General features: G+C 28.2%; 108 protein-coding genes and 1 riboswitch (1 of these 109 cut by a window edge). Of the genes, 102 read left to right on the forward strand and 6 right to left on the reverse strand.

Features of this window, described 5'->3' with window-relative positions:
• From ACYUDJ_RS09830 to ACYUDJ_RS10125, 60 genes are all read left to right on the forward strand, one after another.
• Positions 1 to 172, forward strand: partial view of a hypothetical protein gene (locus ACYUDJ_RS09830; RefSeq protein ID WP_460289569.1) — the 3' portion only. It extends 47 nt beyond the left edge of the window; only the last 172 of its 219 coding nucleotides appear in the window; its start codon lies off the left edge, out of view; it ends in the stop codon at positions 170 to 172.
• Between the two features lie 25 nt (positions 173 to 197).
• Positions 198 to 407: a hypothetical protein gene (locus ACYUDJ_RS09835; protein ID WP_460289570.1), complete on the forward strand. Its 210-nt coding sequence runs from the start codon at positions 198 to 200 to the stop codon at positions 405 to 407.
• Positions 408 to 554, forward strand: a complete 147-nt coding sequence (locus ACYUDJ_RS09840) for a hypothetical protein (RefSeq protein ID WP_460289571.1) — start codon at positions 408 to 410, stop codon at positions 552 to 554. It abuts the gene before it with no gap.
• Positions 555 to 670: 116 nt separating this feature from the next.
• Positions 671 to 1,054, forward strand: a complete 384-nt coding sequence (locus ACYUDJ_RS09845) for a hypothetical protein (protein ID WP_460289572.1) — start codon at positions 671 to 673, stop codon at positions 1,052 to 1,054.
• Between the two features lie 12 nt (positions 1,055 to 1,066).
• Positions 1,067 to 1,225, forward strand: a complete 159-nt coding sequence (locus ACYUDJ_RS09850) for a hypothetical protein (protein ID WP_460289573.1) — start codon at positions 1,067 to 1,069, stop codon at positions 1,223 to 1,225.
• Entirely contained in the window at positions 1,222 to 1,623 is a 402-nt protein-coding gene (locus ACYUDJ_RS09855) for a RusA family crossover junction endodeoxyribonuclease (protein WP_460289574.1), read from the forward strand. Before ACYUDJ_RS09850 ends, ACYUDJ_RS09855 begins: the two co-directional genes overlap by 4 nt.
• A gap of 2 nt (positions 1,624 to 1,625) precedes the next feature.
• A complete protein-coding gene (locus ACYUDJ_RS09860) occupies positions 1,626 to 2,006 on the forward strand; it encodes a YopX family protein (protein ID WP_460289575.1) in 381 nt (126 codons plus the stop codon).
• Positions 2,007 to 2,333, forward strand: a complete 327-nt coding sequence (locus tag ACYUDJ_RS09865) for a hypothetical protein (protein ID WP_460289576.1) — start codon at positions 2,007 to 2,009, stop codon at positions 2,331 to 2,333.
• Positions 2,334 to 2,345: 12 nt separating this feature from the next.
• Entirely contained in the window at positions 2,346 to 2,483 is a 138-nt protein-coding gene (locus ACYUDJ_RS09870; RefSeq protein ID WP_163192032.1) for a hypothetical protein, read from the forward strand.
• A gap of 1 nt (position 2,484) precedes the next feature.
• Positions 2,485 to 2,625, forward strand: coding sequence for a hypothetical protein (locus ACYUDJ_RS09875; RefSeq protein WP_460289577.1), 141 nt, complete (start codon positions 2,485 to 2,487; stop codon positions 2,623 to 2,625).
• A gap of 15 nt (positions 2,626 to 2,640) precedes the next feature.
• On the forward strand, positions 2,641 to 2,802 hold the full coding sequence (locus ACYUDJ_RS09880; RefSeq protein ID WP_460289578.1) for a hypothetical protein: 162 nt from the start codon (positions 2,641 to 2,643) through the stop codon (positions 2,800 to 2,802).
• On the forward strand, positions 2,795 to 3,076 hold the full coding sequence (locus tag ACYUDJ_RS09885; protein WP_127451924.1) for a hypothetical protein: 282 nt from the start codon (positions 2,795 to 2,797) through the stop codon (positions 3,074 to 3,076). Before ACYUDJ_RS09880 ends, ACYUDJ_RS09885 begins: the two co-directional genes overlap by 8 nt.
• An 11-nt stretch (positions 3,077 to 3,087) precedes the next feature.
• Positions 3,088 to 3,306 carry a hypothetical protein gene (locus tag ACYUDJ_RS09890; protein WP_460289579.1) on the forward strand — a complete coding sequence of 73 codons (219 nt, stop codon included), beginning with the start codon at positions 3,088 to 3,090 and terminating at the stop codon, positions 3,304 to 3,306.
• On the forward strand, positions 3,307 to 3,543 hold the full coding sequence (locus ACYUDJ_RS09895) for a hypothetical protein (RefSeq protein ID WP_460289580.1): 237 nt from the start codon (positions 3,307 to 3,309) through the stop codon (positions 3,541 to 3,543). It abuts the gene before it with no gap.
• Positions 3,544 to 3,572: 29 nt separating this feature from the next.
• A complete protein-coding gene (locus tag ACYUDJ_RS09900) occupies positions 3,573 to 4,106 on the forward strand; it encodes a hypothetical protein (protein ID WP_460289581.1) in 534 nt (177 codons plus the stop codon).
• Positions 4,107 to 4,121: 15 nt separating this feature from the next.
• Positions 4,122 to 4,406, forward strand: coding sequence for a hypothetical protein (locus ACYUDJ_RS09905; protein WP_460289582.1), 285 nt, complete (start codon positions 4,122 to 4,124; stop codon positions 4,404 to 4,406).
• A gap of 92 nt (positions 4,407 to 4,498) precedes the next feature.
• Positions 4,499 to 4,654: a hypothetical protein gene (locus ACYUDJ_RS09910; RefSeq protein WP_459612310.1), complete on the forward strand. Its 156-nt coding sequence runs from the start codon at positions 4,499 to 4,501 to the stop codon at positions 4,652 to 4,654.
• Positions 4,654 to 5,091 carry a hypothetical protein gene (locus ACYUDJ_RS09915; protein ID WP_460289583.1) on the forward strand — a complete coding sequence of 146 codons (438 nt, stop codon included), beginning with the start codon at positions 4,654 to 4,656 and terminating at the stop codon, positions 5,089 to 5,091. Before ACYUDJ_RS09910 ends, ACYUDJ_RS09915 begins: the two co-directional genes overlap by 1 nt.
• 2 nt (positions 5,092 to 5,093) lie before the next feature.
• Positions 5,094 to 5,315 carry a hypothetical protein gene (locus ACYUDJ_RS09920; RefSeq protein ID WP_163201445.1) on the forward strand — a complete coding sequence of 74 codons (222 nt, stop codon included), beginning with the start codon at positions 5,094 to 5,096 and terminating at the stop codon, positions 5,313 to 5,315.
• Positions 5,316 to 5,384: 69 nt separating this feature from the next.
• Positions 5,385 to 5,870 carry a sigma-70 RNA polymerase sigma factor region 4 domain-containing protein gene (locus ACYUDJ_RS09925; protein WP_205608239.1) on the forward strand — a complete coding sequence of 162 codons (486 nt, stop codon included), beginning with the start codon at positions 5,385 to 5,387 and terminating at the stop codon, positions 5,868 to 5,870.
• Between the two features lie 140 nt (positions 5,871 to 6,010).
• Positions 6,011 to 6,163, forward strand: coding sequence for a hypothetical protein (locus ACYUDJ_RS09930; protein WP_163201446.1), 153 nt, complete (start codon positions 6,011 to 6,013; stop codon positions 6,161 to 6,163).
• Positions 6,164 to 6,649: 486 nt separating this feature from the next.
• The gene (locus ACYUDJ_RS09935) at positions 6,650 to 6,814 is read left to right on the forward strand and encodes a hypothetical protein (RefSeq protein ID WP_163201447.1); all 165 of its coding nucleotides are present in this window, start codon (positions 6,650 to 6,652) and stop codon (positions 6,812 to 6,814) included.
• A gap of 13 nt (positions 6,815 to 6,827) precedes the next feature.
• Complete coding sequence (locus tag ACYUDJ_RS09940; protein ID WP_460289584.1) at positions 6,828 to 7,265, forward strand: hypothetical protein; 438 nt, start codon at positions 6,828 to 6,830, stop codon at positions 7,263 to 7,265.
• Between the two features lie 10 nt (positions 7,266 to 7,275).
• Positions 7,276 to 7,560, forward strand: a complete 285-nt coding sequence (locus ACYUDJ_RS09945) for a hypothetical protein (protein ID WP_460289585.1) — start codon at positions 7,276 to 7,278, stop codon at positions 7,558 to 7,560.
• A 13-nt stretch (positions 7,561 to 7,573) separates the two neighbouring features.
• Positions 7,574 to 7,813 (forward strand): hypothetical protein, encoded by a 240-nt coding sequence (locus ACYUDJ_RS09950; protein ID WP_460289586.1) that lies wholly within the window; start codon positions 7,574 to 7,576, stop codon positions 7,811 to 7,813.
• A 1-nt stretch (position 7,814) separates the two neighbouring features.
• Positions 7,815 to 7,958: a hypothetical protein gene (locus ACYUDJ_RS09955; protein WP_460289587.1), complete on the forward strand. Its 144-nt coding sequence runs from the start codon at positions 7,815 to 7,817 to the stop codon at positions 7,956 to 7,958.
• Positions 7,959 to 8,196: 238 nt separating this feature from the next.
• Positions 8,197 to 8,649, forward strand: coding sequence for a phage terminase small subunit P27 family (locus ACYUDJ_RS09960; RefSeq protein ID WP_460289588.1), 453 nt, complete (start codon positions 8,197 to 8,199; stop codon positions 8,647 to 8,649).
• An 11-nt stretch (positions 8,650 to 8,660) separates the two neighbouring features.
• Positions 8,661 to 10,385 (forward strand): terminase large subunit, encoded by a 1,725-nt coding sequence (locus tag ACYUDJ_RS09965; protein WP_460289589.1) that lies wholly within the window; start codon positions 8,661 to 8,663, stop codon positions 10,383 to 10,385.
• Positions 10,386 to 10,573: 188 nt separating this feature from the next.
• The gene (locus ACYUDJ_RS09970; protein ID WP_460289590.1) at positions 10,574 to 11,809 is read left to right on the forward strand and encodes a phage portal protein; all 1,236 of its coding nucleotides are present in this window, start codon (positions 10,574 to 10,576) and stop codon (positions 11,807 to 11,809) included.
• The gene (locus ACYUDJ_RS09975) at positions 11,809 to 12,552 is read left to right on the forward strand and encodes a head maturation protease, ClpP-related (protein WP_460289591.1); all 744 of its coding nucleotides are present in this window, start codon (positions 11,809 to 11,811) and stop codon (positions 12,550 to 12,552) included. The genes ACYUDJ_RS09970 and ACYUDJ_RS09975 overlap by 1 nt, the downstream gene beginning before the upstream one ends.
• Positions 12,552 to 13,766, forward strand: a complete 1,215-nt coding sequence (locus ACYUDJ_RS09980) for a phage major capsid protein (RefSeq protein ID WP_460289592.1) — start codon at positions 12,552 to 12,554, stop codon at positions 13,764 to 13,766. The genes ACYUDJ_RS09975 and ACYUDJ_RS09980 overlap by 1 nt, the downstream gene beginning before the upstream one ends.
• A 25-nt stretch (positions 13,767 to 13,791) precedes the next feature.
• Positions 13,792 to 14,088 (forward strand): head-tail connector protein, encoded by a 297-nt coding sequence (locus tag ACYUDJ_RS09985; RefSeq protein ID WP_460289593.1) that lies wholly within the window; start codon positions 13,792 to 13,794, stop codon positions 14,086 to 14,088.
• Between the two features lie 74 nt (positions 14,089 to 14,162).
• On the forward strand, positions 14,163 to 14,498 hold the full coding sequence (locus tag ACYUDJ_RS09990; RefSeq protein ID WP_460289594.1) for a phage head completion protein: 336 nt from the start codon (positions 14,163 to 14,165) through the stop codon (positions 14,496 to 14,498).
• 9 nt (positions 14,499 to 14,507) lie between these two features.
• Positions 14,508 to 14,714, forward strand: a complete 207-nt coding sequence (locus tag ACYUDJ_RS09995) for a hypothetical protein (protein WP_460289595.1) — start codon at positions 14,508 to 14,510, stop codon at positions 14,712 to 14,714.
• 2 nt (positions 14,715 to 14,716) lie between these two features.
• The gene (locus ACYUDJ_RS10000; protein ID WP_460289596.1) at positions 14,717 to 15,130 is read left to right on the forward strand and encodes an HK97 gp10 family phage protein; all 414 of its coding nucleotides are present in this window, start codon (positions 14,717 to 14,719) and stop codon (positions 15,128 to 15,130) included.
• Between the two features lie 58 nt (positions 15,131 to 15,188).
• Entirely contained in the window at positions 15,189 to 15,614 is a 426-nt protein-coding gene (locus ACYUDJ_RS10005; protein WP_460289597.1) for a hypothetical protein, read from the forward strand.
• A 62-nt stretch (positions 15,615 to 15,676) separates the two neighbouring features.
• Positions 15,677 to 16,108, forward strand: coding sequence for a phage tail terminator family protein (locus ACYUDJ_RS10010; RefSeq protein WP_460289615.1), 432 nt, complete (start codon positions 15,677 to 15,679; stop codon positions 16,106 to 16,108).
• Positions 16,109 to 16,110: 2 nt separating this feature from the next.
• The gene (locus ACYUDJ_RS10015; protein ID WP_460289598.1) at positions 16,111 to 17,199 is read left to right on the forward strand and encodes a phage tail sheath C-terminal domain-containing protein; all 1,089 of its coding nucleotides are present in this window, start codon (positions 16,111 to 16,113) and stop codon (positions 17,197 to 17,199) included.
• Between the two features lie 10 nt (positions 17,200 to 17,209).
• Entirely contained in the window at positions 17,210 to 17,632 is a 423-nt protein-coding gene (locus ACYUDJ_RS10020; protein ID WP_460289599.1) for a phage tail tube protein, read from the forward strand.
• An 11-nt stretch (positions 17,633 to 17,643) separates the two neighbouring features.
• Complete coding sequence (locus tag ACYUDJ_RS10025; RefSeq protein ID WP_460289600.1) at positions 17,644 to 18,060, forward strand: hypothetical protein; 417 nt, start codon at positions 17,644 to 17,646, stop codon at positions 18,058 to 18,060.
• 223 nt (positions 18,061 to 18,283) lie between these two features.
• The gene (locus ACYUDJ_RS10030; protein WP_460289601.1) at positions 18,284 to 20,605 is read left to right on the forward strand and encodes a phage tail protein; all 2,322 of its coding nucleotides are present in this window, start codon (positions 18,284 to 18,286) and stop codon (positions 20,603 to 20,605) included.
• A gap of 46 nt (positions 20,606 to 20,651) precedes the next feature.
• Complete coding sequence (locus tag ACYUDJ_RS10035) at positions 20,652 to 21,083, forward strand: hypothetical protein (RefSeq protein WP_460289602.1); 432 nt, start codon at positions 20,652 to 20,654, stop codon at positions 21,081 to 21,083.
• Complete coding sequence (locus ACYUDJ_RS10040; protein ID WP_460289603.1) at positions 21,083 to 22,012, forward strand: XkdQ/YqbQ family protein; 930 nt, start codon at positions 21,083 to 21,085, stop codon at positions 22,010 to 22,012. Before ACYUDJ_RS10035 ends, ACYUDJ_RS10040 begins: the two co-directional genes overlap by 1 nt.
• A 12-nt stretch (positions 22,013 to 22,024) precedes the next feature.
• Positions 22,025 to 22,342, forward strand: a complete 318-nt coding sequence (locus ACYUDJ_RS10045; protein ID WP_003489622.1) for a DUF2577 family protein — start codon at positions 22,025 to 22,027, stop codon at positions 22,340 to 22,342.
• 11 nt (positions 22,343 to 22,353) lie between these two features.
• Entirely contained in the window at positions 22,354 to 22,791 is a 438-nt protein-coding gene (locus ACYUDJ_RS10050; protein WP_460289604.1) for a DUF2634 domain-containing protein, read from the forward strand.
• An 8-nt stretch (positions 22,792 to 22,799) separates the two neighbouring features.
• Complete coding sequence (locus ACYUDJ_RS10055) at positions 22,800 to 23,912, forward strand: baseplate J/gp47 family protein (RefSeq protein WP_243150953.1); 1,113 nt, start codon at positions 22,800 to 22,802, stop codon at positions 23,910 to 23,912.
• Between the two features lie 8 nt (positions 23,913 to 23,920).
• Positions 23,921 to 24,397: a hypothetical protein gene (locus tag ACYUDJ_RS10060; protein WP_163201470.1), complete on the forward strand. Its 477-nt coding sequence runs from the start codon at positions 23,921 to 23,923 to the stop codon at positions 24,395 to 24,397.
• A gap of 55 nt (positions 24,398 to 24,452) precedes the next feature.
• A complete protein-coding gene (locus tag ACYUDJ_RS10065) occupies positions 24,453 to 24,890 on the forward strand; it encodes a DUF2313 domain-containing protein (RefSeq protein WP_460289605.1) in 438 nt (145 codons plus the stop codon).
• Positions 24,891 to 24,900: 10 nt separating this feature from the next.
• Positions 24,901 to 26,604: a hypothetical protein gene (locus ACYUDJ_RS10070; protein ID WP_460289606.1), complete on the forward strand. Its 1,704-nt coding sequence runs from the start codon at positions 24,901 to 24,903 to the stop codon at positions 26,602 to 26,604.
• A gap of 11 nt (positions 26,605 to 26,615) precedes the next feature.
• Positions 26,616 to 26,951: a hypothetical protein gene (locus ACYUDJ_RS10075; protein WP_460289607.1), complete on the forward strand. Its 336-nt coding sequence runs from the start codon at positions 26,616 to 26,618 to the stop codon at positions 26,949 to 26,951.
• 1 nt (position 26,952) lies between these two features.
• Positions 26,953 to 27,144 (forward strand): hypothetical protein, encoded by a 192-nt coding sequence (locus ACYUDJ_RS10080; protein ID WP_460289608.1) that lies wholly within the window; start codon positions 26,953 to 26,955, stop codon positions 27,142 to 27,144.
• A 91-nt stretch (positions 27,145 to 27,235) separates the two neighbouring features.
• Positions 27,236 to 27,502, forward strand: coding sequence for a phage holin family protein (locus tag ACYUDJ_RS10085; protein WP_460289609.1), 267 nt, complete (start codon positions 27,236 to 27,238; stop codon positions 27,500 to 27,502).
• 42 nt (positions 27,503 to 27,544) lie between these two features.
• Entirely contained in the window at positions 27,545 to 28,306 is a 762-nt protein-coding gene (locus tag ACYUDJ_RS10090) for an N-acetylmuramoyl-L-alanine amidase (RefSeq protein ID WP_460289610.1), read from the forward strand.
• A 147-nt stretch (positions 28,307 to 28,453) separates the two neighbouring features.
• Positions 28,454 to 28,594 carry a hypothetical protein gene (locus tag ACYUDJ_RS10095; RefSeq protein WP_080544089.1) on the forward strand — a complete coding sequence of 47 codons (141 nt, stop codon included), beginning with the start codon at positions 28,454 to 28,456 and terminating at the stop codon, positions 28,592 to 28,594.
• Positions 28,595 to 28,629: 35 nt separating this feature from the next.
• Positions 28,630 to 28,776, forward strand: coding sequence for a hypothetical protein (locus ACYUDJ_RS10100; protein WP_460289611.1), 147 nt, complete (start codon positions 28,630 to 28,632; stop codon positions 28,774 to 28,776).
• Positions 28,763 to 28,945, forward strand: a complete 183-nt coding sequence (locus tag ACYUDJ_RS10105) for a hypothetical protein (RefSeq protein ID WP_460289616.1) — start codon at positions 28,763 to 28,765, stop codon at positions 28,943 to 28,945. Before ACYUDJ_RS10100 ends, ACYUDJ_RS10105 begins: the two co-directional genes overlap by 14 nt.
• Positions 28,946 to 28,955: 10 nt before the next feature.
• Positions 28,956 to 29,201: a hypothetical protein gene (locus ACYUDJ_RS10110; protein ID WP_460289612.1), complete on the forward strand. Its 246-nt coding sequence runs from the start codon at positions 28,956 to 28,958 to the stop codon at positions 29,199 to 29,201.
• A gap of 145 nt (positions 29,202 to 29,346) precedes the next feature.
• Positions 29,347 to 29,901, forward strand: a complete 555-nt coding sequence (locus ACYUDJ_RS10115; RefSeq protein WP_460289613.1) for a DUF4352 domain-containing protein — start codon at positions 29,347 to 29,349, stop codon at positions 29,899 to 29,901.
• Between the two features lie 204 nt (positions 29,902 to 30,105).
• Positions 30,106 to 30,849 (forward strand): toast rack family protein, encoded by a 744-nt coding sequence (locus ACYUDJ_RS10120; protein ID WP_043031763.1) that lies wholly within the window; start codon positions 30,106 to 30,108, stop codon positions 30,847 to 30,849.
• A gap of 277 nt (positions 30,850 to 31,126) precedes the next feature.
• Entirely contained in the window at positions 31,127 to 31,354 is a 228-nt protein-coding gene (locus ACYUDJ_RS10125; protein WP_003487003.1) for a glutaredoxin domain-containing protein, read from the forward strand.
• A gap of 31 nt (positions 31,355 to 31,385) precedes the next feature.
• On the opposite strand, the gene ACYUDJ_RS10130 is transcribed toward ACYUDJ_RS10125, so the two are convergent.
• Both ACYUDJ_RS10130 and trxB (ACYUDJ_RS10135) read right to left on the reverse strand, forming a co-directional pair.
• Complete coding sequence (locus tag ACYUDJ_RS10130) at positions 31,386 to 32,846, reverse strand: NADP-dependent glyceraldehyde-3-phosphate dehydrogenase (RefSeq protein ID WP_003487001.1); 1,461 nt, start codon at positions 32,844 to 32,846, stop codon at positions 31,386 to 31,388.
• A 39-nt stretch (positions 32,847 to 32,885) separates the two neighbouring features.
• Positions 32,886 to 33,827 carry a thioredoxin-disulfide reductase gene (trxB, locus tag ACYUDJ_RS10135; protein ID WP_043031764.1) on the reverse strand — a complete coding sequence of 314 codons (942 nt, stop codon included), beginning with the start codon at positions 33,825 to 33,827 and terminating at the stop codon, positions 32,886 to 32,888.
• Between the two features lie 614 nt (positions 33,828 to 34,441).
• Positions 34,442 to 34,511: riboswitch (glycine riboswitch) on the forward strand.
• Positions 34,512 to 34,603: 92 nt separating this feature from the next.
• On the opposite strand from trxB (ACYUDJ_RS10135), the gene ACYUDJ_RS10140 reads away from it, so the two are divergent.
• The 16 genes from ACYUDJ_RS10140 to ACYUDJ_RS10215 all read left to right on the forward strand — a co-directional run bounded on the left by ACYUDJ_RS10140 (position 34,604) and on the right by ACYUDJ_RS10215 (position 51,423).
• On the forward strand, positions 34,604 to 34,981 hold the full coding sequence (locus ACYUDJ_RS10140) for a GrdX family protein (RefSeq protein WP_003486998.1): 378 nt from the start codon (positions 34,604 to 34,606) through the stop codon (positions 34,979 to 34,981).
• 90 nt (positions 34,982 to 35,071) lie between these two features.
• Positions 35,072 to 36,358 carry a glycine/sarcosine/betaine reductase component B subunit gene (locus ACYUDJ_RS10145; RefSeq protein WP_003486996.1) on the forward strand — a complete coding sequence of 429 codons (1,287 nt, stop codon included), beginning with the start codon at positions 35,072 to 35,074 and terminating at the stop codon, positions 36,356 to 36,358.
• Positions 36,359 to 36,390: 32 nt separating this feature from the next.
• Positions 36,391 to 37,692 (forward strand): glycine reductase complex selenoprotein B, encoded by a 1,302-nt coding sequence (gene grdB / locus ACYUDJ_RS10150; RefSeq protein ID WP_080333507.1) that lies wholly within the window; start codon positions 36,391 to 36,393, stop codon positions 37,690 to 37,692.
• 154 nt (positions 37,693 to 37,846) lie between these two features.
• Positions 37,847 to 38,788 (forward strand): thioredoxin-disulfide reductase, encoded by a 942-nt coding sequence (gene trxB, locus ACYUDJ_RS10155; protein ID WP_003486991.1) that lies wholly within the window; start codon positions 37,847 to 37,849, stop codon positions 38,786 to 38,788.
• A gap of 34 nt (positions 38,789 to 38,822) precedes the next feature.
• Positions 38,823 to 39,143: a thioredoxin TrxA gene (gene trxA / locus ACYUDJ_RS10160; protein WP_003486989.1), complete on the forward strand. Its 321-nt coding sequence runs from the start codon at positions 38,823 to 38,825 to the stop codon at positions 39,141 to 39,143.
• Positions 39,144 to 39,227: 84 nt separating this feature from the next.
• Positions 39,228 to 39,704 (forward strand): glycine/sarcosine/betaine reductase complex selenoprotein A, encoded by a 477-nt coding sequence (gene grdA, locus ACYUDJ_RS10165; protein ID WP_080333508.1) that lies wholly within the window; start codon positions 39,228 to 39,230, stop codon positions 39,702 to 39,704.
• A 91-nt stretch (positions 39,705 to 39,795) separates the two neighbouring features.
• Positions 39,796 to 41,334, forward strand: coding sequence for a glycine/sarcosine/betaine reductase complex component C subunit beta (gene grdC / locus ACYUDJ_RS10170; RefSeq protein WP_043031766.1), 1,539 nt, complete (start codon positions 39,796 to 39,798; stop codon positions 41,332 to 41,334).
• A gap of 15 nt (positions 41,335 to 41,349) precedes the next feature.
• Positions 41,350 to 42,516, forward strand: a complete 1,167-nt coding sequence (grdD, locus tag ACYUDJ_RS10175) for a glycine/sarcosine/betaine reductase complex component C subunit alpha (RefSeq protein WP_042385288.1) — start codon at positions 41,350 to 41,352, stop codon at positions 42,514 to 42,516.
• A 419-nt stretch (positions 42,517 to 42,935) separates the two neighbouring features.
• On the forward strand, positions 42,936 to 43,547 hold the full coding sequence (locus ACYUDJ_RS10180) for a DNA-3-methyladenine glycosylase (protein WP_003486981.1): 612 nt from the start codon (positions 42,936 to 42,938) through the stop codon (positions 43,545 to 43,547).
• A 66-nt stretch (positions 43,548 to 43,613) separates the two neighbouring features.
• Positions 43,614 to 45,845, forward strand: a complete 2,232-nt coding sequence (locus tag ACYUDJ_RS10185) for a TaqI-like C-terminal specificity domain-containing protein (protein WP_460289614.1) — start codon at positions 43,614 to 43,616, stop codon at positions 45,843 to 45,845.
• A gap of 448 nt (positions 45,846 to 46,293) precedes the next feature.
• On the forward strand, positions 46,294 to 47,505 hold the full coding sequence (gene mtnK / locus ACYUDJ_RS10190) for an S-methyl-5-thioribose kinase (RefSeq protein WP_003486977.1): 1,212 nt from the start codon (positions 46,294 to 46,296) through the stop codon (positions 47,503 to 47,505).
• 159 nt (positions 47,506 to 47,664) lie between these two features.
• Entirely contained in the window at positions 47,665 to 48,714 is a 1,050-nt protein-coding gene (mtnA, locus tag ACYUDJ_RS10195; protein WP_003486976.1) for an S-methyl-5-thioribose-1-phosphate isomerase, read from the forward strand.
• Positions 48,715 to 48,929: 215 nt separating this feature from the next.
• Positions 48,930 to 49,067 (forward strand): hypothetical protein, encoded by a 138-nt coding sequence (locus ACYUDJ_RS10200; protein WP_003486974.1) that lies wholly within the window; start codon positions 48,930 to 48,932, stop codon positions 49,065 to 49,067.
• A 57-nt stretch (positions 49,068 to 49,124) separates the two neighbouring features.
• The gene (locus tag ACYUDJ_RS10205) at positions 49,125 to 49,778 is read left to right on the forward strand and encodes a class II aldolase/adducin family protein (protein WP_003486972.1); all 654 of its coding nucleotides are present in this window, start codon (positions 49,125 to 49,127) and stop codon (positions 49,776 to 49,778) included.
• Between the two features lie 173 nt (positions 49,779 to 49,951).
• On the forward strand, positions 49,952 to 50,746 hold the full coding sequence (locus tag ACYUDJ_RS10210) for a DeoR/GlpR family DNA-binding transcription regulator (protein ID WP_003486971.1): 795 nt from the start codon (positions 49,952 to 49,954) through the stop codon (positions 50,744 to 50,746).
• Positions 50,747 to 51,063: 317 nt separating this feature from the next.
• Positions 51,064 to 51,423, forward strand: a complete 360-nt coding sequence (locus ACYUDJ_RS10215) for a LapA family protein (RefSeq protein WP_003486969.1) — start codon at positions 51,064 to 51,066, stop codon at positions 51,421 to 51,423.
• A 218-nt stretch (positions 51,424 to 51,641) separates the two neighbouring features.
• Here ACYUDJ_RS10215 and ACYUDJ_RS10220 read toward each other — a convergent pair whose 3' ends face one another.
• Positions 51,642 to 52,517 (reverse strand): cation diffusion facilitator family transporter, encoded by an 876-nt coding sequence (locus ACYUDJ_RS10220; protein ID WP_003486966.1) that lies wholly within the window; start codon positions 52,515 to 52,517, stop codon positions 51,642 to 51,644.
• A 247-nt stretch (positions 52,518 to 52,764) separates the two neighbouring features.
• Between ACYUDJ_RS10220 and ACYUDJ_RS10225 the strand changes: the two genes are divergently transcribed.
• From ACYUDJ_RS10225 to ACYUDJ_RS10255, 7 genes are all read left to right on the forward strand, one after another.
• A complete protein-coding gene (locus ACYUDJ_RS10225) occupies positions 52,765 to 53,493 on the forward strand; it encodes a DUF421 domain-containing protein (protein ID WP_003486964.1) in 729 nt (242 codons plus the stop codon).
• A 162-nt stretch (positions 53,494 to 53,655) separates the two neighbouring features.
• Positions 53,656 to 54,021, forward strand: a complete 366-nt coding sequence (locus ACYUDJ_RS10230) for a DUF4363 family protein (RefSeq protein WP_003486962.1) — start codon at positions 53,656 to 53,658, stop codon at positions 54,019 to 54,021.
• Between the two features lie 142 nt (positions 54,022 to 54,163).
• The gene (locus ACYUDJ_RS10235) at positions 54,164 to 54,502 is read left to right on the forward strand and encodes a YtrH family sporulation protein (protein WP_003486960.1); all 339 of its coding nucleotides are present in this window, start codon (positions 54,164 to 54,166) and stop codon (positions 54,500 to 54,502) included.
• Positions 54,499 to 54,972, forward strand: coding sequence for a hypothetical protein (locus ACYUDJ_RS10240; protein ID WP_043031768.1), 474 nt, complete (start codon positions 54,499 to 54,501; stop codon positions 54,970 to 54,972). Before ACYUDJ_RS10235 ends, ACYUDJ_RS10240 begins: the two co-directional genes overlap by 4 nt.
• 255 nt (positions 54,973 to 55,227) lie before the next feature.
• The gene (locus tag ACYUDJ_RS10245; protein ID WP_003486959.1) at positions 55,228 to 55,800 is read left to right on the forward strand and encodes a TetR/AcrR family transcriptional regulator; all 573 of its coding nucleotides are present in this window, start codon (positions 55,228 to 55,230) and stop codon (positions 55,798 to 55,800) included.
• A gap of 741 nt (positions 55,801 to 56,541) precedes the next feature.
• Entirely contained in the window at positions 56,542 to 56,967 is a 426-nt protein-coding gene (locus ACYUDJ_RS10250) for a DUF3267 domain-containing protein (RefSeq protein WP_042385574.1), read from the forward strand.
• Between the two features lie 47 nt (positions 56,968 to 57,014).
• Positions 57,015 to 57,722, forward strand: a complete 708-nt coding sequence (locus ACYUDJ_RS10255) for a hypothetical protein (protein ID WP_043031769.1) — start codon at positions 57,015 to 57,017, stop codon at positions 57,720 to 57,722.
• 55 nt (positions 57,723 to 57,777) lie between these two features.
• Here the strand turns inward: ACYUDJ_RS10255 and ACYUDJ_RS10260 are convergent, their stop codons facing one another.
• The 3 genes from ACYUDJ_RS10260 to ACYUDJ_RS10270 form a co-directional block, all read right to left on the reverse strand.
• A complete protein-coding gene (locus tag ACYUDJ_RS10260; protein WP_003490466.1) occupies positions 57,778 to 57,951 on the reverse strand; it encodes a hypothetical protein in 174 nt (57 codons plus the stop codon).
• A gap of 427 nt (positions 57,952 to 58,378) precedes the next feature.
• Complete coding sequence (locus tag ACYUDJ_RS10265; protein ID WP_043031770.1) at positions 58,379 to 58,882, reverse strand: GerW family sporulation protein; 504 nt, start codon at positions 58,880 to 58,882, stop codon at positions 58,379 to 58,381.
• Between the two features lie 20 nt (positions 58,883 to 58,902).
• Positions 58,903 to 59,181, reverse strand: a complete 279-nt coding sequence (locus ACYUDJ_RS10270; protein ID WP_236905681.1) for a DUF2953 domain-containing protein — start codon at positions 59,179 to 59,181, stop codon at positions 58,903 to 58,905.
• 1,176 nt (positions 59,182 to 60,357) lie between these two features.
• Here ACYUDJ_RS10270 and ACYUDJ_RS10275 point away from each other — a divergent pair.
• The 19 genes from ACYUDJ_RS10275 to ACYUDJ_RS10365 form a co-directional block, all read left to right on the forward strand.
• Entirely contained in the window at positions 60,358 to 60,648 is a 291-nt protein-coding gene (locus ACYUDJ_RS10275; protein WP_003486952.1) for a PQ-loop domain-containing transporter, read from the forward strand.
• Positions 60,649 to 60,681: 33 nt separating this feature from the next.
• The gene (locus ACYUDJ_RS10280; protein WP_043031772.1) at positions 60,682 to 60,978 is read left to right on the forward strand and encodes a PQ-loop domain-containing transporter; all 297 of its coding nucleotides are present in this window, start codon (positions 60,682 to 60,684) and stop codon (positions 60,976 to 60,978) included.
• A gap of 57 nt (positions 60,979 to 61,035) precedes the next feature.
• Positions 61,036 to 63,333, forward strand: a complete 2,298-nt coding sequence (gene xdhA / locus ACYUDJ_RS10285) for a xanthine dehydrogenase molybdenum-binding subunit XdhA (RefSeq protein ID WP_043031773.1) — start codon at positions 61,036 to 61,038, stop codon at positions 63,331 to 63,333.
• A gap of 13 nt (positions 63,334 to 63,346) precedes the next feature.
• Positions 63,347 to 64,225 carry a xanthine dehydrogenase FAD-binding subunit XdhB gene (xdhB, locus tag ACYUDJ_RS10290; protein ID WP_042385274.1) on the forward strand — a complete coding sequence of 293 codons (879 nt, stop codon included), beginning with the start codon at positions 63,347 to 63,349 and terminating at the stop codon, positions 64,223 to 64,225.
• 47 nt (positions 64,226 to 64,272) lie between these two features.
• Positions 64,273 to 64,746 carry a xanthine dehydrogenase subunit XdhC gene (gene xdhC, locus ACYUDJ_RS10295; RefSeq protein WP_003486944.1) on the forward strand — a complete coding sequence of 158 codons (474 nt, stop codon included), beginning with the start codon at positions 64,273 to 64,275 and terminating at the stop codon, positions 64,744 to 64,746.
• A 115-nt stretch (positions 64,747 to 64,861) separates the two neighbouring features.
• Positions 64,862 to 65,335 (forward strand): nucleoside deaminase, encoded by a 474-nt coding sequence (locus ACYUDJ_RS10300; protein WP_003486942.1) that lies wholly within the window; start codon positions 64,862 to 64,864, stop codon positions 65,333 to 65,335.
• Between the two features lie 398 nt (positions 65,336 to 65,733).
• The gene (locus ACYUDJ_RS10305; protein ID WP_043031774.1) at positions 65,734 to 67,929 is read left to right on the forward strand and encodes a DNA topoisomerase III; all 2,196 of its coding nucleotides are present in this window, start codon (positions 65,734 to 65,736) and stop codon (positions 67,927 to 67,929) included.
• 41 nt (positions 67,930 to 67,970) lie between these two features.
• Complete coding sequence (locus tag ACYUDJ_RS10310) at positions 67,971 to 69,032, forward strand: VanZ family protein (protein ID WP_043031775.1); 1,062 nt, start codon at positions 67,971 to 67,973, stop codon at positions 69,030 to 69,032.
• Between the two features lie 267 nt (positions 69,033 to 69,299).
• Positions 69,300 to 69,905, forward strand: a complete 606-nt coding sequence (locus ACYUDJ_RS10315) for a manganese efflux pump MntP (RefSeq protein WP_042385272.1) — start codon at positions 69,300 to 69,302, stop codon at positions 69,903 to 69,905.
• A 57-nt stretch (positions 69,906 to 69,962) separates the two neighbouring features.
• Positions 69,963 to 70,199, forward strand: coding sequence for a DUF2164 domain-containing protein (locus tag ACYUDJ_RS10320; RefSeq protein ID WP_003362989.1), 237 nt, complete (start codon positions 69,963 to 69,965; stop codon positions 70,197 to 70,199).
• 516 nt (positions 70,200 to 70,715) lie between these two features.
• Entirely contained in the window at positions 70,716 to 71,402 is a 687-nt protein-coding gene (locus ACYUDJ_RS10325) for an NEAT domain-containing protein (protein WP_003486931.1), read from the forward strand.
• A 77-nt stretch (positions 71,403 to 71,479) separates the two neighbouring features.
• Entirely contained in the window at positions 71,480 to 72,373 is an 894-nt protein-coding gene (gene isdE / locus ACYUDJ_RS10330) for a heme ABC transporter substrate-binding protein IsdE (RefSeq protein ID WP_003486929.1), read from the forward strand.
• An 8-nt stretch (positions 72,374 to 72,381) separates the two neighbouring features.
• Positions 72,382 to 73,389, forward strand: coding sequence for a FecCD family ABC transporter permease (locus ACYUDJ_RS10335; protein ID WP_043031776.1), 1,008 nt, complete (start codon positions 72,382 to 72,384; stop codon positions 73,387 to 73,389).
• Positions 73,382 to 74,158: an ABC transporter ATP-binding protein gene (locus tag ACYUDJ_RS10340; protein WP_043031777.1), complete on the forward strand. Its 777-nt coding sequence runs from the start codon at positions 73,382 to 73,384 to the stop codon at positions 74,156 to 74,158. Before ACYUDJ_RS10335 ends, ACYUDJ_RS10340 begins: the two co-directional genes overlap by 8 nt.
• Positions 74,159 to 74,189: 31 nt before the next feature.
• Positions 74,190 to 74,798, forward strand: a complete 609-nt coding sequence (locus ACYUDJ_RS10345; RefSeq protein WP_043031778.1) for a class D sortase — start codon at positions 74,190 to 74,192, stop codon at positions 74,796 to 74,798.
• A 226-nt stretch (positions 74,799 to 75,024) separates the two neighbouring features.
• A complete protein-coding gene (locus ACYUDJ_RS10350; protein WP_043031779.1) occupies positions 75,025 to 78,648 on the forward strand; it encodes an NEAT domain-containing protein in 3,624 nt (1,207 codons plus the stop codon).
• 420 nt (positions 78,649 to 79,068) lie between these two features.
• The gene (fsa, locus tag ACYUDJ_RS10355) at positions 79,069 to 79,722 is read left to right on the forward strand and encodes a fructose-6-phosphate aldolase (protein ID WP_003486915.1); all 654 of its coding nucleotides are present in this window, start codon (positions 79,069 to 79,071) and stop codon (positions 79,720 to 79,722) included.
• 469 nt (positions 79,723 to 80,191) lie between these two features.
• Positions 80,192 to 81,856 carry a ribonuclease J gene (locus ACYUDJ_RS10360; protein ID WP_043031780.1) on the forward strand — a complete coding sequence of 555 codons (1,665 nt, stop codon included), beginning with the start codon at positions 80,192 to 80,194 and terminating at the stop codon, positions 81,854 to 81,856.
• A gap of 301 nt (positions 81,857 to 82,157) precedes the next feature.
• Positions 82,158 to 82,707: alanine:cation symporter family protein (locus tag ACYUDJ_RS10365; RefSeq protein WP_460277105.1), on the forward strand; the 550-nt coding region annotated here is incomplete at its 3' end.

Consider the following 82,707-nt stretch of genomic DNA (forward strand, 5'->3'; position numbering starts at 1 on the left):
AATTGATATTGAAACAGAAGATGGAGAAGTAATTCCAGTAGGGCATACAATAGAAGAGTTTATCGGGTTATTTAAAATATGTAAATGGGATAATAAAGAACAGGCTGAGGAATGGCTTAAAGCAAGACCAGATATATTAACTTTAGTAGAAAAAAATATTAAGAAAGAATAAACATAATTTATAAAAGGAGATAAATATGTGCAAACATTGTGAAGGTATATTTGGAAAAGATATTTTTATAAAAGAAAGTCCGAGTTATAAAGAAACACAACCTAATAAAGCACAAATAGTTCAATTGGAAAATGATAAACCAGGAATAGTATTATTCAAAAATTCCCTTGCACAAGGGTATTTTGATATAGAATATTGTCCTAAGTGTGGTAGAAAGTTGTTGGGAGAGATATAAATGTTATACAAAGAGGATTTTATAAATTTAAAATTGTTATCGGAAAATATTGAGATTTATGCTGAATTGAATGAAAAAGATACTGTAAAAGAATTAATAAAAGAAATGAGAGAGCAGTTAAATATAATTGAAGAATTTTGTAACTAATTAACAATTATTTAATTTTTAATATAAAGATTAAGTACCTATAGGTATAATCTACACACTTTTATACCTATAGTGTACTAGAGTAATAAAACGGTAATACAGAAAGAAGGAAGTATATGAAACAAATAAAGCATTGTGAAGTATGTGGTACAAGCTACGGGGTGGAGTTGCACCATATAATCTATAGATCGGAATGCAAGCCACTAGAAAAGTGCAAATATAATTTTGCTTACTTATGCGGACAACACCATAAAGGGGACTATGGACCACATGGGAAATACGGAGAAAAGTTTAATAGGCAATTAAAGTTAGGTTTCCAAAACTGGCTAGAAAATATATTTACAAAAGAATATTACACATTAGAAGAAATACAAAAAGAACTAAATATAAGTTCAAATGCCATAAGAAGTTTAAGTAAATTAATGTATCCAGTACAAGGGATTAAATATAAAAAAGAGGATATTATAAGAGTTTGCATGGGAGGTAAAAAAGTTATATAAGGGGGTATAAAGTTGAGTAATAAAGAAAGAGCAGAGAAAACTTATATATTGCTGCAGCAGAGGAAAAGAGATAGAGAAACAAAAATAGAAAATGATTACATGGGGTGCGTAATACACAACATGGATAGGGTGTTAAAAAAGAATTATGGAAGGAAAGTAAAACAGATATGAAGATAGTTATAGATGGAAAGCCAATGGGAAAGCAAAGACCAAGATTTAATAGTAAGACAGGACACACATACACACCCGATAAGACAGTTAACTATGAGAATTGGGTAAAACTATGTTGGCAAGAGCAAACAAAAAGAGAGAAGCTTACAGGGGCAATTAAAGCAGATATAAAAGTTTTTTATCCAATCCCCAAAGCTACAAATAAAAAGAAAAAAATTGAAATGTTATGCGGTGTAATAAGACCAACAAAAAAGCCAGATGTAGACAATATAGCTAAGATTATTTTAGACAGTTTAAATGGCTTGGCATACGATGATGACAAACAAGTAATAACTTGCTATATAAGTAAATGGTATGGTGAAAATCCTAGAGTAGAAGTTATTTTAGAGGAGGATTAAAAGTGAGAGAGATTAAATTTAGAGCTTTTAGAAAATATCCTGATCCAGAAATGCTGTATTTTACATTAGAGGATATTATCTTCCTTAGAAAACCAATTGATATTATACAGGAGTATGAAGGTATAAGAGAAACTTTTATGCAATACACAGATTTAAAAGACAGAAATGGGAAAGAAATTTACGAGGGCGATATATTACACATAGAAATAAGTAATAATGGCAAAGTGATAGCAAGTGATAATGAAGTCGTAGAGTATAAAGATTATAAGTTTGGTGTTGTTTGGGGATGGCATAGGGATTTTATAGGATTAAATGGATTTTATAATGCGACTTTTGAAGTTATAGGAAATATATATAAGAACCGCGAGTTAGCAGGTGATTAAATGGAACTACAGAAACTAACCAAAGCTATATGGGATACAAGTAGAAGAATAGAAGACGGTGTTAATACTTTAGCTAAGAAAGCGAAAGAGTATGCAGAAGCTGAAAAGGAATATAGGTTAGCTTTAGGTAAAGAAATTTTAATACTAAGAGACCAGAAAGTACAAGCTACTTTGATACCAGATATAGCACGAGGGAATACGGCAGAATTAAAGTTTAGAAGGGATTTAGCAGAAGCAACTTATAAGACTTGTAAGGAAATGTTGCAAGGATTACAAGCAGAATTGAGTGGTTACCAGAGCATTTTAAGAATCCAGCAAGATATTTAAGGGGTGTTAAGTATGGAAATGGGGGTTCTAAAAGCACAGACTAAAAAGTATAGAGATTTTAAAGAAAAGGTAAGGTTAACAAAGAAATATGAGAAAAATTATTATATAGAAGATATAAACGGTTGGTTAATGTTAATAAGGAGGGGATAAGGTGGAACGCGTTAAAAATGAGATTGTAGAAGATTTTAGAGAGATTAGTTATTTAGTAGAAGTATTATTCGACTTAACAGATAATAAACGTGTAAATAAAAGGTTAAAAGAAATTAAAAAAATAACAAATAAATATAGATAAAAGGAAGTGAAATCAATGATTTGCGGTATATTGTGTAGTATAATTATAGTAGTGATTACAATAGTTTTAGCAGTTATAAATGTAAAGAAAGAACCTAGGATAATTTGCAATTATGATTGTAAATATTGTAAGGAAAAAGATGTGTGCGGTATAAGGAGGAAGGATGAAAATGTATAAATTAAATTTAAGTGAAATGACTATAGATGATATAGATAAAAGGGAAATAGTTTGCCTAGTGGATACTAGACGACCAGATTTATTTGAAAGTAAAGTTAATACAATGCTAGATAAAGCGAATACATTAGAAGAAATTAAAGAAAATAATTTAAATTGGAATTTTATAAAAAGAATATTAGAGGTTAGGAGATTTGATTCAAACAAAGAATTGGAATATATAGAGAAAGAGTATAAAAAAATATTAGTGTTACAACAGATTTTAAATAAACTATAAAAGGAGGAAACATGAAAATTTGGAATAAAATATCCGATTATGTTTGGACAGGATTTAATATTAATTTTATAGTTTTAGTTGTTAAAATTAGATTCGCTATAACAAAAATATATAGTTGGAAAGTAAGTATATTTACAGATTTAATATGTTTTATCTTGATAGGGATAGCATTTAGATTTTTAGTGAAACAGTTAATAAAGATAACTTATGAAGTAAATGAGGGTGATTAAATGAAATTTTATATTATGTCAGTGATGTATGATGATTTATGCGAAATGGGAATATATAGAGATATATTAAAAAAATATAATCTAAAAAAGGAAAATGGCATAGCTGTAATATGTTTAAAAGAAATAAGTGAATTGATAGAATTACAACAAGAATTACAAGAAGAAATAATAGTAAGTAAACGTTGGGAAGAAGATAAATATTTTACATTACAAATATATGATGATTATAGAGAATAATATTTATAAACTGGTTAGGGAGGCGTTAAATGAATAAAGAAACCTTTAAAAAGACAGAAAGAATGTTAAAAAGATATTATTATAATTTAAGGAATATAGAATCATTAAGAAATACTTGTAATAGATTAGAAAGACAAAAAGAAGAAATAACAAGAGACATAAAAGAAACCAATATAAGCTTACCATTAGAATCCATATCTATTAGCTACAGCGATAAAGTACAAACTTCAAACCAATCCAGTTATTGTGATCGTGCAATAGAACATGAAATTACCAAACTTATAAATGAACGAAAAATGATAATTAAAAGGATACTAAAAAATAAAGCAAAAATTAGGCAAATTGAAAATGAAATAGAACCAATAAGAGATAAGATAAATAGATTATTAAAATTATCTCAGTCTCCAGAAGAAATTGAAATGTTTATAGAATTAAAATATAAAAAACATAAGACTATTCCTTGCATAGCCGCGATTATGTATGGTGGGGCGAAAGCAACAGCTTATAGAAGAAATAAAGAAATATTGGAGAGTATAAATCAATTTGATAAAGTTATTAGTTAGATTAAGGGGGATTATATGGGAGCTTTTATATCTACACAACCAAATGGGTTATATTGTAGATTTTCTACAGTAGTAGACTGCCCTACACATTACAACATGACGCGAGAAGAATATATAAGCAATGTAACTGGAACAGTTAAAGATAAAAAAGATGGGGAAGATACATTAAGGAATTTTTTAATGCCCTTTAGTGAAGTTAAGAATAGATTTAAACCTATAAATATGACTGAAGAAGAGTTTGATAAATTAGTAAAAATAATGAGCGAAAAGCCTAAATTTAAAGGGTTTAAAACTACGTAATTCAATCAAGTACAACAAAATAGGTGTAGAAACAAAACTTCTACACCTAAACTGTACTAGAGTGTTAGAAAAGTAATACATGGAGGTTTAGTATGTTTAAAAAGATGTTAGACAATTTATACTGGTGGTTTTGTGAATCCTCTACCATAGATAGATTAGAAAGTTGGTTAGTAAACAATAGGTTTGAAACATTAAGTAAATTAGGAATTAAATTATGGAATTATAGAATGGGAGGAGATTTTTTATAATGGATATAAATAAAATAGATTATGATAGAGAATATAATATTTTAGAAATTATGGAGTTTCCGGAAGATAGGGAATTTATAGATGATATAGGGCTAAAAGTAAAATTTGAAAATGGATGTTTAGAATCATGGTCAAACACAGGTCGTAAGTGGGTTGGGTGCAAGATAACTAAGAATTGGTTAAATACTAAATTTAAATTAGTTAAAAAAGATAAGAAAGTAAATTTTGAAGAAGCTGTTAAAGCTTATGAAAAGGGTAAAACAGTAAAATGTATTTTAAATAATGAAATTTATTTTTATTATGGTAGTTATGCACCAAAAGATATCAGAAATTATGGAGAATATTTTATTAAATATAATGAAAATGCAGAGGATAATTCAGATTTTCCAACAACAGGTGAAATATTAAGAGGTGAATGGTATATAAAGGAGGATTAAGTATGAAGATATGGGACGTTTTAAAAGAAGAAAATCTCAATAAATCTTATAAGATTATTGATAATCATACGTTTAGAAGATATTTAAATGGTTGTATAGTAAAAGTTGATAAAAGCTTTAAGGGTTTTATCGGTTTGTTCAATGATTCAGGAATGGCTGTACAAATATTATCAACAAATTTGCTTTATTTAGATTTTGAAGAAGTTATAAAGGAGGAATATTAAATGGTACAAAGATTTAGTGTTTAAGGGGGAATAAAAATAGATAAAGATTTATTTAGGCAAACAGAGAGAATGTTATACAACTATTTTAAAAAAGAAGAAATAATAAAATATAAAAAAGATGTAATAGAAGTGTTGAAAGATAGAATAGAACAGTTAGAAGAAAGAATAAAAGATACAAATGTAAATATAGATCATGATTTACAAGCTGTACCATGTGGAGAGCGAGTACAAACATCCAATACAGGTGTAAGTTATGCAGAAAGAGCCATAGTGCAAGCTATAGATAGATTAATAAGAGAACAGGCAGATAAGAAAAAAGAAATACTTAATTTAGAAGAAGATATAAGTAATATAGAAAAAGATAGTAAAGCAATAGAATTTAATATAAGAATGTTAAATGAAGAAGATAAAGAATTTATATGGCTAAAATATAAAAAGAAATTAGGAATAGAACAAATATCGGATGAACTAAATATGAGTAGAGCAACAGGATATAAAAAAAGAGAAAAGATAATAAAAGAAATAATACATTGGAATGAAGTTATAAAAAAGTAGACAAAAAGTAGACAAAGTGTAGACAAATAAAGATTTTGAATGTGTTATAATAGTAGTATAGAAAAAGGATTTTATCGTACAAGGGCAACTGCAAAGCATCCATTAATTTGGGTGCTTCCTATTTTGTAGAGGAGAATAATATGTTAAAATTATTATTAGTAGTTAGTACTATAAATGTTGTGTTAAACATAATAGGGTATTGGATGGCAAAAAATAAGATAGAGAAAATAAGCAATATAACTACAAGTATATGTTGGATAATTACGGGAACATTAGCTTTTATATTTATATAAATAATCTGATTTACCATGTGTAAAAACAGAAGAATATACCTTATTAAATTGAAGCATTAGGTTTATATCTAGTACATGGGTGAATAAGGTATATGTGGGGCTTGTTTAGGTGGGCGATAGAGCAGTGGCGGAATAGGTAGACGCTGATAAACCCATTACGCAAACAAAGGGTGAAAAACAAAGTTTGTATGTAAGGTGCAAATCCTTACCAGCTCTAATAAAGTGTGAGCTATCCACAGTGCAAAAATCTAAGCTGATAACTTAGTAACTGGAAAAGAACTGCCGTTAAAAGGGAACGATAGCAATAATTCTTAGCTTATCACTAAGGGTTAAAATAAAAAAATACAATATACTGTGTAATGTACTAAAAGGCACTTAGATTAATTTCTAGGTGTCTTTTTACTTACCTAAAATAGTTTAGGAGATTATATTCATATGGACACTGTAATGGTGTCCTTTTTATTTTGCTTAAAGGGAGGAATTAAATTGAAAATAATAGCGTGGATAGGATTAGTAATAAGCATACTTAATGTATTATTAAGTATAGTAAATACAGTGGCAGGAAAGAAAACAGCTTATAGAATAATAAATTTTATAGGGATAATGCTGTATGTACCAATTGTATATTTCTATTGTGTATATATCTTTTAAAAGGAGTATATAAATGTTATTTAAGTTATGCCCTTACTGTGGTATTAAAGTGCCATATAATCAAGAGGATTGTATAAACAAATGTAAAGAGAAAAGAAATAAGAAAAGAAACAAAGAGTATGATCTATATAATAGGGATAAAGAAAGCACAAAGATATATAGGGATAAGCAATGGGGAAAGTTAACACAGCAATGTAAGAGTAGATTTAATGGGTTAGATATATATCAACTATATAAGTATAACAAGATAGTTAAAGGCGAGTTATCTCATCATATAAAAGAAGTTAAGGAAGATAAGAACAGAGTATATGACATAAGTAATTTAATATATGTTAGCAATAAAAGTCATGCGGAAATACATACAGCTTATAAGAAAAGTAAAGAGGATAAGTTAGCTATGCAAGCTTATTTATTTAAGATAGTACAAAGATATAAGGAAGAATATAAATAGAGGTGATTAGATGTTTAAAAGTTCAAATGTTAAAACAGTTACACCAGCTACAAGACCGCGACCAGACCCACCAGGAACAGAATATTTGTTAACAAAAGATAAAGTGAAAGAAATATACATAAAAGAGTGCATAGCTTATATAAACAAAGAGATAAGAGAAGCGTGTAATAATGGAGAAACAAATGTCAACTTAGATGCTAAAAGATTAAACACATTTGGTTTAATAGAACAATTAATGAAAGAGTATGACATTATCTACAATGATAATAGAGTGCTTACTATTAAGATAATATAAAGGGGTGAGAACAGTGGAATATGACCAAAGATATAACCAAGCATTAGGTTATATGATAGACCTGTACACAGATAACCATATAGTAGATTGTATAACAGTAGAACAGTTTAAAGAACTATTCGATATGTTTATAGATAGTAGAAAGGATATAGACAATATACTGTATAACAATAATACTATATCAGATAAGGTGGCAGAAGATATATGTAATAGTATAAGAGTAACACTAAGTAATATAAAGGAGTATTGTTAATATGAAAGTAGAGATAGTAAGTAATGGTATGGCTACAAGTGTTAAGATAGATGGCGAAGAACAGAAGCTTGTTAGGTCTATTAAGTTTGAACACAATGCAAAAGAAGTAGCGACGCTTGATGTTAGCTACTTTGTAAGCGAATAGTTATAGGTTATGCATAGTAATGTTCGTTACATGTGAGTACATTGTATAAGAATTAAAATATAAATACTCGAGAAAATTTGAAGAAATATTAATTATTTTAAATTATTTTTTATTTTTATTCGCCATTTAAAAGGGTAGGGGTATGAAAAAAAGTTTTAACCTTTACCGTTGTGACCGCATCCCCTCTATTCTGTAGAAAAAACTCCCTAAATGAAATCTTTGAAAGGAGGTAAGAAGAATGGCAAGACCAAGACAGCCAACAGATTTGGTAATGCTAAAAGGTAAAAAACATTTAAGTAAAAAAGAAATAGAAGAAAGAAAAAATAGTGAAGTGCAAGCTCCAGCAGATAAAATTGACCCGCCTTCTTATCTGCCTAGTAATCTAAAAAAAGAATTCAATAGAATAGCTAAAGAACTTATAAGTATAGAAATTATAAGTAATTTAGATTGTGAAGCGTTAGCAAGGTTTATAGTTTCGGAATATAACTATCAAAAGGTTACTAAAAAATTATTAAAAACTGGTATCGATAATGAAAAATATATAGATTTATTATTAATGCAAGAAAAATTATTTAAAATGTGCAGGCAAAGTGCGAGTGACTTAGGGTTAACTATTTCTAGTAGATGTAAATTGGTCGTTCCAAAATCCAAGGAAGAAAAACCTAAAAATAAGTTCTCTAAGTTTATGTGAGGTGATTCTATGTGATAGATAGGGTTACCAAGTATGCTAAAGATGTAGTTGAAGGTAGAACAATTGCTGGAAAGTATGTTAAATTAGCATGTCAAAGGCACTTAGATGATTTAGAAAAATCTAAATTAGCAGTATATAAATATGAATTCGATATAGAAAAATCACTTAAAATATTATATTTTTCTGAAACCCTTACAATTGCAGAGGGCGAAGAGGAAACTCCAGTTAAACTTGAAGGATTCCAAGATTTTATTTTAGGTAGTATTAATGGATGGGTTACTAAAGGAACTAGATATAGAAGGTTTAGAAATTCATATGTTCAATTAGGCAGACAGAATGGTAAATCATTTCTAAACGGAATACTTGCAACATTTTATGGCAATTTTGATGGGTACAAATATGGACAAATATATTGTACTGCCACAAAGATGGAGCAAGCTAAAATAGTATTCAAGGAAATAATGAAGTTTATAGAAGCTGATGGTGATTTATCAGAATTATTTAAAATAAAAGAATATGAAAGCACAATAGACTGCTTAGTTACTAATTCAACTATAAAGGCATTAGGGAAAGATACAAAGTCTATTGATGGATTTAGACCGCTCTTAGGAATTGTAGATGAATATCACGCTCATAAAGATAATCAGATGTATAAGCTTCTTGAAGGTGGCACAAGAAAAATGAAACAATGTTTAATTTCTGTTATTACTACTGCTGGGTTTAATCTTAATGGACCATGCTTTAAGCTTTGGGAATACTGCAAAAACATTTTAGAAGGTATATTCACAAATGATAAGCAGTTCATTTATATTGCCCAAATGGATGAAGAAGATGATATTTGGGACTCAGAGAACTGGATTAAAGCTAATCCTTTAGTTTGCAAAGATAAAGAGGATTTAGAAAACCTTATTGCTGTAGGCATATCTGCTAAAGATATGGGCGGGAGCGATTTAAGAGACTTTCTAACTAAAGCTTTAAATATTTGGTACAAGTTTAGTGATAATCAGTATTTAAACATAGAAAAATGGAAAAAATGTGCTTCTGATTTAACTTTAGAGGATTTTAGAGGTATGGAATGTGGCTTAGGATTGGACCTTTCAAGTGGGGGAGATTTAACAAGTGGAGTATTAGAATTCCCTTTCTTGGAGAATGGGGAAACATCTTATTTCTTTCATCAACACAGTTTTATGCCTAAAATGAGGTTGAAGGAACACATAGAAACTGACAATGCTCCTTATGATGTTTGGGCAAATGAAAACAAATTAATAACACTTACCGAAACACTTGGAGGGATAAAAACAGACTATAAATACATCATAAACTATTATAAAAAACTTATAGAAAAATATGATTTGAAATTAAAATTCATAGCTTATGATCCACACAATGCAGATACATTTTTAAGTGATTTAGAAGAGTTTGGAGTAGATTGTATTGAAATAACACAAAGTGCAAAAAGTTTGAATAGCCCAACAGAAGATTTTAAATTAAGTGTTGATAGTGGGCAAATAAAATACAATAAGAAAGATAGCTTATTTAGATTTTGTGGTGCTAATGCAGTAACAACAAAGAATAGTTTTGAAGAAATAAAAATAGATAAAGAACATAGAACAGAAAGAATAGACCCGATAGATGCTGCTATAGATGTTCATAAAATTATAATAAGTAATAAAGATAAACCAATAGATATAAATAAATATGCTAAAAAAGATTTTTTAAATAAGCTTTGGGGTTGATAAAATGAATAGATTAAGGCAAATTCTTTATGAATACATAGAGGATTTTTTTATTTTTATAGGATTAATTTTAATAATTATAACTACATTCTTGATTAATTTTTATATAGGAATGTATGTTCTATCTATTATTTTTATAATATTAGGAATTTATTTCGCTAAGAATCCTCTAAAAAGGAGGTGATTAAGTGTTATTTAGAAGAAATACGGCCAATACAATGTCGGATGAGATAAGTTTAGATGATAAAAAGATTTTAGAATGGCTTGGAATTAATATAGAAGATATAAATGTGCAAGGTAAAAATAGCTTAAAACAAGCTACTGTATTTGGATGCTTAAGAGTTCTTTCAGATACAGTTAGTAAATTACCTATTAAAATATATAAAAAGACAGATGGAATTAAAAAAGTAACAGATCATTATTTAGGACCATTGCTAAAATTAAGACCTAATCCTCATATGAGTGCATCAGATTTTTGGAAATGTGTTGAAGTTCAAAGGAATATATATGGCAATGCTTATGTTGCCTTGAATTGCAATGGGAGAGGACAAGTTACAGGTTTATATCCATTGGATAGTAGCAAAATGAAAATTTATGTTGATGATGTAGGGCTTTTAAATTCAAGCAATAAAATATGGTACATTTATACTGACAATTTAGGGCATCAGCATAAATTTATGCCAGATGAATTACTACACTTTAAAGGGTTAACTACTGATGGAATAGTTGGACTAAGTGTTATAGATCAATTAAAACATTTAATTCAAAATGGTAAAAATTCAGAAGAATATATAAATAAATTTTTTAAAAATGGGCTTCAAGTTAAAGGATTGGTCCAATATGTGGGCGACTTAAATTCTAAAGCAGAGCAAACTTTTATAGAAAATTTCGAGAGAATGTCTAGTGGTTTAAAAAATGCTCATAGGATTGCTATGTTACCGTTGGGCTATCAATTTCAACCAATTTCACAAAGTTTAGTTGATGCCCAATTCTTAGAAAATAGTCAGCTTACTATAAGGCAGATAGCTGCTATGTTTGGTGTTAAAATGCACCAGATCAATGATTTAGATAGTGCAACTCATACAAATATAACAGAACAACAAAAAGGGTTTTATATAGATACTTTACAAAGCATCTTGACTATGTATGAACAGGAATTAATATATAAACTATTTTTGAATACAGAGATAAGACGAGGTTATTATATTAAATTTAATGTAGATGCAATATTAAGGGCAAACCTTGAAACAAGATATAATGCATATAGAGTTGCTATACAAAGTGGTTTTAAAACTCCTAATGAAGTAAGAGAATTGGAGGAGGATGAAGCAAAGGAGGGAGGGGATGAATTAATTTGCAATGGCAATATGCAATGTTTAAAGGATATAGGAGCTTATTATAAAAATAAAGGTGGTGATAAATAGTGGCAAAGGCAAACATAAAGGGACCTATTATAAGCAGTGATGAAAAATGGGTTTATGATTGGTTTGGAATTGAAGCTACTTGTGCAGCAGATATTGAAAAAGCAATTAATGATGCTAATGGTGAAGAATTAGAAATAATGGTAAATAGCCCAGGTGGTTACGTTGATGTTGGCTCCGAAATATATACTTTACTAAAAGATTACAAAGGAACTGTTACTGTAAAGATAGTTGGAATGGCAGCAAGTGCAGCAAGTGTTGCAGCTATGGGGGGAGATATAATTAAAATTTCTCCAACAGGAAGACTTATGGTACATAATGCTTCTGGAATAATACAAGGTGATTATAGAGATATGGACCATGGTTCGGAGATGTTAAAGGAGTGCAATAAATCCATTGCCAATGCATACTTACTTAAAACTGGCATGGAGAGAGAAGAATTATTGGAATTAATGAATAAAGAAACATTTATGGATGCTCAAAAAGCAAAAGAACTTAGGTTTGTGGATGAAGTAATGTTTGACACAAATAACAAACTAACTAATAGCTATGGAAATACAGGAATGTTGCCTAAAGATGTTATTGAAAAAATTAGAAATAGTATTGATATTCCAAACAGTACAGGTAATGAAAATAATACTAATAACCTAGATGATAAAGAGTTAAATAATTTAAAAAATAAACTAGCTTTCAAAAATAAAAATGTGGCTAGTTTTTTATTTTGCAATGAAAGGAATGATTATTAATGAGTAAAGAATTAAGAGAATTATTAAATTTATTAGAACAAAAGAACAAAGCTATGGGTGAATTATTAAATAAAGAAGGAGTTACAAAAGGAGAACTAGAGAATATTTCTAATGAAATTGATGTTTTGCAAGTTAAGATTGAAGCACAAAAGAAAAAAGATAATATAGATAATAGTTTAAATGATGAAGGAAAAGGAACACCATTAATTACAGATACAAATGATAAAATTGTCTATAATGGTTCTCTATTTACTAAAGCAGTTGCGAATAGTTTATTAAAACAAAGAGGGCTACAAGGATTAGATTTAACCGAAGAACAGCAAAATAAAATTTCTGAAAATGTAAATGAAGATGGTGGTTTTGCAGTCCCAGAGGATATACAGACTAAAATTAACACTAGATTAAAAGATATAACAGATTTATTTAATTTAGTGGGTAGTGAGAAGGTATTTACTAGAAAAGGCCAGAGAACTTATGAAAAGAGAGCAGACCAAACACCGCTTACTAATTTAGATGAATATGGAACTATACAAGAAGTGGACAATCCGAAATTAGAGAGAATGTCTTTTGATCTGCATGATTTTGCTGGATTGATGACAATACCTAACGACTTATTAAAATTTGCTGGAAAAGAATTGGAAAATTTCTTGATAAATTGGTTGGTTGATAAGGTTAGAATTACTAGAAATATAAAGATTTTATATGGAACTGGTACAAACAAAGATGCACAAGGGATAATGACATCTACAAAATATAAAGAAGTAACATTACCAGCTACCGCAGGCTTAAAGGACTTTAAGAAATGTAAAAATGTAGAATTGTTAAATGTATTTAAACCAACTGCTAAATGGACAGTTAATCAAGATGGATTTAATTATTTAGATAGCTTAGAAGATAAACAAGGGAGACCTTATTTACAACCAGATCCAAAACAACCAACACAATATTTATTTCTAGGTCTTCCAGTTGTGGAACTTTTAAATACAACACTTAAAACAGAAGAGGACAATATGCCTATATTGCTAGGAGATTTAAATGAAGCATATAAATATTTTTATGATGATAATTACGAATTGCTAACTACTAATATAGGGGCAGGGGCGTTTGAAACTAACACTACTAAAGCTAGAGTTATAACTCGTTTAGATGGTGGAGAAAAAGACACAGACGCTATTATAAAAATTAAATTAGCATTACCTACTGCAGGAGCTTAATTGCTCCTGTTTAAGGAGGGGTTAAATGATACTAACATTAAATGAAACGAAAAATTATCTTAGGATTGATTATAATGATGAAGATATTGTTTTGCAGCTATGCATAGACAATGCTGAAGAATATATACGAGACGCTATAGACGATTTTGATAATAAAATACAAATAGAAAGATTCCAGAGAAAAGCTAAACTGTTAGCAATGATGCTTGTACAAGATATGTTTGATAATAGAGAGTTAATGGCAAAAGATAATGAAAAATATAAATACATAGCTAAATCTTTAATAATGCAAATGAACCTCAATTCATACGAAAATGTTTGAAAATAGAATTAACAAAACATATAAAAGTAAGGATGAGCAAAAAGTATTTTTAAAATTTTTAACAGAGGTGGGATATGGGGACAAAGGAATATAACACCCTATTAGAACTATGGGGGATGATTGACAAAACGAATGAATTAGATGAAACAACAAAGGAACCAGGCAAAATAAAAGATGTTTGGTGCAAAGTTATACCTATAAGTGGAAGTACTAGCACTATACCAAATACAGATATAGAACTTGCTACTGTAACACATAAAATAAGGTGTAGAAAATTAAGCATAAAAGAGCCACAAAAGGATATGTACTTTAAAGATAAGGAAGGAAATAAGCACGAGGTACAATATTTTCAAAGAGATTTTAAAGAAAATAAATTTATAGAGTTTATGACAAAAATATTATATGAATAGAGGTGCTAAATGGATTTTGAATTAAGAGAATGGGAGAAAAGTCAACTCGTAGAAAAGTACGAGGAGTTAAAAGCAGAGCATGAAGGAATTAAGCGACAACTAGAAGAAGCTAACGAATTAATAGATCAATTACATAAAGTGAAGTCACAATGTTTTGAAAAGATGCAATGTATAAGAAAAATACTACTAGAAAAATATAATTATCCAGTGGTGTAACTATGGCCAATGGATTTGATACTACACAATTAGATAAGTTTAGTAAACAGCTATTAAATACAGCCAAAAATGAATATCCTAAGAAAACCAAAGCATTTTTAAGGAAAGAAGCTAAGAAGTTAAATAAAAGCAATAAAAGTACATTCACTTCTAAAGGCATAGGAGAAGAAAGCGGGAACTTAAAAAAAGGCTTTAAGACTGGTAAACTATATAAGTATAAAGGCAAAGAATTAGCTATAAGAGCCTATAATAGTTCTCCGCACGCACATCTGCTTAATAATGGGTGGATGCATAAAGCTAAAAATGGGAACGAGAAATTCATTCCTGGATTTCATTTTATAGAAGAATCTGCACAATCATTTAATAATGAATATTATACAGATGTAGACGAATTTTTAGATACACTATTTGAATAATGAAGAAAATATTCCTTAAAAATATAAAATATGTTATTCTATTTTTGGGGGTGTTTTTATGCAAATGTTTGAAGTAAGAAAAGATATAAACCAAATAAGTGGTAATTATGCTGGGAATTATCCCAATGTCACCTGTAGCGGTATGTTGAAGCTAAAGATAGATAAGGATAAACTAATATTTAAACAACTTTGGAAAACATACCATAAATTAGATTTAAAAAACATATCAGATGTACAGCTAAAGACAGAAGAAGAAATAAGCAAAGATGTAACATTAACAAGGCTTTTAGTTTTTGGGATATTTGCCTTAGGATTAAAGAAAAAAAGAATCCAAGAAAGATATTTTATTATAATATCTACAGAGGAAGAAGGATTTAAAAACGACTTTGTAATGGAAATAGATAGTGCTAAAGGGTTAGGGTTAACAATGGCTCAAGGCTTTGTTAAAACCCTAAGGAAAGAAGTAATAAAATATAGAGATTAAGAACATGTATAACATGTTCTTTTTTATTTTGGAGGGGATTATAGATTGTAACATTAAAAGAAATAAATAAAGCTATAGTACAACAAGTAAAAGAAGGTTTAAAAGATACAAGTTATAAAGATATACAATTTTCATCTACAGATATAAGAGAAAAGATAACAAGACCTTCTTTTTATGTAGATTTTGCAGAAAATAGAACAGGATTATTAAATGGAGAAGCCGAACAACGAAATTTTGACGTTAGGCTTTTTTATTTTGCAAAAATTCAATTAACCAATAAGATTGAATTACTGGAAATGCAAGATCTATTAAGTCTTATATTCCAAAATGGGATTAAAGTTTATAACGATTATTACATAGCTGTAAATGAGTGTGAATTTGATTCTAGGGGTGAAGAAGGTTTGTTAATAACAACATTGGCTGATTTGTATAGTCTAAGCGAAAAAGAACAAACCGGAGAACCTTTGGAAGAATTAGAAATGGAAGGGTGGTAAATATGGCTAATACATTGCCAAATATAAATATTTTATTTAAACAAAGAGCAGCAACTTTTACCCAAAGAGGTGGAGTTGCTATTTTAATTTTAAAAGATGATACAGATAAAAATTTTAATACAGCAGAGTATAAAACATTAACGGATTTGGAGCTAGATGAAGCTAAATATACGCCAACCAACTTACAGTATATAAAAGATGCTTTACTAGGAAAACCAAGTAAAGTTGTAGTCGTAAGGGTAGATGCAGAAAAAGAAGTTACAGATGCTTTAGACATAGTTAAAAATTTATATTCAGCTGGGTGGATAAGCTTAGTAAGTGATGCTAAGGCTGATTATGATGCTTTAGCTAGTTGGACAAAAACCAGAAGAGATACAGGCAAAAAGACTTTTAAATCTGTGGTGTATGATCCAACTACACCGCCAGACCATGAAGGGATTCTAGTGTTAGGGAATACAAAAGTAATATTCAAAGACAATGCTAGGGGACAAAAAGACGGGTATGAGTTTTTACCTACTTTATTAGGTTACATTGCTTCAGCTGGAACAGATGTTGGAACTACATATATGGCTATGGAAAATTTAAAATACGTTACAGAGCCAGACAACGTTAATGCAACTATACAAGAAGGTAAACTTGTATTAATAAATGATGAGAATGTAGTGAAAATAGGTCTAGGGGTTAATAGCTTAACTACATTTACCGCGGATAAAACAGAAGATTTTAGTTTGATTGAAGTAATAGAAGCTAAGGACTTAATTGTAGATGATATAAGAAACATATTCAAAAATAGTTATCTAGGCAAATACAAAAACAAACTAGACAATCAAATGCTTTTTGTAGGGGCTGTAAATACTTATTTCAAATCATTAGCCGATAGAGATATTTTGGATAGTGAATTTGAAAACACAAGTTATATAAATGTAGAAGCACAAAGAGCGGCATGGGTAGCTGATGGCAAAACAGAAGCCAAAAATTGGGATGACGCAACAGTAAAAAGAAATACATTTAAAAGAAAATTATTTTTAGCTGGGAATATAAAAGTTTTAACTTCCATGACAGACATTGAGTTCCCAATAACAATGGAATAGGGGGTATCTTATGAATAAAGGTAATGAAGTTATAAGTGGAAACGAGGGGCGTATTTGGGTTAACACAGAGTTATGGGCTAATCTAACAAGTATAGAAGCTAAGTGTAGTTTAGAAACAGAGGACATACGTTTTGTTGGGGATCCAAATAAGTATGTAAAAATAACAGGAAATAATATAGAGGGTACTCTAACAATTAAGAAAATAGATTCAAGGGCGCAAAAGCTTTTGGCAGAGGGATTTAGAACATTAAATATGCCAGACATAAACATAGTTATATCCACTGCAACGGTAAATAATAGAGCAGTGGAAAGGCTAAAATTAGAGGATGTAGTTTTTACCGAACTACAATTAGCGAAGCTAGAAGCGGGGGCAATGATAGAAGAAGAATTGCCTTTTACAGCTAGTTCATTTGAATATTTAGAATTAATTTAGGGGGAAAATGTATGAATAAGGTAAAAAAGATAGGGTTGGAAGATTTTATTAAAAAGGCAACTGATAAATATAATAAAAGAAAGAAAATTGCAGAAATAGAAGTAGAAGGGTTTGGGTTACTAACATTTAAAAGACCTACAGATGCGGAACTTTTAGAGTTTAAAAGTGTTTTAGCAAACAGTGTAAATGTAAGTAAGGATGAAAATATAACAAAAATAGATTATAGTAATATGTTGCAAGCAAGTAAGGAATTACTGTACAATACTTGCGAATTTTTACATAGTCCAGAATTAATAACAGCAGTAGAAGCGGCCGAACCATTTGACGTTCCTGTCAAAGTGTTCGGAATAGATGAAACAATTAATTTAGCACAAAAAGTGAATGAAGAATTTGAAGACAAAGAGATAAGCAAAAAAGTAAAAAACTAATAAAAGAAGGTAGTGGTAAAAAGGCGCGATATGGGGAACTGTATTGGGTCTCTTATTTTGTTTGCAGAGGTCAGCGCCTTGACTACCTTCTTAATTTAGATGGACTTGAGAGAGAGTTTTTTATCGAAAGTATGAAGAATGAGATAAATGAACAAATAGAATATGATAACCAAAAGTTGCAAGCTATATTTGGTAAGAAATAAATAAGAAAGGAGGTATGTGTATGGCATCTAAAACAATTGGTGTCGTTCTCTCCTTAAGAGACCAAATGAGCAGCGGATTACTTAAAGTAAATAAAAATATAGAAGGAATAACAAAAGAAGCAAAAAGAGCATCCCAACAGGTGGCTTCTTTTGCCCAGAAATCCAAAGATAGTTTTGAAAAAATTGGAGATAAAGCAATAAAAACTGGTGCAGTTATAGCCGGTGCTTTAGGCGGTATGGCCTTGAAAACTGGTATCGGCGAAGGAATGAACATGGAAGGGTTTAGAACTCAATTGTTAACTGCGACCAAGGATGCGAAAAAGGCCGCGAAAATTATGAAGTGGTCGGTGGAGCTTGCCAATGCAACACCATTCGAAACGGGTGAAGTTGTAGAAGGAAGTGCACGTTTAGAAGCTATGGGACTTTCTGCACAAAAGAATTTAGGCATTATTGGAGATATGGCAGGGGCGACGAATAAACCACTTTTACAGGCTGTAGAAGCCTTTATAGATGCTCAAACCGGAGAATTGGAAAGATTAAAAGAGTTTGGAATCAAAAAAGCGGATATAGCTAAAAAAAGTAACGAAATGTTTAGAAACCAAGAAGTTATAAATAATAAAGGCCAAATAGTAGATCAAGAAAAGTTTAACCAGGCCTTACTAGCAATAATGAATGAACGTTATAAGGGCGGAGCTGAAATGCTTGCACAAACAGCTAAAGGTATGTGGAGTACAGTTACAGGAATTGTTAAAAATAGTTTAGCTAAAATAGTAGGGCTAACTGATGAAGGAACTATAAAACAAGGCTCCATAATGGAAAAGCTAAAGGGAAAAATAAAAGAAGTAGCTGATACACTACAAAAATGGCAAAGTGATGGGACTATGGATGCAATAGCTAATAAAGCAAGCGAGGTTTTTACAAAGGTTTATGATGTTGTTAGTAAGGTTATAACTTTTATAGTAGAGCATAAAGATGCAATAGCAAATGTAGCTATTGTGTTTGCATCTTTTTATATAGCTATTAAAATTTTTAAGGTTCTACAAGTAGTTATATTTGGAGTGCAAATTGCAGTGGGCTTATTAAATGGTTCTCTAATGCTTACACCAGTAGGCTGGGTTATGGTTGCTATAACTGCAATAATAGCAATAGGATTATTACTATGGAAAAACTGGGATAAAATAAAACAAGCAGCACAAAGCTTATGGGATAAGATAAAAACAGTGTTTACAGGAATATGGACAACAATAACAACAGTTTTTACAAATATCTGGACTACAATTTCTACAGTAGCCACAAATATATGGACAGGGATAGTTAATATCTTTACAAATATATGGACAACAATAACAACAATTTTTACAGCTATCTGGACTACAATTTCTACAGTGCTTACAAGCATATGGACTACTATAGTTACTGTATTTACAACTATATGGAATGTTATTGTTACAATACTTACACCTATCGGATTGTTTATAGAGGCAGTATTTAAAGGAATATTAGCTGTAATAATACTTGTAGGAGCATGGATATTTAACTCAATAGTTACAGCGTGGACTAATATATGGAGCGTGATACAGCCTATATTAATGGCTATATGGAATGCCATAACAACAGTATGGACAGCTATTTGGACTACTATAACAACAATAGCAATGGCTATTTGGAACACCATAACAACAGTATGGAATACTATTGCCGGTGTTGTATCCGGTGTAATGTCAGCTATCTGGGGTGTTATTAGTTCTGTATGGAGTGCCATTTATGGAACTGTAAGTGGAATTATGTCCTCAATTTGGAGCACTATAACTAGTATATGGAACAACATAACAAGTACAATAAGCGGTGTTGTTAGCAATATAGCTAGCACAATAAGCAGTGGCTTTAACGCTTTAATTGGAATATGTTCTAATATATTCAATAATATAAAAAATACTGTAATGGGAATTTTCCAAGGTATATGGCAGGGAATTAAAGATATTATAAATGGTGGAATAGGTATGCTAAATAATTTTATCGGTGGAGTTAATAATGTTATTAGTAAAGCCAATAAAGTTCCGGGAGTTAATATAGGTGCTGTATCGGAAATACCTAAATTCGCAAAAGGAACTCAATACTCTCCAGCGGGCATGGCCCTAGTGAATGAAGAAGGTGGAGAATTAAGAAGACTATCTTCTGGAGAAACAATAATTCCAGCGGATAAATCAAGACAGATCATGAACGGAGCTTCAAGCCCTACATTTAATATATATATAACCGGAAATATCGGAACAGAAGAATTTTTCGACCAAGCAGGACAACATATAATATCGCAAGTTAGATTAGCAATGCAAAATATGTAAAGGTGTAGTTTTATAACTATGCCTTTTTTATTTTAGGGGGTGTAATATGGCAAACATATATTTTAGTACGTTAGACAGAAAACAATTGTACGAACTTCCTATTTTGCCAGAAGTGATGCCAGAATTACAAAAGTCCGCAAAAAATGAAATCTTTGAAACCTTTAATAATGGAGAATATAACTTTTTAGGGAAGACAAGTTTAATAAGTTTTAATTTAGAAAGCTGGTTGCCAGCATATCCAAATAAATATAGGTGGGCTAAGAGCCAGATTAATCCGTATCTCTTAATTAATATGTGGAATATCGCTATGGATACTGAAAAACCTCTGCGGGTTGTTATAAATAGAAATAAAAATACTTTTTTACCACAAGAATTATTAAATTGGATGGTTAGCGTGGAAAACATTAGTTGGCATGAGCTAACAAATGGGGATGTGGCTTATAAGTTAGAGTTAAAACAATACAGGGAGATAAAGTAATGTGGTATTTATATACTTCTTATATAGTAGGCAAAGGATATGTAACTAAAGAAATAATAGGACAATCTAACAATTTAAGTTGGAGTAATGATATAGATACTCTAGCAACTTCTTTAAGTTTCGATTCTATATTAGATCTAGCAGAGGGAAGAAGTAAAATAATTTTAAAGAAAGATAAAATAGTAATTTTTGAAGGTATTATAGTTAGTAAAACTAATAAAGAAAATATACATAGTTACACCGCAATGGATTACGCTTTCTATTTAAACAAAAATAAATATGTAATGCAATTTAGAAATGTTTATGCAAAAACTGCTTTGCAACAGATATGTAAAAAAGTTGGGATTAATAATAGTATAACGTGGTTGGGTACTAGAATAAACAAACTGTACTATCAAGAAAGCCTATCTGACATAATAAAGGACATACTAGAGCAGTGCAAAAGAGAAATAGGAGAACACTACATAATGGAAATGCAAGGCAAAACACTTTATATTAACAGGCTTATAGATTTAAAGATTAATGCAAAGTTATTAATAGGAAAAGATTATAGTATTGATAGAAGCATGGAAGAATTAAAAAACAGAATTATAACAGTTAATAATGATGGTAAGATACTAGCAGATGTAAGAGACTCAAACAGGATAAGAACATATGGAGAACTAACTGATATTATAAGTGTAGATGATAAAAACACAAGTCAAGCTTATAACATAGCTAAGAATGAATTGAGAGAAAAAAACAAAACTAAAAAAGAGATAACATTTAATACAATAGATACTGGGAAAGGTATTTATATAAACTGCAATAGGATTATTAGGGTAGACGTTAGAAAGTATGGCGTAAATGGTTGGTATAGAATAAAAAGCACACAACACACTTTAAATAATAATTTACATAAGATAGGCATAACAATAGATTTTAGCTAGGAGGGACGATATGTGAAGTATGATGTAGAATTTGCCAAATGGCTAAAAGAAAGAAACAATAAAAATAGAATTGGTTCTACTATAGGCAAGGTAGTTAAAGAAAGTCCTAATTACATTATAAATATTGGAGATAATGATTGTTATATAGACACTACAAATTCAACATTGTGTGAAAACCTAAAAACTAAAAAAGGAAACTCAACTATAACAATAGATGGAATTACATATAATATAGAAATTAAATTTGATAATAAATTAAATTTAAATGATACAGTGTTGGTTATTGCAGATGAAAGCAACCAACATTTTTTTATTATAGATAAGATATAGGAGGTGTGAACATGGCACTACTCCCCGAAGAAGATATAACAATTGAAGAAGTAGAAGAAATAGAAGAAGAACAAACTTTGTCTAAGTTAGGCAAGGTTTTTTTATTTGATTTTAAAAAGAATGAATATGTAATTAAAGATGGGAAACTAGTTGAATGTACAGAACGGCAAGCATTAAAGCAATGGATACATTGGATATTACTAACTTATAAAGATAAATACAATGTTTACAAAGATACAGACTTCTATTGTAATATAGAGGATTTAGTAGGAAAGAAAAGAAATGCATTTATTCTTTCAGAACTACAAAGAGAAATTGAAGAAGCAGTTAAAAAACATAGATATGTAGATCACATAGAAAATTTTACAACTACACAAGAGAAAACAATATTAAATGTTCAATTTGATGTTGTTTTAAAGAATGATGAAGTAATTAATATATCTGCTTAGGAGGTGGAATGTTGAGTGTAAATATAAAAACAGAGGAACAATTAATAACTGATATGTTAGGGAATATATCTAACGTATATGAAAAAAGCCAAGGCTATCCTACCTACGATATAACTAAAACTAATGCTATAGAGTTATCTAATTTATATCAATATGCTTTATCTATAGCCAATTTAAGGTTAGTTAAAGACCTAAGCGGTGATGATTTAACTGCAAGGGTTTATGATAATAAAGGCATAGTTAGAAAAGTAGCTACAAGAGCAAAAGTGATTTTAACTTTAACAGGGACAGGAACTATTAATAAAGGAGATTTGTTTAGTACGCCCAACAATATAGAGTTCCAAAGTTTAGAAACAAAACAAATAACAGAAACAGGTACCATATTAGCAGAGTGTACCCAAGTTGGTAATATAGGTATGGTTGGGGCTAATTCTATTATAGAGTTTCCTATAACAATACAAGGCTTTACAGAAGTTAATAATTCTAATCCCAGTTATGATGGATTCGAGGAAGAAACTGACGAATCACTTAAACAAAGATATTACGAATCTTTAAAGAATCCTATTACATCTAATAACCAAGCCCACTTTATATATTGGGCTAAATCTGTAACAGGGGTCGGCAATGCTAAAGTAATACCACTTTGGAATGGAGATTTAACAGTAAAAGTTATAATAATAGATTCCAATATGCAACCGGCCAGCACAGATTTAGTTAATACAGTGCAGGAATACATAGACCCTAAAGGTGTATTTGATTCTAATACAAATACATGGTCTTTGTGGGGTACTGGTGCAGGTGCTAGTGCTATAGGCAATTATTGCACCGTTGTAAGTGCTACAGCTAAAAATATAGATTTAGAATGTAGTATAACTAAAGCCAATGGGTATTCAGATGAAGAAATAAAAAATAATATTTCTACCAAGATAACAGAATACTTAAAAGAAATTGCTTTTTCTGCAACCATAAATTATGTAAGCCATGCTAAGATAATTTCCTTAATACTTAGTGCGGATGGTGTACTTGATGCAACTAATGTAAAAGTAAACGGAAGCCTAAGCGAAAACGTGATTGTAGGCGAGGAGGAAGTCGCAATTATGGGTACAGTGACATTAGTGTGAGGTGAGGTATGGATAATTTAAGAGAGATAGAATATATAAAAGACAAAATACAAACTATAGAAAAAAACTATGTGAGTAAAACGGATAGAGATTATATTAAATACTTAGATAGGGTAGATCATTTGACCGAAGATGTGAAAGAGATAAAAGTAAATTTAGATAACTTTTCTAAAATGTTAGATAAAAACAATACTTTAACAGAAGAAAACAACAATGTTACTACTAGATTAACTACTATATTAGAAACCTTAACAGACAATGTAAAAGAAACCAAGGAAGATGTAAAAGAACTAACTAGCAAAGTTAACCGACTGGACACAGATACTTCTAAAAATACAGAGAATAGGTTAACAACTAAACAAATAGTAATAAGTATAATTACAGCATTGCTATTAGGTGCTATTATTGGAGGGTTATCCATAAACCAATCGAAGGGAGGTACTAAAACTGGGTACAACACAACAATTAATAAACAACTTACATAAGAGGGTTAGAAAAGACCCTTACATTATAGAACTTTGTAAATCCAGTGGCTTAGAAATGGATAACATAGAGAATGTTTTAGAAGATATAAAAAAACAATTTAAGTTCTCTACAATGACATGGGGAGCTGATTTATTAGCATCGGAAATGAGCATTAAACTAGACCCTAGTTTAAAACAGGATGAAAAAAATTCTATTATAGCTGCTAGGTGGAAGTCGGAAGGTAAAGCAGATTTAAATTTATTACAAGCTATATGTAATAGTTGGAAGAATGGTAATGTAAAAGTATCTTTTATAGATGGCAAAATAGTTCTAAAATTTGTAGGAGAATATGGAATACCTACAGATTTGGACAGCCTAAAAAAGCAAATAGATTTATCTAAGCCTAGTCATTTGGCAGTAGATTATTTATTTGCTTATCTTTTACTTAAAGATGTAGAAGCCATGACTTTAACAACATTAGAAAACACTACATTAAGTAATTTTGCATTTTAGGAGGGATTAAATGAGCAAAGAAACAGAACACTTGAAGTTGTTTAAATATGATAAAGAAACAGATGATTTCAATACGACAACTTTTAATATAGAAAAAGCTTTAAATGATAATTGGGATAAGATAGATGTAGGATTGGCTGATATTACAACGTATGATAGAAAAACTTATGCGGAATTAAAAGCATTAAAAGATGCTAATAATTTAATTGAAGGTAAAAAATATTTGCTTACAGATTATAAAACAAAATATAAACAACCCACTACTAATGTTATTAAAGAAATGGCTGTAGAAGAATTAATTTTAACAGCTAGTAGCAATAACACTTTTGAATCTATAGTATATAGTGCTTTATATCCACAAGATACAATTTGGTATGATTTTAATAACAATATATGTGAGGATAATACAACACCTAGAAATGGTTTTATACTTAGGAGATATGATCCTATAAGTGTCAACGATTGTCCACAAGATTGGCGTACAATGCTATGGGCTAGATGGAAACCAGATGCTAATCAATATTATAAAAATAATGTATTAACGAATTATAGTACTTGGACTTCTGGAAATGCAATAATGAATGTTATTTATAAAGCTAATAATCAATTATTAATTGCTAAAAATACTAATGTGCCATCATCTGCAACAGATTCAAATGTTTTTTCATTAATATGTGATGATATAAATATTGGTATATTGGTAAATGATAAAACAACAATACAATTTGGGAATAATAGAATAGATTTAAAAAAAGGTGAATTAGATGAAAGGCTTACATTTTCAGACAATTGTAAGAATAATAAAATAGGCGGAGCAAATTTGTTACATGGCAATGTATTTATTAATAATTGCAATCATAATGTGATTGGGAATAGTTGTTATCATAATACATTTTTAAATAATTGTTATTCTAATTTTATTCAAAATAGTTGTAATAGTAATCTTTTTTCAAATAATTGTTTGTATAATAAATTAGGTAATGATTGTAATGGGAATATATTTTTAAATAATAATAAATATAATGATTTTAAAAATGGTTGTAGCTATAACATTTTAATATCTTTTTGTGTTTATAATAGTTTTCTAAATAATTGTAATAATAATAGTTTGATGTACAATTTTAGTAATAATAATTTTGGGAATAGTTGTGGTAGTAATAATTTTGGGAATAATTGTTTTTATAATAATTTAGGGGATAATTGTTCTAATAATAAATTTGCGGATGGTTGTAATTATAATACTTTAAATAATGGTTGTGGTAGTAATAATTTTGGAGATAATTGTGGTGGCAATTATTTTGGAAATAATTCTAATAATAATAATTTTGCAGATGGTTGTAATAATAATAGTTTTGGAAATAATTGTAGCAGTAATAGTTTCGGAACTAATTGTTTGGGTAATAATTTTGGAAATTATTTTATATCTAATAGTTTTGAGAATAATTGCGATTATAATTGCTTTGGAAATGATTGTCTAAATAATAAGTTTAAAGAATATTGTAATTTTAATTTCTTTTTTAATAATTGTGGTTATATAACTTTTAATAGAGCATTAGCAAAAGTTTTTGTAAAAGGTTTATATGGTAAAGACTTAACTAATTTAAATATTTATGCCAAATCTTATTCAATTACTTTTGAAAGAAAAGAAGATGGTACTTATGTATATTGGTATTTAGATTCTAGTAATAGACCTGTTTATACTCAAATACCTTAAGGAGGTTTAAAATGAAGTTAATAAAATATTTTAACATAGAAAAAGAATTTGAAGATGTTGAATATATAGATGAAAATAATATAAAACAAATTAAACATATTATAAAAAATGAAAAAATAGTACCATTGGAATATAAATGTAAAGATTCAGAATTTCAATATTGGTTAGATGTGATTAAAAAAACTTATTTAAAATTTGGTGATATAACTTATGAAGATATAGAAGATATAAAAACTACAGAAGAAATACAGGCAGAAAAAATAAAAAAATTAGAAAATGATATAACAGTTTTGCAAAGTAGTCTTGTAGAACAACAATATAAAAATTTAATGGAGGTAATTAAATAATATGTTATATAAAATATTAAAAAGTTTAATTGAAAAAAGCGCTTTTGAAAAAGAGGATATGACAAATAAACTAAATGTATTTTTTTCTTTTAGCCAAATAAGTGTAGAAGAATATACGGAACTTATGGGAGAAGTTAATCCAAGTATAAAAGAAGATATAGGAAATACCACAGAAAAAGTTGTTACACAATAAATAAAGAGACATAACAAAATAAATTTAAAAGCAGAGTAAGGACTATTAATATGTAGTCTTTTTTATTTTACTTATTTTAAGGAGGTAAACTATGGATATAAATTTATTAGATTACATAAAAGAACAGGCATTTATTTTAATACCTGTTCTTTATGTTTTAGGGTTAATGTTAAAAAGCAATGAAAAAATACAAGATTGGGTTATCCCGTGGATACTTACTATATGCAGTATAATCGGCTCAATACTTTTAATGGGATTAAATATAAATGCAGTAATACAAGGTATATTATGTGTTGGTGTTGCTGTATATGGAAACCAACTTGTAAAACAAACTACAGAAAAAAGAGATCAAGTTTAATACTTGTTCTTTTTTTATTTTTAATTTATAGGAGGAGTTTATATGAAAATAGGAATAGATTGTGGACATACAATGTCTGGGGCTGATTATGGAGCAGTAGGAATAAAAGCAGAATCTAATTTAACCAGAGAAGTAGGAACAAAAGTTATAGCTAAGTTAAAAGCTTTAGGGCATACAGTCATTAATTGTTATAAGGATAGTTGTTCTAGTCTAAATGATAGTTTAAGTTATAGAACTAATACAGCTAATAACAATAATGTAGATTTATATGTATCTATTCATTTTAATTGTTTTAATGGGAGTGCTTATGGAACTGAGGTTTTTACTTATGGAGGTAAGGAGCTACCACAGGCAAGAAAAGTATTAAATAATATTTGTGCCTTAGGCTATACCAATAGAGGGATAAAAGATGGTAGTAATCTATATGTATTGAAACATACAAAAGCTAAAGCCATGCTTATAGAATGTTGTTTCTGCGATAATGCAGGAGATATGAGTAAATATAATGCTGAAAATATGGCTAATGCTATTGTTAAAGGGTTAGTAGGGACTACAGTAGCGACACCAAATAAACCAAAGGAAGTGGAGAAAGTGCAAAAACCAAAATATGATGATAAGACTATACCAACAGGAGAAACTATATTTAAAATTCCAGGTACTACTGGATACATAGAACAGGCTACAGACGGAAGATTAATAATACATAAGGATAGAGGAAATTATATAGCTATAGGTCAAGGGTTTGTTGATTTGTACTGGAATGATAACAAAGGTAACGGCGGTAGAAAAAGATTAACAGATTAATTTTAAAGGTACTCTCTTTCATGGGAGTACCTCTTTTTTTATTGGAAAAATTATTATAAATTATATATAAAATTACATAAAAGGTATTGATTTATTATACTATGCATAGTATAATATAAGTATAGTAATTGATAAGGAGGTGAACAAGTGATAGAAAGTATAGGAAAGTTAATAGCCCTAGCAATTTCGCTCCTAACAATCCGTCAACTGAGTTTGCAGAACAGCAAGACGGAGTTAGAAATCAAAAAGCTAAGGCTAGAAATCAAAAGGTTAAAAGAGGGGGATTAAACCCCTCAACCTTTCCTATATTATATCACAAGTGTATGAATAAAATACTAAATTATTTATTAATAATATCAATTATAATAATATTATTACTACTAAGCAAGTGGACTTATAACAAAAGAAAAAAAGCTAAATTAGAAATTGAAAAGCATGAAATTGAAAAGGATGATTATAATGACAAATAAGCAAACAGAAGCAAATAAAAAATGGTATGACAAAAATAAAGACCATGCTAAATACTTAAATAAAAGATCACATACACGAAGCTTTATAATAAATTTTGCAACACTAGAAGATTTAGAAGAATTACAAAAATTAATAGAAGAAAGAAAAGAATCATTAAAACAAGAATAGGGGAATTGAAATGAGAAAAGAAATGAGATTTCTTATAATAGGCTTGTTAATTGGGATATCTACAAGGTTCGTTGGGGTAGCTAAAGCAATTGAACCTGCGGAGGATAACTCTTTAGAGAATGGCGAATATATGTATTGTTTAGATAAAAACAGACCGTTGTGGACATCTATATATGATGTTCACGAAGAAGAAAAATTTCTTTATTTTCGACAACCAAATAGTAATAAAATAATTAAACTAGCAGAATTAAAATAAAAACAAAGAAGGTAGCTCTTTAAAGGGGGCTATCTCTTTTTAATTACTTGTAACAATATGGACAAAGTTTGAATTTTATGTAAAGACAGTATATAATTAAAATGGAATATATTATACTACATAGAAAATATAAGGAGGTTATGTCATGGGAGAAAAAATAAAAAAACCATTCTATAAAAAAATATGGTTTTGGGTACTCGCAGTTATAGTTGTAGGAGGAATAGTTGGTGCCAATCAAGATAAACCTAAAAAAGTAGGACAAACAAGCGCAAAGGTAGAAAGTAAGAAGGAAGAAGCACCAAAAAATAAAGCTTTTAAAGTTGGAGACGTAGTGGAATTAAAAGATTTAAAAGTTACAGTAAATAAAGTTTATAACGTTGCTGGAGATGAAATTAATAAACCTAAAGATGGCAACGAATTTGTTGCAGTAGACATAACACTAGAAAACACAGGTAAGGAAGAAAAACCAGTATCTTCAGTAATGATGTTTAAAGTTGTAGATAAGGACGGTAGACAATGCGAATATTCAGTTTTGGGGTTAGCTGCTGCTAAAGCTGGACAAATGGACGGAACTCTTGGTGCAGGAAGAAAGATGACAGGAGCTTATGTTGTAGAAGTACCAAAAGGCGCTACTGGATTAGAATTAGAATTTGATAGTTCTTTACTTTCTGGTGGACAGGTTATAGTAAAATTAAATTAAACATATAAATAAAAACCGTACTATAAACGTACGGTTTTTATTTAATTTCACACGAGAAACAAAGAAAAAATCGTGAATACATATAATGAAAATGTGATATATCAATGTGTGCTGAGGTATGTTAATTGTTGACTATCTTATGACTATAATGATAAAATTTGTTATATAGGAAATAAAAATAATGAATTTTAATGGGGGAGTAAAATGAATATTAAAAAGCTTTTTTCAATATTTACATTAGTAATTCTAGTTTTTGCTACAGCATGTACAAATAAAAGTGAAAAAGCCACTGTAAGTGATACAAATGAAAAACCAAAGGAAGAAATAAAAATTGTAGAACCTAATGGAGCAGAAAAAACAAAACTTAATTTAAATTTTGGAGTAGGAAAATTAAATATAAGTGGTAATGAAGAAAAGCTTATGAAGGGTAAATTTATATACAGTGAAAATGAGTGGAAACCGGAAATAAAGTATGAAGTTAAAGATAAAGACGGAGAACTTGAAATTTCTCAGCCTGGATTAAAAAGTGGAAATGTATCTTTAAATAATAAACGTAATGAATGGAATATAAACTTAAATGAGAAAATACCTACAGAGATAAAATTAAGTCTAGGGACAGGAGAATTTAAGGCAGATTTGAGTAAGATAAATTTAAAAGAATTAAATGTGGGGATGGGAGTAGGAAAAGTAGATTTGGATATATCAGGAAATTATAAAAACAATGTTAAAGTAAATATAGAAGGAGGCGTTGGAGAAGGCACTGTATATTTACCTAAATCCATAGGAGTTAAGATAAAAGCCGAAAAAGGAGTAGGAGCAGTTAACGCTAATGGATTTATAGTAGAAGGCGAAAATATCTATAAAAATTCTCAATATGGAAAAAGTAAAAATAGCATAGAGGTTAATATTGAAGCTGGAGTGGGAGCTATTAATATAAAACAAAAGTAAATAACTATATAAATTAATAATTAATCAAATATTGAAAGTCATAATAATAAGGTCACTTTATTCTATTAATAGGAGTAAGTGATCTTATTATTATAATTTATATAAAAGAATTAATTCATAATATAAGTTGAGTTGAATTTAATATATAAATAAATGTGAATAAAATTATATATATAACTAAACCTATGTACAGAAGAAAAATATTATGATAAAATATAGATATAAAGAAGAATAATTAAAATTATATAATAATTATTATTGAATAGGATGTGATTATATGATTAAAGTATATACAACAGAAAGTTGTCCATGGTGCACAAAAGCAAAGACATATTTAAAAACAAAAGGAATAGTATTTCAGGAACTAAATATTGAAAAAGATGAGAAAGCAAGAGATGAAATGGTTCAAAAATCAAACCAAAAGGGTGTACCTGTATTAGATATAGATGGATCAATTATAATAGGATTCAATAAACCAGCTATAGATGAAGCTATAAATTTATAAAATAAGGAAGTTGCGATGCAACTTCCTTATTTTATGAATTTATATTCAAAACTATAGCTTTAGGTCTAGACATAGCTTCTATGGAATATTTTATACCTTGAGTACCAAGACCGGAGGCTTTAATACCTGAGAATGGGAAATGATCTGGTCCTCTTTCTGGTTTATTATTAATTTGAACTGTACCTACTTCTAATTTTTCTGCTACATAAAAAGCTTTATTTATTTCTTTTGTGAATATAGATGCTTGAAGACCATATTCAGATTCATTAGATATTTTTATAGCTTCATCTATATTCTTAACTCTTATTATTGGGAGTATTGGGGCAAAGGGTTCCTCCCAAGCCAATCTCATGTCCAATGTAACATTGTCAAACAAAGTAGGATAAATTAAATTACCTTCTCTTTTTCCACCTGCTAATAATGTAGCTCCTTTATCTCTAGCTTCTTTCATCAAAGCTTCAACATAATCTGCAGCTTTATCATCTATTAATGGAACAATATCCACCTGCTCTCTTAAAGGATTTCCTACTTTTAAAGATTCTACTTTTTCTTTCACTTTTTTTACTAGTGTATCTGCTATTTTGTCTAGAACTAATATTCTCTTAACAGCAGTACATCTTTGGCCAGAATAAGAGTAGGCGCCAGATACTATATTTTTAGCTGCTAAATCTAGATCCGCATCTTCTAAAACTATAGCAGCGTCTTTTCCTCCTAATTCCATTAGCATAGGTTTCATAACAGAAATATTAGATATTCTTTTTCCTACCTCTGTGCTTCCAGTAAAATTTATAAAATCAATCATAGGATGAGAAACTATATAATCACCTATTTCACTACCTTTACCTGTAATTGTATTTAAAACTCCAGAAGGCAGACCAGCCTCTTCAAAAACTTTTACCAAATGAAGAGCACTTATGCTACCCTGAGTAGCAGGTTTTAAAACTACACTATTTCCAGCCATTAAAGCTGGAGCTATTTTAGAGCCAGATAAGTTAACTGGATAGTTAAAGGGAGAAATAGCTAAAACTACACCTAAGGGTACTCTATTGACTATAGATATTTTCCCTTTGGAATTTCCTGGGAAGGAATCTCCAGGTAAGGTTTCTCCTACCATATTTTTTGCGGTATCTGCAGAAAATCTTATATAATCAGCAGTTCTGCGGACTTCTGAAATAGAACTTTTTTTATCCTTAGCAATTTCTTTAGTCATTATATTAGCGATTTCTTCAGCTTTTTCATCCAATATATTAGCAGCTTTTAATAGGATAGTTGCTTTTTCGTTTATAGGTATTTCGTTCCAATAGGATTGAGCTTCTTTAGCATTTTTTATAGCTAAGTCCACTTCCTCTTTACTCATGGAAGGAACTTTACCTACCAAAGAACCATCTATAGGAGAGTTTATTTCTATAAAGTTATTTGTTTTACTATTTACCCATTGTCCTCCTATAAAATTTTTATATAAATTGTTTTCTACGTATAGATTTTTAAACATATAGACACCTCTAATCTTTTCTTTTGTAATATATAAATATTATTTTTCTCTTGTTTTTTCCATAATATATTTTTCAGCAGCTAATGCAGCAATAGTTCCATCAGCTACAGCAGTAGTTATTTGGCGAAATTGTTTTTCTCTAACATCTCCAGCGGCATAAACACCTTTTATATTGGTTTCCATGTTTTCATTAGTTTTAATATATCCTTTAGGAGTTAAAGATATATATTCTTTAAATAATTCTGTTTTAGGTTCTGAACCTATAAATCCAAAAATCCCATCTAATTTTAATTCTTTTTCTTCCTTTGTTTTAACATTTTTAATTAAAGCTTTATCTACAAAATTTGAACCATAAACATCTACTAAATCCCAGTTGTATAATATTTCTATTTTAGAATTGTTTTCAACTTCTTCTAGTGTGGCTTTTTCACCTTTAAAATAATCATATCTTCTGATCATATATACTTTTGAAGCGAATTTAGTTAAAAACAAAGCTTCTTCTAAGGCGGCATTTCCACCACCAATTACTCCAACAGTTTTGCCTTCGTACATAGCACCATCGCAAATAGCACAGTAGTGTATACCTTTCCCAGAAAACTTACTCTCACTAGGGATAGGGAGTTTTCTAGCTGTAGCACCAGTAGATATAATTAAGACCGTTGGTTTGTATATATATTCTGAAGTTTCAACTATTTTTTCGTTATTATTTAATTGAATTTTTTCTACCATATCAAATTCATCTATAGTAGCACCAAGATCTGTAGCTTGTTCTTGCATTAAGTCTGCAAGACGGCTACCTTCAATTTTTTTAAATCCAGGATAGTTTTCAATAGTATAGCTACTTCTAACTTGACCACCAATTATTCCATTTTCAATTAAAATCATGTTAAGTTTAGCTCTAGCAGCGTATATAGCAGCAGATAATCCTGCAGGACCTGCACCTATAATCATTAAATCTAAATTTTTATTTTTTTTATTCATATAAAATCACCCCTTATTACCCTAATAGGGTATACCTCAATTATACTACTTTTTTCTTATTTAACAATATAATTAATAAAAATTATTAATAAAAAATTATTATTATAAAAATAAATATAGTGTTATTAATAGATTAACCATTTAAAACAAATAAAATTATTATAAAAGATAACTAATTATTAGAGTTTTTAGTAAGAATAAAAAACAAAATAATAAAGATAGTAATAAAAAGCATAAATATCTATAAGATCTCATAGCTTTTATTATAGAAAAATTTATTATCAATAAATTTAATAAAATTTCATAAAAATGATGCAATAATAGAAAATTTTTATGTATTTATGAAAAACCTATAAGGAATATTTATAGGAACTATTTGGAAACAAAATTCATTATTTTCTGAAAACTATGTAAAATAATATTGAAATAAGGTATAATATAGTTAAATATTTAATAAAGTTTGGATGATATTTTCGGGAGATTAAGTTTTAGACTTAGCTATGTAGTTTTTAAAATAAATATTTATTCTGCATAGTATCCTTATAGGATAGCCGAAGGAACTAAGTGTTATTACCATAAATAACATGAATATCTCAGGCAAATGGACCGAAAATTGACAAAACTCTGGAAAGCATTACGCACCGAAGGAGCAAAACTCTCAGGTTAAAATACAGAGATAAAAGTTATGGACTTTTATCTCTGTTTTTTTGTGTAAATAAAAATTCTATAATTTATTATAGAATTTATAAAAAATAATGGACAGGGTGGTGGGTTGAATGAATAATAAGGTTATTATGGTAACTAATAACAAGTTGGTTGGTGAAAAATTTAACGAAAAATGTCAGGTACAATTTATACTAGGTGATGTAAATGAAGTTTTTAAAACAGTAAGAGATTATATACACAAAGGGCATGAACTTTTAACTCATCCATTAATGAGTAGTGTAAAGCCTAATGAAACACCCTATAGAACTGTAGCTATTTCAAAATATTATAAAAATCAGGTGAATATGGAATCTTTAAATTATATAGAAGAGTCCATACATTCTTTAGAAAAATTTCAAAAATCCTGTGGTATTCCTGCATGGAATGATAATATTTTAAAGGATTTTAGATTGATTGATTATGATCTTATATATAATGCACTACATTAATTTTATATAAGATTTATATAAAAATTGCTAGAATCATTTAGCAGTACAATAAAGATAAAGCATTAAAAATTTAATTTGGGGGTTGATATTATGCGTTTAGAGATTGGGAAAATATTTATAACTGATATGCAGTTTTCCAATGAAACAAAAGTTAAAGATGGAGTCTTGTATATTTCTAAAGAAGAAGTTCTAGAAGTAATTGGTACTGATGAGAGAATTAAAAATATTGATTTAGAAATAGCCAAGCCAGGGGATAAAACTAGAATTATTCCAGTAAAAGATGTAATAGAGCCAAGAGTTAAAGTAGAAGGAAATGGTGGTATTTTCCCAGGCTTTATAAGTAAAGTTGATACTGTTGGTTCAGGCAAAACTAATGTATTAAAAGGAGCAGCAGTAGTAACCACAGGTAAAATAGTGGGATTCCAAGAAGGTATCATTGACATGAGTGGAGAGGGAGCTAAATATACACCTTTTTCAAAAACTAATAATTTAGTAGTAGTATGTGAACCTAAAGAAGGCGTAAATCAATATGAGCATGAGGAAATTGTAAGAACTTTAGGATTTAAGGCTGCTACTTATTTAGGAAGTTTTGCAAAAGATATTACACCGGATGAAACTAAAGTTTATGAAACATTACCTTTATTAGAACAAGTGAATAAATACCCAGATCTTCCAAAGGTAGTATATGTATATATGCTTCAAAGTCAAGGGCTTTTACATGATACCTATGTATATGGAGTAGATGCTAAAAAAATAATACCGACATTTATATATCCAACAGAAGTATTTGATGGTGCCATAGTTAGTGGAAACTGTGTTTCAGCTTGTGATAAAAATCCAAGTTATGTACACATGAATCACCCAATTATTGAAGATTTATATGAAAAACATGGTGTGGAGTATAATTTTTTAGGTTGTGTTATAACTAATGAAAACGTTTATTTAGCAGACAAGGTTAGATCTTCAAGTTATACTGCAAAATTAGTAGAATTTTTGGGCGCAGATGCAGTAATAATTTCAGAAGAAGGTTTTGGAAATCCAGATGCAGACCTCGTTATGAATTGTAATAAGATAAGTGAAAAAGGTATAAAAACAGTATTAATAACAGATGAGTATGCAGGACAAAATGGAGCTTCACAATCCTTAGCAGATTCTACACCAAAGGGAGATGCAGTAGTTACAGGAGGAAATGCTAATGAGGTTGTAACACTACCACCAATGGAAAAGATTATTGGCCATGATGAGGTAGCAAATGTAATTGCAGGCGGACATGTCGGTTCTTTAAAAGAAGATGGTTCTATAGAGGCAGAGATTCAAGTTATTACAGGAGCTACCAGTGAAGTTGGTTTTAACTATTTAAGTGCTAAAGGCTATTAGAATGTAGTTATATAATCAAGGGGGGAAAATAAATGATTAAAGTAGTTCATTATATAAATCAGTTTTATGCAGGTATTGGAGGAGAAGACAAAGCAGATTATAAACCAGAAGTAAGAGAGGAACCTGTAGGTCCAGGAACACAACTTAATTCTTTATTTAAAGGTGAAGCTGAGATAGTTGCTACAGTTATTTGTGGAGATTCATATTTTAATGAAAATATAGATGAAGCTAAAAACACTATTTTAGAAATGGTTAAAAAATATGATGCAGATTTGTTTATAGCAGGCCCTGCTTTTAATGCTGGAAGGTATGGAGTGGCTTGTGGAACTATTGCAAAGGAAGTAGAGGAGAAATTAAATATAAAGGTTTTAACAGCTATGTATGAAGAAAATCCAGGAGTAGATTTATATAAAAAATCTTTATATATCCTTAAAACCAAAAAAAGTGCAGTAGGTATGAGAAAAGCATTACCTGTTATGGCAAAACTCGCATTAAAGATGGGAAAAGGGGAAGAGATAGGACTCCCTGAAGAAGAAGGATATATAGAGAGAGGTATAAGAAAAAATTACTTTAGTGATGAAAGAGGATCTAAAAGAGCAGTAAATCTTCTTGTGAAAAAATTGAAAAATGAAGAATTTATTACAGAATTTAAAATGCCGGTTTTTGATAGGGTAGAACCTAATAAAGCTGTAGAGGATATATCAAAATGTAAAATTGCTATTGTAACTTCTGGTGGAATAGTACCAAAGGGAAATCCAGATCATATAGAATCCTCTAGTGCATCAAAATATGGTAAATATGATATAGAAGGACTTATGGATTTAAATTCAGAAACTCATGAAACTGCACATGGAGGATATGATCCTAACTATGCAAATGAAGATTCAGACAGAGTTATACCTGTAGATGTATTAAGAAAAATGGAGAAGGAAGGGAAAATAGGAGAACTTCATAGATATTTCTATAGTACTGTTGGAAATGGTACAGCAGTAGCATCTTCTATGAAATTTGGAAATGAAATAGTAAATCAATTAAAAGAAGATGGTGTTGATGCAGTTATACTAACTTCCACATGAGGAACTTGTACTCGTTGCGGTGCAACACTAGTAAAAGAAATAGAACGTGGAGGACTTCCAGTTGTTCATATGTGTACAGTAGTTCCAATTTCTCTTACGGTTGGTGCTAATAGAATAGTTCCAACTATAGCAATACCTCATCCACTTGGAAATCCAGCCTTAGATAAAGAAAGAGAATTTGAATTAAGATATGATCTTACAGAAAAAGCATTAAAAGCTTTAGAAACAGACATAGATGAACAAACAGTTTTTGAATAGAAATTTCTAGAAGGTTTACTTTAATTGAAGAAATAATTTAAACAACAAATAAATTTATATAGTTTTAGAAAATTGAAATACTAATTTTAGTTAAATGATTGTATTAATAAAAATAAATATAAGACTTTAGTATTAAATTGCGGGGGGATAAGATATGGACAATGTTTATGATCTTATAATTATAGGTTCAGGTCCAGCAGGATTATCAGCAGGTTTATATGCTGCAAGAGCTAGATTAAAAACTTTAATATTAGAGAGAAACAAAGCAGGTGGACAAATAGTAATAACAGATGAAGTAGCTAACTATCCAGGTTCTATAAGAAATGCTACAGGAAAAACTCTAGTAGAAAGAATGGAAGAACAGGTAGAAGAATTTGGGGCAGAAAGAAAAAAAGATACTGTTAAAGAAGTAGATTTTACTGGAAAAATAAAAATTATAAAGGGAGAAAAGGAAGAGTATAAGGCAAAATCTGTAATTGTAGCCACCGGTGCTGCTCCTAGGCATATAGGTTGCAAAGGTGAAAATGAATTAATAGGAAAGGGAGTATCTTATTGTGCTACTTGTGATGCTGACTTTTTTACCGATTTAGAAGTGTTTGTAATAGGAGGGGGAGATTCAGCTTTAGAAGAAGCCCTATACCTTACAAAGTTTGCAAGAAAAGTAACAGTAGTTCATAGAAGAGATGCCCTAAGAGGTGCTAAATCAATACAAGAAAAAGTGTTTAAAAATCCTAAAATAGAAATTATGTGGGATTCTGTAGTAGAAGAAATAAAAGGTGATGGAATAGTAGAATCTGCAGTATTTAAAAATAAAAAAACAGGAGAAATAACTGAATACTTTGCAGATGAGGATGATGGAACTTTTGGAATATTTGTTTTTGTAGGATATTTACCTATAAACAATTTATTTAAAGATATTATCACTATGAATGAAGTAGGATATATAAAAACTAACGATAAAATGGAAACCAATATAGAAGGAGTATTTGCTGCTGGTGATATAAGAGAAAAATCCTTAAGACAGGTAGTTACCGCAGCAGCAGATGGTGCTATAGCAGCAGTAGAATCTTATAAATATGTTGAAGATACTTTTTAAATATATATAAATTTATCTGAAAGGCGGTTATAAAATGTTAGTATTAGACAAAAAGACTTTTGAAGAAGAAGTGTTAAAAGCAGAAGGTTATGTATTAGTGGATTATTTTGGAGACGGTTGTGTGCCATGTGAGGCTTTAATGCCTGATGTAGAAGAATTATCCCACAAATATGAAGATAAGATTAAATTTTGTAAATTAAATACTAGTAAAGCTAGAAGACTTGCTATATCTCAAAAAGTTTTAGGACTTCCAACTATAATTTTATATAAAGATGGAGAAAAGCTAGAAGAGGTAGTTAAAGAGGATGCTACAAAAGCAAATATAGAAGCTATGATAACAAAACATGTAATATAAAAATTTAAATTTATTTAACCATTTAAAGTGTGTATATAAAGATCAAGGAATTTAAAATACAAATAAATTAAGGGAGGAATTTTAATGAGCTTATTTGAAGGGAAAAAAGTAATAATAATTGGAGATAGGGATGGAATACCAGGCCCAGCTATAGAAAAATGCATAGAAGGTACAGGAGCTGAAGTAGTTTTTTCATCAACAGAATGCTTTGTTTGAACTGCCGCTGGAGCGATGGATTTGGAAAATCAAAAAAGAGTAAAAACATTAACAGAAAAACATGGTGCTGAAAATATATTAGTAATTTTAGGCGCAGCAGAGGGAGAAGCAGCAGGTCTTGCTGCTGAGACAGTTACTAATGGAGATCCAACTTTTGCAGGTCCATTGTCCAATGTCCAGTTAGGACTAAGAGTTTATCATGCGGTAGAACCAGAATTCAAAGAAGAAGTAAAGGAAGAAGTTTATGATGAAGAAATAGGTATGATGGAAATGGTTTTAGAAGTAGATGAAATCATAGAGGAAATGACAGATATAAGAGAAGAATTTTGTAAATTTCTTGATTAAAACATGTAAAGTGGGTAAATAAAGAATTATAAAATTAAGGAGGCTGTATATGTTTATAATTCAGCCTCCTAAATATTAGGGGGGAACAACTATGAATTATCCAGTAATAAAAGGAGCATCATATATTTTGGTTCATACTCCAGATATGGTACTTCATAATGGAACTACTCAAACTACAGAAAAAGTAGTTAATCCAGATTCTGAATATCTTAAGGAACTTCCTAAGCATTTAAGAAATTTTGAAGATGTTTTAAATTACGCACCTAACCAAACTTATATAGGAAATATGACACCAGATCAGTTAGGTGAAATGGAAATGCCTTGGTGGGATAAAAAAATAGAAGAGAGTAGTAGATTTGGCAAACTAGGCGAAATGATGCCTCAAGATGAATTTATAGGACTTATGGAAATATGTGATGTATTCGATTTAGTTTTATTAGAAAAATCCTTTGTAGAGGATGTAAAAAATAAGTTAGAAAAACATCCACTTATAAATGAAGATATGATTTCTAAAATAAAAGAGGGAGTGGCTATAGAAGAAATCAAAAAAGCTGTAGATGAAGAAGGGGCAGAAGGCTTATATAATGAAGGTACATTAGTAGGTTGTGTGAAAAAAGCTCATGATGTAGATGTAAACTTAAGTGCTCATACTATGTTAGAAAATTTGGTAGTAAAAGCTTCTGGTGTTTTATCATTATTAAATCTTATAGCAAAAAATAACATAGATCCAGATTCTATAGATTATGTTATAGAATGTTCTGAAGAGGCTTGTGGAGATATGAATCAAAGAGGTGGAGGAAACTTTGCGAAATCTCTTGCAGAAGTAGCAGGCTTTACTAATTCTACAGGAGCGGATATGAGAGGATTTTGTGCAGGCCCGAGCCATTCTTTAATAGCTGCTTCAGCTTTAGTTCAATCAGGAGTATATGATAATGTAGTTATAGCCGGTGGAGGAGCAAGTGCCAAATTAGGTATGAACGGAAAAGACCATGTAAAAAAAGGAATGCCTATATTAGAAGACTGTTTAGGTGGATTTGCTGTTTTAGTAAGTAAAAATGATGGAATAAACCCAATACTTAGAACAGACTTAGTAGGAAAACATACTGTAGGAACAGGATCTTCTCCACAGGCGGTAATTAGTTCTTTGGTTACAGATGCATTAGATAAGGCAGGATTGAAAATAACTGATGTAGATAAATATTCTGTAGAAATGCAAAATCCAGATATAACAAAACCAGCAGGGGCAGGGGATGTACCACAGGCAAACTATAAAATGATAGGAGCTTTAGGTGTTAAGAAAAAACATATAGAAAAGAAAGAATTAAAAGATTTTATACAAAATCATGGTATGTCAGGTTGGGCACCAACACAAGGACATATTCCATCTGGTGTTCCTTATATAGGTTTTGCTAGAAATGATCTAACAGAGGGTAAATTAAATAGGGTTATGGTAGTAGGAAAAGGTAGTTTATTCCTAGGACGTATGACAAATTTATTTGATGGAGTATCTATAATTATAGAAAGAAATACAGGATATCAAGAAGAGGAAAAAGGAATTTCAGAAGATCAAGTAAGAAAGATAATTGCAGAATCCATAAAAAAATTAGCATCACAGCTAATAGAAGAATAAGAGGTGATGTATAGTATGGAGAATAAAGAAGTTAATAAAATAATAGGCAAAACTCTTTTAGATATTGCAGACTCCATAGAAAAAGGGGATTTTAATAAGAAGGTAGTAGTAGGAATTACTACTTTAGGCAGTGAACATGGAGTTGAAAATTTAGTTAAAGGTGCTGAAGTTGCTGCCCAAAAACATAAGGATATGAAAGTAGTTTTAATAGGACCTAGGGTAGATACAAAATTAGAAATAGTAGAAGTCAATGAAGAAGAAGAAATGTATAATAAAATGGAAGAATTATTAGATACAAAGTATATAGATGCAGCAGTTACTATGCATTATAACTTCCCTATAGGAGTGTCAACTGTAGGTAAGGTTGTCACTCCAGCTGATGGTAAGGAAATGTTTTTGGCTACGACTACAGGGACAGCTTCTATGAATAGAACAGAAGCTATGGTTAAAAATGCAATATATGGAATAATAGTAGCTAAAGCTGTGGGTATAAAAGAACCTACAGTGGGTATGTTAAATTTAGATGGAGCAAGACAAGTAGAGAAAGCATTAAAGGAATTAGATAAAAATGGTTATAAAATAAATTTTGCCAACTCTTTAAGAGCAGACGGTGGATCTGTAATGAGAGGAAATGACCTTTTAACAGGGACACCAGATATTATGGTAACAGATACCCTTACAGGAAATCTTTTAATGAAAGTATTTTCTTCTTATACTACTGGAGGAAGCTATGAGGGATTTGGATATGGTTATGGACCAGGTATAGGAGAGGATTATGAAAGAAATATATTAATTTTATCTAGGGCTTCAGGTGTACCAGTAGTAGCTAATGCTATAGAATATGCAAAAGATTTGATTAAAGGTAATATAAATAAATTAATAAAAGAAGAGTTTGAAAAGGCTAATAAAGCTAAATTAAAGGATATATTAAATTCTATAGAAAATAAAGAAAATAAAAAATCAGAAGATGAAGAAGAAGTTCCAATGCCTACAAAGGAAATAGCTACAGCTTCTATTAGCGGTATAGATGTAATGGATATAGAAGATGCTCAAAAAACCCTTTGGAAAGAAGAGATATATGCAGAAGGCGGCATGGGATGCACAGGTCCTGTTATAAAAGTAAATGATAAAAATTACGATAAATCTGTAGAAATATTAAAAGAAAAAGGTTTTGTATCTTAAAAATAAACTGTAAATTATATTTGTAAAAAATAAAGTAAATAATGTTACTTATAAAATTTTTAACTGTAAATATATACATTAAAACAAAAAGTCCATTTACAATAGTTTAAGTAAAATATACTTTTCAAAAAAATTTTACTTAAACTAGTAATGGGCTTTTTATTATATCATTAAAAATATTAGTATATAGATTAAGTTAATTTTAGTTTGAATAGGTGTAGAACTACTGAAGCTCATTCATATGTTTATTAGCTGCATTTTGTATATTTGTTATATTAAAATTAGATCTATTTTCACACAAAGAATTTTTAAAAAGTTAGTATAAATTTAATAACCATGATAATATAAAAATATATGATTAAAATATAAATATACTGAGAAACATATGATTAAAATGTTGAGTCCTAGGAGGAATAAAATTGAGATTAACAAGGGATTTTTATGCTAAGGATGCTAGAGTATTAGCAAAAGAATTATTAGGAAAAGTATTAGTTAGAGAAATAGACGGTATTAGATTAAGGGGAAAAATAGTAGAGACAGAAGCTTATATTGGGGCTATAGATAAAGCTTCTCATGCCTATGGCGGAAAAAGAACTAAAAGAACAGAACCTCTTTATGGAAAACCAGGGATAGCTTATGTATATTTTATATATGGTAAGTATTTTTGTTTTAATATAATATGTAAAATAGAAGGGGAAGCAGAAGGGGTTCTCATAAGAGCAATAGAGCCATTAGAAAATATGGATCTTATATCAAAATTAAGATTTAACAAAGAATTTCAAGAACTAAATAATTACCAGAAAAAGAATTTAACTTCAGGTCCTTCAAAGCTTTGTATGGCTTTTAATATTGATAAAGAAAATAACTGGGAGGATCTATGTGAAAGTTCTAGATTATACGTAGAGGATAGTTATTATAATGATTTTGAAATTATTGAAGCTAAAAGAGTAGGAATAGATTATGCTGAGGAGGCTAGAGATTTTTTATGGAGATATTATATAAAAGATAATGCTTTTATTTCAGTAAAGTAGCAAGTACTTTTAAAATATAAATATTTAAATAAAATAGCTTTGTATAAGTGATATGGGGGATGAAATATGGGGGTAGGGTATAATTCATATAAAACAAAAGACATATCTTGCATAAACAAATATTGTAATTATTTGCAATTGGTATTTGAGGACTTATACGATTTAGAAAGGTTATATTTAAATAATGAAGATAAAACTTTATTTTGCAATAAAGCTCTATATGTGCTTATTAATAAAATAATAATTTCAAAAATATTTATGGAAAAAAATAATATAAAAGGTGAACTAGCTAAAAAGAATATAAAATATTATGCATTAACTTTAGATACTATAAATCTTGTAAACTTGGTATTTAATAATGTTGATAAAAAATTTTTAGAATTTATATTTAAAGATAATATAAAATATGAGCATATAAATCCTAGTTATTATAGTTTAGATAATGTAGATTTTCTGCATTATGAAGATAATTTATTTTATAGATATAATATATTTTTAAATAAAATTATAGATGAAATAAATAAATTTGATTTTATACATAGTAGTGGTGAAATAGGAGAAATATATGAAAAAATAATAGCCAAGGAATATAAAAAATCTATGGGGATATTTTATACACCAGAACATATTATTGATTATATATTGGAGAATGTTTTTTATGAATTTTCACCACTGGAAAACCCCTTTGTTAAAGTAATAGATATATCTGCAGGAGCAGGATATTTTATTATTAAAGCCTATGACAAGTTGGAAAAGATTTTTCTGGAAAATATAAAAGGTTTACAGGAAAAATATAAGGAAAATATTTATACTATTAAAAAAAGGGATGTAACTATTAATGTAACTGGTGAATATTATTGGCAAAAGGAAAATTTACATTACCATATAATTAATAATTGCATATATGCTGCAGATATAGATATATATGCCACTCAAATAATAAGTATAAATTTACTTTTAAAAGATGTACAGGCTTATGTAGGTAAAGTAAATATTGTTAATTGTGATAGTCTTATAAGGTGGGAAAAAGATTTCAAGCCTACTATTAAGTATTTAAATAATAAATATAAATTTAAAATATATAAAATAAAAAATAAAGATATTGAAGAATCTATTAATTATAAAAAGAGAGAGGTCTATAATTTTAAAGCATATTTTAAACTATATAAATTTTGGAGAAGGAAATTTGATTATATTATAGGTAATCCTCCATGGGTTTCTTTGTCTAGAAAGAATAAAAAAGCTTGCAGGGAAAATTCTTTAGAGTATTATATTAAAAATTATGGACAGTGTGTACATTCTCCTAATTTATTTGAATATTTTATTAAAAGAGCTTTAGAAAAAACAAAGGAAGAGGGATATTTAGCCTTTGTTGTTCCAATAAATTTTAGTAGAAATTCTCAATACATACAATTAAGAAATGAAATATTAAATGAATATGAGATTAAAAATTTATTCTTTAATATATCTTTCGCTGGAGTTATAACAGATGGAATGGTATTTATTTTGAAAAAAAATAAAAAATGTTTTAATAAAATAAAAATTAAAGTACAGGGAAAAGATGAATATAGAATAGATAAATATGAACTTTTTTCTTGTAACGAGTATGGATTCGCATATGATAATAATAGTTGTAATGAAAAAATAAAAAATAAAATTTTAGAAAACTCTAGTTTTTTATCAGAAATAAGTGATACCTTTACAGGATTTATAGGAGATTGTAAATATATTTATAAAGACAATGTAGACAAGTCTTGTATTAAAATATATAAAGGTAAAAATATAAAAAAATTTATATGTCATTCTTATTTTTATTATGATTTTAGAGATGAAAATATTAAAGGGGGAACAAAAGATTTAAAAAAATTAAAATATAGAGGCAAAATATTAGTTAGAAAAACAGGAAATGAAATTATAGCAGCTTATGATGCAGAAGGTATTATAATAGAGCAGTCCTTATATGGAATAATTAATTTAAAAGAATCTTTTAGTTATAAATATATATTAGGTATCTTAAATTCCCAGTTAATAAATTGGTATTATAAAAATTATTTAGTAACAAATAAAGAATCTACTCCACAACTAAAAAAATATAGATTAAATAAAATACCAATAAAAAATTGTAATAGAAATGTTCAAGGGGAAATAGAAATATTAGTAGATAAAGTTGTTCGAACTTTAAAAAATAAAAATGTGAAGGAAACGGAGTATTATTACAAAATGTTAAACCAAAAAGTGTTCAGTATTTATGGTATTAATGATATGAAAATAATAAAATATATAATTAATGATAAGTAAAAAATACAGGTGATATAAAGATAGGTAGAAATAAGGTCTTCATAATTACTATAAAATATATATAAATAAAAAAATGTTAATTTTGAACCAAGTAATATATTATTTTGTTCAAAATTATTTTTTTAAACAATAGCTTTAAGTAGATTTAATTCACATAATGCTGTAATAATAGTGTTTAAAAATGAAATAAAATAACAAAACATAACAAATTACATGAAAAATATTGACAGGTAAATGTTTGCAATGTTATTATTTCCATATACCTTATAAAATAAAGTTACAAAATACAAACAAAAATATCCAAAGGTTACTTAAAATAAGATGTCCTCCTTTATAAAATACAATACAAAGATCAGTAATCTTTGGATGGTTTTTTTATTTCACTAAGATATGAATTATTATGAGTTTAATTTAAATTAATATAAATTATTTATGGGGGTGTGTCTATATGGCAGAATATAAGCCAATGGATTGTGAATCAATAATAAAATATATTAAAGAGTTAAATCTAGAAACCTTTGATGAAAATGCGGATTTAACTGCAAAAGAAATTGGAGATGGGAATTTAAACTTAGTTTTTAGAGTTAAGGATAGTAATACAGGAAAATCTGTAATTATTAAACAAGCTCTTCCTTACTTAAGAGTAGCTGGAGAGGGATGGAAATTAACTGTAGAGAGAAATAGAATTGAAGCTGAAGCTATGATAGAACAGGATGAAGCTTGCCCAAACAGTGTGCCTAAGGTCTACTATCATGATAAGGATTATAACCTTTATGTAGCAGAAGATTTAGGAAATATGGACATGCTTAGAACTGGGTTAATGAATATGAAAAAATATCCTAAGTTCCCAAATCAAATAGGAAAATTCCTATCAAGAAATTTATTTTACACTTCAGACTTAGGATTAGGTGCAGTAGCTAAAAAATCTTTAGTTTCTAAATTTATAAATCCAGAACTATGCGATATTACAGAAAAATTAGTGCTAACTGATCCATATATGGATGCAGAATCAAATGATATAAATCCGGAAATTATGGATGAAGTTAAAAATATGTGGGGAAGAAAAGATTTTATATTAGAGGTTACAAAATTAAAAAATATATTTATGACTAAAGCAGAAGGTCTCCTACATGGTGATTTACATACAGGATCTATATTTATAACAGAAGATGATATGAGAGTTTTTGATACAGAATTTGCTTTTTATGGTCCCTATGGATATGATATAGGACTTTTATTTGCAAACTTTATTTTAAACTATATTTCTTGGGAAGGTAGAGAAGATAGATCAAAGGAAGAGATAAGGGAATTTAGAAAATATTTATTAGATGCTATAGAAGAAATTTGGCATGAATTTGAAAAGGATTTAAAAGAAATTTGGGAAAAAGATAGTAAAGAAATATCTTCAACTGTTGAAGGATATAAAGAATACTATATAAATAACTTGCTTCAAGAAACTGTAGGCTTTAGTGCCTGTGAAGTTATGAGAAGAATAGTTGGAATGGCTCATGTACCAGATTTAGATATCCTAAAAGATTTAAAGCAAAAGGCAAAAGCTCAAAGCTTAGGACTGAAAATAGGACAAGAAATGGTAATGAGAAGAAATAAAATAAGCAACATAGAAGATTTATCAGCACTTATTTTAGAACTAACAAAATAATATTTTAAAATATTTGTTTTTATCAGGTGCATTTATTTCTTTTAAAAAGAATACTAAAAAAACAATAGAATTAAAAAATAGTTGTTTTATATAATAAAATTTAAAAATCAAGAGGGATTAGAAAATGAAAAACACAGCATATAAAAGGGAGGATTAAAAATGGCAGAGTTATTAGCTATAAAATGGGATGACAATAGAGATAAGTTAATACTTTTAGACCAAACAATATTACCAAATAAAATTGAATATATAGAATATGATACTGTAGAAGGTGTATACGATTCCATAAAGGATATGATAGTTAGAGGAGCTCCAGCTATAGGAGTTACAGCAGCTTATGGTTTATACTTTGCAGCAAAAATAGCACCAGAAGATAATTTTGAAAATTTCTTTAAATATTTAAAAGAGAAATCCGCTTATTTAGATTCAAGTAGACCAACAGCTGTAAATTTATCTTGGGCTTTAAAGGTTATGGAAAGTAAAGCTTTAGAAAATAAAGATAAAGATGTTAAAGAAATAAAGGACATATTAAGAGAAGAAGCAAAAAGAATTCATGAAGAAGATATAGAAATATGCAAATCTATAGGGGAAAATCTTATAACTTTATTAAAGGATGGAGTTGGAATATTAACTCATTGTAATGCTGGACAACTTGCTACATCTAAATATGGAACAGCTACATCTCCCATGTATCTTGCAAAAGAAAAGGGTTGGAATTTTAAGGTCTATTCAGACGAAACTAGACCAAGACTTCAAGGGTCCACTTTAACAGCGCTAGAGTTGTATGAAGCAGGAATAGATGTAACTACTATAACAGATAATATGGCAGCTATGGTTATGTCTCAAGGTAAAATTGATGCGGTAATAGTAGGATGTGATAGGATAGCCGCTAACGGAGATACTGCTAATAAAATAGGAACTATGGGAGTTTCAATTTTGGCTAAATATTTTGGAATACCAATGTATATTGCTGCGCCAACTCCAAGTATAGATATGAATACAATAACAGGTGAAGATATACCAATAGAAGAAAGAAATTCAGAAGAAGTTATTTATAGATTTGGTGTTTATACAGCCCCAAAGGGTGTGAAAGTTTACAACCCAGGATTTGATGTTACACCACATGAAAATATAACTGCAATTGTTACAGAAAAGGGTATAGTATATCCTCCTTTTGAAGAAAATTTAAAGAAACTTTTTGAAAAATAAGAAGTTAGAAAGGGGCTAAAATAATGGCAGAACTTCTTAATATGAAAAATATAAAAAAGTCCTTTTCAGGTGTTCAAGTATTACATGAAATAAATTTGGTCATTGAAGAATGATGTAAGTTTTTCTGTAAGACGGGGAGAAGTATTTGGTATAGCTGGTCTTATGGGAGCAGGTATAAGTGAGGTGATATAAGTATTTCTCAAGATACTATAGGTATGGGAGTACAAGCAGTTGAAGTTGGTCTTAAAGCTATAAAGGGAGAACAGGTTGAAAAACATATATATACTAAATTCTTCCCAATAACTAAAGACAATGCAGCTGATGAAAATAACTGGGGAAATAAAGTAAAATAATAAATTGGGGGATCTTATCCCTCAATTTATTAATCACTTAGTAAAGAGGGTGACAATTTGAATAATGAAACATATTTAAGATTACAAATTGTAGAAGCAGGAAAAAGACTTCAACAGAGATTTTTTGTAGCTTCAAATGATGGAAATATAAGTGCTAAACTTGATGATAATACTATATTGATTACGCCTACAGGAGTTAACAAAGGAGAAGTAACTCCAGATCAAATAATAAAAGTAGATAGAGAAGGAAATATTATAGAAGGTCATATGAAGGTTACATCTGAAATAAAAATGCATTTAGCTGTTTATAATATGAGAGCAGATGTAAAAGCTATAGTTCATGCTCATCCACCAGCATCTACAGCTTTTTCAGTATCAAAAGAAAAACTAGATGATCCTGTTATTCTTCCAGAAGCAGTTTTTTCATTAGGGAAAATAGGATATTGTGAATATGGAACTCCTTCTACTGATGAAGTTCCAAAAGCCGTAGAAAAAGAAATACCATATAGTAATGTGCTTTTATTATCTAACCATGGGGCCCTTACAGTAGGGACAGATGTAATGCAGGCTTATTATAGAATGGAAAATTTAGAAATGGTTTCGAAAGTAACTATTTATTCAAAAATACTGGGAAATATAAAGACTTTAAATGAACTACAAGTGGAGAAATTAAATAAAGTAAAGGAAGAAAAAGGTTGGGATAAATTATAATTACTACCTATAAAGCTTTTCAGTAATCAGGTGAACATACTTGTAATAAAACCATTATGTTTAAATACTTATTTTGCAAAAAGTGGTGGTGGTGGGCAAGTTATACTATAACTTAGTTATATTTTGTTTTATAATTAATTATAAAATAAAAATATTAGGAATAGGTGAGAAATATGAAACTTAAACCTGAAATTAGAAGAGAAAAAATATTAACAGAAATAGAAGAAAATAAAACTGTAGATATAATAGAATTAAGTGGAAAATTACAGGTATCAGAAATGACTATAAGAAGAGACTTAAAAAAGTTAGAAAGCAATGGGAAATTACTTAGAACCTATGGAGGAGCTACCCGTATATCTGAAGGGGAATGTAAAAAGGTTGTAGATGATCCTTTAAAGGGTAGAATATTGAAAAATAAGGATGAAAAAGCCATTATAGGTAAATATGCAGGAGAATTAGTAGAAAATGATGATGTTATCATGATAGATGCTAGTACTACAGCTTTAGCAATATGTAAATATATAAGAGATAAAAAGGTAACAGTAGTTACAAATTCTATAAGTGTAGTAACAGCACTAGCTTCTTTTGACAATATAACAGTAGTAGTAGCCTGTGGAATCTTACGACATAGCTCTTTATCCTTAGTAGGTTCCTATGTAGAAGAATCTTTTAAGAAATTTAATATAAAAAAATCTTTTATATCAGCTAAGGCTTTATCTTTTGAAGCAGGACTTACAGATATAAATGCTTTTGAAGTAGAAACTAAAAAGGCCGCTATGTCTGTAAGTAAAGAGGTTATAGTTCTTTTAGATCACTCTAAGCTTAATAATGTGTCTCTTTTAAAGGTTTGTGAAACAAAGGAAATAAGTAAAATAATAATAGATGGCCTTAAGGAATTTACAGCGGAAGAAGAAGAATTATTAAATAAATTCAAAGCTAATGGTATAGAAGTAATAATAGCTAAATAATGTAGGTATACTTTTTAGCATTTATGTTTGAAAAGGATATACGTATTTTCGCTAGATATAAAGCTAAGATAGAAATGTATATTAAGATATATAAATGCCTATAGATGAAATAAATTTCAAGAATAAGTCTTAAAAGATTAATTATCTAAAAGTAAGAAAGAATAATATTAAGTTTAAAGTTTTTAGACTTAGTATTATTCTTTCTTATAATTTAAACTATTTTAATTTTATGAATTTGTTTAAGATAAGTAAGTTGATAGTAGTACAAAAATTGTTGTATTATATAGTTATTACATAAAATAAAGGGAGGATTTTTTATGAGAAATGGATTTGTATTTTCTCTTATAATGGCACTTATTGTAGCTATATTTGCTATACAAAATGCAGCAGCTATACCAATAAAAATTTTGTTTTGGGAAATAAATTTTTCTTTAGCAATTATAATCTTATTATCAGCTGTTATAGGAGCAGTTATTACAGGTATTATGGGAATAAAAAAAGAGAGAGGTATAAAAAAACAAAATAAAGATATTTCAAATAAAATAGAAGAACTAGAAAAAACCAATGCAGATTTATTAGATAGATTAGAAAAATTAAGTTCAGATTCTAAAGATGAACATTACATAAAAAAGGTAGATGATAAAGAAATAGTTTTAGACAACGAAAATAAGAAGTAATTCTACAATGTTTATTTAGAATAAAAAGAGTGTGTCTTAGAATAAGATAGATTAAATTTTATATTATTAGGATAAAAAAGGTACTTCATAAACCAATTCATTTCCCTAAAAAGTTTTAAGTAGGATTATATTAAAAATTTTTTGCCAAGTTAAGGTACCTTTTGTGGTTTCATGACCAGTTACGTCTAGTGATATGACTGGTCATGTTTTAAATTTTATTATTCTCCATAAGGATTTACATGAACCATACAATGAATAATGTTATTGTTGCCCGCCTCTATTTTGTCATGGACTTTTTCTGCTATTCTGTGGGATTCTTTTAAAGATAAACTATAATCAAGAGCAATTTCCACATCTACATAAAGCTTGCTTCCATGGAGCCTAGTTTTTAATTCATCTATTTTTTCCACTTCTTTAATAGATTCGATTTGTTCTGTTATCATATTAATAGTTTTTTCATCAGCACAGTGATCTACCAGTTGATTTATAGAGTTTTTATAAATATCTATAGAAACTTTAATTATAAATATGCATATTACTAAAGATGCTATAGGATCTAATATTGGGTATTTGAGTCTAGCACCTACTATACCTATAAGAGTTCCTATAGATGAAAAAGAATCTGATCTATGATGCCAAGCATCTGCTTCAAGGGCTGTGCTGTTTATTTTTTTAGCTGCCTTTAAGGTATATCTATACATCCATTCCTTTGTTATTATAGATAAAATAGCAACGTAAATAGTTATTTTTGAAGGAACAGAAAAGTCTTTGTTTATTATAATCTTTAGGCCACTATAACCTATGAACAAAGCGGTAAAAAATAACATAGTAGCCAATAATTTAGAAGTTACCGCTTCAAGCTTTTCATGACCATAGGGATGATCTTTATCTGCAGGTTTAGAAGATATCTTAAGACCTATGATTACTGCAATAGTGCTTAAAACATCAGAGAGAGAATGTATACCATCTGCAATAGTAGCAGCACTATGTCCTATGATGCCAAATAATACTTTTACAAAGGACAAAATTATATTTACTACAATAGTTAAATTAGAAACTTTATTGCCTATTTTTAACCTTTCTTCATTTTCCATTTTTTCACCTCATTATTAATTGAAAATAAACACTTATACTATTATATGCACAATACACCATAAATGCAACAAAATAAACACAGAGATGATTTATCAATTGATATTAATAATTGAATATTATATATAATGAGTATCAATATTTTTATTATATGTTTTTAAGATAACAAGACTAATTTAAATGTATAAAAAAATAAAAGAGTAGGATACTAATTGTAGAAAAAATTTCTATAATTAGGGAGTGTTTTAATTGAATGAAGCTTTAGTTGCGTTTGTTAGAGCTATAATAGGATTTTTTACTCTTTTAATATTTGCAAGAATATTGGGAAAGCAGCAAATAAGTCAGCTTACTTTTTTCGATTATGTTCTTGGTATAACTATAGGGTCTACAGCCTCTACATTAAGTACAGATCTAGAAAGTACAGCTTGGTCCCATTGGATTGGGCTTTTAACTTGGTGCGGTATAGGATTTTTACTGCAATGGATAACATTAAAGTGGAGATATGCAGCTAAATATATAGAGGGGGAGCCGACTGTTGTAATAATGGATGGTAAAATAATGGAGGATACCTTAAGAAAAATGAAATATACAGTGGCAGATGTTTTAGAACAACTTAGAGGAAAAGATATTTTTGATTTAGCAGAAGTAGAGTTTGCAATATTAGAATCTGATGGGCAATTATCTGTATTAAAGAAACCAGAGGAAGAGCCATTAACAGCTAAAGATTTAAATATATTTAAGAGTAAAACAGGCATAAGCAGAGAACTTATATATGATGGAAAAATAGTAGAGGATAATTTAAGAGAAATAAATAGGGATAAAGAATGGCTAAAAGCTGAACTAAAAAAAAGAAATATTAAAGATTCATCAGAGGTTTTTTTAGCTACTATAAATCAAAATAATCAAATTTATATAGATACATATAAAGATCATCTAAAAAGAATAATAGATATAGGAGACTATAAAGGACCTTACTAATTGCTTTATCATATCTTATTATTTTTTGTATTTAAATTTATTCCATTTAAGCATTGTATTTATCTAAATATCAATTTTAATTAAGTAATAAAAGTATTAAAAAATAGAAATTAAGATGTTATTAAAGTTATATTTATGAAATAAATTTTAGAAGGTGATTATATGAGAAGATTTTTAGTAAGAATAATTCCAATAGTAACCTTAGGTTTTTTTGTTGCTGTTATGTTGAGTGCAGGTTATATGAAAAAGCCTAGAACCCAAGAAGAAAATGTAGATAAATTTATAAGTACTACAATAGAATATGTAAAAAATGAAGATTGGAGTAATGCAGAAAAGGAAGTAGAAAAATTAAATTTAGCATGGAATAAGGTTTTAAAAAGAGTTCAATTTAGTTCAGAATTAGACCAAATAAATTATTTAGGTGAAAGTATAGATAAAGCTAAAGGTGGAATAATTGCAGAAGATAAAGGTATAAGTTTATCTAATTTAACAAGTTTTTATGAAGAATGGCAAAATATAGGTAAATAAGTATAGAATAAATTTAAAACTATAAATTATTGTTGGGCAAAATTAAAAAAACAAATTATCTATATAATAATATAGAAGAGAATAAAAAATAATACCAAATCATAAATCTATAAAGATATATAATATTTTTTAGGTGAATTTTATGAAAAGCTTTTTGGCAAATTTAGTATATAGCTTTATGGTATCTTTTGGAGTAATAGTAGGAGCAAGCGCTTTTTCAGGTATTGCTGCAATTTTGTTAAACCACCCTCCTTTAAAGATTATGTCCGATATATCTAATTCCGTAAAAATATGGGCAGTAGCTACAGCATTAGGGGGAACATTTTCCTCTTTTTCTATTTTGGAAGAGGGAATATTTAAAGGGGAGCTAAGGGGAATGCTAAAACAAATATTTTATATTCTTGCCTCCTTAATAGGTGCTAACTTAGCGGTAAATAGCATAGAACTTTTACAAAAATGGGGAGAATATTTTAATAGATGAATAAAGAAAATAAATATTTTTTTTCGTTTTGTGTAGGGTTAGTTATAGGAGGGACAATAGGTATAATTTTTTTTAGTTTATTTATAAGTTATAGAATAGAAAACTATCATAGAAAAATAACTTATTTAAATAATATAATAGAAGATCAACAGGTTAGGTTAGAGGGATTAGAAAATAAATTAAGCAAGAAAGAACTTATAGTAAAAAAAATAGAAGTAGACATTAAATTTAAAAATAAGGAAATAGAAGATGAATTAGTAAGTATTGAACTAGAAAAACACATAAAAGAAAAGTTTAATAATTTAATTGGAAAAGAATTAGAGAAAATAGATGGTGACATATTGGTACAAGTAGTAGATAGCAGAATAATGAAGATAAAGAATAAACAATATAAAGTGAAAGTAGAAAAAATAATTATAGCTCAAAATATAAAATTTTATATACAAATAGAAGAATTTCAAAGTGATTAGAGTTTTTGCTATTTTATGTTTTAATTTTATATTATAGATATAATGACTACTTTGGAAAATATTATTCATATTAGAGAACTTCATTTAAAGCTTAGAATAAATAAATATATATATTAAATAAGGACATACAACTATAAATAATTAGTTGCTTTTAGTTGAAATAAAATGCATGTAGTAATAATTGACAATAGATGCTGTAGAAAGTAAAATATATTGATATATAATGAATTTAAGTTCATAAATGAGGTGTTTAATATGCCAAAAATAATAAAAGATATAGAAGAGAAAATAAGTAGTGCATCAATAAGGCTTTTTGGAGAGTATGGATATGAGGCTGTGGATATGAAACTTATCGCTAAAGAATCTGGAGTAGCAGTAGGTACTTTATATAACTATTATTCTAGAAAAAGTGAACTGTTTCTAGAAGTTTTCGTAAAAAGTTGGGAAAAGACTTTATCAAAATTAAAAGAAGAGAGAAATAAAGATATAAGTAAAGAAAAAAAAATAAATAAATATTTAGAAATATTATATGATGATATAGAAATGAGAAAAGGAATTGGTAACCAAATTATAAAGATAGATTTTAATATTAAGAATTCTAGAGAAAGAGAACAATTTGTTTATTTTAAAGAAAAAATTATAGGTGAAATACAGGAAATTTTTAATGAACAAATTTCTGCAGATGTAATAGAAAAGAAATATGATGTATCTATTAGACTTATAGAGACAATATTTTCTGTAATAAGAGTAATGATTGAAAATCATAAAAAGGACAGAAGAGATAATTTAGATTTTTTAAATACTATATTCTTATCTTTTATGAAATAATTTTTATATTTAACATTAAATAAAAAACCCTATAAATATTGGGTTTGTATATGCTATGTAATAATTAAAGTATATAGAATTTTATTAATATTAGTATGCATTGTAAAAAACATATTATAATAAACATTTATTAATAAAAGCTTTGTCTATAGCATTTTTTTATAAATATATAAAAATATTTTAGAATACCTTATAATAGATAAAGAAGGAGAAATTATAAAATATTTTAGTATATTTTATAGAACAACACATAAAATATGTTAAGCAGGTTAACTTATTAAATTGTAAAAATATCAAATAAAGCAATATATTATTAGGAAAAATGTTAGCCTGAAATTTAAAATGCCTTCCTTGATTTATTATATACACACACAGGAAAAGGCTGCCTTAAAATATAAACAGGCAGTCTTTTTATATATTCTAAAAAATATAATATTTAAGTAGAATCTGTTCTGTTAATAGTTTTTATATTACTTTATATTGTACTTTTAAAAGGGTATGTATAAACTGAGTATATTCATACAAAAAACAAAATATTAAATTAATGGTATAATAGTAATTATATAACTATAGCAGGAGTTGATTTATATGAAATTTCAAATAGGAGAATATGAAAATGGTGATAGCTTCGACCCCTGTGATAAGAGCAAATGGCATCAATTAAAAGAACCAGGAATCATATTAGCTCAAATATTAGGTATACCTATAGCTATATCAGTAGTAGGGTTAATCTATATTTATATGATAAATTATACTTATGTAAAAGGGATTTATTTAAATTTAAAGGACATAGTTATAGCTTTTATAATTATTATACCAATCCACGAAATACTACACAGCTTGGCTTTCCCCAATTTTAAACAAACTATTTTCGGATTTATACCTAAGGGGTTAGTATCTTACTCCTTTTTTGAGGGGGAAATATCAAGGAATAGGCTAGTAATATCTCTAATTTTTCCTTTTATAATATTAACTATATTGCCAACCATAGGATTAAGTTTTATAAGAATTAAAAATAATTTTCTATATGTAATAATAATAATAAATGCAGTTGCTTCCTATGTGGATATTTTGGCTATATTTGTATTATTGTTACAGGTTCCTAAAAGTACTTATATAAAGAATATAGGCAATAGAACTTATTGGAAGTGGAATAAAAAATATTAATTATTATTGTAAATTTATATTAAAATAGGGAGAGGTATAAGAGTATCATGGAAGTTAAATATATGGAGATATTTGAAGATGAGCTCAATAAGCTAACTTATTGTACAGAGGTGACAACAGCTAGATCATTAAATAAATTTACAGACAAAATAAAAGTATATTATCATAAATATATAACAGGAGAAAGCTATTTTGATTTTTATTTTGGAAGAACATATAAAGGCAAATTAATAGAAAATAAGTTTTATATGTTTAAGGAAGATCTAAGATTGTATATTCATTTTCTCAAAAATTTTTATAATGTTTTAAAGAGAACTGTTAATAAACAATCGGATATTATACATTATTTTTTAATTAAAGATCAGGGAGAAATATGCATATCTTTAATAGGAGAGGATTATGTGAAGCTGGCTTCTGAAGATAATAGTAAAACTAGAGTATTTTTTATATTAAATAAAGAGGAATTATCTTATTATATAAGGGTTATGGAAAACATATATTATGAAAGAAATGTAATTAATAGATTAGATTATTTAACAAATCCTTTAGATAAAGTTACTAGTAAAAGCTATAGTAAAGAAAGTAATAAAAATCTTAAAAAAGAAGTGAATAAAGAATATGCGTTAAGTCAAAGAGAAAAAAACAATGTATATCTACAGGCATTATATGCCTTTCTTGATGAGGCTTTAGATAGAAGAGATAAAAAAGCTTTTTATTCCATATGTAATCAAATAAAAAAATATAATAAAAAATAAAGTATAAAACCCCCTGATAGTAAAATAAGTACAAGGGGGTTTATTTTAAATTTTGCTAAGCATTACATTGATCATATTCATCATCCATAGAGCTTTCCTTATATTCATTCTTTGAATCATTATCATTGCAAGAATTTTCTTTAGAGTTAGAAGCTAAAAAAATGGAACCAATAGCTAATGTAGATAATAGTATTCTAAATAAAGTCTTTTTTTTATGTTTCTTTGCCATAAGATCAATCCTTTCTTATGAATATATTATATTAATTATACATTAAATCCTATAGGATAATATAGGCATTTTTAATATTAACATAAAGTTTAGAATTCATGCAACAGGAGATTATATATTAGTAGTAATGTCTTTTGTTATGAAAAATTATGATAAAATAAAAAATTACTATAATAGTTATAATAACTTTAAAAGTTGTTATAATAATTTCTAAATTTAAAAGAGTAGTGAAATTTTAATATATTAAAAAATAATTATTAATATACTAAAATAAAGCTCTATTAAATTTACTAAGATATAAATTTAATTTTTAAACTAAAAAGCTATGAATTTGGAATATTATATTTCTAAATTCATAGCCTTTACTTATTTAATTGTAAATTTAAATATAATAATTTAAATTTTAATCTGATGCCAACTTTAAAAGTTAGTTCTTTTTAGTGTTTTGACCACTATAAGCTGTTGATGCCTTTGTTGATGTTGACTGAGAAGAAGCTGTTGATGTTGCCTGAGGAGCATTTGTTGATATTGCTTGAGAGGCAGCTGTATTTTGAGATCCAGCTTGTTGATTATTTTGTCCCATATTTTGTTTTAAATTAGTAACCATTTCAGGTATTTTATTTATAATTTTATCCATATTGTTTTTCTGAGAAACTGGTAACATAGATACAGAATCATTATCCATAACCATTATAGCATCAGTACATACTCTAGCACCTAATCCTAAAGCAGGAGAAGAATCTGTTGTATTTTGATTCATTTTTGGGGAATGATTTCCACTACCATAACCTAAAGTTACAGAAACTATAGGTACTAATGTTTTATTTTCAACAGAAACAGGAGCACCTAAAAGGTTTTCATGTTTTATATAGTCCTCCACCTTAGTAAAAACAGCATTCATATTTTCATCAAAACATTTATTATTGTTCATTATTAAATCCTCCTTATTTTTTACCTATATTTATAGGAAAGTTTTTTATTATAATTTTTAATATAAGATTTTAAAATTTTTATGATAGCGTAAAATATATTTATTTTTACAAATGCCTTTGCAGTAAAGTAAGAATCATCCACCATAAAATTAGGATTGTTATATATTTCATTTTTATCCAAATGATTAGGTATTAAATTTATAAATCCACACAATATTCCAGTAATTAAAGGATCATTAAATCCATAATAAGTATCTAAATAAAGATAATCTAAATCTAAACTTTTAAGAATATTCACTCTATCTTTAATAATATATTTAGACTTAATATTACTAAATTGTATTTGTTTAATTTTTAAGTTCTTTTTAAAAATATAGATTTTTATAAAAATATCATCATCATTAACAATTAATTTAATATTTAAAAAAGGATATAACCAAGAAAAATCTATATAAGAATTATCAATTTGCTCAGAATTTATATATAAATTTATGTTTAGAGGAATAAGTAACAATAATAACAAAAGAATTATTATTAAAATTAAAATAAAATACAATAAATACATAAATTTCAGTTCCTTTCACTTTATAAAATAATTTTGTCGCATTACTAGTTTACTCTTTATAAGCTAAATTATTTAACAGAATATTTTCATTAAAATATAAAAATATGAAATAGAATAATAAAAAGCTATAAAATCCAAAAAATCATTTTATATATTTCAAAAAAATTAATCTATAATATTAAAGGCTAAGAGATTTATAATAAGTATTTTAACTTTTTTTATTTATAATTACATTAAACTACCCTTTAAAACATAGTAAATATATTTTAAAGTGGTAGAGTTAATGGAAATGTTATCATATTGATAAATTTTAATACTTAAATATATATATTAACGATCAAGTTTTGAAGTACTATAGTGAAAGGAAAATAAAAATATTTCATAAAACTTAATTGAATATTATAAAATTATTATAAAAATGGTTATATATTAGCATTTTGCTCTAATTATATATAGTTATTTTAATTTATGAAAATGATAAATTAAAAGGGGAAATATTAAATTAAAAGGGATTTTATTATTTATCAAAATGATATGTAATTTATCATTATAATAAAAACATTCCTTTATATAGAGTGGATTAGTAATGTTTTACAGCAGAAATATTTCTTGAAATATAGACGTTTAATAATATTCTTCAGGAAAAATATACAAATTTGTTGGGAAATATATATATAAATTACTATTTTTTTCATTGTATTTTGGTATAGTTTTTGCATCTATGTATAAGTAATTAAAAATATTTATATTAAAGAAAAGGAGGAATAAATATTAATTTAATAATAAAATCTCTAGAAACTTAATAGATATTACAGAAAAAATAGGGATCAATAAAATAAGGGAGGGACTTATTTTTAAAATATTAAAACTAAAAATTTTTTAGGTTTTAATTTTAAAGATAAGGGTGCTATGAGTGGTTTAATAAAATTTGGAACAATTATAAATATTATAGGTGGAGTTTTAGTATTATATTCTTTCCTACCACAAATCTATACTATATCAAAAACTAAGAGCACAGGAAATAATAGTATACAGTACTGGATAATAATGACTTTTGGTATAGCTTGTATATGCATAAATCAATTTATATGTGAAGTCCCAAAGGTGCAATTAATTATTCAATCTATAAATGTTATATTTGCTATTTTAACTACTGCATTAATAGTTTATTTTAGTGAAAAAGAAAAAAAGCATAAATAAATTTAATAGATTTGAGTATAGGAGATGTTAATTATGACTGATTTACATTTTTGGGGGAATATTGCTCAAGCTCTGGGAAGTTTTACTTTGATATATTCATTTTTTCCACAAATATATAAATTATTAAAATTAAAAAATGCAGAGGCGATAAGTCTTCAATACTGGGCTATATTAACGGTAGGAGTTGCATGTATAGCAATAAATCTAACTATAAATAAAGTGAACATATTTATACAGATAACTCAATGGTTAAATGCAGTTTTAGCATTAATAGTTTTGCTTATATCTAGTAAATATAAAAGAGAAGTAAAAGAAAAAAAGAAATCATAGAATAAATAATATATGTAGTTATTATAGGAAATAAAGTGTTAAAGGGGGGAACTATATATGGAAGATTCTTATGATTTAATTGGAAAAAGCGTAAATAGAGTAGATGCAGTAGCTAAGGTTACAGGTAAAGCTAAGTATTGTTCAGATTATTTTGAACCTGAATCACTTGTAGGAATGGTTTTAAGAAGTCCTTATGCCCATGCAAAAGTAAAAAATATAGACACTAAAGAAGCTGAAAATTTAGAAGGTGTTGAAGCTGTATTAACATATAAAAATGTACCAAATACAAAGTTTCCTACGGCAGGGCATCCATATTCATTAGATCCAAGTCATAGAGATATAGAAGATTATTCATTACTTACAGATAAAGCACGTTTTGTTGGAGATGCAGTTGCAGCAGTTGTTGCAAATGATGAGCTTATAGCTAAAAAAGCTTTAAAATTAATAAAAGTAGAATATGAAGTTTTACCTTTTGTAATCGATCAAGAAGAAGCAATAAAAGAGGGAGCTCCTGTCATTCATGATGAAAGACCTAATAATATAGTTAGTGATTTTGGTATAACAGTTGGAGATCTAGAGGAAGTATTTAAAAATGCAGATAAAATTTATAAAGGCCAATATGAAACTCAAATAGTACAACATTGTCAAATGGAAACTCATAATGCTATGGCAAAGATTGATGAAAAAGGTAGGATGCTTATTATAACATCAACGCAAATACCACATATTGTACGAAGGATAGTTTCAAAAGCTTGTAAGTTATCTATTGGGAAAATAAGGGTAATAAAGCCTTATGTTGGTGGAGGTTTTGGAGGAAAACAGGATGTTATAATAGAGCCACTTACAGCTATAATGTCTCTTGCAGTTAATGGAAGATGTGTAAGGTTACAATTAAGTAGAGAAGAGGCAATTGTTGCAACTAGAACAAGACATGCAATGCGAGTAAATATTAAAATGGCTTTATCAAAAGATAATAAAATAGAAGCCTATGATATAGAGAACTTTGTAAATAATGGAGCTTATGCATCCCATGGACATTCAATTGCTATGAGTGCAGGAAGTAAAATTAGACCCCTTTATGATATAAAGGCGGAAAAGTATCGCCCCAAAACTATATATACTAATCTTCCAGTGGCAGGTGCAATGAGAGCATATGGTATACCACAAATGTGTTTTGTTATAGAATCTATGATTGATGATATATGTAAGGATCTAAATATAGATCCTGTAGATTTTAGAATTAATAGTTTTATAAAAAAAGGTCATATAGATACGGCATCAAATCTTGTAGTTAGAACCTTTGGATTACCAGAATGTTTAAAAAGAGGTAGAGCATTAATAGATTGGGATAGAAAAAGACAATTATATAAAAATCAAAATGGTTCTATAAGAAGAGGAGTTGGAATGGCTTGTTTTAGCTATTTTTCAGGAACTTGGCCCGTATCACTTGAGGCAGCAGGAGCAAGAATAGTAATGAATCAAGATGGCTCAATTCAAGTTCAAGTAGGGGCTACAGAAATAGGACAGGGTAGTGATACAGTATTTAGTCAAATGGCAGCAGAAACCATTGGAATACCATTTGATATGGTAACAATAGTTTCCCAACAAGATACAGATATTACTCCCTTTGATACAGGTTCTTATGCATCAAGACAATCTTTTATAGCAGGTCAAGCTATAAAAAAAGCAGCAACAGAAGTAAAAAGAAAGGTTCTAGAAATTGCTAGTGATAAGTGTGGGTTAAATGCAGAGCTTTTAGATATTGTAGATGCAAAAGTAATAGAAAAAGGATTAAAGAGAGAACTTTATACTTTAGAAGAAATTGCAATGGAAGCATATTACAATAGAGAAAAATATGCACCTGTAACAAGTGATTTAACTGTAAAGGTTAAAAATAATGCTATAGCTTATGGGGCAACCTTTGTAGAAGTTGAAGTTGATATAAAAACAGGAAAAATAAAAGTTTTAGATATTTATAACATACATGATTCAGGGAAAATTTTAAACAAAAAGTTAGCAGAAGGACAAGTACATGGTGGTGTTAGTATGGCCTTAGGATTTGCCTTATCAGAAAAATTTATAATAGATGAAAAAACAGGAGCTATAATAAATAATAATCTTTTACATTATAAGCTTCCAACTATTATGGATACTCCAAATATAGAATGTGAATTTGTAAATACTTATGATCCAACATCTAGTTATGGACAAAAATCTTTAGGTGAAAATACAACAATTTCTCCAGCACCAGCTATACGGAATGCGGTATTAAATGCAACAGGAGTAGCATTTAACAAATTGCCAATGGATGCTCAATCTGTTTTTGAAAAATTTAAAAAGGTTGGACTTATATAGGAGGCGGAATAATATGTATGACATAAATGAAATTTTAGAACCTAAAACATTAGAAGAGGTATTAAAATTATTATCAAAATATGATAATTTAACAGTAATAGCTGGAGGAACGGACGTACTTGTAAAACTTCATGAAGAAAGATTTAATTCTTTAAATTTAATAAGTATTAGAAACATAGAAAGTTTAAATAAAATAAAAATACTTGAAGATGGCTCAATAGAAATAGGTGCTATGGCAACTTTTTCAGAAATATTTAGAAATGATATAGTAAATAAAAACATTCCTATACTAGCAGAAGCAGCAGTTTCTATGGGAGGTCCTCAAATTAGAAATATGGCAACTATTGGAGGAAATGTTTGTAATGGAGCTGTATCTGGAGATAGTGCACCATCATTATTTGTATTAAATAGTAAATTAAAACTTAAGTCTAAAAATGGCGAGAGAATAGTTAAAATAAAAGATTTTTATACGGGTCCTGGAAAGGTTAGTATCAAAAAAGATGAGATATTAATTAGTATAATTATTGAAAAAAAAGATTATGAAAATAAGTATGGAAATTATATTAAATTTGCTAGTAGAAATGCAATGGATATAGCTTTAATGGGAGTTGCTGTACTGATAGAAGTTAAGGATAAAAAGATTGAAGATTTAAGGGTAGCTTTAGGAGTTTCAGGTCCAACTCCTATAAGATGTGAAATAGCTGAAGTAGAAGGAAAACATATGAAAGTTACTGATGAAAATATAAAATTAATAGGAAATTTAGCTCTAAAATCTTCAAAAGCAATAGATTTTTGGAATGCATCAAAGGAGTTTAAAGAACATTTAATAGAAGAATTAGCTTATAGAGGAATTAAAGAATCTATTAAAAGATCAGAGAATTTTAAAAAATGACGAGGATATAAAGTAGTATTATACAGTGAGAGGGATGAGGAATATATATGAGTTTAAAAAGAAAAATAAAACTTACAGTTAATGATAAAAAGTATGAAGTAGAAATAGATATTAGAGAATCTTTATCAGAAGTATTAAGAAGTAGATTACATTTAACAGGTGTTAAACAAGGATGTCTTGTAGGAGAATGTGGAGCGTGTACTGTTTTAATAGATGGTGTCCCAACAGACTCATGTATTTACTTAGCGGCTTGGGCTGATGGTAAAACAATAAAAACTATTGAGGGGATACAAAAAAAAGGTGAGCTTTCAGAGGTTCAAAAAGCCTTTATAGATGAAGGAGCTGTACAATGTGGATTCTGTACACCAGGTTTAGTTTTAACCACAACAGCTTTAGTAGAAAGCCAAAAAGACTATACTGATGATGAAATAAAAAGAGAAATATCAGGTCACTTATGCAGATGTACCGGATATAATAAAATATTTAATGCTACCAAAAAAGCTATTTTAAAAAGGAAATAATATTTAGGGGTATAATATGATAATTACTGGAAGGTAAATTTTGACAAGAGCGTTTTAAAAGTATAATATTAAGATATATAGTTTAATTATTAAATGATTTTAAGAGGTTACTAAGATGGATAAAAATGAAATAATGGATTTATGTGTAAAAAGTTGTATGGAAGGTATGAAAAATCATGAAGGAGGTCCTTTTGGATCTGCAATAGTTAAGGATGGAAAAGTGATAGCAGTAGCTCATAATACCGTAATAGGAGACAATGATCCTACTGCCCATGGTGAAGTAAATGCTATAAGACAAGCCTGTAAAAAACTCAATACATTTGATTTAAGTGGATGTGAATTATATACAACATCGGAGCCTTGCCCTATGTGTATGTCTGCAATTATTTGGGCAAATATATCAAAAGTATATTATGGATGTACAGTAGAAGATGCTAGAGATATTGGTTTTAGAGATGAGCATATATTGAAATTTTTAAAAGAAGGCTGCAAAGATAGAAATATACTTAATTTAGAAGCAGTTGATAAAAAATCTTCCCTAAAAGCTTTTGAGTACTGGAGTAAGGATAGAGATAAAACTGAATATTAAAAATAATAAGTCATAAAATTATTTAAATCCAGTAGCAAGTATTAACAAGTTTTCTACTGGATTTTGCTTTAGCCCTTTTTACAATGAATATTCTTTTAGATGTATAATTTTCACTGGAATTTTCATGTGAAATTTCTTATATATTGTTAAATATTTTGTATTAATTAAATATTTAGTTTATAATGGAGTAATAACAATTAAATAGTTAATCAACAAAGAAAATATAGTTAAGTAAGTTTTATTATGGATGTATAAAAATATTAAGATATATTATATAATATATAACTTTACTTTGAATTTAATATATAATTATATATATGTAATGTAAGGGTAGTAAGTATATCTATCCTTATTTTTTATTAAAAAAGGAATTATTTATGGAAGGACGATAATTATTTATGGGAAAAGTATTAGTTTTAGCAGAAAAACCTAGTGTAGGAAGAGATTTAGCTAAGGTTTTAAAATGCAATAAAAAGGGTAATGGTTATTTAGAAGGAAATAAATATATTGTAACTTGGGCTTTAGGACATTTAATAACTTTATCTGATCCTGAAAGTTACGATGAAAAATATAAAAAATGGAGCATGGATACCCTTCCAATGCTACCTAAAAAAATGAAAACTACAGTTATAAAGAAGACTTCAAAGCATTTTAGTGAAGTTAGAAAGGTAATGATAAGAAAAGATGTAGAAGAACTTGTTATAGCTACAGATGCAGGAAGAGAAGGAGAGCTTGTAGCCAGATGGATAATTGATAAAGTAGGTTTTAAAAAGCCTATAAAACGTCTTTGGATTTCTTCACAAACAGATAAAGCTATCTTAGATGGATTTAGAAATTTAAAACCAGGAAAGAATTATGAAAATTTATATCATTCAGCAGTGTGTAGATCAGAAGCTGACTGGATTGTAGGACTTAACGTTACAAGAGCTTTGACCTGTAGATACAATGCTCAACTTTCAGCAGGAAGAGTTCAAACGCCTACCCTAGCTATGATAGTTCAAAGAGAAGAAGAAATAAAGAATTTTAAACCTAGGGATTATTATACCATAGAAGGTAAGACTAAAGGATTTACAATGCATTGGGAAAATGTCAAAGGTGGATTTAATACCTTTAATGAAGACTTAGCTAAAAAAGTAGTTTCAAAGATTACAGGTAAAGAGGGGAAAATAATAGAGGTAACGGAAAGCAATAAAAAGAAATATGCTCCAGCTCTTTATGATTTAACAGAGCTTCAAAGGGACGCTAATAGAATATTTGGATATTCAGCAAAACAAACCCTATCTATAATGCAAAGATTATATGAGAATCACAAAATTTTAACTTATCCAAGAACAGATTCTAGATATATTTCAAAGGATATTGTAGCTACAATACCAGATAGATTAAAGGCTATATCCATTGGTAATTACAGTAGGTTTGCAAATGAAATATTAAAGGGAAATATTAAAGCTCATAAAGGCTTTGTAGATGATAGTAAGGTTTCAGATCACCATGCTATAATCCCTACAGAAGAAAAGCCTAGATTAGGTAACTTAAGTAGTGAAGAAAGAAATATTTATGATTTAGTTATTAAAAGATTTTTATCGGTTATGTTACCACCTTTTGAATATATTCAAACTACCATTAAAGCAGAGGTTGTGGGTGAAAAATTTATAGCAAAGGGAAAAGTTATAAAATCAAAAGGATGGAAAGCAGTTTATGATAGAGAGGAATTGTATGATAAAGATAATAACTCAGATAGTGATGATATAAAAGATCAAACTCTTCCTAAGATTAATAAGGGAGATGGCATAGAATTTTCTAACTTTAAAATAAACAAAGGTCAAACAAAGCCACCAGCTAGATTTAATGAGGGCACTTTATTATCTGCTATGGAAAACCCTCAAAGATATATGAGTTTAGATAAAGAAAGCTCTAAAACATTAGGAGAGACTGGTGGACTTGGAACTGTTGCTACTAGAGCAGATATAATTGAAAAATTGTATAATACTTTTTATATAGAAAAAAGAGGAAAAGAAATAGTTCCAACTTCAAAGGGAAAACAAGTTATAGATTTAGTACCGGAGGACTTAAAGTCACCACTTTTAACAGCAAAATGGGAAAGAGAATTAGATTCCATTAGTAAAGGTAAATTAAGAGGACAGATATTTATAAATAAAATGAGAGACTATTCTACAAAACTTGTAGAGGACGTAAAAAATAGCAAGGATAAATTTGTTCATGATAATTTAACCGGTAAAAAATGTCCACAATGTGGGAAATATATGTTAGAAGTTAAGGGTAAAAATGGAATTATGAATGTGTGCCAGGATAGAGAATGTGGTTATAGAGAAAATGTAAGCAGATTTACCAATGTAAGATGTCCTCAGTGTCATGTGAAATTACAACTTAGAGGAGAGGGACAGGGTCAAATCTATGTATGCACAAGATGTAGTTTTAGAGAAAAACTTTCTTCTTTTAATAAAAAATATAGAAACAATCAAGGGAAATTAAATAAAAGAGATGTGGATAAATATATGAAAAAAATGCAAAAAGAAAATGATGAACCAATAAATTCGGCTTTAGCAGAGGCTTTATCTAAATTAAAATTATAAAAATATTATATATATAATTTTAATGAAAAGAGGTGTTAATTGTGGGAATATACGTATTTCCTATAAAGGTTGCAGTTTTAACAGTACCTATTTTAATTTATATGGCTTTTATTCCATATTGTATTTTTCAATATAGAAAACATGGATTTATAAGTAAGTATAGATCATTTATGCATGTAGCTTTTATTTTCTATATAATTTCAGCTTTTTATTTAGTAATATTGCCTTTACCACCTCAAGATTATGTTCCTAAATTTATAGTTAGGCCCCAATTACAACCATTCAATTTTATAGGAGATTTTATAAGAGAATATAAATCTCTCATAAATAGTGGGTATAAACCTATTTTTGCAGCACTAAAAAATAGAGGATTTTGGCAAGTTTCCTTTAATATAATATTATTAACACCTTTAGGTTTTTTCTTAAAATATGCATATAAGAAAAGTTTTAAGAAAACACTGATGATCGTATTTTGTACTTCTTTATTTTTTGAAGTAACACAATTAACAGGAATATTTGGTATATATAAATATGCATATAGATTATTTGATGTAGATGACCTTATATTAAACACTTCTGGTGGTATAATGGGATATTACTTAGTGCCTATAGTAGGTAATATACTTCCTGATGTTAATAAAATAGATAATAAATATGATTATAAATTAAAAATATCTTATACTAGAAGGGCTATAGCTTTCTTTATAGATTCATTTATAATAAATATACTATTTTCGGTACTAAAAAATGATAAAATAACTTCCTTTATTTTTATATTGTATATAGTTTTAATTATATATATAACTAATGGTTATACAATAGGTAAAAAACTGGTGAAGATAAGAGTTATAAATGAAAATAACAATAGATTAACATTAATGCAAGTTTTAAAAAGATATTTATGGTTAATAATTTTGACAGTATTTAACTATGTAGCTAAATTAAATTTTGAAGGATATGTTTTAGTTGCTGTAGTTCTAATTTATTTCATTATTCTTGCTATAATAGGGATAATGATTATAAAAGGTTTATTTAATAAAGAGAAAAGAATGTTTTATGAAAAATTCTCTGAAACTTATGTAGTTAATAGTTTTAAACAATAGTGGATGCATTTTTAGAATTTAAAATTTCTTGACCTTATACTTTAATATATCATATAATTAGAGTTAACAAATATAAATTTTAAGTAACTATTATGAGGGAGTAATTGGCACAATATTAAAATATTGTGTGGCAAAGTCAACATATTGACTTGTAAAAGTCTGGCTTGTCTTGAATAATGAGACTCATGTATAGCTTTTAGCTATGCATGGAGTCTTTTTTATTGCATAGAATTTATATTTTATAAATTATGTTAAGGAGGAAACATAATGGACTTAGTTAGTATAATATTAATTAGCATAGGTTTGTCCATGGATGCTTTTGCAGTGTCTATAACAAATGGAGCTATGATAAGTAAGGTTACAGTCTCGGAGGGAATAAGGATAGGATTATTTTTTGGAGGATTCCAAGCACTGATGCCTTTAATAGGATGGTCTGTAGGAATAAAATTTGAAAGTTATATAGCAGCATTAGATCATTGGATAGCTCTTATACTACTTTCTATTATTGGAGGAAAAATGATATATGATAGTGTTAAGAAGAGTAAAGATCATAAGGATGAAATTGCCTGTGACTATTCGGAAGGAGAAAAAAAATGTTTAAATAATAAAACTCTTACCTTTCTTGCTATAGCTACTAGTATAGATGCATTAGCTGTAGGAGTAAGTTTTGCATTTTTAAAGGTTTCAATAATAAGTACCATAAGTATTATAGGTATTATAACCTTTGTTATATGTTTTATTGGAGTTATGATAGGTAAAAAGTGTGGAGAGCTATTAAAAAAGAGAGCAGAAATTTTAGGTGGTATTGTGCTAATATTTATAGGTATTAAGATATTTATAGAACATACTAATATTTTATCTAACATATTTTAGACTAATAAAAAATAAGATGGTACAATGTTTTTGAAGATATTAATTGGAGGTGTATTTTTGAAGAAAAAAAATGTTATTGTAATAGATAAACAAAAGAAGAAAGTGATGATAGATTCCATAAAAGAATATTTTTATAATGAAAGAGAGGAAGAGTTAGGAGACTTAGCTGCGGGTATGATTTTAGATTTTTTTTTGGAAGAACTAGCGCCAGAGATTTATAATAAAGGAGTTTATGATGCATATGAATATTCTCTAGAAAGAATTGAAGATGTACTTTCTATACAAAAATATTAATAAAAGATAATAGTGATTAAAATATTTTTACTGTAAATTTATAAAAAATATCTTTATACATAGATAAAAATTAAACCCCTTACTTATTTAATTTTCAATTAAATAAGTAAGGGTTTTAATTTTTAATAATAAATGAGTGATAAATAATGTTAACTGATAATTTCAATATATAATTAAATAGATTCTTTAGTAATTAGTATAAATTAACATTAAATTTAACTTATATATAATAGATAATTTGTAAAATAACTTGATTTCATTAGAAAAAAGTTCATAAATAATATGAAAATCCCATTATTTAGTTGAAAATGAAAATCAATAACCGTTGAAAAAATATAAATGCAGTGTTATAATGAATAAGGTTCATTAAATGGAATGAGGTGGTTATAATTTGAAAATATATATAAATTGTTAATAATATCATAATTTTAAAGTTTTTATATTTTTAATTAAAATTTCTAAAATTAAATAAATTAATTTTAGTTTAATTTAAAGATTAATAAGGAGGAAGTAAGTATGAAAAATAAATTTATAAAATTAACATTAGCTGGTGCCATATCAACAGGCATATTAATATCTTCAAGTTCAGTTTTAGCTACAGATATAAATAATAATCATGGACAAGTACACAGCAATAAAAATATAGTATTATTAGCTCAAAAAGATGGACTTGAAGATGGGAAATACAGTGTAAGTTTTCAAACATTAAAAGAAAAAGGTGCGGAATTATCTATGGCAGGACAATACGTTGATAGCAATGGAGTCTTAGAGGTACAAGGTGGAAATATGTATTTTACTTTTAAAGTTTTAAGAAATGATTGGATGAAAAATATCAAAGTTTTAGTAGATGATGCATCAGTTCAATATGAACATGCGAGTCAAGATAATGAAGGTAAAGTAGCTGCAATAAAATTTCAAATACCAAATAAAAAACCTAATATTAAAATTAGAATGAATGTAGTTCCAATGGATAATGCAGATGTAGCTTTTAGAATCGTCCTTAATGATGATATTAAAAAAATATCTGGAGAAAGTCCTAAGGAAAGTTCAAAGAAGGATGATGATAATAATAAAAGCAGTAAAAGTAGTAATGCTGAAAAAGAATTACCCCAAACAGGTTTCCCAATTTCCAATGGCAGTTTATTATTAATGGGTGGATTAAGTACTTTGTTGGGAGCAGGGTTATTGAAAAAGAGAAAATAAATTTTAAGAGTTTAAACTGAATATAAAAAATCTGTTTTCTTAAAATCAAGTCCTATAATAAATAGGAGGAATAGTTTATGAAAAAATTTTTATCTTTAATTACGTGCACTATACTGTGTCTTTCTCTTATTGCTTGTGGAAATTCAAAGGTAGATAAGACAAGTTCTAATAATATATCAGCTAAAGAAGGAAAAAATATAAGAATTGTAGCTGGTAGTGTGGCTGTGGCAGAAATGTTATCAAAATTAGATATTAAAATGGTAGGAAGAGCAAGTACTCAATATGAAATATCAGATAAAATAAAAGTGTTGCCAGAAGTGGGGTTACCAATGAACCCTGATTTAGAAAAAGTTAAGAGTTTAAAGTCAGATGTATATATTACATCAGGTGCTTTAGAGGAGATGATAGGAGATAAGCTTAAAGCTAGTGGTATAAATACAGAATATTGCAATCTGGATTCCTATGATTCAGTGAAAAAAACTATACTAGAAAAATCTAAGAAATATGGGAAAGAACAAAATGGTAAAAATTTAGTTGAAGAAATAGAAAGAAAAGAAAAAGAAGTAATGAAAGATGTGGATAAAAATAAAAAGGTAAAGGTTATGATTCTGTTTGGAGCACCAGGACACTTTATGCTAGCCAGTGAAAATTCATTTACGGGAAGTCTTATTAATAAACTAGGTGGAGAAAATATAGCAAATAAAGCAAATCTTAAGGGTCAATATGTACCATTTTCTTTAGAGGCTGCATTAAAGGAAAATCCAGATGTTATTTTTAGGATGTATCATGGATATATAGATGAAGCTAAAAAGCAAACAGAAAAAGAATTTGAGACTAACCCTCAATGGAAGAAGTTTAAAGCGGTAAAAGAAAATAAAGTATATGATTTGGATCCTAAATTTTTTGGAGTTACAGGAGATATAAAAATAGCAGATTCTTTAGAAAAAATGAAGGATTATTTATATAAATAACTATAGAAATGGTGAAATATATGAAAAATATGAAGAATAAAACTAAGATAATGATGATAATTTTATCTTTTATACTACTAATAGTTTTAGCTGCTTTAACTATTGGGGTAGGAAGCACAGACATACATGTTAAAGATATAGTAAATATATTTTTAGGTAAAGGCAATGAAATAAATTCTAGCATAGTTATGGATATGAGATTACCTAGAATAATTATAGCAATATTTGTGGGAGCATCTTTATCTATATCTGGAGCCCTTTTGCAATCTGTTATGAGAAATCCATTAGCAGATCCAGGAATCACAGGAGTGTCTTCAGGAGCAAGCTTAGTGGCTATTATAGTAATGATTTATTTTCCACAGTTTTATAAAATATTACCTTTAATGGCTTTTTTAGGAGCGATGTTAGCTTGTATTATGGTTTTTGCCCTTTCCTGGGATAATGGATTAAATTCTTTAAGAATAATTTTGGCAGGAGTAGCTGTAAATGCTATATTTTTAGGAGCTACTTCACTATTATCTATTTTAAATAGTGATAAAATTCAGGGCATGCTTTTATGGATAAATGGAAGTTTAGCCTATAGAGGATGGAATGAAGTTAAGTATCTTGTACCTTATAGTATATTAGGTATAATATTATCGCTATTTTGTATAAAAGGTGCCAATCTTTTAGCATTAGGAGATGATGTGGCTACTAATTTAGGGGCAGATGTTAATAAAACTAGAATGTTTATATCTTTAGTTGCAGTATTTTTGGCAGGTATAAGCACTTCAATAGTGGGTATCATTGGTTTTTTAGGACTTATTATTCCTCATATATGCAGATTAGTAATAGGGTATGATTATAAATATTTAATACCAATGAGTGCTATATTGGGAGCTATTTTATTACTTTTAGCAGACACTATGGCAAGATATATAGCAAGGCCCATAGAGTTACCAGTCGGAGTAATAATGGCTATGATAGGTGGACCATTTTTCTTATTCCTATTAAGGAGGCGTAAGAGTGATGATTAATATACAGGATTTTACCATAGGTTATAGTAATAAAGTTATAGTTAAAAATTTCAATTTACAGGTAGACAAAGGAGACATGATTACTATAATAGGACCTAATGGTTCAGGAAAATCTACAGTGCTAAAGGCTATAGGAAGGTTATTAAAGCCTATGGAAGGCATCATCCATCTAGATGGAAAGTTGCTTTGGGATATGAGTAATAAAGATATAGCTAAAGAAATGGCTTGTCTTTCTCAACATAATAGTGCTCCAAAGGATATGACTATAAGAAGGATAGTAGGCTTTGGTAGAAACCCTCATAAAGCATGGTTTGAAAGTTTAAATAAAGATGATGAAGAAATAATTGATTGGGCATTAGAAAATACAAATCTTAAACATATGGAAAATAAAAAAATTACTAGTGTATCAGGAGGAGAAAGACAAAGGACTTGGCTAGCTATGGCCCTTGCACAAAAACCAAAAGTTCTATTGTTAGATGAGCCAACAACTTATTTAGATATAAATAATCAAATAGAAATTTTAGAATTAGTAAGGCAGCTAAATGAAAATTTAAAATTAACAGTTGTAATGGTACTTCACGATTTAAATCAAGCAGCAAAATATAGTAACAGAGTTTTAGTTTTAAAAAATGGAGAAATACAAGCTTTAGGGAAACCAGAAGAAATTTTAAATAAAAAATTAATAAGAGATGTTTATAGCGTAGATATGAATATATTGAAAAATCAATTTGGAGAAAAACTTATTTTTATTCCTAAGAAAATTCATTAATAAATTACAAATAAATAAGGAGTAAATAAGTATGAAGAGAAATATTATATCAAGCCTATTTATAATAATTGGATTAGTACTAATGGTCAGTTCTTTAGGTATAAGAATGTATTCTAAAAACAAGGAAGCCCAACTTATAAAGGAGTTTAATAATGATATAGCTTTGGAAAACAGCAAAAATGATGACAAAAATCATGACAAGAATTATGGGAAACAAAAAAGAAAGACAATAAGATATACAAATGGTGATGGAGATAAAATAGCTATAATGGAGATACCTTCTATAAGTTTGCAATCTATAATTGTTGAAGGAACTAATATGGATGATTTAAGATATTATTTAGGACATTTTAAAGATACAGCTATGCCGGGAATTAATGGTAACTTTTCTATAGCAGGGCATAGTAGTACTATTTACAATGAAATTTTAAATGAGCTTTATAAGGTAAATATAAAAGATGAAATTAAGATAAAAACATTAACGGGAGAATATGACTATATTATAACTAAAAAATTTGTTGTGGAACCATCAGAAATAGGTGTATTAGATCAGGATGAAAATAAAAAAAGTATGACTATAGTAACTTGTACAGATAAGGGTAAAAAAAGATTAATAGTTAAAGCGGAAATGAAGAAGTAGTACATTATGATGTGTAAATATTAGTTTTATATTGATATATAGATATTATTGAGTATAAAAATATTTTTTTAAAATGGTATTGATAAAGAAAATCAATATCAATAATTAGGTTTTAATAAGTCTATTTTAAATGATTAAAGCACAATAATATTTATCAATATATGAAAATTTATAAATGTAAAAGTTTAATAATATAAATAAAATTTAATTAATAGGGGGTAAAACAATGAATAAAAGTTTATCTAAAAGAGTTGCAACATTAGTATTCTTAACTAATATTGGAGTTTTAGGTAGTCCAATTGTTTCAATGCCAGTATATGCTCAAGGGAATGATGTAGTAAAAGCCGCAGTACAAAATGTTAATAAAAACAAAGAGAAAAGTGGATTATATGAAGTAACAGTAAAAACATTAAAAGAAAATAATGATGAAACATCTATGGCAGGTGGTTATTTAGAAAGAGTAAACTATGAAATAAGAGATGGAAAAAAATATTTTATATTAACATTAAATAGAACTGATTGGATGAAAAATATAACAGCTACCGTGGATGGAAATGAAATTAATCTACCAGTTGAAACTATTGAAAAAAATGATAAAGGCGAACAAAAAGGAAAAATAAGATTTGAAATTGGAAGTTTAGATTCAAAAATAATGTTAAATATGAATGTAGTACCAATGGGGAATGCTAAAGTAGGTTTTAGGATAGTACCAGAAAAAGATGCAGTTAAATTAATAGAGGAATACAAAGAAGAAATTCCTGAAACAAAGCCTGATACCAAGACAGAAACAAATCCAGAAGAAAAAGTTCATACTAAACTAGAAACAAGTCCGGAAGAAGAACCTAACACTAAGCCAGAAACAAATCCGGAAGAAAAACCTGACACTAAGCCAGAAATAAATCCAGAGGAAAAACCTGATACTAAGCCAGAAACAAAACCTGAAGTGAAGCCAGAAGAAATAGGGAAAAGCGGATTATATGAATTAACAGCAAAAACATTACAGGAAAAAAATGATGAAGAATCTATGGCAGGCAGTTATTTAGAAAAAATAAATTACGAAATAAAAGAAGGTAAAAAATATTTTGTATTAACACTAAAAAGAACTGATTGGATGAAAAATATAACAGCTACAGTAGATGGAAAAGAAATTAATCCAACAGTCGAAACTATTGAAAGAAATGGTGAGGAAGAAAAAGGGAAAATAGCATTTGAAATTGGAAGTTTAGATTCAAAAGTAATGATAAACATGGATGTAGTACCAATGGGAAATGTTAGAGTAGGGTTTAGAATAGTTCCAGAAAAAGATACAGTTAAATTAATACAGGAATATAAAGAAGAAACTCCAGAAACAGAACCTGAAGTGAATCCAGAAGAAATAGGGAAAAATGGATTATATGAATTAACAGCAAAAACATTAAAAGAAAAAAGTAATGAAGAATCTATGGCAGGTAGTTACTTAGAAAAAATAAATTATGAAATAAAAGATGGTAAAAAATATTTTATATTAACTTTAAAAAGAACTGATTGGATGAAGAATATAACAGCCACAGTAGATGGAAAGGAAATTAATCCAACAGTTAAAACTATTGAAAGAAATGGTGAGGAAGAAAAAGGGAAAATAACATTTGAAATTGGAAGTTTAGATTCAAAAGTAATGATAAATATGGATGTAGTACCAATGGGAAATGTTAGAGTAGGGTTTAGAGTAGTTCCAGAAAAAGATACAGTTAAATTAATACAGGAATACAAAGAAGAAACTCCAGAAACAAATCCGGAGACAAAACCAGAGCCCAAGCCGGAAGAAAAACCGGACACCAATTCAGAAATAAAACCAGAAGCTAGAAAAGATGGTTTATATGAAGTATCAGCAAAAGCATTAAAAGAAGATTCAGATGAAGAATCAAAATCAAATAGTTATTTAGATAAAGTAGAGTATGAAATAAAAGATGGAAAAAAATATTTAATAACAAACTTTAGTTCTTTTGATGTTATGAAAAATATTAAAGTAATGGTAGATGGAAAAGATGCAACAATAAAAACTACAAAAATAGAGGAAGAAAATAAAGGTAAGGTAAAATTTGAAGTAAATAGTTTAGATTCAGAAGTGAAATTTAATATGACTATAAATCCAGTATTTTTTATTAATAAAGATGTATCCTTTAGATTATTTTTACAAAAAGATACCATTAAATTAATACAGGAATATAAAGAAGAAACTCCAGAAACAAAACCGGAGACAAAACCAGAAACTAAACCAGAAACTAAACCGGAGACAAAACCAGAAACTAAACCAGAAACTAAACCGGAGACAAAACCTGAAACAAAGCCAGAAACAAAAAAACAAATAAATGTAGTAGCTTTAAAAGAAGACTCAAATGAGCCATCTATGGCAGGACAATATTTAAATAAAAATGTTACTTATACGGAAAAGGATGGTAAAAGGTTTTTTACAATAACATTAAACAAAGTAGATTGGATGAAAAATATACAAGTATCAGTAGATGGACAAAGTGTAAGTTATAATAAAAAACAATCCGGTGAAAATGCTGATTTAACATTTGAGGTAAATAGTGAAAATTCACAGGTTATGCTACATATGAATGTAGTACCAATGGGTAATGCAACAGTAGGGTTTAGAATAGTAAATTCAAATTCAGTAACACCAGAAACAAAACCAGAAGAAAAGCCAGAAGTGAAACCAGACAATAAAAAAGATTTAGAAAATGGAGTATATAAAGTTGAAAATTCAATAGTAGCTCCTGATGCAAAGGAATCTGAAGAAATCCAAAAGTATTTAAAAATAGATACTGAAGTTAAAGTTCAAGATAAAAAAATATTTATAGTCTTAAAACTATCTAATGAAAAATATGCTAAAAATTTAGTTGTGTTTGTAGATGGTAAACCTGTTAAAATAAGTACACTTAATAATAATAAGGGAAAATACTTAGCTTCAGCCTTACCAGTAGCTACGAATAATAATAGCAGTAAGATTAGTACAATTAAATTTGAAGTACCTAGTTTAGATTCTGATATACAAGTGAAAACATATATTGATGAAATGAATAAAGATGTTAATTTTGGTGTTAAATTAAAGGAGGATACATTAAAATTATCAGATACAAAACCAGAACAAAAGCCAGAAACTAAACCAGATACAGAAAAGCCAGAAAACAAATCAGATACAAAACCAGATGAAGGGAAGTCAGAAACCAAAGCAGAACAAAAACCGGAAACAAAACCAATATCGAAAGAAGAAAAAGATGGATTATATAGTTTGAAGGCAAAAATTCTAAAAGAAAATAGTGATGATCCATCTATGTCAGCTCAATATGTGAAAGATATAAATTATGAAGTTAAAGATGCAAAAAAATATCTTATAGTAACTTTAAACAGAACAGATTGGATGAAAAATATAACAGCTACAGTGGATGGAAAAGAAATAACACCTACAGTAATAGAGAAGATAAAGAATAATAATGGAGAAGAAATTAGTAGAATAAAATTCCCAATAAACAGCTTAGATTCAAAAATAAAATTAACTATGAATGTAGTTCCAATGGATAATTCCAGAGTTTCCTTTAGAATAGTTCCTGATAAAAATAGCTTAAAATCTATAAAGGAATATAATAATATAGCTTCAGAAAAGGATGAAAGCAATAGTGAAAATTTTAAAAAAGAGGATAAGCTTGTAAAGATAAATTCACTAGCAGATGGGGGAAAGGAAGAAGGGAAAGCTACAGGAAAAGTTTTACCTAAAACAGGATCACCTATTAACTCAGGTCTATTAGGGTCATTAGGGGTCATAATTAGTGGACTAGGACTTGGATTAAAGAAAAAAGGAAAAAAGTAAAGCACAAAGAGTAAACTAAAATGTATAAAAAATAAGTAACTTAACTTAGAAATAGAACAGGTAAGATTATATTAAATGTGTAAATAGAAAGGATTATGTGATAATTAATTAATATTATAATCACATAATCCTTTTGCTAGAAATTAAATATATAGTAATAGTTTTTGTAGATTATATTATTTAGATTTTAAAATAGGCTTTGACCATGTATTTATATAGATTTTATTTAAAGAATTGATTAATATGAAGAAAGAGTTATAAATATTCAGACAATAAAAGAAATTGGTAAAAAATTAAATTAGAAGGAATAAAATGAATTTTGAACTTTATGAGAGAAAATGTATAATAAGAAATATAATAATAAAATAAATATAATTATTGTAGTGTAATCTACATGAAATATTTAAAGGAGATGACAAAATGAAAATATTTATAGATACGGCCAATGTAGAAGAGATAAGAAAAGCAAGCCAATTAGGAGTTTTGTCAGGAGTTACAACAAATCCTTCATTAATAGCAAAAGAAGGAAGAGATTTAAAAGAAGTAGTAGAAGAAATTTGTAGTATAGTAGATGGTCCCATAAGTGCAGAAGTTATAAGTTTAGAACATAAGAAAATGATAGAAGAAGGAAGAGAGCTATCCAAATTGCATAAAAACATAGTTATAAAAATACCCATGTGCGAAGAAGGGTTAAAAGCAGTTAGCGTTCTATCTAAAGAGGGAATAAAAACAAATGTAACCTTAATATTTTCATCAATGCAGGCTTTATTAGCAGCTAGAGCAGGAGCTACCTATGTAAGTCCTTTTTTAGGAAGATTGGATGATATAGGGAATCCAGGTATTGAAGTTGTAGAACAAATAGCTGATATGTTTAAAATTCATGGAATAAAAACAGAAATAATTTCAGCCAGTATAAGAACACCTATGCATGTATTGGAAGCTGCAATGGCAGGATCTCATATAGCTACAATACCATACAAAGTTATAATTCAAATGTCAAAGCATGCATTAACTGATATAGGAATTGAAAAATTTATGAAAGACTATGAAAAAGTCTTTGGAGAAAACAAATAATTTAGAGTAAATATATAATAAGAGGGTATCTCAAAAAATGGATTTAAATTTAACAGCATAAAGATAAAAAATACACTTCATAAACTTTTATCTTTGCTATATTAAAATTAAATCTATTAAGAGATACCCTTACTTATATTTATTAAGGTTTAGCATTAAAATTTTTATTATAAAGTATAGTAAAATACACTTCATTTTTAATAATATGTAAAAATATTATTAAAGCTTATTATAATATATATGGATTATGTATTAACAATGGTATGATTAGGTAAAGAATAATAATGATAAAATTTTAAAAATATAAATAAAGGGAATTAATTTAGCTTAGAGTAGCCAAAATAAGATAAATGAAAAATTTTATAATAAGCATTACTTCTTTAGTTAATTTTATTAATTTAAAGAGCAAAATAATATAATAAGTACAACATATAAAAAATTTATAAATACTGAAAGAGGAGGGTATGAAATGAGTAATAAAGATAGTATAAAGATTATTCCTTTAGGTGGACTTGGAGAAATTGGTAAAAATATAACTGCTTTTGAATATGAAAATGAAATAGTTATTATAGACTGTGGTATATCTTTCCCAGACGAGGAGATGTATGGTGTAGATTTGGTTATTCCAGATATAACATATCTTTTAAATAATAAAGATAAAGTAAAAGCCATTTTTTTAACTCATGGACATGAAGACCATATAGGATCTTTACCTTATATTTTGCAACAATTAAATAGACCTGTTTATGGTACTGCATTAACCTTAGGTATAGTAGAAAATAAACTAAGAGAACATAATATGCTCTCAGATTGTGAGCTTAATAAGGTGGAAGCAGGAGATATAGTAGAACTAAAAAATTTAAAGGTGGAATTTATAAGAAATACCCATAGCATAGCGGATTCTTGTTCTATAGCTATTCATACACCGGTGGGAGTTATATTACATACCGGTGATTTTAAAATAGATTACACACCTATTGATGGATTAGTAATGGATTTCCATCGTATTGCTGAATTAGGTAAAAAAGGAGTATTGCTTCTTATGGCTGATAGTACAAACGTGCAGCGTAAGGGACACACAATTTCAGAAAAATCCATAGGAGAAACTTTAACTAAAATTTTTTCAAATGCTAAAGGAAGAGTTATTGTAGCAACTTTTGCTTCAAACATACATAGAATGCAACAAATAATAGATGCATCTATAGAGTATGGAAGAAAAGTAGCCTTTAGCGGGAGAAGTATGGAAAATATATCTAAGGTAGCTATGGATTTAGGATATCTTCATATACCAGAAACTTATTTGATAACTGTAGATGAAATGAAAAATTATCCTAACGAACAAATAACCATAATAACTACTGGAAGTCAAGGAGAACCTATGGCAGCTCTTGCAAGAATAGCTTATTCTAATCATAGGAAAATAGCTATAGAGCCAAAGGATTTATTTATTATTTCTGCATCACCAATTCCAGGGAATGAAAAACTTATATCTAGAGTAATAAATGAGTTATTTAAAAAGGGCGCAGATGTAATATATGAAGCATTAGAAGAGGTACATGTATCTGGTCATGCTTATGAGGAAGAATTAAAATTAATTCATACATTAGTGCATCCTAAATATTTTATGCCAGTACATGGAGAATATAGGCACCTAAAACGACATGTGGATTTAGCCATGGAGTTAGGCATGGAAAGAGAGAATATCTTCTCTTTAGAAACAGGTCAAGTTTTAGAAATATCACATGAGGAAGCAAAAGTATCAGGAAAGGTTCGTACAGGATCCATATTTGTGGATGGCATAGGTGTAGGTGATGTAGGTAATATAGTGCTCAGAGATAGAAGGTATTTAGCACAGGATGGTATGTTAACTATAGTAGTAACTCTAGAAAAAGAATCCTACAGCGTAATAGCAGGACCGGATGTAATAACAAGGGGATTCATATATGTAAAAGAATCAGAAGCCTTAATAAATGAAGTAAAAGAAATAGTAAAAGAGGAACTAGAAAATTGTTTAGAAAATAAAATAATTGAATGGTATGTATTGAAATCAAATATTAAAAAATCTGTAGAAAAATATTTATATGAAAAAACAAAGAGAAGACCAATAGTTTTACCTATAATTATGGAGATTTAAAATTATAAAAAATAATAAAAAGCTAGAACTTTGATGTGAAATTTTAGTTCTAGCTTTTTGTTATATATTAACACAGTAAAATGATGTAAATATAATAAAAAACTAAAGTAAGTTAATATATAATGATAAAATATTTTTTAATGAAGATATAAAGGGTAAAACTATATTATATTTTATGATTAGCATATTATAATATATTTTTAAAGAAATATGTTAAAAATGTAACGCACAGGCAGGAATTAATATGATTATATGGAATATATATGTAATGTGTGTATTTAATTTACAAGGAGGAGTATATATGGATCTTTTAAATGCAGTCAAAGGAATAAACAATGTACTGTGGAATTATATACTGATTTTTTTGTTGTGTGGAACAGGAATTATATTTACTGTGTCTCTAAAATTTGTTCAAGTATCTAAATTCAAAGAGTCCTTCAAAAAAGCCTTTGGAGGTATAAGTTTAAAAGGGAAAAAAGCAGGTAAAGATGGAATGAGTTCATTTCAATCATTAGCAACAGCAGTGGCGGCTCAAGTAGGTACTGGAAATTTAGCCGGAGCAGCAACAGCTATAGTATCAGGAGGACCTGGAGCAATTTTTTGGATGTGGATTAGTGCATTTTTAGGAATGGCAACTATTTTTGGAGAAGCGGTTTTAGCACAAATTTTTAAAGAAAAAGTTAATGGAGAAGTGACAGGAGGCCCAGCCTATTATATAAGCAAAGGACTTAAAAGTAAATTTTTAGCTAGTTTTTTCTCTATAACTATAATATTAGCCTTAGGATTTATAGGTAATATGGTTCAGGCAAATTCTATAGGGGCAGCTTTTTCAAATATTTCTAATATACCAT

The organism is Clostridium sp. CTA-6 (assembly GCF_054768115.1).

Excerpts from the sequence above, each read along its gene's own strand:
- ACYUDJ_RS10110 (WP_460289612.1), top strand. The coding sequence starts at position 28,956 with ATGAGAAAAGAAATGAGATTTCTTATAATAGGCTTGTTAATTGGGATA.
- ACYUDJ_RS09985 (WP_460289593.1), top strand. The coding sequence starts at position 13,792 with ATGATACTAACATTAAATGAAACGAAAAATTATCTTAGGATTGATTAT.
- ACYUDJ_RS10335 (WP_043031776.1), top strand. The coding sequence starts at position 72,382 with ATGGTGAAATATATGAAAAATATGAAGAATAAAACTAAGATAATGATG.
- ACYUDJ_RS09990 (WP_460289594.1), top strand. The coding sequence starts at position 14,163 with ATGGGGACAAAGGAATATAACACCCTATTAGAACTATGGGGGATGATT.
- ACYUDJ_RS09870 (WP_163192032.1), top strand. The coding sequence starts at position 2,346 with ATGGAAATGGGGGTTCTAAAAGCACAGACTAAAAAGTATAGAGATTTT.
- ACYUDJ_RS10015 (WP_460289598.1), top strand. The coding sequence starts at position 16,111 with ATGGCTAATACATTGCCAAATATAAATATTTTATTTAAACAAAGAGCA.
- grdD (WP_042385288.1), top strand. The coding sequence starts at position 41,350 with ATGGAGAATAAAGAAGTTAATAAAATAATAGGCAAAACTCTTTTAGAT.
- ACYUDJ_RS09885 (WP_127451924.1), top strand. The coding sequence starts at position 2,795 with ATGTATAAATTAAATTTAAGTGAAATGACTATAGATGATATAGATAAA.
- ACYUDJ_RS10220 (WP_003486966.1), bottom strand. The coding sequence starts at position 52,517 with ATGGAAAATGAAGAAAGGTTAAAAATAGGCAATAAAGTTTCTAATTTA.
- ACYUDJ_RS09905 (WP_460289582.1), top strand. The coding sequence starts at position 4,122 with ATGGGAGCTTTTATATCTACACAACCAAATGGGTTATATTGTAGATTT.
- ACYUDJ_RS09960 (WP_460289588.1), top strand. The coding sequence starts at position 8,197 with ATGGCAAGACCAAGACAGCCAACAGATTTGGTAATGCTAAAAGGTAAA.
- ACYUDJ_RS10145 (WP_003486996.1), top strand. The coding sequence starts at position 35,072 with ATGCGTTTAGAGATTGGGAAAATATTTATAACTGATATGCAGTTTTCC.
- ACYUDJ_RS10055 (WP_243150953.1), top strand. The coding sequence starts at position 22,800 with ATGTTGAGTGTAAATATAAAAACAGAGGAACAATTAATAACTGATATG.
- ACYUDJ_RS09890 (WP_460289579.1), top strand. The coding sequence starts at position 3,088 with ATGAAAATTTGGAATAAAATATCCGATTATGTTTGGACAGGATTTAAT.
- ACYUDJ_RS10085 (WP_460289609.1), top strand. The coding sequence starts at position 27,236 with ATGGATATAAATTTATTAGATTACATAAAAGAACAGGCATTTATTTTA.
- ACYUDJ_RS10300 (WP_003486942.1), top strand. The coding sequence starts at position 64,862 with ATGGATAAAAATGAAATAATGGATTTATGTGTAAAAAGTTGTATGGAA.
- ACYUDJ_RS10265 (WP_043031770.1), bottom strand. The coding sequence starts at position 58,882 with ATGAACAATAATAAATGTTTTGATGAAAATATGAATGCTGTTTTTACT.
- ACYUDJ_RS10255 (WP_043031769.1), top strand. The coding sequence starts at position 57,015 with ATGGAAGTTAAATATATGGAGATATTTGAAGATGAGCTCAATAAGCTA.
- mtnK (WP_003486977.1), top strand. The coding sequence starts at position 46,294 with ATGGCAGAATATAAGCCAATGGATTGTGAATCAATAATAAAATATATT.
- ACYUDJ_RS10350 (WP_043031779.1), top strand. The coding sequence starts at position 75,025 with ATGAATAAAAGTTTATCTAAAAGAGTTGCAACATTAGTATTCTTAACT.
- ACYUDJ_RS10340 (WP_043031777.1), top strand. The coding sequence starts at position 73,382 with ATGATTAATATACAGGATTTTACCATAGGTTATAGTAATAAAGTTATA.
- ACYUDJ_RS09900 (WP_460289581.1), top strand. The coding sequence starts at position 3,573 with ATGAATAAAGAAACCTTTAAAAAGACAGAAAGAATGTTAAAAAGATAT.
- ACYUDJ_RS09845 (WP_460289572.1), top strand. The coding sequence starts at position 671 with ATGAAACAAATAAAGCATTGTGAAGTATGTGGTACAAGCTACGGGGTG.
- ACYUDJ_RS09855 (WP_460289574.1), top strand. The coding sequence starts at position 1,222 with ATGAAGATAGTTATAGATGGAAAGCCAATGGGAAAGCAAAGACCAAGA.
- xdhB (WP_042385274.1), top strand. The coding sequence starts at position 63,347 with ATGTATGACATAAATGAAATTTTAGAACCTAAAACATTAGAAGAGGTA.
- ACYUDJ_RS10100 (WP_460289611.1), top strand. The coding sequence starts at position 28,630 with ATGAATAAAATACTAAATTATTTATTAATAATATCAATTATAATAATA.
- isdE (WP_003486929.1), top strand. The coding sequence starts at position 71,480 with ATGAAAAAATTTTTATCTTTAATTACGTGCACTATACTGTGTCTTTCT.
- ACYUDJ_RS09895 (WP_460289580.1), top strand. The coding sequence starts at position 3,307 with ATGAAATTTTATATTATGTCAGTGATGTATGATGATTTATGCGAAATG.
- trxA (WP_003486989.1), top strand. The coding sequence starts at position 38,823 with ATGTTAGTATTAGACAAAAAGACTTTTGAAGAAGAAGTGTTAAAAGCA.
- ACYUDJ_RS10080 (WP_460289608.1), top strand. The coding sequence starts at position 26,953 with ATGTTATATAAAATATTAAAAAGTTTAATTGAAAAAAGCGCTTTTGAA.
- grdC (WP_043031766.1), top strand. The coding sequence starts at position 39,796 with ATGAATTATCCAGTAATAAAAGGAGCATCATATATTTTGGTTCATACT.
- trxB (WP_003486991.1), top strand. The coding sequence starts at position 37,847 with ATGGACAATGTTTATGATCTTATAATTATAGGTTCAGGTCCAGCAGGA.
- ACYUDJ_RS10215 (WP_003486969.1), top strand. The coding sequence starts at position 51,064 with ATGAGAAATGGATTTGTATTTTCTCTTATAATGGCACTTATTGTAGCT.
- ACYUDJ_RS09955 (WP_460289587.1), top strand. The coding sequence starts at position 7,815 with ATGAAAGTAGAGATAGTAAGTAATGGTATGGCTACAAGTGTTAAGATA.
- ACYUDJ_RS09925 (WP_205608239.1), top strand. The coding sequence starts at position 5,385 with ATGTTATACAACTATTTTAAAAAAGAAGAAATAATAAAATATAAAAAA.
- ACYUDJ_RS10140 (WP_003486998.1), top strand. The coding sequence starts at position 34,604 with ATGAATAATAAGGTTATTATGGTAACTAATAACAAGTTGGTTGGTGAA.
- ACYUDJ_RS09835 (WP_460289570.1), top strand. The coding sequence starts at position 198 with ATGTGCAAACATTGTGAAGGTATATTTGGAAAAGATATTTTTATAAAA.
- ACYUDJ_RS10185 (WP_460289614.1), top strand. The coding sequence starts at position 43,614 with ATGGGGGTAGGGTATAATTCATATAAAACAAAAGACATATCTTGCATA.
- ACYUDJ_RS10020 (WP_460289599.1), top strand. The coding sequence starts at position 17,210 with ATGAATAAAGGTAATGAAGTTATAAGTGGAAACGAGGGGCGTATTTGG.
- ACYUDJ_RS10275 (WP_003486952.1), top strand. The coding sequence starts at position 60,358 with ATGAGTGGTTTAATAAAATTTGGAACAATTATAAATATTATAGGTGGA.
- ACYUDJ_RS09840 (WP_460289571.1), top strand. The coding sequence starts at position 408 with ATGTTATACAAAGAGGATTTTATAAATTTAAAATTGTTATCGGAAAAT.
- ACYUDJ_RS10005 (WP_460289597.1), top strand. The coding sequence starts at position 15,189 with ATGCAAATGTTTGAAGTAAGAAAAGATATAAACCAAATAAGTGGTAAT.
- ACYUDJ_RS10025 (WP_460289600.1), top strand. The coding sequence starts at position 17,644 with ATGAATAAGGTAAAAAAGATAGGGTTGGAAGATTTTATTAAAAAGGCA.
- ACYUDJ_RS10260 (WP_003490466.1), bottom strand. The coding sequence starts at position 57,951 with ATGGCAAAGAAACATAAAAAAAAGACTTTATTTAGAATACTATTATCT.
- ACYUDJ_RS10315 (WP_042385272.1), top strand. The coding sequence starts at position 69,300 with ATGGACTTAGTTAGTATAATATTAATTAGCATAGGTTTGTCCATGGAT.
- ACYUDJ_RS10030 (WP_460289601.1), top strand. The coding sequence starts at position 18,284 with ATGGCATCTAAAACAATTGGTGTCGTTCTCTCCTTAAGAGACCAAATG.
- ACYUDJ_RS10075 (WP_460289607.1), top strand. The coding sequence starts at position 26,616 with ATGAAGTTAATAAAATATTTTAACATAGAAAAAGAATTTGAAGATGTT.
- ACYUDJ_RS09915 (WP_460289583.1), top strand. The coding sequence starts at position 4,654 with ATGGATATAAATAAAATAGATTATGATAGAGAATATAATATTTTAGAA.
- ACYUDJ_RS10200 (WP_003486974.1), top strand. The coding sequence starts at position 48,930 with ATGGGAGTACAAGCAGTTGAAGTTGGTCTTAAAGCTATAAAGGGAGAA.
- ACYUDJ_RS10280 (WP_043031772.1), top strand. The coding sequence starts at position 60,682 with ATGACTGATTTACATTTTTGGGGGAATATTGCTCAAGCTCTGGGAAGT.
- ACYUDJ_RS10230 (WP_003486962.1), top strand. The coding sequence starts at position 53,656 with ATGAGAAGATTTTTAGTAAGAATAATTCCAATAGTAACCTTAGGTTTT.
- ACYUDJ_RS10115 (WP_460289613.1), top strand. The coding sequence starts at position 29,347 with ATGGGAGAAAAAATAAAAAAACCATTCTATAAAAAAATATGGTTTTGG.
- xdhA (WP_043031773.1), top strand. The coding sequence starts at position 61,036 with ATGGAAGATTCTTATGATTTAATTGGAAAAAGCGTAAATAGAGTAGAT.
- ACYUDJ_RS10060 (WP_163201470.1), top strand. The coding sequence starts at position 23,921 with ATGGATAATTTAAGAGAGATAGAATATATAAAAGACAAAATACAAACT.
- ACYUDJ_RS10090 (WP_460289610.1), top strand. The coding sequence starts at position 27,545 with ATGAAAATAGGAATAGATTGTGGACATACAATGTCTGGGGCTGATTAT.
- ACYUDJ_RS10245 (WP_003486959.1), top strand. The coding sequence starts at position 55,228 with ATGCCAAAAATAATAAAAGATATAGAAGAGAAAATAAGTAGTGCATCA.
- ACYUDJ_RS10035 (WP_460289602.1), top strand. The coding sequence starts at position 20,652 with ATGGCAAACATATATTTTAGTACGTTAGACAGAAAACAATTGTACGAA.
- ACYUDJ_RS09920 (WP_163201445.1), top strand. The coding sequence starts at position 5,094 with ATGAAGATATGGGACGTTTTAAAAGAAGAAAATCTCAATAAATCTTAT.
- mtnA (WP_003486976.1), top strand. The coding sequence starts at position 47,665 with ATGGCAGAGTTATTAGCTATAAAATGGGATGACAATAGAGATAAGTTA.
- ACYUDJ_RS10235 (WP_003486960.1), top strand. The coding sequence starts at position 54,164 with ATGAAAAGCTTTTTGGCAAATTTAGTATATAGCTTTATGGTATCTTTT.
- ACYUDJ_RS10305 (WP_043031774.1), top strand. The coding sequence starts at position 65,734 with ATGGGAAAAGTATTAGTTTTAGCAGAAAAACCTAGTGTAGGAAGAGAT.
- ACYUDJ_RS10070 (WP_460289606.1), top strand. The coding sequence starts at position 24,901 with ATGAGCAAAGAAACAGAACACTTGAAGTTGTTTAAATATGATAAAGAA.
- ACYUDJ_RS09995 (WP_460289595.1), top strand. The coding sequence starts at position 14,508 with ATGGATTTTGAATTAAGAGAATGGGAGAAAAGTCAACTCGTAGAAAAG.
- ACYUDJ_RS10345 (WP_043031778.1), top strand. The coding sequence starts at position 74,190 with ATGAAGAGAAATATTATATCAAGCCTATTTATAATAATTGGATTAGTA.
- ACYUDJ_RS10120 (WP_043031763.1), top strand. The coding sequence starts at position 30,106 with ATGAATATTAAAAAGCTTTTTTCAATATTTACATTAGTAATTCTAGTT.
- xdhC (WP_003486944.1), top strand. The coding sequence starts at position 64,273 with ATGAGTTTAAAAAGAAAAATAAAACTTACAGTTAATGATAAAAAGTAT.
- ACYUDJ_RS10040 (WP_460289603.1), top strand. The coding sequence starts at position 21,083 with ATGTGGTATTTATATACTTCTTATATAGTAGGCAAAGGATATGTAACT.
- ACYUDJ_RS10325 (WP_003486931.1), top strand. The coding sequence starts at position 70,716 with ATGAAAAATAAATTTATAAAATTAACATTAGCTGGTGCCATATCAACA.
- ACYUDJ_RS10240 (WP_043031768.1), top strand. The coding sequence starts at position 54,499 with ATGAATAAAGAAAATAAATATTTTTTTTCGTTTTGTGTAGGGTTAGTT.
- ACYUDJ_RS10130 (WP_003487001.1), bottom strand. The coding sequence starts at position 32,846 with ATGTTTAAAAATCTATACGTAGAAAACAATTTATATAAAAATTTTATA.
- ACYUDJ_RS10125 (WP_003487003.1), top strand. The coding sequence starts at position 31,127 with ATGATTAAAGTATATACAACAGAAAGTTGTCCATGGTGCACAAAAGCA.
- ACYUDJ_RS10000 (WP_460289596.1), top strand. The coding sequence starts at position 14,717 with ATGGCCAATGGATTTGATACTACACAATTAGATAAGTTTAGTAAACAG.
- ACYUDJ_RS10250 (WP_042385574.1), top strand. The coding sequence starts at position 56,542 with ATGATAAATTATACTTATGTAAAAGGGATTTATTTAAATTTAAAGGAC.
- ACYUDJ_RS09980 (WP_460289592.1), top strand. The coding sequence starts at position 12,552 with ATGAGTAAAGAATTAAGAGAATTATTAAATTTATTAGAACAAAAGAAC.
- ACYUDJ_RS09910 (WP_459612310.1), top strand. The coding sequence starts at position 4,499 with ATGTTTAAAAAGATGTTAGACAATTTATACTGGTGGTTTTGTGAATCC.
- ACYUDJ_RS09930 (WP_163201446.1), top strand. The coding sequence starts at position 6,011 with ATGTTAAAATTATTATTAGTAGTTAGTACTATAAATGTTGTGTTAAAC.
- ACYUDJ_RS09940 (WP_460289584.1), top strand. The coding sequence starts at position 6,828 with ATGTTATTTAAGTTATGCCCTTACTGTGGTATTAAAGTGCCATATAAT.
- ACYUDJ_RS09945 (WP_460289585.1), top strand. The coding sequence starts at position 7,276 with ATGTTTAAAAGTTCAAATGTTAAAACAGTTACACCAGCTACAAGACCG.
- ACYUDJ_RS10210 (WP_003486971.1), top strand. The coding sequence starts at position 49,952 with ATGAAACTTAAACCTGAAATTAGAAGAGAAAAAATATTAACAGAAATA.
- trxB (WP_043031764.1), bottom strand. The coding sequence starts at position 33,827 with ATGAATAAAAAAAATAAAAATTTAGATTTAATGATTATAGGTGCAGGT.
- ACYUDJ_RS10360 (WP_043031780.1), top strand. The coding sequence starts at position 80,192 with ATGAGTAATAAAGATAGTATAAAGATTATTCCTTTAGGTGGACTTGGA.
- ACYUDJ_RS09880 (WP_460289578.1), top strand. The coding sequence starts at position 2,641 with ATGATTTGCGGTATATTGTGTAGTATAATTATAGTAGTGATTACAATA.
- ACYUDJ_RS10050 (WP_460289604.1), top strand. The coding sequence starts at position 22,354 with ATGGCACTACTCCCCGAAGAAGATATAACAATTGAAGAAGTAGAAGAA.
- fsa (WP_003486915.1), top strand. The coding sequence starts at position 79,069 with ATGAAAATATTTATAGATACGGCCAATGTAGAAGAGATAAGAAAAGCA.
- ACYUDJ_RS10065 (WP_460289605.1), top strand. The coding sequence starts at position 24,453 with ATGGATAACATAGAGAATGTTTTAGAAGATATAAAAAAACAATTTAAG.
- ACYUDJ_RS09865 (WP_460289576.1), top strand. The coding sequence starts at position 2,007 with ATGGAACTACAGAAACTAACCAAAGCTATATGGGATACAAGTAGAAGA.